Source organism: Kitasatospora herbaricolor, from assembly GCF_030813695.1.
Taxonomy (GTDB): Bacteria; Actinomycetota; Actinomycetes; order Streptomycetales; family Streptomycetaceae; genus Kitasatospora; species Kitasatospora herbaricolor.
This window is the reverse complement of sequence record NZ_JAUSVA010000003.1, coordinates 173,015-283,105: the sequence shown is the minus strand read 5'-3', so window position 1 is coordinate 283,105 and position 110,091 is coordinate 173,015. Positions and strand designations below refer to the sequence as shown.

Annotated in this window: 102 protein-coding genes and 7 pseudogenes (2 of these 109 only partly in view); 62 read left to right on the top strand and 47 right to left on the bottom strand. The window is 73.9% G+C overall.

All coding sequences use genetic code 11. The features are described 5' to 3' along the window. Together J2S46_RS40685 and J2S46_RS40680 are read left to right on the top strand one after the other, a co-directional pair. Nucleotides 1-618, top strand: the 3' portion of a protein-coding gene (locus tag J2S46_RS40685; protein ID WP_229913374.1) for a hypothetical protein. It extends 348 nt beyond the left edge of the window; the window shows 618 of its 966 coding nt (coding positions 349-966); its start codon lies off the left edge, out of view; the stop codon is at nt 616-618. Nucleotides 619-1,079: 461 nt separating this feature from the next. Beyond that, a complete protein-coding gene (locus tag J2S46_RS40680; RefSeq protein ID WP_191294371.1) occupies nt 1,080-2,144 on the top strand; it encodes a 3-oxoacyl-ACP synthase III family protein in 1,065 nt (354 codons plus the stop codon). Between the two features lie 230 nt (nt 2,145-2,374). Here the strand turns inward: J2S46_RS40680 and J2S46_RS40675 are convergent, their stop codons facing one another. Then, the gene (locus J2S46_RS40675) at nt 2,375-3,286 is read right to left on the bottom strand and encodes an HAD family hydrolase (RefSeq protein ID WP_229913375.1); all 912 of its coding nucleotides are present in this window, start codon (nt 3,284-3,286) and stop codon (nt 2,375-2,377) included. Between the two features lie 504 nt (nt 3,287-3,790). Between J2S46_RS40675 and J2S46_RS40670 the strand changes: the two genes are divergently transcribed. Both J2S46_RS40670 and J2S46_RS40665 read left to right on the top strand, forming a co-directional pair. After that, a complete protein-coding gene (locus tag J2S46_RS40670) occupies nt 3,791-5,305 on the top strand; it encodes an acyl-CoA carboxylase subunit beta (RefSeq protein WP_191294393.1) in 1,515 nt (504 codons plus the stop codon). After that, a complete protein-coding gene (locus J2S46_RS40665; protein ID WP_191294372.1) occupies nt 5,302-5,517 on the top strand; it encodes an acyl-CoA carboxylase subunit epsilon in 216 nt (71 codons plus the stop codon). The genes J2S46_RS40670 and J2S46_RS40665 overlap by 4 nt, the downstream gene beginning before the upstream one ends. 129 nt (nt 5,518-5,646) lie before the next feature. Here the strand turns inward: J2S46_RS40665 and J2S46_RS40660 are convergent, their stop codons facing one another. From J2S46_RS40660 to J2S46_RS40645, 4 genes are all read right to left on the bottom strand, one after another. Then, entirely contained in the window at nt 5,647-6,288 is a 642-nt protein-coding gene (locus J2S46_RS40660; RefSeq protein ID WP_191294373.1) for a hypothetical protein, read from the bottom strand. 297 nt (nt 6,289-6,585) lie between these two features. Next, a complete protein-coding gene (locus tag J2S46_RS40655) occupies nt 6,586-7,194 on the bottom strand; it encodes an isochorismatase family protein (protein WP_191294374.1) in 609 nt (202 codons plus the stop codon). 208 nt (nt 7,195-7,402) lie between these two features. Further along, complete coding sequence (locus J2S46_RS40650; RefSeq protein ID WP_191294375.1) at nt 7,403-8,425, bottom strand: GlxA family transcriptional regulator; 1,023 nt, start codon at nt 8,423-8,425, stop codon at nt 7,403-7,405. 48 nt (nt 8,426-8,473) lie between these two features. Next, a complete protein-coding gene (locus tag J2S46_RS40645; RefSeq protein ID WP_191294376.1) occupies nt 8,474-9,034 on the bottom strand; it encodes a PadR family transcriptional regulator in 561 nt (186 codons plus the stop codon). A gap of 61 nt (nt 9,035-9,095) precedes the next feature. On the opposite strand from J2S46_RS40645, the gene J2S46_RS40640 reads away from it, so the two are divergent. The 4 genes from J2S46_RS40640 (at nt 9,096) to J2S46_RS40625 (ending at nt 12,749) form a co-directional block, all read left to right on the top strand. Further along, nucleotides 9,096-9,722 (top strand): hypothetical protein, encoded by a 627-nt coding sequence (locus tag J2S46_RS40640; protein ID WP_229913376.1) that lies wholly within the window; start codon nt 9,096-9,098, stop codon nt 9,720-9,722. 218 nt (nt 9,723-9,940) lie between these two features. Next, nucleotides 9,941-11,203: a sensor histidine kinase gene (locus J2S46_RS40635; RefSeq protein WP_191294377.1), complete on the top strand. Its 1,263-nt coding sequence runs from the start codon at nt 9,941-9,943 to the stop codon at nt 11,201-11,203. A gap of 48 nt (nt 11,204-11,251) precedes the next feature. After that, nucleotides 11,252-11,938 (top strand): response regulator, encoded by a 687-nt coding sequence (locus tag J2S46_RS40630; protein WP_191294378.1) that lies wholly within the window; start codon nt 11,252-11,254, stop codon nt 11,936-11,938. A gap of 430 nt (nt 11,939-12,368) precedes the next feature. After that, nucleotides 12,369-12,749 (top strand): hypothetical protein, encoded by a 381-nt coding sequence (locus J2S46_RS40625; protein WP_190215104.1) that lies wholly within the window; start codon nt 12,369-12,371, stop codon nt 12,747-12,749. Nucleotides 12,750-13,465: 716 nt separating this feature from the next. On the opposite strand, the gene J2S46_RS40620 is transcribed toward J2S46_RS40625, so the two are convergent. From J2S46_RS40620 to J2S46_RS40610, 3 genes are all read right to left on the bottom strand, one after another. Continuing rightward, entirely contained in the window at nt 13,466-13,810 is a 345-nt protein-coding gene (locus J2S46_RS40620; RefSeq protein WP_191294380.1) for a RidA family protein, read from the bottom strand. 178 nt (nt 13,811-13,988) lie between these two features. Further along, nucleotides 13,989-15,062: a restriction endonuclease gene (locus J2S46_RS40615; RefSeq protein ID WP_191294381.1), complete on the bottom strand. Its 1,074-nt coding sequence runs from the start codon at nt 15,060-15,062 to the stop codon at nt 13,989-13,991. A 217-nt stretch (nt 15,063-15,279) separates the two neighbouring features. Next, complete coding sequence (locus J2S46_RS40610) at nt 15,280-16,905, bottom strand: MFS transporter (protein ID WP_229913377.1); 1,626 nt, start codon at nt 16,903-16,905, stop codon at nt 15,280-15,282. Nucleotides 16,906-17,262: 357 nt separating this feature from the next. On the opposite strand from J2S46_RS40610, the gene J2S46_RS40605 reads away from it, so the two are divergent. After that, complete coding sequence (locus J2S46_RS40605; protein WP_191294382.1) at nt 17,263-18,462, top strand: hypothetical protein; 1,200 nt, start codon at nt 17,263-17,265, stop codon at nt 18,460-18,462. Between the two features lie 59 nt (nt 18,463-18,521). Here J2S46_RS40605 and J2S46_RS40600 read toward each other — a convergent pair whose 3' ends face one another. Continuing rightward, entirely contained in the window at nt 18,522-19,472 is a 951-nt protein-coding gene (locus J2S46_RS40600; protein WP_191294383.1) for an RNA polymerase sigma-70 factor, read from the bottom strand. Between the two features lie 155 nt (nt 19,473-19,627). Beyond that, complete coding sequence (locus J2S46_RS40595; RefSeq protein WP_191294384.1) at nt 19,628-20,101, bottom strand: carboxymuconolactone decarboxylase family protein; 474 nt, start codon at nt 20,099-20,101, stop codon at nt 19,628-19,630. Between the two features lie 316 nt (nt 20,102-20,417). On the opposite strand from J2S46_RS40595, the gene J2S46_RS40590 reads away from it, so the two are divergent. The 5 genes from J2S46_RS40590 to J2S46_RS40570 all read left to right on the top strand — a co-directional run bounded on the left by J2S46_RS40590 (nt 20,418) and on the right by J2S46_RS40570 (nt 22,538). Then, nucleotides 20,418-20,744: a hypothetical protein gene (locus J2S46_RS40590; protein ID WP_191294385.1), complete on the top strand. Its 327-nt coding sequence runs from the start codon at nt 20,418-20,420 to the stop codon at nt 20,742-20,744. After that, complete coding sequence (locus J2S46_RS40585) at nt 20,741-21,349, top strand: hypothetical protein (protein WP_191294386.1); 609 nt, start codon at nt 20,741-20,743, stop codon at nt 21,347-21,349. The genes J2S46_RS40590 and J2S46_RS40585 overlap by 4 nt, the downstream gene beginning before the upstream one ends. A gap of 327 nt (nt 21,350-21,676) precedes the next feature. Then, entirely contained in the window at nt 21,677-21,871 is a 195-nt protein-coding gene (locus tag J2S46_RS40580; RefSeq protein ID WP_191294387.1) for a hypothetical protein, read from the top strand. Next, nucleotides 21,832-22,233, top strand: coding sequence for a PP2C family protein-serine/threonine phosphatase (locus J2S46_RS40575; protein ID WP_191294388.1), 402 nt, complete (start codon nt 21,832-21,834; stop codon nt 22,231-22,233). The genes J2S46_RS40580 and J2S46_RS40575 overlap by 40 nt, the downstream gene beginning before the upstream one ends. Continuing rightward, entirely contained in the window at nt 22,191-22,538 is a 348-nt protein-coding gene (locus tag J2S46_RS40570) for a SpoIIE family protein phosphatase (RefSeq protein ID WP_191294389.1), read from the top strand. The genes J2S46_RS40575 and J2S46_RS40570 overlap by 43 nt, the downstream gene beginning before the upstream one ends. Before the next feature lie 36 nt (nt 22,539-22,574). On the opposite strand, the gene J2S46_RS40565 is transcribed toward J2S46_RS40570, so the two are convergent. After that, on the bottom strand, nt 22,575-23,354 hold the full coding sequence (locus J2S46_RS40565) for a helix-turn-helix domain-containing protein (RefSeq protein ID WP_191294390.1): 780 nt from the start codon (nt 23,352-23,354) through the stop codon (nt 22,575-22,577). A gap of 243 nt (nt 23,355-23,597) precedes the next feature. On the opposite strand from J2S46_RS40565, the gene J2S46_RS40560 reads away from it, so the two are divergent. The 4 genes and pseudogenes from J2S46_RS40560 to J2S46_RS40545 all read left to right on the top strand — a co-directional run. Beyond that, the gene (locus tag J2S46_RS40560) at nt 23,598-24,266 is read left to right on the top strand and encodes a DUF4097 family beta strand repeat-containing protein (RefSeq protein WP_307353162.1); all 669 of its coding nucleotides are present in this window, start codon (nt 23,598-23,600) and stop codon (nt 24,264-24,266) included. A gap of 41 nt (nt 24,267-24,307) precedes the next feature. Further along, nucleotides 24,308-25,300, top strand: a complete 993-nt coding sequence (locus J2S46_RS40555; protein ID WP_307353158.1) for an ATP-binding cassette domain-containing protein — start codon at nt 24,308-24,310, stop codon at nt 25,298-25,300. Then, a complete protein-coding gene (locus J2S46_RS40550; protein WP_191289770.1) occupies nt 25,297-26,085 on the top strand; it encodes an ABC transporter permease in 789 nt (262 codons plus the stop codon). The genes J2S46_RS40555 and J2S46_RS40550 overlap by 4 nt, the downstream gene beginning before the upstream one ends. 188 nt (nt 26,086-26,273) lie before the next feature. After that, nucleotides 26,274-26,600: pseudogene (locus J2S46_RS40545) on the top strand (DUF4279 domain-containing protein); the annotation flags it as partial. Between the two features lie 319 nt (nt 26,601-26,919). On the opposite strand, the gene J2S46_RS40540 reads toward J2S46_RS40545, so the two are convergent. Then, nucleotides 26,920-27,180: a hypothetical protein gene (locus tag J2S46_RS40540; protein ID WP_191293938.1), complete on the bottom strand. Its 261-nt coding sequence runs from the start codon at nt 27,178-27,180 to the stop codon at nt 26,920-26,922. A gap of 455 nt (nt 27,181-27,635) precedes the next feature. Here J2S46_RS40540 and J2S46_RS40535 point away from each other — a divergent pair, with 455 nt between their 5' ends. The 3 genes from J2S46_RS40535 to J2S46_RS40525 all read left to right on the top strand — a co-directional run bounded on the left by J2S46_RS40535 (nt 27,636) and on the right by J2S46_RS40525 (nt 32,185). Then, nucleotides 27,636-29,927, top strand: coding sequence for an FUSC family protein (locus J2S46_RS40535; RefSeq protein WP_191293937.1), 2,292 nt, complete (start codon nt 27,636-27,638; stop codon nt 29,925-29,927). 198 nt (nt 29,928-30,125) lie between these two features. Beyond that, nucleotides 30,126-30,836 (top strand): NADAR family protein, encoded by a 711-nt coding sequence (locus J2S46_RS40530; protein WP_191293936.1) that lies wholly within the window; start codon nt 30,126-30,128, stop codon nt 30,834-30,836. Between the two features lie 128 nt (nt 30,837-30,964). Further along, nucleotides 30,965-32,185, top strand: a complete 1,221-nt coding sequence (locus J2S46_RS40525) for a serine hydrolase domain-containing protein (protein WP_191293935.1) — start codon at nt 30,965-30,967, stop codon at nt 32,183-32,185. A 124-nt stretch (nt 32,186-32,309) separates the two neighbouring features. On the opposite strand, the gene J2S46_RS40520 is transcribed toward J2S46_RS40525, so the two are convergent. Continuing rightward, the gene (locus tag J2S46_RS40520) at nt 32,310-32,948 is read right to left on the bottom strand and encodes a TMEM175 family protein (protein WP_191293934.1); all 639 of its coding nucleotides are present in this window, start codon (nt 32,946-32,948) and stop codon (nt 32,310-32,312) included. Between the two features lie 170 nt (nt 32,949-33,118). Then, complete coding sequence (locus J2S46_RS40515; RefSeq protein WP_191293933.1) at nt 33,119-33,727, bottom strand: TetR/AcrR family transcriptional regulator; 609 nt, start codon at nt 33,725-33,727, stop codon at nt 33,119-33,121. A 114-nt stretch (nt 33,728-33,841) separates the two neighbouring features. Here J2S46_RS40515 and J2S46_RS40510 point away from each other — a divergent pair, with 114 nt between their 5' ends. The 6 genes from J2S46_RS40510 to J2S46_RS40485 all read left to right on the top strand — a co-directional run bounded on the left by J2S46_RS40510 (nt 33,842) and on the right by J2S46_RS40485 (nt 38,642). Next, nucleotides 33,842-34,300 (top strand): DUF4345 domain-containing protein, encoded by a 459-nt coding sequence (locus J2S46_RS40510; protein WP_191293932.1) that lies wholly within the window; start codon nt 33,842-33,844, stop codon nt 34,298-34,300. 118 nt (nt 34,301-34,418) lie between these two features. After that, a complete protein-coding gene (locus tag J2S46_RS40505) occupies nt 34,419-35,192 on the top strand; it encodes an ArsR/SmtB family transcription factor (RefSeq protein ID WP_191293941.1) in 774 nt (257 codons plus the stop codon). Next, complete coding sequence (locus J2S46_RS40500) at nt 35,189-35,926, top strand: SRPBCC family protein (RefSeq protein ID WP_191293931.1); 738 nt, start codon at nt 35,189-35,191, stop codon at nt 35,924-35,926. Before J2S46_RS40505 ends, J2S46_RS40500 begins: the two co-directional genes overlap by 4 nt. 139 nt (nt 35,927-36,065) lie before the next feature. Then, nucleotides 36,066-36,638, top strand: a complete 573-nt coding sequence (locus J2S46_RS40495; RefSeq protein ID WP_191293930.1) for a dihydrofolate reductase family protein — start codon at nt 36,066-36,068, stop codon at nt 36,636-36,638. A gap of 241 nt (nt 36,639-36,879) precedes the next feature. Next, the gene (locus J2S46_RS40490) at nt 36,880-37,677 is read left to right on the top strand and encodes a VOC family protein (protein ID WP_191293940.1); all 798 of its coding nucleotides are present in this window, start codon (nt 36,880-36,882) and stop codon (nt 37,675-37,677) included. Between the two features lie 581 nt (nt 37,678-38,258). After that, nucleotides 38,259-38,642: a VOC family protein gene (locus J2S46_RS40485; RefSeq protein WP_191293929.1), complete on the top strand. Its 384-nt coding sequence runs from the start codon at nt 38,259-38,261 to the stop codon at nt 38,640-38,642. A 45-nt stretch (nt 38,643-38,687) separates the two neighbouring features. On the opposite strand, the gene J2S46_RS40480 is transcribed toward J2S46_RS40485, so the two are convergent. Continuing rightward, entirely contained in the window at nt 38,688-39,128 is a 441-nt protein-coding gene (locus J2S46_RS40480) for a nuclear transport factor 2 family protein (protein ID WP_191293928.1), read from the bottom strand. Nucleotides 39,129-39,251: 123 nt separating this feature from the next. On the opposite strand from J2S46_RS40480, the gene J2S46_RS40475 reads away from it, so the two are divergent. Together J2S46_RS40475 and J2S46_RS40470 are read left to right on the top strand one after the other, a co-directional pair. Continuing rightward, entirely contained in the window at nt 39,252-39,824 is a 573-nt protein-coding gene (locus J2S46_RS40475; RefSeq protein WP_191293927.1) for a TetR/AcrR family transcriptional regulator, read from the top strand. Between the two features lie 374 nt (nt 39,825-40,198). Next, nucleotides 40,199-41,170, top strand: a complete 972-nt coding sequence (locus J2S46_RS40470; RefSeq protein WP_191293926.1) for a quinone oxidoreductase family protein — start codon at nt 40,199-40,201, stop codon at nt 41,168-41,170. A gap of 79 nt (nt 41,171-41,249) precedes the next feature. Here J2S46_RS40470 and J2S46_RS40465 read toward each other — a convergent pair whose 3' ends face one another. The 4 genes from J2S46_RS40465 to J2S46_RS40450 all read right to left on the bottom strand — a co-directional run bounded on the left by J2S46_RS40465 (nt 41,250) and on the right by J2S46_RS40450 (nt 45,582). Continuing rightward, entirely contained in the window at nt 41,250-41,657 is a 408-nt protein-coding gene (locus tag J2S46_RS40465; protein WP_191293925.1) for a GFA family protein, read from the bottom strand. 440 nt (nt 41,658-42,097) lie between these two features. Further along, on the bottom strand, nt 42,098-42,814 hold the full coding sequence (locus tag J2S46_RS40460; RefSeq protein WP_191293924.1) for an NADPH-dependent F420 reductase: 717 nt from the start codon (nt 42,812-42,814) through the stop codon (nt 42,098-42,100). A 246-nt stretch (nt 42,815-43,060) separates the two neighbouring features. Continuing rightward, the gene (locus J2S46_RS40455) at nt 43,061-44,245 is read right to left on the bottom strand and encodes an acyl-CoA dehydrogenase family protein (RefSeq protein ID WP_191293923.1); all 1,185 of its coding nucleotides are present in this window, start codon (nt 44,243-44,245) and stop codon (nt 43,061-43,063) included. Between the two features lie 389 nt (nt 44,246-44,634). Next, a complete protein-coding gene (locus J2S46_RS40450; protein ID WP_191293922.1) occupies nt 44,635-45,582 on the bottom strand; it encodes an alpha/beta fold hydrolase in 948 nt (315 codons plus the stop codon). Nucleotides 45,583-46,354: 772 nt separating this feature from the next. On the opposite strand from J2S46_RS40450, the gene J2S46_RS40445 reads away from it, so the two are divergent. The 9 genes from J2S46_RS40445 (at nt 46,355) to J2S46_RS40405 (ending at nt 54,803) form a co-directional block, all read left to right on the top strand. Continuing rightward, nucleotides 46,355-46,801, top strand: a complete 447-nt coding sequence (locus tag J2S46_RS40445) for an SRPBCC domain-containing protein (protein ID WP_191293921.1) — start codon at nt 46,355-46,357, stop codon at nt 46,799-46,801. Then, entirely contained in the window at nt 46,798-47,151 is a 354-nt protein-coding gene (locus J2S46_RS40440) for an ArsR/SmtB family transcription factor (protein WP_073925854.1), read from the top strand. The genes J2S46_RS40445 and J2S46_RS40440 overlap by 4 nt, the downstream gene beginning before the upstream one ends. Nucleotides 47,152-47,669: 518 nt before the next feature. Further along, on the top strand, nt 47,670-49,088 hold the full coding sequence (locus J2S46_RS40435) for an MFS transporter (RefSeq protein WP_191293920.1): 1,419 nt from the start codon (nt 47,670-47,672) through the stop codon (nt 49,086-49,088). Between the two features lie 812 nt (nt 49,089-49,900). Next, the gene (locus tag J2S46_RS40430; protein WP_191293919.1) at nt 49,901-50,992 is read left to right on the top strand and encodes a vWA domain-containing protein; all 1,092 of its coding nucleotides are present in this window, start codon (nt 49,901-49,903) and stop codon (nt 50,990-50,992) included. Nucleotides 50,993-51,196: 204 nt separating this feature from the next. Continuing rightward, nucleotides 51,197-51,811 carry a dihydrofolate reductase family protein gene (locus tag J2S46_RS40425; RefSeq protein WP_191293918.1) on the top strand — a complete coding sequence of 205 codons (615 nt, stop codon included), beginning with the start codon at nt 51,197-51,199 and terminating at the stop codon, nt 51,809-51,811. Between the two features lie 92 nt (nt 51,812-51,903). After that, a complete protein-coding gene (locus tag J2S46_RS40420) occupies nt 51,904-52,440 on the top strand; it encodes a hypothetical protein (protein ID WP_191293917.1) in 537 nt (178 codons plus the stop codon). Between the two features lie 183 nt (nt 52,441-52,623). After that, nucleotides 52,624-53,145, top strand: a complete 522-nt coding sequence (locus tag J2S46_RS40415; RefSeq protein ID WP_191293916.1) for a MarR family winged helix-turn-helix transcriptional regulator — start codon at nt 52,624-52,626, stop codon at nt 53,143-53,145. Between the two features lie 218 nt (nt 53,146-53,363). Then, nucleotides 53,364-53,822: a hypothetical protein gene (locus J2S46_RS40410; RefSeq protein ID WP_191293915.1), complete on the top strand. Its 459-nt coding sequence runs from the start codon at nt 53,364-53,366 to the stop codon at nt 53,820-53,822. Nucleotides 53,823-53,933: 111 nt separating this feature from the next. Beyond that, nucleotides 53,934-54,803: an NmrA family NAD(P)-binding protein gene (locus J2S46_RS40405; protein WP_307353145.1), complete on the top strand. Its 870-nt coding sequence runs from the start codon at nt 53,934-53,936 to the stop codon at nt 54,801-54,803. Nucleotides 54,804-54,871: 68 nt separating this feature from the next. Here the strand turns inward: J2S46_RS40405 and J2S46_RS40400 are convergent, their stop codons facing one another. Both J2S46_RS40400 and J2S46_RS40395 read right to left on the bottom strand, forming a co-directional pair. After that, complete coding sequence (locus J2S46_RS40400; protein WP_191293942.1) at nt 54,872-55,015, bottom strand: hypothetical protein; 144 nt, start codon at nt 55,013-55,015, stop codon at nt 54,872-54,874. Between the two features lie 111 nt (nt 55,016-55,126). Continuing rightward, a complete protein-coding gene (locus J2S46_RS40395) occupies nt 55,127-55,747 on the bottom strand; it encodes an L-threonylcarbamoyladenylate synthase (protein WP_191293913.1) in 621 nt (206 codons plus the stop codon). A 209-nt stretch (nt 55,748-55,956) separates the two neighbouring features. Here J2S46_RS40395 and J2S46_RS40390 point away from each other — a divergent pair, with 209 nt between their 5' ends. Beyond that, the gene (locus J2S46_RS40390; protein WP_191293912.1) at nt 55,957-56,331 is read left to right on the top strand and encodes a peptidoglycan-binding domain-containing protein; all 375 of its coding nucleotides are present in this window, start codon (nt 55,957-55,959) and stop codon (nt 56,329-56,331) included. Nucleotides 56,332-56,429: 98 nt separating this feature from the next. On the opposite strand, the gene J2S46_RS40385 is transcribed toward J2S46_RS40390, so the two are convergent. Beyond that, nucleotides 56,430-57,737: a GNAT family N-acetyltransferase gene (locus tag J2S46_RS40385; RefSeq protein ID WP_191293911.1), complete on the bottom strand. Its 1,308-nt coding sequence runs from the start codon at nt 57,735-57,737 to the stop codon at nt 56,430-56,432. Nucleotides 57,738-57,927: 190 nt separating this feature from the next. Then, nucleotides 57,928-58,464, bottom strand: coding sequence for an NUDIX hydrolase (locus J2S46_RS40380; protein WP_191293910.1), 537 nt, complete (start codon nt 58,462-58,464; stop codon nt 57,928-57,930). 168 nt (nt 58,465-58,632) lie between these two features. On the opposite strand from J2S46_RS40380, the gene J2S46_RS40375 reads away from it, so the two are divergent. From J2S46_RS40375 to J2S46_RS40365, 3 genes and pseudogenes are all read left to right on the top strand, one after another. Beyond that, entirely contained in the window at nt 58,633-59,655 is a 1,023-nt protein-coding gene (locus J2S46_RS40375; protein ID WP_191293909.1) for a LacI family DNA-binding transcriptional regulator, read from the top strand. Nucleotides 59,656-59,754: 99 nt separating this feature from the next. Next, nucleotides 59,755-59,868: pseudogene (locus J2S46_RS40370) on the top strand (LacI family DNA-binding transcriptional regulator); the annotation flags it as partial. 1,031 nt (nt 59,869-60,899) lie between these two features. Continuing rightward, nucleotides 60,900-62,204 carry a cellulase family glycosylhydrolase gene (locus J2S46_RS40365; RefSeq protein ID WP_191293908.1) on the top strand — a complete coding sequence of 435 codons (1,305 nt, stop codon included), beginning with the start codon at nt 60,900-60,902 and terminating at the stop codon, nt 62,202-62,204. A gap of 108 nt (nt 62,205-62,312) precedes the next feature. Here J2S46_RS40365 and J2S46_RS40360 read toward each other — a convergent pair whose 3' ends face one another. Beyond that, a complete protein-coding gene (locus J2S46_RS40360; RefSeq protein WP_191293907.1) occupies nt 62,313-63,419 on the bottom strand; it encodes an LUD domain-containing protein in 1,107 nt (368 codons plus the stop codon). 154 nt (nt 63,420-63,573) lie between these two features. Between J2S46_RS40360 and sigJ the strand changes: the two genes are divergently transcribed. Next, on the top strand, nt 63,574-64,563 hold the full coding sequence (gene sigJ / locus J2S46_RS40355) for an RNA polymerase sigma factor SigJ (protein ID WP_191293906.1): 990 nt from the start codon (nt 63,574-63,576) through the stop codon (nt 64,561-64,563). 103 nt (nt 64,564-64,666) lie between these two features. On the opposite strand, the gene J2S46_RS40350 is transcribed toward sigJ, so the two are convergent. Then, the gene (locus tag J2S46_RS40350; RefSeq protein ID WP_191293905.1) at nt 64,667-65,041 is read right to left on the bottom strand and encodes a hypothetical protein; all 375 of its coding nucleotides are present in this window, start codon (nt 65,039-65,041) and stop codon (nt 64,667-64,669) included. A 152-nt stretch (nt 65,042-65,193) separates the two neighbouring features. Between J2S46_RS40350 and J2S46_RS40345 the strand changes: the two are divergent. After that, nucleotides 65,194-65,509: pseudogene (locus tag J2S46_RS40345) on the top strand (zinc ribbon domain-containing protein); the annotation flags it as partial. 339 nt (nt 65,510-65,848) lie between these two features. Here J2S46_RS40345 and J2S46_RS40340 read toward each other — a convergent pair. Together J2S46_RS40340 and J2S46_RS40335 are read right to left on the bottom strand one after the other, a co-directional pair. Further along, a complete protein-coding gene (locus tag J2S46_RS40340; RefSeq protein ID WP_191293904.1) occupies nt 65,849-66,514 on the bottom strand; it encodes a hypothetical protein in 666 nt (221 codons plus the stop codon). Further along, nucleotides 66,511-67,416 (bottom strand): HAD family hydrolase, encoded by a 906-nt coding sequence (locus J2S46_RS40335; RefSeq protein ID WP_191293903.1) that lies wholly within the window; start codon nt 67,414-67,416, stop codon nt 66,511-66,513. The genes J2S46_RS40340 and J2S46_RS40335 overlap by 4 nt, the downstream gene beginning before the upstream one ends. A gap of 324 nt (nt 67,417-67,740) precedes the next feature. Between J2S46_RS40335 and J2S46_RS40330 the strand changes: the two genes are divergently transcribed. Both J2S46_RS40330 and J2S46_RS40325 read left to right on the top strand, forming a co-directional pair. Next, nucleotides 67,741-69,723 carry a discoidin domain-containing protein gene (locus J2S46_RS40330; protein ID WP_191293902.1) on the top strand — a complete coding sequence of 661 codons (1,983 nt, stop codon included), beginning with the start codon at nt 67,741-67,743 and terminating at the stop codon, nt 69,721-69,723. 219 nt (nt 69,724-69,942) lie between these two features. After that, nucleotides 69,943-70,683, top strand: coding sequence for a dienelactone hydrolase family protein (locus tag J2S46_RS40325; protein WP_191293901.1), 741 nt, complete (start codon nt 69,943-69,945; stop codon nt 70,681-70,683). Between the two features lie 79 nt (nt 70,684-70,762). Here J2S46_RS40325 and J2S46_RS40320 read toward each other — a convergent pair whose 3' ends face one another. Next, a complete protein-coding gene (locus tag J2S46_RS40320; RefSeq protein WP_191293900.1) occupies nt 70,763-71,923 on the bottom strand; it encodes an FAD-dependent oxidoreductase in 1,161 nt (386 codons plus the stop codon). 80 nt (nt 71,924-72,003) lie between these two features. Between J2S46_RS40320 and J2S46_RS40315 the strand changes: the two genes are divergently transcribed. Next, a complete protein-coding gene (locus J2S46_RS40315) occupies nt 72,004-72,705 on the top strand; it encodes a TetR/AcrR family transcriptional regulator (RefSeq protein WP_191293899.1) in 702 nt (233 codons plus the stop codon). 277 nt (nt 72,706-72,982) lie between these two features. Here J2S46_RS40315 and J2S46_RS40310 read toward each other — a convergent pair whose 3' ends face one another. From J2S46_RS40310 to J2S46_RS40295, 4 genes are all read right to left on the bottom strand, one after another. Beyond that, a complete protein-coding gene (locus tag J2S46_RS40310) occupies nt 72,983-73,201 on the bottom strand; it encodes a hypothetical protein (RefSeq protein WP_191293898.1) in 219 nt (72 codons plus the stop codon). Further along, entirely contained in the window at nt 73,198-73,581 is a 384-nt protein-coding gene (locus J2S46_RS40305; protein WP_191293897.1) for a hypothetical protein, read from the bottom strand. Before J2S46_RS40305 ends, J2S46_RS40310 begins: the two co-directional genes overlap by 4 nt. A gap of 92 nt (nt 73,582-73,673) precedes the next feature. Beyond that, on the bottom strand, nt 73,674-75,122 hold the full coding sequence (locus J2S46_RS40300; RefSeq protein ID WP_191293896.1) for an ATP-binding protein: 1,449 nt from the start codon (nt 75,120-75,122) through the stop codon (nt 73,674-73,676). After that, nucleotides 75,119-75,826: a response regulator transcription factor gene (locus J2S46_RS40295; protein ID WP_191293895.1), complete on the bottom strand. Its 708-nt coding sequence runs from the start codon at nt 75,824-75,826 to the stop codon at nt 75,119-75,121. Before J2S46_RS40295 ends, J2S46_RS40300 begins: the two co-directional genes overlap by 4 nt. Nucleotides 75,827-76,243: 417 nt before the next feature. On the opposite strand from J2S46_RS40295, the gene J2S46_RS40290 reads away from it, so the two are divergent. The 4 genes from J2S46_RS40290 (at nt 76,244) to J2S46_RS40275 (ending at nt 79,836) form a co-directional block, all read left to right on the top strand. Next, nucleotides 76,244-76,780 (top strand): GtrA domain-containing protein, encoded by a 537-nt coding sequence (locus J2S46_RS40290; RefSeq protein WP_191293894.1) that lies wholly within the window; start codon nt 76,244-76,246, stop codon nt 76,778-76,780. Nucleotides 76,781-77,037: 257 nt separating this feature from the next. After that, nucleotides 77,038-78,051: an SDR family NAD(P)-dependent oxidoreductase gene (locus tag J2S46_RS40285; RefSeq protein WP_191293893.1), complete on the top strand. Its 1,014-nt coding sequence runs from the start codon at nt 77,038-77,040 to the stop codon at nt 78,049-78,051. A 187-nt stretch (nt 78,052-78,238) separates the two neighbouring features. After that, entirely contained in the window at nt 78,239-78,829 is a 591-nt protein-coding gene (locus J2S46_RS40280; protein ID WP_229913305.1) for a TetR/AcrR family transcriptional regulator, read from the top strand. 254 nt (nt 78,830-79,083) lie between these two features. Further along, the gene (locus J2S46_RS40275; RefSeq protein ID WP_191293891.1) at nt 79,084-79,836 is read left to right on the top strand and encodes an SDR family NAD(P)-dependent oxidoreductase; all 753 of its coding nucleotides are present in this window, start codon (nt 79,084-79,086) and stop codon (nt 79,834-79,836) included. Nucleotides 79,837-79,999: 163 nt separating this feature from the next. On the opposite strand, the pseudogene J2S46_RS41000 reads toward J2S46_RS40275, so the two are convergent. From J2S46_RS41000 to J2S46_RS40240, 7 genes and pseudogenes are all read right to left on the bottom strand, one after another. After that, nucleotides 80,000-80,320, bottom strand: a pseudogene (locus tag J2S46_RS41000) (transglycosylase SLT domain-containing protein); the annotation flags it as partial. A 1,919-nt stretch (nt 80,321-82,239) separates the two neighbouring features. Continuing rightward, a complete protein-coding gene (locus tag J2S46_RS40265; protein ID WP_307353125.1) occupies nt 82,240-83,322 on the bottom strand; it encodes an aldose epimerase family protein in 1,083 nt (360 codons plus the stop codon). Nucleotides 83,323-83,384: 62 nt separating this feature from the next. Further along, nucleotides 83,385-84,398: a LacI family DNA-binding transcriptional regulator gene (locus J2S46_RS40260; protein WP_190215907.1), complete on the bottom strand. Its 1,014-nt coding sequence runs from the start codon at nt 84,396-84,398 to the stop codon at nt 83,385-83,387. Between the two features lie 125 nt (nt 84,399-84,523). Further along, nucleotides 84,524-85,537, bottom strand: coding sequence for an ABC transporter permease (locus tag J2S46_RS40255; RefSeq protein ID WP_191294841.1), 1,014 nt, complete (start codon nt 85,535-85,537; stop codon nt 84,524-84,526). Next, nucleotides 85,534-86,505, bottom strand: a complete 972-nt coding sequence (locus tag J2S46_RS40250; RefSeq protein WP_191294842.1) for an ABC transporter permease — start codon at nt 86,503-86,505, stop codon at nt 85,534-85,536. The genes J2S46_RS40255 and J2S46_RS40250 overlap by 4 nt, the downstream gene beginning before the upstream one ends. After that, nucleotides 86,502-88,151: a sugar ABC transporter ATP-binding protein gene (locus J2S46_RS40245; protein ID WP_191294843.1), complete on the bottom strand. Its 1,650-nt coding sequence runs from the start codon at nt 88,149-88,151 to the stop codon at nt 86,502-86,504. The genes J2S46_RS40250 and J2S46_RS40245 overlap by 4 nt, the downstream gene beginning before the upstream one ends. A gap of 127 nt (nt 88,152-88,278) precedes the next feature. Next, the gene (locus J2S46_RS40240; RefSeq protein WP_307353119.1) at nt 88,279-89,373 is read right to left on the bottom strand and encodes an ABC transporter substrate-binding protein; all 1,095 of its coding nucleotides are present in this window, start codon (nt 89,371-89,373) and stop codon (nt 88,279-88,281) included. A 734-nt stretch (nt 89,374-90,107) separates the two neighbouring features. On the opposite strand from J2S46_RS40240, the gene J2S46_RS40235 reads away from it, so the two are divergent. The 3 genes from J2S46_RS40235 (at nt 90,108) to J2S46_RS40225 (ending at nt 95,885) form a co-directional block, all read left to right on the top strand. Next, nucleotides 90,108-93,380, top strand: coding sequence for a LamG-like jellyroll fold domain-containing protein (locus tag J2S46_RS40235; protein ID WP_191294692.1), 3,273 nt, complete (start codon nt 90,108-90,110; stop codon nt 93,378-93,380). A 394-nt stretch (nt 93,381-93,774) separates the two neighbouring features. Then, nucleotides 93,775-94,971 (top strand): NAD(P)/FAD-dependent oxidoreductase, encoded by a 1,197-nt coding sequence (locus tag J2S46_RS40230; protein WP_191294693.1) that lies wholly within the window; start codon nt 93,775-93,777, stop codon nt 94,969-94,971. Next, nucleotides 94,968-95,885, top strand: a complete 918-nt coding sequence (locus J2S46_RS40225; protein WP_191294694.1) for an RNA polymerase sigma-70 factor — start codon at nt 94,968-94,970, stop codon at nt 95,883-95,885. The genes J2S46_RS40230 and J2S46_RS40225 overlap by 4 nt, the downstream gene beginning before the upstream one ends. Before the next feature lie 198 nt (nt 95,886-96,083). Here J2S46_RS40225 and J2S46_RS40220 read toward each other — a convergent pair whose 3' ends face one another. Continuing rightward, on the bottom strand, nt 96,084-96,680 hold the full coding sequence (locus J2S46_RS40220; RefSeq protein WP_191294695.1) for a TetR-like C-terminal domain-containing protein: 597 nt from the start codon (nt 96,678-96,680) through the stop codon (nt 96,084-96,086). A gap of 100 nt (nt 96,681-96,780) precedes the next feature. Between J2S46_RS40220 and J2S46_RS40215 the strand changes: the two genes are divergently transcribed. Continuing rightward, nucleotides 96,781-98,001, top strand: coding sequence for an alpha/beta hydrolase family protein (locus J2S46_RS40215; protein WP_191294696.1), 1,221 nt, complete (start codon nt 96,781-96,783; stop codon nt 97,999-98,001). 233 nt (nt 98,002-98,234) lie between these two features. Here the strand turns inward: J2S46_RS40215 and J2S46_RS40210 are convergent, their stop codons facing one another. After that, the gene (locus tag J2S46_RS40210; protein ID WP_191294697.1) at nt 98,235-98,837 is read right to left on the bottom strand and encodes a hypothetical protein; all 603 of its coding nucleotides are present in this window, start codon (nt 98,835-98,837) and stop codon (nt 98,235-98,237) included. Nucleotides 98,838-99,038: 201 nt separating this feature from the next. Here J2S46_RS40210 and J2S46_RS40995 point away from each other — a divergent pair, with 201 nt between their 5' ends. Continuing rightward, nucleotides 99,039-99,383, top strand: a complete 345-nt coding sequence (locus J2S46_RS40995) for a MepB family protein (RefSeq protein WP_191294698.1) — start codon at nt 99,039-99,041, stop codon at nt 99,381-99,383. On the opposite strand, the gene J2S46_RS40200 is transcribed toward J2S46_RS40995, so the two are convergent. Next, on the bottom strand, nt 99,283-99,936 hold the full coding sequence (locus J2S46_RS40200) for a GOLPH3/VPS74 family protein (protein WP_191294699.1): 654 nt from the start codon (nt 99,934-99,936) through the stop codon (nt 99,283-99,285). The genes J2S46_RS40995 and J2S46_RS40200 overlap by 101 nt on opposite strands. Nucleotides 99,937-100,283: 347 nt before the next feature. On the opposite strand from J2S46_RS40200, the gene J2S46_RS40195 reads away from it, so the two are divergent. Further along, on the top strand, nt 100,284-101,486 hold the full coding sequence (locus J2S46_RS40195; RefSeq protein WP_191294700.1) for a saccharopine dehydrogenase family protein: 1,203 nt from the start codon (nt 100,284-100,286) through the stop codon (nt 101,484-101,486). 135 nt (nt 101,487-101,621) lie between these two features. On the opposite strand, the gene J2S46_RS40190 is transcribed toward J2S46_RS40195, so the two are convergent. Beyond that, nucleotides 101,622-102,119, bottom strand: a complete 498-nt coding sequence (locus J2S46_RS40190) for a cupin domain-containing protein (RefSeq protein WP_191294701.1) — start codon at nt 102,117-102,119, stop codon at nt 101,622-101,624. Between the two features lie 192 nt (nt 102,120-102,311). On the opposite strand from J2S46_RS40190, the pseudogene J2S46_RS41070 reads away from it, so the two are divergent. Next, nucleotides 102,312-102,811, top strand: a pseudogene (locus tag J2S46_RS41070) (site-specific integrase); the annotation flags it as partial. Between the two features lie 807 nt (nt 102,812-103,618). Here the strand turns inward: J2S46_RS41070 and J2S46_RS40175 are convergent. Further along, complete coding sequence (locus J2S46_RS40175) at nt 103,619-103,897, bottom strand: GntR family transcriptional regulator (RefSeq protein WP_229913436.1); 279 nt, start codon at nt 103,895-103,897, stop codon at nt 103,619-103,621. Nucleotides 103,898-104,250: 353 nt separating this feature from the next. On the opposite strand from J2S46_RS40175, the pseudogene J2S46_RS40170 reads away from it, so the two are divergent. Both J2S46_RS40170 and J2S46_RS40165 read left to right on the top strand, forming a co-directional pair. Then, nucleotides 104,251-105,768, top strand: a pseudogene (locus tag J2S46_RS40170) (replication initiator); the annotation flags it as partial. Between the two features lie 80 nt (nt 105,769-105,848). Continuing rightward, nucleotides 105,849-106,206, top strand: a pseudogene (locus J2S46_RS40165) (tyrosine-type recombinase/integrase); the annotation flags it as partial. A 228-nt stretch (nt 106,207-106,434) separates the two neighbouring features. On the opposite strand, the gene J2S46_RS40160 reads toward J2S46_RS40165, so the two are convergent. Together J2S46_RS40160 and J2S46_RS40155 are read right to left on the bottom strand one after the other, a co-directional pair. Then, on the bottom strand, nt 106,435-106,770 hold the full coding sequence (locus J2S46_RS40160; RefSeq protein WP_191293308.1) for a hypothetical protein: 336 nt from the start codon (nt 106,768-106,770) through the stop codon (nt 106,435-106,437). A 10-nt stretch (nt 106,771-106,780) separates the two neighbouring features. Further along, entirely contained in the window at nt 106,781-106,999 is a 219-nt protein-coding gene (locus tag J2S46_RS40155) for a hypothetical protein (protein ID WP_191293309.1), read from the bottom strand. 113 nt (nt 107,000-107,112) lie between these two features. Between J2S46_RS40155 and J2S46_RS40150 the strand changes: the two genes are divergently transcribed. Beyond that, nucleotides 107,113-108,327, top strand: a complete 1,215-nt coding sequence (locus J2S46_RS40150; protein ID WP_191293310.1) for an RNA-guided endonuclease InsQ/TnpB family protein — start codon at nt 107,113-107,115, stop codon at nt 108,325-108,327. A gap of 373 nt (nt 108,328-108,700) precedes the next feature. Here the strand turns inward: J2S46_RS40150 and J2S46_RS40145 are convergent, their stop codons facing one another. Next, complete coding sequence (locus tag J2S46_RS40145) at nt 108,701-109,345, bottom strand: TetR/AcrR family transcriptional regulator (protein WP_191293311.1); 645 nt, start codon at nt 109,343-109,345, stop codon at nt 108,701-108,703. An 88-nt stretch (nt 109,346-109,433) separates the two neighbouring features. Here J2S46_RS40145 and J2S46_RS40140 point away from each other — a divergent pair, with 88 nt between their 5' ends. Further along, on the top strand, nt 109,434-110,091 hold the 5' portion of the coding sequence (locus tag J2S46_RS40140; RefSeq protein ID WP_191293312.1) for a zinc-dependent alcohol dehydrogenase family protein. Its footprint extends 305 nt past the window's final position; the window shows 658 of its 963 coding nt (coding positions 1-658); it begins with the start codon at nt 109,434-109,436; its stop codon lies off the right edge, out of view.

The following is a 110,091-nucleotide window of genomic DNA, read 5'->3' as shown; positions in this document are numbered from 1 at the left end:
GAGGCGCTGGCCCCCGAGGACGCGGCGACGGCGCTCTACACCCTGCCGCTGCCGCTGCCGTGCAACAACTACAACATGCTGTTCGCCCCCGACCAGCGGCCCGACGCGCACGCCGTGGAGCGTCCGAGCTTCCCGCTGCACCAGGCGCCCATCCCCGACGCCCGCTTCGAGGACGGCCTCAAGGTGCGCGAGCCGATCCGGCTCGGGCAGTGGGTCAAGGCCCGCGGGCAGTTGGAGGTCTCGCTGTCCGCCGACCGGCGCAGCGCGCACTTCTCCTTCGCCTTCACCGGGCTGATCCCCGACAGCCTCTACACCGTGATGTCGCTGCGCGAGCACGACCTGGACCCGGACGGTCCCACCCGCCCCGGCCCGCTCGGCATCCCCAACGCCTTCATGAGTGACCAGATGGGCATGGCGCACTACCGGGCCACCTTGCCCAACCCCTTCCCCGAGGCCGGCTCGCCGGGCGCCAACCGCGTGATCAACGTGATCGTGCTGTGGATGAGCTACCAGCAGAACTACGGCGGCGCGATCGGGCACTTCGGCCTCGGCGGGGACATCCACGCCCAGCTGAAGCTGCAGGGCCCCAGCTTCGCCGAGTTCACCACGATCGCCTGACCGCCCGCCCCGGCCGCCCGGCCCGACCCGGCCACCGGCCGCCCGGCCCGACCCGGCCACCGGCCACCCGGCCCGACCCGGCCACCGGCCACCCGTCCGACCGGCCACCCGTCCGACCGCCCGCCGCCCGGCGGCCGCCCCCACCGGCCCGGGCCGCACCTGCCCGCACCTGTCCGCCGGGCCCCGCACCTGTCCGCCGGGCCCCGCACCTCCCCGCGGGGCCCGCACCACCCACCCCCGCACCACCCCTGACCACCCACCCCCGCACCCATCCCCGAAACCCGCACCCACCCCCGCACCCGAAACCCTCACCCAACTCCCCGCCCTGCAGCTGTACTTCCCGCACCCCTGCACCTTCCTGCAGATCCGACAGGACACCGCCCGGAACGCCATCGCGCAGGTACCACCCCATCAGCCGTGCCCGGCCCCCGTGGCCGGCCGACATCCCAACGGAGCGCCGTATGAACGACCAGCACGCCATCGGCATCATCAGCACCGGTTCCTACCTTCCGGCCAACGTCGTCGACAACGAGGAGGTCGCCCGCCGGGCCGGGGTCACGGCGCAGTGGATCGAGCGCAAGACCGGTATCCGTCAGCGGCGCCGGGCCGCCTCCTTCGAGGCGACCTCCGACCTGGCGGCCGCGGCCGCCAGGTGCGCGCTGGCGCAGGCGGGCCTGGACCCGGAGCGGATATCGCTGATCCTGGTCGCGACCTCGACGCCCGACCATCCGCAGCCGGCGACCGCGAGCATCGTGCAGTCCCTGATCGGCGCCCGCAACGCCGCCGCCTTCGACGTCAACGCGGTCTGCAGCGGTTTCGTCTTCGCGCTGACCGCCGCGGAGCGGATGCTGCGGGCCGAGCCGGATGACTCCTACGCGCTGGTGATCGGCGCCGACGTGTACTCGCGGATCCTGGACCACTCCGACAGCAAGACGGCGATCCTCTTCGGGGACGGCGCCGGCGCGGTGGTGCTGGGCCGGGTGCCGGCCGGCCAGGGCACGCTGTCGAGCAGTCTGCTGACCAGAGGCGACCAGCACGGCCTGATCAGCGTGCCGGCCGGCGGCAGCCGGCGTCCGGCCTCGGCGACCACCCTCGCCGAGGGCGGCCACTTCTTCCGGATGGACGGCCGCGGGGTGCGCGGCTTCGTCCAGGAGAACCTGCCGCAGGCGGTGCGGGCACTGCTGGACAAGGCCGGCACGGGCGCCGAGGAGGTCGACCACTTCGTCCCGCACCAGGCCAACGGCGTCATGCTGGGCGAGGTCTGGCCGGACCTGGGCCTGGACGCGGCCACCTGCCACCTCACCCTGGAGCGCCTGGGCAACACCGGGGCCGCCTCGATCCCCATCACCCTGGACCTGGTGCACCGCCAGGGCGCCTTCGCCGAGGACGAACTGCTGCTGATCTCCGGGTTCGGCGGCGGCATGTCGGTGGGCTCGGTGCTCCTGCGCTGGGCCGCCACCACCCACGCCAGGCCCTCCGGCGCCGAGCGCCACGAGGGCGCCCTCGAACTCGTCCTGGCGGGCTGAGCGGTGAGCGCCGCCGAGGCCCGGGGCACAGCCCCGCCCCAGCTGCCCGAGGACTGGGAGGACGATGAGCCGAACATCTTCCGGAGCGTCAACTGAACGCCGTGCGGGGGGTGTCGAACGGAGAAACCTCCGTTCGACACCCCCCGCACCGCGTGGCCGCCGAACCGGCCGCCCGCAGGGCCCCCGGACCAGGCGCCCGCACCGCGTGGCCGCCGCTCCGGGCGGCCGGGTCACAGGCAGCCGTGACCGCAGGCCTCCGCCCCGGCCAGTCCCGCGCCCATCGACCAGCAGGCCACCGCGCAGCCGGGCACCGTCTCCCGGGAACCGGAACCGGGGTTCGCCACCGCAGCCACCCCAGCCACCCCAGCCGCCCCGTCCGTCGCCGTCGCCGTCGCCGGGCGGCCCTCGCCGGTCCCGTCCGGAGCGGTCCCGTCCGGGGCTGCGCCGTAGGGGACGGGCTGCGCGCGCCGGCCCAGGCGCTCCAGCAGCTGCGCGTCGCCGCCCACCACCCGGGGGTGGCCGACGCACTCCAGCATCGGCAGGTCGGAGATGTGGTCCCCGAAGGCGAAGCACTGCGCCGGGTCCACCCCGGGGTGGAAGGCCAGCAGGTCCAGCACCGCCGCGCGTTTGCCGGCCCCGATCATCGGGCGCACCACCTCGCCCGTGTAGCGGCCCCGCTCCACCAGCGGCTCGGTGGCCAGCGTGTACGCCGCGCCGACCGCCCGGGCCAGCGGCGCCAGGCAGGGCGAGAACGAACCGGAGACCAGCACCAGCGCCGCCCCGGCCGCGCGGTGGCGGCGCAGCGCGGCGAGCGTGGCGGGGACGAAGAAGTCCGGCTCGGCGGACCGTTCGGCGAACCACTGCTCCCCGAGGGCGGCCAGTTCACCGGCGTCCTCCCCGGCGTGCAGGCGGTAGTAGGCCCGGTTGACCTCCTCCCGGGGCACGCCGGCCTCGCCCTGGGCCCGCAGCTGCTCGCGGATCAGCCGGTAGCGGGCCTCGCCCTCGGCTCCGAAGCGCCGGGTCAGCTGGAAGCGCAGGAAGTCGAACATGCTCTTGCAGGTGATGAGTGTCTCGTCCACGTCGCTGAAGACCAGGTAGGCGGGCTGTTGGAGGGTCAGCTCCGGGTGTGCCACAAGGCTCATGGGGGTGTCGTCCTCTCCGCTTCGGGATAAAGATTCCTTCGGGAAGGAATCTTATTTGCTGCCATCATGGCCCACCCGCCCCGCCCGGTCCAGCCCGAAATCCCGCCCCGTCCGGCCCGGGGGAGTGGCCGGCCCATAAAACATACCTTCACGGAGGTATGAAAATGTGTCAGGATGGCCGCCCGGACCCCAGGGCAGGGCCCGGGACCACCGCCGCCCCAGGAGGGAACACCCATGACCGTGCTCCAGGAGATGCCGCTGCCACCCGCGCCTCCCACCGGCTCCCGCCACCCCGGCCCCCGCACAGGCCCCCACGCCGCCCGCCCGGCCCCGCCCGAACCCCCGTCGCCGCTGCCCCCGTCGCCCGAGCTCGTGGCGCCCGAACCCCCGTCGCCGCTGCCGCCGTCGCCCGAGCTCGTGGCGCCCGTACCCCCGTCGCCGCTGCCGCCGTCGCCCGAGCTCGTGGCGCCCTCGCCCGTGCCGGGGCCGCCCGACCTGGCGGCGATGCGCCGCGCGGCCCAGGACGGCCCCTCGCCCGCCGCCACCGAGGCCCAGCACGCCAAGGGCAAACTGACCGCCCGTGAGCGGATCGACCTGCTCCTGGACGAGGGCTCCTTCCGCGAGGTGGAGCCGCTGCGCCGCCACCGGGCCACCGGCTTCGGCCTGGAGGCGAAGCGGCCCTGGACGGACGGGGTGGTGACGGGCTGGGGCACCGTGCACGGGCGGACGGTGTTCGTCTACGCGCACGACTTCCGGATCTTCGGCGGTGCGCTGGGCGAGGCCCACGCGCAGAAGATCCACAAGGTCATGGACCTGGCGCTCGCGGCCGGCGCCCCGCTGGTGTCGCTGAACGACGGCGCCGGCGCCCGGATCCAGGAGGGCGTCACCGCGCTCGCCGGGTACGGCGGCATCTTCCAGCGCAACACCCGGGCCTCCGGGGTGATCCCGCAGATCTCGGTGATGCTCGGGCCCTGCGCGGGCGGCGCCGCCTACTCGCCGGCGCTGACCGACTTCGTGTTCATGGTGCGCGGCATCGCGCAGATGTTCATCACCGGCCCGGACGTGGTGCAGGCCGTCACCGGCGAGAGGATCAGCCAGAACGGCCTCGGCGGCGCCGACGTCCACTCCACCGTCTCCGGGGTCTCGCACTTCGCCTACGACGACGAGCACAGCTGCCTGGAGGACGTCCGCCACCTGCTCTCGCTGCTGCCGGCCAACAACCGCGAACTGCCTCCCGCCGAGCCGGCCCAGGACCGGGCCGACCGCCGCTGCGAGGCGCTGGCGACGCTGGTGCCCGCCGACGCCGGCCGCGCCTACGACATGCGCGCGGTGATCGAGGAGATCGTCGACGACGGCGACCTCTTCGAGATCCAGCCCGGCTGGGCCGGCAACGTGCTGTGCGTGCTGGCCCGCCTGGACGGCCACGTCACCGGCATCGTCGCCAACCAGCCGCAGGCCCTGGCCGGGGTGCTGGACATCCACGCCTCGGAGAAGGCCGCGCGCTTCGTCCAGATGTGCGACGCCTTCAACATCCCGCTGGTCACCCTGGTCGACGTCCCCGGCTTCCTGCCCGGCGTCGACCAGGAGCACGAGGGCATCATCCGCCACGGCGCCAAGCTCCTCTACGCGTACTGCAACGCCACCGTCCCGCGCGTCCAGGTCATCCTGCGCAAGGCCTACGGCGGCGCCTACATCGTGATGGACTCCCGCTCCATCGGCGCGGACCTCTCCTACGCCTGGCCCACCAACGAGATCGCCGTGATGGGCGCCGAGGGCGCGGCCGGCGTCATCTTCCGCCGCGACATCGAGGCCGCCGACGACCCCGGGGCGATGCGCGCCCGGAAGATCGAGGAGTACAGGAGCGAACTGATGCACCCGTACTACGCGGCCGAACGCGGCCTCGTCGACGACGTCATCGACCCCGCCGACACCCGCCGCGTCCTCGTCGACGCCCTGGCCATGCTCCGCACCAAGCACGCCGACCTGCCCACCCGCAAGCACGGGAACCAGCCCACATGACCCTCCCCGACCACCCCGGGCACCCCGCCGCCGCCCTGCACGTCCTGCACGGCGACCCCGACCCCCTCGAACTCGCCGTCCTCACCGCGGTGCTGCTCGCCGCCCGCCGCACCCGGCAGACCCCCGCCCCGCGCGCCGGCGCCCGCCCGCAGGCCGCCTGGCGCCCGCCCGCCCCCAGCCACCGCCGCCCCTCCTGGAAGACCCCGCCGTGAGCACCGGGCCGCCGCCCCCGCGCCCGCCGCGCGCCCCGGCCCGTGCCGTGCCGTGCCGTGCCGTGCGCAGTCTTCGTCGACCGCGGGAGCGGGCCCCCTACGCTGCTGCTCCCGCGCCACTGCTCCTGTCTACTGCTCCTGCGCTACGGCCGGCGCGGGCAGGTCGAGAGCCCGGGCGAGGGCGGCGGTGACGGGAGCCCGGTGGCCGGGCAGGTGCTGCCCGACCCAGTCGGCGGCCGACGTGAGGAAGTCGGTGAGGTCGCGCTCGGCACCGGCGAGCAGGTGGCGCAGTTCGGCCAGGGACAGTTCGATCACCGGACTGTCGCTCCGCCCGGCGTCGACCGTGAGCCGGACGGCGTCGCCGAAGCGCTCCGCGACCGGTGACACGGGTTCGTGGCCGAAGCCGAGCAGGCCGCCGCTGTCGAGGAGCCTGCGCCAGTCGCGCCAGTCCTCCAGTCCGTCGCAGCAGCCGGGCAGGAACGTGATGCCGGTGGAGTCGTCGCTCACCCGCAGGCCGCCGGCCGCGAAGAGGTCGTCGAAGGTCAGCAGTCCGTGGAGGAAGGAGGCGAGCGGGTCCAACGGCCGGGGCGGGCGTTCGCCGTCGGGGTCGACGTCGTTGCAAGCGGCGATGCGCATCACCGCCGTCCCGACCTCGGCGGGCGACAGTTCGCCGCTGAGGGGCAGGAAGCCGAACGGCTCGCTCTCCGCCACCGGCCAGAGGTCGAAGCCTTCAGTGGTGGTGATCTCCAGGACGGGCTGCATCACGATCATCCGCCGAAGTGTCCCGCATCCTCCGCCCGTGACGCCTCCCGAATGCGCCGGGCGTCCGGTCCTTGCCGAGCCCGAACCGGCCCGGCAGCCGAGCGCCTTCGGCCGTAGCGCCCCGGGCGGACACAGGTGCGCGCCGACATTCCGCCGTGAGCACCGGGCCGCCGCCCCCGCGCCCGCCGCGCGCCCCGGCGGGGGCGGCGGCCGGGCACGGGGCCGACGGCGGGTCAGGGGCCGTTGAACAGGGGGCCGCTGGTCAGGGGCCCGCTGTTCCGGGGCGGCCGGTCAGAGGGCGGCCGGTCAGGGGGCGGTGAGGAGGTCCTCGACGGTGGCGGCGACGGTGCCGAACAGGTCGGCGACGGTGGTCAGGGCGGCGCTCTGCAGCACGGCGGCGGCAAGGACGGTGCCGTCGGGGGCGGCCAGCGAGCGGGTGGCGGTGGCCTCGGCCACCACGGTGGGCCGGTAGCCGGCGGTGAAGGCGCCCTGGGCGGTGAAGGCGACGCACATGTGCGTCATGAAGCCGGCCAGCACCAGCTCGCTCCCGGCCCCCACCGCGCGCAGGGTCTTCTCCAGCTCCGTGTCGCGGAAGGCGTCCGGGAACTGCTTGACCACCACCGGCTCCCCCTCGGCCGGGGCGACCTCGGGGCTGATCGCGCCGATCTGCGCCCGGATGTCGTAGGGGGTGCCCGCACCGCCGTCGTTGACGACGTGCACCACCGGCACGCCGGCGGCCCGGGCGGCGGCCAGCAGCCGGGCGCCGGCCGCCAGCGCCTGCTCGGCGCCCTCCAGGGCCATCACCCCGCCGCGGTAGGTCTCCTGGAAATCGATCAGGACGAGGGTGGCGCCGGCCAGCCGCGGCAGCCGGTTGTCGAGGCCGATCACGTCACGCAGGGTCGTGGAGACGGTCATCAGGGATTCCTTCCGGAAGGGGGACGAGGGCACGGCGAAGCCGCGCCGGGCACGGGTGTGCCGAGGGCAGGAGGTTCGGGGACGTGCCGGGCCCGGACGTGCGGGTGCGGTCGGCCGTGCCGGTGCGCGGTGAGTGGGCCCGGTCGGTCGGTCGGACGTGCGGGTGCGGTCGGCCGTGCCGGTGCGGTGGACGGGCCGGTGCGGTGGGTCAGCCGGTGGTGCGGAAGCGGCGGCGGTAGGCCGCCGGTGAGGTGCCGGTCTGCTTGCGCAGCGCCCGGTGCAGGGTCTCCACCGAGCCGATCCCGCAGGCGGCCGCGACCTGCTCCAGGGGCTGGTCGGTGCTCTCCAGCAGACGCCGCACCGCCTCCACCCGGGCGGCCTCGACGTAGGAGGCGGGGCTGGTGCCCGTCTCCTGGCGGAACACCCGCGCGAAGTGACGCTCGCTCAGGTGCATGCGCTGCGCCAGGGCGGGGGCGGACAGGTCGCCGTCGAGGTGGTCGGCGATGAACATCCGCAGCTCGTCGATGTCCCGGCGGGCCGCGGGCGGGCGGCTGAGCGGGACGGAGAACTGGCTCTGCCCGCCCTGGCGCTTGAGGTACATCACCAGCTGGCGGGCCACCGCCAGCGCGATCTCCTCGCCGAGGTCCTCGGCGACCAGGGCCAGCGCGAGGTCCATGCAGGCGCTGATCCCGGCCCCCGTCCACACGTTGCCCGACCGCAGGAAGATCGGGTCCGGGTCCACCGTCACCTCGGGATGGTCCGCGGCCAGTTGCGCGGCGGTCGACCAGTGCGTGGTGACCCTGCGGCCGTCCAGCAGTCCGGCGGCCGCCAGCAGGTGCGCGCCCACGCACACCGACGCCACCCGGCGGGCCTGCGGCGCGGTCTCCCGCACCCACCGCACGACGTCGGGGTCGATCCGGGCCACCGGTCCGTCGGGCCCCGGGTCGACCGCCCCGGGCACCAGCAGCGTGTCCAGCACCCCGCCGACCTCGGCGAAGGACAGGTCCGCGAGCAGCCGCACCCCGGCCGAGGTGGTCACCGCCCCGCCGCCCGGACCGGCCAGCTGCACCAGGTACCCGGCCCGGGCGCCGCCCTGCGGGCCTTCCCCGCACGCGGTCTCCCGGCCGGTGATCTCCCGGTTGGCGAGCGCGAAGACCTCGGCCGGGCCGGTGACGTCGAGGAGGTCGACGTCGGGGAACACCACGATGACGACACGGCGGGGAGCTGACATGCCCCTATCGTCGTGCGGCCCACCGATGGCCGCAATGACGGCTTTCTGTCAGATCCGGCCACCGTCCCGCCCGGGGGCGGGCGCGCCCGCCCCCGGGGCCTGGATCTGCCCGGCCGCCCACTCGGCCCACTCGCGGCGCATGGCGTTGAAGCGCAGCCCGTACTCCAGGGCGATCCGGCCGTACGCCGACAGGTCGTCCTCGTCCCAGTCGACGGACTCCTCGACGGCGCGCAGCCGCCGGTGGCCCTGGGCGGAGATGTCGGCCAGCCACCCCAGGTACTCCCGGCCCTGTTCGGGGGTGAGGACGCCGAGGAAGAAGACCCGCAGCAGGAGGTCGCTGCGGGTGTGCTGGACCGGCGTGGTCCCGGTGAGCCAGTGCCGCAGCTCGGCCAGTCCCGCATCGGTGATCGTGTACTCCTTGCGCCCGCGCGGGCCCTGGGCCGAGACCGTGACCAGCTCGGCGTCGGCCAGCCTGGCCAGTTCGGTGTAGACCTGGCTCTGGGTCGCCGGCCAGGCGTTGGCGAGCGACGTCTCGAACAGCTTCAGCAGGTCGTATCCGCTCGCGGGGCGGTCCGAGAGGAGTCCCAGCAGGGCGTGTCGAAGGCTCATGACCCCACCCTACCCTGACCTTCCTGTATTGACATGTCAGTCTCGACCTTCTACTTTCGACATGTCAGATCAGCCATACCCAACCAACATCACCGAACGACCATCACCGAACGAACACCACCGGGGGAGCACCACCATGACGTACGTCCTCACCTTCCTGCCCTGGATCGTCTACGCCGTCCTGCCGTCCGCCCACTGGCAGTGGGCCGCGCTCGCGGGCCTGCTCGTCGCCGTCGCGGTGATCCTCAAGCAGCGCGCCGCCGGGGCCCGCCCGGACGCACTGATCATCGAGTGCGGCTCGGCCGTCTTCTTCGCCGCCCTGGCGGCCCTGGCCTTCACCGACCCCCACTCCTCCCTCCACCCCTACTCCGCGGCGCTGTCCTCCGCGGTGCTCGCCCTGATCGCGGGGGCCTCGCTGGCGCTCCGCCGGCCCTTCACCCTCGGTATCGCCAAGCAGTCCACGCCGCCCGAACTCTGGGACCAGCCGCTGTTCGTCCGCACCAACACCCTCGTCACCGCCCTGTGGACGCTCGCCTTCGCCGCCACCGCCGCCGTCCTGGCCGCCCTCGCCCACGCCGGCCAGGGCCACTCCACCACCGCCACCCTCGTCCAGATCGCCGGGTTCCTCGCCCCGATGCTGCTCACCAGGCGCTACGTCGCCGCCGTCCAGGCCCGCGCCGGCCGATGACCTGCCACACCCCGCACCGCCACCACACCCCGCACCGGCACCTCGCACCCACGCCGGCGGCACCGGCGAACCCCGGGCCGCCGGCCGCACCCCCGCCTGGCCACCCGTCACCGCCCGCGCCAGGAGCGCCCGCCCGCCCCCGACTGCGACCAGCGCGGTAGTGCGGCTACCGCGTCCGGCCGATGAACCACCCGCCCGCCAGGCCGTAGGCTGCGCCGGTGCGCCCGGAACCGGAACACCCCGACCGGCCCGCGAAGGGCCGGCGCCGACCCCTGGCGGTCGACTCCCTGCTCGCCACGGCGTACGCCACCGCGAGCCTGCTGCTCGGACAGGAACCACCCCCCGCCCCCTGGCACGCCCTGGACGCCACCGGCACCGCCCTGACCCTCCTGGTGAGCGCGGCCCTGGTCGCCCGGCGGATCGCGCCCGTACCGGTGCTCGCCACCGTCGTCGCCCTGTGGAGCACCTACATCGCCTGCGGGTACTGGCCGGTGGTCAACTCCCCGGCCTCCCTGCTCGCGCTCTACACCGTCGCCGCCGCCCGCCCCACCCGCACCGCGGCCCTGGGCGCCGGCGCCGTCGGCGCGGCCTGGCTGTTCGCCGGCGCGGCGCACGCCGGGTACGGATCGATGAAGACCGTCCTCGTCCAGGCCGCAGCCTTCCCCCTGGTGATGGTCTTCTTCGGACGCACCGCCGGACGCGCCGCCGAACGCAGCCGCCACCTCGCCGAACTGACCCGGCGCCTGCGAGCCGAACAGGAGGCCCGCGCCCTGCAGGCCGTCACCGAGGAACGCGTGCGGATAGCCCGCGAACTGCACGACGTCGTCGCCCACCACCTGTCCGTCGTCTCCCTCCAGGCCGGCATGGCCTCCTACGTCTTCGACGCCGACCCCGCCACCGCCCGCGGCGCCCTGGACACCATCGCCGCCACCGGCCGCGAAGCGCTGGAGGAACTGCGCCGCCTGCTCACCCTGCTGCGCGTCGACCCCGAGGACCTTCCCCCCACCGCCCCCGGCCCCCGCGACGACGACCACTCCCCGGAGCGCTACACCCCCGCCCCCGGCCTGGACCGCCTCGACGAAATGCTGCGCCGGGTGCGGGCCGCGGGCACCCCGGTCGACCTGCGCGTCGACGGCGAGCCCCGCGCCCTCCCGCCGGGCATGGACCTGTGCGCGTACCGGGTCGTCCAGGAGGCCCTGACCAACGTCCTGCGGCACGCCGGCCCCGCCACCGCCACGGTGACCGTCCGCTACGACCCGCGGGCCCTCACCGTGCGGATCACCGACGACGGCCGGGCGCCGGCCGCACCCGCCCACCGACCGGCCACCGGACACGGCTTGATCGGCATGCGCGAACGCGCCAGGATCTACCGGGGGACGCTCAGCGCCGGCCCCCGCGCCCAGGGCGGCTTCGAGGTGCTGCTCAGCCTTCCGGTCCCGCTCGCCCGAGGCGCCCGCCCCGACGCCCCCCGGTCCCCGTAGCCGTCGCCTCGCCCGCCGAGGCCGGCCCCCAGATGAGGATGCCCGACGATGCCCACAGTCCTGGTGGCCGACGACCAGATCCTCGTCCGGGCCGGCCTGTGCGCCCTGCTGCGGATGGCCCCCGGGGTGGAGGTCGTCGGCGAGGCCTGCGACGGCGAGGACGCCGTGCAGCAGGTGGCGCGGACCTCGCCCGACGTGGTCCTGATGGACATCCGGATGCCCGGCACCGACGGCATCCAGGCCACCCGGCGCCTGCTCGCCCGCCCCGACACCGCCGGGACCCGGGTCATCGTGCTCACCACCTTCGACCTCGACGGGTACGTCTACGACGCCCTGCGGGCCGGCGCCAGCGGGTTCCTGCTGAAGGAGACCCCGCCCGAGCGCCTGATCGCCGCCGTCCACGCGGTGGCCGCCGGCGACATGCTGTTCGCCCCCTCGGTCACCCGCCGCCTGATCGAGGCCTACGCGCCGCCCGCCCGCCCCGCCGACGACCTCCCGCCCGCCTGGCACACCGTCACCAACCGCGAACGCGAGGTCCTGCTGCAGGTCGCCTCCGGCCGTACCAACGGCGAGATCGCCGAGCGGCTCTTCCTGAGCGAGGCCACCATCAAGACCCACCTCAACCGCGTCATGGGCAAACTGGGCCTCTCCAGCCGCGCCCAGGCGGTGGTCTTCGCCTACGAGAGCGGACTGGTCGTCCCCGGGCACACCACCGCCGACCGTCGGGACCACTGACCCCGGCCCGGCCCAGCCCAGCCCAGCCCAGCCCACGCCGCCCACGCCCACGCCGCCGACGCCCACGCCGCCGACGCCCACGCCGCCCTCGGCCCCGCAACCCGCGTCCCCTCCCGCCCCCGCCCCCGCCCCCGTCCTGCTCGGGTCGGGTGCGGTGCGCGGCCCCGGCCCGCACCGGGTCGACTACCGCGGTGGTATGAGAGCGCTGCGGCCCACGCGGATGTCGACGCCGGATCAGTGAACCTCCGGCGTAGAGGAGTTCCACCCGCGGCCGGTCGATCCTCCCGCGGCCCCGGGCCTAGGTTTTCTCCTGTTCCCGCCGCCGCGCTCGGGGGCGGCGGCGGGAACCCGCACCCCGCACCCCGCACCCGGCACCCCGCACCCCGCGCCCCGCGCCCTGTCCGCCCGTCCGTCCGAGGAGAGACCCTTCATGAACGTGCGCCGATACGCCGGCGCGGCCCTCGCGGCCGCCGCCTTCGCCTCGCTCACCGTCGTCGCCGTGCCCAGCGCCCAGGCCACCTCCCGCTACGGCTGCGACTGGCCCTACGTCTGCTTCTACGCCACCGAGTCGTCCACCACCCCGGTGGCCAAGTACAAGGACCTCGGTGAGCAGCCCCTGTCGGAGACCGCCCAGCGGGCCCTGAAGGTCTACAACTCCCGCAACGACGACCGCGTGAAGCTGTGGATGTTCAACCAGTACTGGGAGTGCGTGAACCCCAACCAGGCCAAGGCCACCTGGTCCGGCAAGACCACCCCGCACGGCATCAACTGGCCGATGAAGATCAAGATCGAGGACGCAGCGAAGTGCTGACGCCCCCCGAAGGGCGCGGGCCCGCCCGGGCGCCGGCTGGGCCGTTCGGGTGACGTGGCGGTTGACCTGGTGCGCCCGGTGGGCAGAGCCCGTTGCATGACGACCTCCTCGACCGGGCGCCGCCGCCACCGCCCCGCCCCGGCTCCCGCCACCCCCCTGCCCGCCGGGCCCGCCCCCGTCAGACCCGCCCCCGTCAGACCTGCGCCCGTCAGACCTGCGCCCGCCAGGTCCGCGCCCGCCAGGTCCGCGACGGCCGGCACCCGCCCCCGCACCGGGCCCGGCCGCTGCTGCCGGACCTGGAGCAGCGAGCGGCTGCTGCCCGGCGGCGCGGTCTCCCGCACCACCTGGCACGAGCCCGCCTGCCCGGCCCGGGGCTGACCTCCGCCCTCGCCGCTTCCCGCCGTCCCTGTCGCTCCCGGGCCCGGCGTCGCCCGCCCGGGACCGGGGGAGGAGGTGCCCGTGCCCGACGGTCGATCAGTGGTTCGTGACCGTCGACGGCCGGCATCCGGACGACGGCTCTGCGGGCAGACCCTGGAGCCGCTACCGTTCTTCGTCGACCTCTACGGCGGCCCCGGCGAGAAGGGGCAGCCGCCCTACGACGAGAGCGAGACCCACGTCATCGGGACCGCCCCGAGCAAGCGCCCGACGGGCCCGCCCGGCGCCACCCGGACCCGGCCGTGCCCCGTCCGGACCCGGGCGGGGCACGGCGGCCCGGGTCAGAGCGCGGCGGTCACGATGATCTCGACCAGCACCTCGGGACGGTAGAGCTGCGCCTCCACGGTGGCGCGCGCGGGCGCGGCCCCGGCCGGCACCCAGGCGTCCCAGGCCAGGTTCATCTCGGCGAAGTCCTTGACGTTCGCGAGGAAGATCTCCGCGCGCAGCACCTTGGACTTGTCGCTGCCGGCCTGCGCCAGCAGGGCGTCGACGGCGGCCAGCACCTGCTTCGTCTGCCCCTCGACGCCCTGGGTGAGGTCCCCGGCGACCTGGCCCGCCAGGTACACCGTGCCGTTGTGCACCACGGCCTCGCTCATCCGCTCGCCGGTGCCGAACCGCTGGATCATGTGTGGGACCTCCGGTAGATCGTTCAGGAGCGCCGATGGTAGCCGCGCCGCCGGCCCGCCGTCGGCCCCGTCCAAGCTGTGGCCGCCCCCCGCCGCGCACGGCCCGCCCGTCCGCCGCGCCCGTCCGCTACGCCGTCCGCCGTGTCCTTCCGCCGCGCCTGTGTGCTGAGCCCGTGCGCTACGCGTCGTCGACCTCCAGGCCGTAGGCGACCACGGCCTGGTGCAGTCCGCCGGGGTACCCGGCGAGGGCGGGGGTGAAGTCCCAGTCCCCGGCGCTGTCGCGGTCGAAGCGGCCCAGGCGCATCGCGGTGTTGGTGCGGGCGCCGTCGGCCAGGTGCACCACGGCCGGGGCCTGGTCGGCGCCGGGTTCCAGGATCAGCGCCGGCCCCGCGAACCCGGCCATGGTCGCCGCCGGGTGGTTGCCGGTGTCGGCCGCGGCGACGATGACCAGCCGGTCGGCGTCGGCGGGCAGCGCGTCGAAGTCGACCATCAGGCAGGCGTTGGCGTCGCCGTAGCCGGTGACCAGCCGCACCGAACCGTCCGGCGTGGAGCCGTTGTTGTAGAACACCAGGTGCTCGTCCGACAGCGCCCGGTTGCCCCGGCACACCAGCGCCGCGATGTCGTACTCCTCCTCGCCGCTCCAGTGCAGCAGCAGCCGGGCGGGCTCGGCGGCCACCGCGACCTGCGGCAGGGCCGGCCCGCCGCCCTCGCCGGCGCCGGCGAGCCGGGCCGGCGCGAACACCTCGTGGAAGCCGTGGTGCTTGAGCAGGCCGACCAGCTCGGCGCCGTTGATCAGCGCGATCGGCTTGCCCGCGACGAACTGGTGCGAGCTGGGGCCGAACCTGCTGGTGGTCACGAGCACCGCCTTCGTCGCGGCCCGGTCGTCCTGCAGCGTGCCGTACAGGTCCCGCACGGCCGACGGCGTCACCGTGTCCCGGTACCGCTTCACCTGCACGATCACGTTCCCGCCGCGGAAGAGGTCGGTGTCGATCCCGCGCACGTCCACCCCGCCGTCCCGCGAGCGGGCCGTGAGCTCGACCTTCATCCCCATCGCCGCCATCAGCCGGGCGATCAGCTGCTCGAACTCCACCGGGTCCATCGCCAGCAGGAGCTGCAGCTCCTGCACCCGCCGCGTCATCCGCCCGCGGTCGGCGGTGGTGTCGTCGCGCAGGTGACGGAAGAGCATGCGCTGCGCGCGGCGCTCGTCGGTGTCGGGGTTGCTGAGGCGGTGGATCTTGCGGCTTCGGGACATACGTCGCCCCCCTCGGAGTTGATCGGGCGATGGCAGGCGCCAGGCTAGGGGGTGAACTGATGCCACGTCAGGCGCCTGCTGGAATTGATCATTTCCGAAAGAATTCCGCCTCGGGCGCCGGCCGGCGGACCGTCCCGGCGGCCCCGGACGGGGGAGCCCAGGCCGGGGGAGCCGGGGCCGTGGGCGTCCAGGCCGGGTGCCGGCCGCCGGCGTACGGTCAGGCCGGCTTCCCGCTCTCGCGGGCGGCGGCGCCCGCGGGCGCGCCGGTGGTGGCGGTGACCCGGGTGCCGGGATGCAGCAGCGCGCACAGGAAGGCCACCGCCAGGGCGGCCGCCATGCCGTACAGCACGGGGCCGTTCGCCTCGGCGAAGTCGTGCCGGACGGCGTCCAGCAGGGCGCTGCCGGCGCCGGTGACCGGGCTCTGCCCGCCGGAGCCGTGGCCGGTGATGCTCCCGGTGATGCCGTCGGCGACCTGGTGCGCGGTGTCGGCCGGCACGCCGTTGTCGACCAGGGTCCGCTGCACGTTGCGGACGGTGCCGTTCAGCAGGACGGTGCCCAGCACCGCCAGGCCCAGGCTGGCGGAGTAGTTGCGCACGGTCTGGGTGATCCCGGTGACCTCGCCGTAGGAGGCGTCGATCGAGCGGTTGACCGCGTCGGTGGAGGCCGGCGTCAGCAGCAGCCCGATGCCCGCGCCCGCCAGCACGATGTACGGCCACTGCGCGCCCAGCGACAGGTCGGTGATCTTCGAGGCCCAGAGCGCGAAGCCGACCGCGGACACCGCCGTGCCCAGCAGCATCGGCGGGCGCGCGCCGCGCCGGTCCAGCATCCGCCCGCCGATCTGCGAGCCGGGGGCGAAGCCGGCGAAGAAGACCAGCAGGTACAGGCCCGCCTCGTTGGGGGACTGGTCCAGCGCCACCTGCGCGTAGACCGACGCGAAGAAGAACACCGGGACGAAGGCGATCATGGCGAAGAACAGCACCGCGTTGTCCGCCGCGAACGCCCGGTCGGCGAAGACCCGCAGCTTGATCAGCGGATGCTCGGTGCGCAACTCCACCAGCCCGAACACCACCAGCACCAGCAGGCCCCCGACGATGCACAGCCACGTCGCCCAGCTGTCCCAGCCCCAGGCCGCCGCCTGCTGCAGGCCCAGCACGCTCAGCCCCATGCCGGCGGCCACCAGGAACGCGCCCCTCCAGTCGACCGGCTCCCGGCGCGCGGTGTTGCGGATCCCGGCCAGCACCGTCAGCACCACCGCGACCACCGCCACCGGCACGTTGACCCAGAAGATCGCCCGCCAGGTCCAGGAGGTCAGCCAGCCGCCGAGCAGCGGGCCGATCGCCGTCAGGCCGCCCGCCACCCCGAAGAACAGCGCCAGCGCCCCCCCGCGCCGCTCCACCGGGAACACCTCCACCACCACCGCGAGCGCCGCCGGGAACATCAGCGCCGCCCCCAGGCCCTGCACCGCCCGGAAGCAGATCAGCCAGGTCTCCGCGCCCCCGCCCGAGGGCACCGCCCCGCACAGCGCGGAGGCGATCACGAAGGTCAGCGTCCCGACCAGCATCATCCGCTTGTGGCCCAGCACGTCCGCCAGCCGCCCGCCCAGCGCGAAGAACGCCGCCAGCGACAGCAGATAGGCGTTCACCACCCACTGCATCCCCACCGCCGACAGGCCCAGCTCACGGATGATGTCCGGCGCGGCGATCGACACGATCGTCTGGTCGATGAACGTCATCGACACCGCGAACAGCATCGCCGCCAGCGTCAGCGACTGGTTGGCCGCGACGGGCGCCGCGCCCTGCGAGAGCCCCTGCGTGCTGGTGGGATCGGGCCGCCGGCCTGCCATCCGTCACGTCCTTCCGTCCTGCGGGCCCGCCGGGCCCGCGCCTGGTGGTCGGGGCCGACACCCCCCGCCGCCGCCCCGGGCCCCGGGGGCCCGGCCGCGCGGCCGGCGCCCGCTCCACCCACCGACCCTGCCCGGGCCACGCGGCGGCACGGGGCAACGCCACGTCCCGCCGACGCGATGTCAGCTGTTCGGCGGATCGGCGCCCCGTCCCGCCCCCGCCCCCGCTCGTCCCGTTCCCGCCCCCCGCTCGCCCCGCCCCCGGCACCCCCGCACCGCCGGGCCGTGGGCGGCGTCCCGTAATCTCACCCGACCTGGGCCGACACCCGAGTGCCCAGCAGGACGGGGACCGAGAACACCATGACCTACCGCCGCGCGGCGATACCGGCACTCGTCGGGGGGCTGCTGCTCACCGCACTGCTCTGGTGGGCGGGAGCGAGCACACAGGCGCTGCGCCTGCCGGGCAGCAGCGGCGTCTTCGGCGGGCAGGGCGCCGTCGACCTCGACCACTGGCTCGCCCCCTGGTCCTACGACCCGCCGCCCGGCGTCCGGCTCGGCACCGAGCCCGGCCCGGGCGGCGGCGCGGGCGTCACCGGCGCCCGCTACCTCTCGCTCTGGAGCACCGCGATGCAGATCCGCTACGGCGCGCTCCTCGCCTTCTTCGTCCCCGGGGCGCTGTTCCTGCTCCGCCGGCTGCCGCCGGTGCGCGGCCGCACGACGGCGGCGCTGCTCGCCCTGTGGGCCTGGGCACCGGTGGCCGGCACGCTCGCGGTGACCGTCTCCGCGCCGTGGCTGATCGCCGCGACGGGGCACGGCAGTTACCGCTTCCTGCCGCAGCTGGCCGGTGTCATCGCCTCGGGACAGCAACTGCTGGTGCTGCTGGGGCTGCTCACTGCGGCCGTGACCGTGTCGGTGGCGCGGATCACCGCGCAGGGCGCCGGCCCGCTGCCGCGGCAGGCCGTCCCGGCGCGCGCCGCCCGCCTGTCCGCCACCGCCGGGACGGGCGTGGTCGCGCTGTCCCTGGTGGTCCTCTCCTACCAGCCGGTCGCCGCCGCCCTGCAGACCGCCGCCCTCGGCGGGGGACTCCTCTCCGAACCGGGTGAACTCCTGCGCGAGTGGCTGGTGCTGGGCGCCTGGGCGGCCCCGGCGGGCGCCCCGGACGGCGACTGGCTGCTGTACCGCTGCCCCGACCTGGTGCTGCTCGTCGTGGTGTGGTGCGCCCTGCGGAGGCTGCCCGCCCTGCTCACCAGGGTCACGGTGCCGGCGATGGCGGTGGGCGCGGTCTGCGCGACCGTCCTCGGTCTGCTGGCCGGCCGGCTGACGCGGATGCCGCTGGACGCGAGGATCCCGGGCCGCGGGCTGCTGCAACTGGCCGCGGGCCTCGGCAGCGGCGTGCCGGCCGCCCTGACCTGCGGTCTGCTCGCGGGGGCCGCGGCCGCGGTGACCCTGCGGGCGGCCACCGGACACCCGCGCGGCACCCGCACCCCGGCCCCGGACCCGGCCCAGGCCCCGGTCCAGGCCCCGCCCCGGCCGCAGGACCCGCCCCTCGCGGCGGGCTGAGCACGGGGGCGGGGCGGCCACGTCCGCGCGGTTCCTGCGTCCGGTTCCTGCGGACGGGGTCAGCGGGCGGGGCCGGCGGGCGGGGTCAGCGGGCGGGGCCGGCGGGCCTGCTTCATCTCACGGTCCAGGGCCCAGGCGTCGGCGACCGGTCCGAGGTGGCCGAGCTTGTCGGGGTTGCTCACCGCGCGGACGGCCTGGATCCGCCCGTCGAGCACGTCGAGGACCATGGTCTGCAGGATCCGGCCCTCCCGGTCGCGGAAGATCGCCCCGGGCTGGCCGTTGACCTCGTGCTGCTCCAGCGTCACCTCGACCTGGAACAGCCGGGGCAGGACGCCGGCCAGCAGCCGGGCCACGTTCTGCGCGCCGGTGACGGCCCTGGCCAGCTGCGGGGCCCGGCCGCCGCCGTCCCCGACCAACTGCACGTCGGCGGCCAGCAGTTGCCGCAGCCCGTCCACGTCGCCGTCCTTCAGCGCCTCGAAGAACCGGGCCGCCAGCTCCTGCCGCTCCTGACGGTCCGCCGCGAACCGCGGCCGCCCGGCCGCCATGTGCCGCCGGGCCCGCACCAGCAACTGCCGGCACGCCGCCTGCGAACGCTCCACCGCCGCGGCGATCTCCTCGAACCCGAAGCCGAACACCTCCCGCAGCAGGAACACCGCCCGCTCCAGCGGGCTGAGCCGCTCCAGCAGGAGCAGCGCCGCCATCGACACCGAGTCGGCCAGCTCCGCGGAGCGCGCCGGGTCCTGGTACGGGTCGCTCAGCAGCGGCTCGGGGAACCACGGCCCGACGTACTCCTCGCGCCGCATCCGCGCCGAGCGCAGCACGTCGATCGAGATCCGGGTGACGGCGGCCGACAGGAAGGCCTTGACCGACACGGGCCGGGTCGCCGACCCGTCGAAGCGCAGCCAGGTCTCCTGCACCGCGTCCTCGGCCTCGCTCACGCTGCCCAGGATCCGGTAGGCGATCGAGAACAGCAGCGGCCGCAGCTCCTCGAACTCCTCGACCTTGCTCACGCGGGCTCCCCTTCCCCGAAGTGTCCCGTCCGGCCGGGCCGGTCGGCGCGTGCCGTCCTCCACGACCGGGTGCAGCCCGCCGGCAGGTCAGCGTAGTGCCCGACGGCCCGGGGCCCGCCGGCCCTCCGGCGGCGCGCCCCCCGGGCGCGCGGTGCTCAGTGGAACTGGCCGGCCCGGTAACTGCCGGCCGGCTGACGGGCGATGACGTTCAGCCGGTTCGCCGTGTTCATGAACGAGATCAGCACGACCAGGGCGGTCAGCTGCTCCTGGTCGAAGTGCCCGGCGGCCCGCGCCCACACCTCGTCGCTGACCCCGCCGCCCGCGTCCGCGATCCGGGTTCCCTGCTCCGCCAGCTCCAGCGCGGCCCGCTCGGGCCCGGTGAAGACGGTGGCCTCCCGCCACGCCGCCACCAGGTGCAGGCGCACCGCGCTCTCGCCGGCGGCCGCGGCGTCCTTGCTGTGCATGTCGATGCAGACGGCGCAGCCGTTGATCTGGCTGACCCGCAGCGCCACCAGCTCCTGCGTCGCGGCGGGCAGCGGCGAGTCCTTGAGGATCCTGCCCGCCGACATGAAGTGCTTGAGGACCTTGCCGGCGGTCGGGTCGGCGAAGTAGTCCAGTCGCGCGTCCATGGGGTGCTCCTTCGGGGTCGTCGTCGGTGGGTCTCGTTCCTGGGACGAGACAGCGCCGCTCCCTGTGACACGGGCGGATGTGACCTGCGTCTCCCGCCGCACCCGCCGTACGCGCCGCACCCGCCGTACGCGCCGCGCCGCACCCGCCGCGCCGGGGCGGGCCGGGGGCGGAGGGCCCCCGTCGGCCCGTCGGCCCGTCGTTCCGTCAGCTTGTCCGGACGGCCTGTCAGCAGGCCCGGCCGGTAGGGATCCCCGCCACCTCGCCCTTGTCAAGGAAGTCTTGACAAGGGCGAGGGTGTCAAGGTTTCCTTGACACATGCCGATCCTGACGCCGACGACGGCGGCCCGACCCGCGCCCGCCCCAGCCTCCGCCGCCCTGCCGGCCCTCCTCCCGCTGACGGCGGTCCTGCCCGCCCTCACCGGCCTGTTCGCCGACCGGCTCGCAACGCCCGCAACGATCGCCCTGATCGGGGCGGACCTCGCGCTCGTCGCCGCGGCCGGCGCCCTGGTCGCCCACCGGAGGGCCGGGGCCACGACCGGCGCCGCCGCAACCCGCCCCACGGACCGGGCCCGCCGCGACCAGGAGACCCTCGACCGCCTCGAACCCCTGCGCCCCGACACCCCCGCGAGCGCCACGCGATGAACGACGGACCGCTGCTCAGCCCGCAGGAGATCACCCGGATCCGGGAAGGGATCGCCGCCACCGTCCTCGCCGCCCCCGAAGGCCTGGCCGACTCCCTCGAACACGACCCCGCCGGCTACCTGCGCCTGGTGGACGCCACCCGGGTCGGCGCCGAGGAGACCAGCCGGCTGCTGCGCGAGGCCGTCCAGGGTGCCCGGGCCGCCGGCCACAGCTGGGACACCGTCGGACGGGTCCTGGGGGTCAGCCGCCAGGCCGCCCAGCAGCGCTTCACCGACAAGGGCGCGAACGCCGCCCCGCCCGACCCCACCGGCCCCGGCCCCGACGGCCCCGAACGCCGCGTCCTGACCCCGCTCACCGCCTTCAACGAGATGGCCGCCCTCGCGGAGGCCGGCCGCGACGGCTGGCACCTGGTCGGCTACGGAGCCTGGTTCCACGAGGTGGAGGCCTCCGAACACCCCTGGGAGCACTGCCGCGTCACCCTCGCCGCCGGCGCCCGCCACCGCCGCATGGAGACCGAGGGTTGGATCCCCGTCGGCGCCGGATGGTTCCCCTGGCGCTACTACAAGCGCCCCCTGCCACCCACCGGGAAGTCCGGCGAGCGGTGACTTGGGCCCGGGCCCGGTCACCACGGAGGCGATCGGGCCCGGCTTCGCGACCAGGGCGGGGCCGAACCCCCGGGAGCCGGCCGTCTGCACGATCGAGAACCTGACGGACGGCCGGGTCGCCGCGGCGGCGGCCCTGTGCCCGGTCCCGGTCCTTGCGGCCCGCCGGGTCGGGACCTTGGGCCCGGCCCGGTCCCGATCCGCCGTCCCTGGGCTTGGAGCGGCGGCCGCACGCGGTCGCCGCGGCCCCGGCGGCCGTCCCGACGCCCGGTTCGAGGGCGCCCGGTCCCCGACGCCCGCCCGGCTGCACCCGCGAGGGAGCCGCACGCGATGATCGGAACGCTCCGGCCGGGCCGACGCCGCCCCGGCCGGCCCACACCCGCCGGCCTGCTCTGGGGCGGCCTCGGCTCCGCCGTCGCGATCGCCGCAGTCACCGCCCCCGGCGCGCTGGACGCCCGCGACGACATCAACCGCACGGCCCTGCCGTGCGCAGCCACGGCGGCACCGTCGCCGCCGAAGGACTGATCGCCGGGGACTTCCTCGACACCGTCGCCCTGCCCGGCGGCGCCACCGCCCTGCTCCAGGGCGACATCGCCGGCCACGGCGTCCAGGCCGGACTGCTCGCCGCCCAGGTCAAGTGCGCGGCCCTGGCGGCGCTGCGCCTGGGCCGCGGCCCGGAGGCGGCCGTGCGGGCGGCGTGGTCGGCGCTGGCCCACGAGGACGAACGATTCGCGACCCTGGCCGTGGTCGTCCTGGACCCCGCCGCCGGTGCGCTGCACCGGCTCAACGCCGGCCACGAGGAGCCGTTCCTGCGGCGGGCGAGGGGCGAGGAGCGAGGGGCGAGGTGGAGCGGCTCGCGGCCACCGGCCCGCTGGTGGGTTCGCTGATCACCGAACCGGAGGGCTCCTGGTCGGTGCGCAGCACCGCCTTCGCCCGCGGCGACCTGGTGGTGCTGTGCACCGACGGCCTCACCGAGGCCCGCAACGCCGCCGGCCACCAGCTCGGGGACGCCACCGTCGCCACCGTCCTGCGCGAGGGCCCGCCCGACCCGCCCGCGATGGTGCGCGCGCTCTACCTCGCCGTCGAGGAGCACGGTGCCGACCGGCAGCGCGACGACGTCACCATCCTGGCCGCCGACACCACCTGCCGACCGGCACCGGCCCGCAGCACGGCCCCCGAACACCGGCGCTGACCGTCCGGCGGTGACCGGTCCGGCCCGGCGCGGGGGTCAGTCCTCGTCCGGGACGGCCGGCGCTCCGCCGTCCGGGGCCGGCCCGGCGGCGCCCTCGGCGGTCCCCTCGGGCATCGAGTGGAGGATCTCGCGGGCCTGTTCCGCGGCGCGGGCGATGCTCTCGGAGACGAAGTCGAGGAAGCGGGCGATGTTTTCGAGGCGGGCGCCGGCCGGGGTGGCGGAGCCGAAGACGCTGACGCCCTGTCGCGCGGTTTCGACTATCTGGGCGGTGGACCGGGCGCTGGCCATCATCGACTGGTACCAGATGTCGTTGTCGACGATGTAGCGCTCGCGGCGGCGTTCGTCGGGCTCCCGCCGGACGAGGCCCTGGGCCTCCAGGAACGTGATCGCCTTGGAGACGGACGCCGGGCTGACCTGGAGGCGCTGGGTGAGCTCGGCCGAGGTGAGGCTGCCGCTGTCGGTCAGGCAGAGGCAGGACATCACCCGGGACGTCATCTGGGGCATGCCCGACTGCATCATGACGGTCGTGAAGACCTCCTCGTACCGGCGCACGGCCTCCGGATCGCGCCCGTGGGCCTGCGGGAGCGCCTCCGTCCCGCGCGGTGCGGCCTGCCTGCGCCGGTGGGCGCGGTGCTCGGTGGCACGGTGGGCGAGGTCGGAACGGTAGCCGGTGGGGCCGCCGTTGCGCATCACCTCACGCGTGACGGTCGAGGTGGGGCGCTCCAGGCGCCGGGCGATCTCGGCGTAGGCGAGCCCGTCGGCCAGTCCCAGCGCGATCTGCTGACGTTCCTGCTGGGTGAGCCTGCCTCCGGGCATCGCCGTCTCCTTCGTCGTCCGTGGTGTCCCGACTATAGCGTTCACGTCCATTCCATTGCAACGCAACGGCCGGGGTGCGTTGCATTATCCGCGAGACCATTGCAATGAAATAGCGGCATCTGCCTGCAGTGATGGGCTTTTTGCGCAACGAGTGTGTTGCCAGGTCCGTGAATGCAACGTAGCTTTTCCTTCATCGGAAACAGCGGGTCGACGAAGAGCCCGCCTGACGAAGGAGACAGCGAGATGCTGAAGTTCGACACCCCCGCCCCGATCACCGCGACCCTCGACATCCCCGCCGGACGGATCCGCTTCATCGCCGCCGACCGCACCGACACCACGGTCGAGGTCCTTCCCGCCCACCCCGGCAAGAACCGGGACGTCAAGGCCGCCGAACAGGTCACCGTCACCTTCACCGACGACGTCCTGCACATCCAGGCCGCCCCCGCGAAGAACCGGATCGTCGGCAACTCCGGGTCCGTGGAGATCACCGTCCAACTTCCCGCCGGCTCCCACCTCCGGGCGAAGGCCGCCGCCGGCGACCTGCGCGGCGTCGGACGCCTCGGCGACGTCACCTACGAAGCCGCCCAGGGCAACGTCAAGCTCGACGAGAGCACCAGCGCCCACCTCACCCTCCAGGCCGGCGACCTGACCCTCCACCGCCTCACCGGCCCCGCCACCCTCACCACCCTCAAGGGCGACATCACCGTCACCGAAGCCCGGCACGGCACCCTCCACCTGCGCACCACCGCCGGCCACATCACCACCGGCGCCGCCCGCGGCACCCGCGCCACCCTCGACGCCGCCACCACCCACGGCCGCATCCACAACGCCCTGGCCAGCACCGCCGACGGCCCCCAGGTGACCATCCACGCCACCACCGCCCTCGGCGACATCACCGCCCGCACCCTCTGAAACCCCCACCCCACAAGCCCCCTGAAGGAGCGACCCCTGCCATGACCGACCTGGCCATCGCGGCGAACGGGCTGCGCAAGTCCTACGGCGACAAGGTCGTCCTGGACGGCATCGACCTCACCGTCCCCCGCGGCACCGTCCTCGCCCTGCTCGGCCCCAACGGCGCCGGCAAGACCACCACCGTCAACATCCTCTCCACCCTCATCACCGCCGACGGCGGCCAGGCCCACGTCGGCGGCCACGACCTCGCCACCCACCCCCAGGACGTGCGCGCCACCATCGGCGTCACCGGCCAGTTCTCCGCCGTCGACGGCCTGATCACCGGCGAGGAGAACATGCTCCTGATGGCCGACCTGCACCACCTCTCCAAGACCGAGGGACGTCGGACCGCCGCCGAACTGCTGGAGCGCTTCGACCTCACCGACGCGGCGAAGAAGCCCGCCTCCACCTACTCCGGCGGCATGGAGCGCCGCCTGGACATCGCCATGACCCTGGTCGGCAACCCGCGGATCATCTTCCTCGACGAGCCCACCACCGGCCTCGACCCCCGCTCCCGCCACACCATGTGGCAGATCATCCGCGACCTGGTCACCGCCGGCACCACCGTCCTGCTCACCACCCAGTACCTGGAAGAAGCCGACCAGCTCGCCGACCGCATCGCCGTCCTCAACAACGGCAGGATCGCCGCCGAAGGCACCGCCGAGGAACTCAAGCGCCTCATCCCCGGCGGCCACGTGCGCCTGCGCTTCACCGACCCCGACACCTACCGGCGCGCCACCCTCGCCCTGCCCGACGCCGCCCGCGACGACGACGCCCTGACCCTGCGAAACCCCGGCGACGGCAGCCAACGCGACCTGCGCACCGTCCTCGACCATCTCGACACCGCCGGCGTCGAGGCCGACGAACTCACCGTCCACACCCCCGACCTCGACGACGTCTTCCTCGCCCTCACCGACACCACCCCCAACACCCCCAAGCCCACCGTCCCCGGCCAGGCCGGCCGCGACAACCAGACCCAGGAGAACGCCCGATGAGCACCCTCACCCTCGCCGTCCGCGACTCCCGCACCATGCTGCGCCGCAACCTCCTGCACGCCCGCCGCTACCCCTCCCTCACCCTCAACCTGCTGCTCACCCCCGTGATGCTGCTCCTGCTCTTCGTCTACATCTTCGGCAACACCATGAGCGCGGGCCTGGGCCCCGGCGGCGGCCGCTCCGCCTACATCGCCTACGTCGTCCCCGGCATCCTGCTCATGACCATCGGCAGCAGCGTCATCGGCGCAGCCGTCTCCGTCGCCACCGACATGAACGAGGGCATCATCGCCCGCTTCCGCACCATGGCCATCCACCGCCCCTCCGTCCTGATCGGACACGTCACCGGCAGCGTCCTGCAGTCCGTCACCGGCGTCGTCCTCGTCGGCGCCGTGGCCCTCGCCATCGGCTTCCGCCCCACCCACGCCACCGCCCCGGAATGGCTCGCCGCCCTCGCCCTGATCATCCTCTTCGCCACCGCCCTCACCTGGATCGCCGTCGGCATGGGCCTCGCCAGCCCCAACGCCGAAGCCGCAAGCAACAGCGCCATGCCCCTGATCCTGCTGCCCCTCATCTCCAGCGCCTTCACCCCCCTGCACTCCATGCCCGGCTGGTTCCAACCCATCGCCCAGTACCAGCCCTTCACCCCCGCCATCGAAACCCTCCGCGGCCTGCTCCTGGGCACCCCCATCGGCAACAACGGCTGGCTCACCATCGCCTGGTCCCTCACCCTCACCGCCCTCGGCTACCGCTGGTCCACCACCACCTTCAACCGCGACCCCAAATAGCCCGTGGCACCACGACCCACACCACACCCCCCACCACGACCCACACCCCGGCCACCACCCCCACACCCCCCACCCCCCCAGGGCGGCGCACCCCGACAGCCCGTCGGACCGCGCCGCCCTCGGAGCATCCCGGACGCCAAACTCTGGCCGGGCCGGGTTCAGCAACGCGTACGACCGACGAAGCCCGCATGAGTGCCGGCCCCGGGGCACCTGCGTCATTGCGCTCGGCGCACTCCTCGCACCGCTGTCATCCCCGGATGCCTCTCCGCCAGTACGCCTGCTTCGCGTTGTTCGGCCGGCACGTCCGCGCCGACGAGATGACCTCGCAACTGGGCATCACGCCTGACGAGGTGTCCGTCCGCGGCAGCCGCTTCACCGGGCCGAAGGCGATCCCGGCCGGCCACCGCTGGAAGGTCGTCTGCCGGGAGCCCGACCTGTGCGTCGACGAGCAGATCGCCCGCATCCTCGACAGGCTTCGGCCCTGCACGGACCGCATCGCCGAACTCGCGGGTCGGCTGGCCGCCGGCGGCGGCGGGGCAGTCCTCCGGGTCGTGCGCCACTCCAACGACACCGAACAGGACGAATCGTCCGTCCTGCCGAAAGCTCCGGACACCCCCGAACCTCTTCGGCTGGCATCTGGACCGCGACGTCCTGGACCTCCTGACCGCAGTCGGCGCCGAGCCGGACGTCGACGAGTACGACATGACCGGAGACGGCGAGGACGCCGGCTGAGCACGTGGCCCCGTACTTTCCTGGGTGTACGAGCCGGCACCGGTGGCCCCGGCAGTCCGGGGAGCGGCTCGCGGTCGCCGGGGCGCCGTCGCGGTGCGGGCGCTATCCCTGCCCGAGGGCCCGTCGCAGGAGCCGGTCGAGGCCGGAGCGGGTGGCCCCGAAGCCCGTCTCGTGGTCCCAGACGTCGGTGCAGCCGGGGCACTGCAGGTGCAGGAGGCTGCCGGTGTTGGAGAGCAGGTAGCGCCAGTGGTCCGCGCAGTTGCGGCCGTCGCGGCAGGCGTCGCAGGTCTCGTGCGTGCGGCAGGTCGGGCAGGGCGCCCAGGCGCGTCGGCCGATGTCGGCCTGCGGGTCGACGGGGAGCACGTCAGCGCCCCCGTGCCGGGGCGGGGGCCCGGGTGGTGCGGGCGGGCGCGGGCGCGGCCGGGGGAGGTGCCGCCGGGCCGGGGGAGTTCCAGGACATGGGAGATTAAGTTAGGCAAGCCTTGCCTTGCTGTCAAGGAGGGGTCGAACGCGGGCCGGCAGGCCCGGGGGAGGCGTCGGGCCGTCGGGCGAAGCGGTGGCCCACCGGCGCCGGAGCCGCCACCCGCCGGCCCCGCCCGCCCGTCCCGCCGGCGTGCGGTCGGCGCGCCCGGAGCCGGCGGACGGGCGCCCGGCCGGGGCCGACCGCCCCGGGGACTTCACCGCAGGCCCGGGACGGCGACGCGCCGTACCGTGGTGAACGGGGCCGCCGGCACGCCGGCCGGGCCCCGGCCAGGACACGGGCGGAGCACCGCCGGCCGGCACCCGCGCGGCCGCCCACCTCAGGGAGCGAGGTGCCGATGGGCCGGTTACCCGCAGCCCCCGGGTGGTTGCGCCGCCGCGATCCCCACCTGGTGGCCGTCCACCGCGCACTGCGGGTCACCCTGGCGGCCTGCGCGGGCTTCTACGTCTGCCGGTACGCCCTGCACGACGCCACCACGGCCACCTACGCGCTGTTCGCCGTCGTGGCCACCGGCGTCCTCTCCCAGCTCGGCGGCGGCCCCAAGGACCGCGCCCGGACCCTGCTGGCGGTGCTCCCGGCCGCCTACGCGCTGGTCACCACCGGAACCCTGCTGGCCGTGCAGGCGTGGTCGGCGGCGCTCGGCATGCTGGTCGTCGGGTTCGCCGTCGCGTACGGGTCGGTCGGCGGCCCACGGCTGGTCGGACTCGCCAACGGGCTCCAGCTGTTCTACATCCTGCCGTGCTTCCCGCCCTACCAGCCCGGGGCACTTCCCTCCCGGCTCGCCGGGGTCACCGTCGGGCTGCTCCTGCTGGCCGGCGCCGAGCTGGTGCTCTGGCCGGAACGCACACCCGTGCGCTACCAGGACCGGCTCGCCCGAGCCGCGGACATGGTGGCCCGGCTGGCCGACAGCGCGGCCGACGCCTGCACGGCGCCCAGGGCCAGCGCCGGCGCCACCGACCTCGACGACCCCGACCCGGCCGCCGCCCCCACCACCCGGGCCACCGACCCCGACCCCGGCCGCGGCGCCGGTGCGGGCGGCCCGCTGGCGGCCAGCCGGGCCGCCGTCGACGGCCTCCGGCCCTCCCTGGTGCCCGTCCTGGAACGCCCCGCCTCCGCCGGCGCGGTGGACCGCGCCCTCACCCACTCGGCCGCCGCCCTGCGCTACACCCGCACCCAGCTGGCCCGGGTGGTGACCCTGGGAGTGGGCGCCCCCACCCCGGAGACCGCCACCCTGCTGCGAGCCACCGCCCGGGCGCTGCGCGCGGCCGCACCCGGGGTCGGCGCCCGCGCACCGGCGCCCGACCCGGCCCCCGTCCAGGAGGCCATCGCCGACTTCGAGACGGCCCGCGCCGAACCGGCCCAGGAACCCTGGCCCGCCACACCCGAAGCCGCCGAGGCCAAACTGCGGCTCGGCTGCATCGCCCTGGACGCCGCCGAAGGCGCACGGTTCCTGCTGATCGCCGTCCGGATCAGCCGCCGCGCACCCGTCCCCCCGGACCCGTACGCCGGCGACCGCTGGCGCAGCCCCTTCTGGTACGCCGAACTGCCCGCCCGCACCCTCTGGTGGCGCAGGTTCCGCGGACACCTCACCCCCCGCTCGGTGTACTTCCAGAACGCGCTGCGCACCGCCGCCGCCCTCGCCGCCGCGCGGCTCGTCGCGGGCGCCCTCGACCTCTCCCACGGCTTCTGGGCGCTGCTCGCCACCCTGACCCTGATGCGCACCTGCGCGGCCGACACCCGGATGACGCTGCGCCCGGCCCTGACCGGCACCCTGCTCGGCGCCCTCGCCACCGCGCCGCTGCTGTTCGCCGTCGGCGAGCGGCCGGCCGTCTACGCCGCCGTCCTGCCGGTGGCCATGCTGATCGCCTTCACGGCCGGGCCGCTGCTCGGCGTGGCCTGGGGCCAGGGGATGTTCACCGTCGTGGTCGCGATGATCTTCACCCAGCTCGCCCCGGCCGACTGGCGCCTGGCCGAGACCCGGCTGATCGACGTGGTGATCGGCGCCGCCGTCGGCACCCTGGCCGGCCTCTGCGCCTGGCCGCGCGGCGGCGGCAGCGAACTGCGCCGCTCGGTCGCCGACCTGCTCTGCGACAGCGCGCTGGCACTCCAGGAGACCGTCGCGGTGGTGACGGGCAACGCCACCGGGACGGGAGCCCTGCGCCGCGCCCAGCACACCCTCACCTTCGCCGAGGCCTCCTACGCCCAGTTCCAGACCGAACGGCACGACCCGGTGACGGCCGGCCCCAACTGGCAGGCCGCACTGCTCGCCTGCCAGCACACCACCAGGGGCGCCGAACAACTCCTCACCCGCTGCCCGCCCGGCTCCCTCGCCCCCTGGCCCCGGACGGTCGAACGCCTGGAGCGGGACGCCGCCCTGGTGGCCGGCGCCTTCCAGCAGCAGAGCCACGGGCTGCGCCGGCGCAGCCGGCCCGACCACGCCGAGCTGCGACTCGCCGAGACCGAGGAGGTCCTGCTCGGCGAACGCACCCTCGCGGCCCACCCGCCCGCCGACCCGCTGCTGCTCACCGCCACCGACCTCAGCGTCTGGCTGAGCGGGCTGCTCGACGACCTCGCCGCCGTCTCGCCCCCCGGCGCCGAACCGGCCCGCGCACCCGATCCCGTCCCCTGACCCCGCACCCGCCCCGCACCCCCGGCACCGCCCGCGCCCCCGGCACCGCCCGCACCCCCGGCACCGCCCGCACCCCCGGCACCGCCCGCACCCCCGGCACCGCCCGCACCCCCGGCACCGCCCGCGCCCCCGGCGCCGCCCGCTGCGCCCCCCGCCCCGGGCCCGGGAGGGCGCCCACGTTCCCCTAGGCTGGCCGTCATGTCAGGCGAGCGACGCACCTTCAGGTACTCGGACGGCGAGCGCATCCCCGGCCTGTGGCGCCCGGTGTTCGCCCACCACGCCGGCGTCCACCACCTCACCGAGCTGACCGTGTACGCGGACGGGCTGGTCGACTGCTGCGGCCTGTCCACCGTGGAGGAGTTCGCCGAACGGGTCGGGTACGGCCAGGTGGCCGCCCGGATCTCCGAGGGCGCCCGGGGCGCCGCCCCCGGACTCGCCGCCTGGCGGTTCACCTCGGCGCACACCTTCCTCACCCCGGAGCGCCTGCTGGCCGAGATCCGGGCGGACATCGAGCGGCTGAACGAGCCGCCCGAGCACACCGGGCCGCCGGCCCACCCCGCGGTGCTGGTCGACGAGTTCTCGCTCGCCGAACTGCACAACGACCACCCGACCCCGGTCACCCTCGACGAGGTCCGCCACCCGTGCGCCGCCGAGGCCTTCCAGGCCCTGGACAGCCCGCCCGGCCCCGCCGGGGCCCGCCCGGCGGTGATGGCGCGGGTGCTGCGTGCCAAGTTCGCCCAGCACCCGGCGGCGGCGCGGATCCTCCTGGCGACCGGCGACGCCACCATCCGCTACCACGATCCCGCCTCCACCTACTGGGGCGAGGGCACCCGCGCCGGGCGCAACTGGATGGGCCGGCTCCTCGAACTGGTCCGGGCCGAACTGACCGTCACGGACGCGGCCCGCTGACCCGGGCCGGCCGCACCCCGGGCGGCCCGGGCTGACGCACCGGCAGAACGCGGCGGATGTCTGCCGGATGGAGGACCGCGCCGAGTGTCCTGCCCGGTTCGGCCCGCTCCGTCCGTAGATAGTGCGGCATGACACGTACCGGAGCGGCCCTGGCCCTCGCCGCCGCCACCATGATCGCCACATCCCTGCCGGGCACCGCCGGCGCCCTCGGCCTCCCGGACGCCCCGCACGGCGGGCACGCCTGCGTCCGCTCCCCGGAACCCTCCGCCGGGCCGGCCCGGACGGTGCTGGACATCGCCCGGCAGGGCAAGGAGCAGTACGACCTCAACTCGGTGCTCCTCAAGGTCACCGTCGACGGCCGCGAACTGATCACCACCGCCCTCGGCGAGTCCATGACGGGCGTGCCGGCCGAGCCGGACATGCACTTCCGCGCCGGCTCGGTGGGCATCGCCTACATGGGCACGGTGCTGCTGCAACTGGTGGACGAGCACGTGGTGGGCCTCGACGAGCCGATCTCGCGCTGGCTGCCGGACGTGCCGCACGCGGACCGGATCACCCTGCGGATGCTCGGCTCCAGCACCTCGGGCCTGCACGACTACGTCACCGACCCGGCCTTCCTCGCCGAGCTGGAGGCCCACCCGTTCCGCCACTGGACCGACGACGACGTGCTCGCCTACCCCTTCAGCCACCCGCTCTGGTACGAGCCGGGCACCAACTGGAGCTACTCGCACGCCAACTTCGTACTGCTCGGCGAGGCCCTGGAGAAGATCACCGGTACCCCGCTGGACGAGCTGCTGGAGCAGCGCGTCACGGGCCCGCTGGGGTTGCGCAACACGCAGAACAACTTCACCCCCGAGATCCCGGCCCCGGTGCTGCACGCCTTCACCTCCGACCGCGGCGTCTACGAGGAGTCCACCTTCTGGAACCCGTCGTGGACGACCGCGCGGGGCGCGGTGATCACCACCGACATCTGCGACCTGGCCCGCTCGGCGCAGGCCGTCGGCACCGGCGAGCTGCTCTCGCCGGAGGGCTTGCGCACCCAGCTCGACCCGGGCACGGTCGGCCTCGGCGGGCCCACCGACATCTGCCCGCCGACGGTCTGCCTGCACAACACCGAGGCGCTGCACTTCGGCTTCACCGTTCTGGTGGAGAACGGCTGGATCCTCCAGAACCCGTCCTTCTCCGGCTACGCCGCGATCCAGGCCTACCTGCCGTGCGAGCACCTGGCGATCGCCGTCTCCACCACCAAGGGCCCCGGCTCGCCCGACGTCAACACGGCCGAGCTGATCGCCTCCCAGATCGCCGCCCGCCTCGCGCCCGACAACCCGATCCCGGCCCCGGCCGGCTGACCGGCCGAACACCCGACCGGCCGAACACCCGGCCGGCGCCGGTGGTCGCGCCCCGGCGTCCGGCGCCGCGCCCGGGCCCGGCCGCCGGGTCGGCCGCAGGCGCCGCGCCCGGGGTGAGCACCGGTCAGCCGTCGGCGGCCGGGCGCGGCCGGTTGCGGAACAGCCGCCCGGCCGCCTGCGGGACCACGATCCACAGGATCCAGCCGTAGGGCGTCAGGAAGAACACCGGGACGGACAGCCCGAAGCCGGCCAGCATCCCGTACAGCACCGGCTCCCCGGCCGCGACCAGTTCGGCGGGGACCTCCGGGTCGCGCAGGCGCCGCGAGGTCATCCGGCGCTCCATGGCGATCACCGCCGCGAGCGCCAGGAACTGCAGCAGGGCGTAGAAGCCGAACCGCAGGCCCACCGTGTCGGTGTCGTCCCCCTCCGTGGTGAGCAGCTTGGTGGCGAACGGGTTGAGCACGACCGTCGCCAGCCAGCACGCGTTGAGCGTGCGCAGCCTGGCGTCGGTGCGTCGGGTGTAGCGGAAGACCCGGTTGTGCTGGCCCCAGGCGGCGGCGATCACGGCGAAGCTGATCAGGAAGGCCAGGTAGTGGTCGAGGTCGTCGTGGACCGCCGAGCGGAACGCCGGGACGGTCGGCCCTTCGGGCACCGGCAGTTCGAGGGCCAGCAGGGTGATGGCGATCGCCACCACGGCGTCCGAGAAGAAGATCATCCGGTCCGCGGCGCGTTCCTCGTACCTCCGCAGGGTCCTCGCCCGCACCGCAGCCTCCTTCGTCGCTGCGACCCATCCTCCCCGCGGAGCCGGCCGCCACGGGCGCTGCGACACACCGTGGGCCGCCCGGGCCCCAAGCCGGAGCCCGAAGCCGGAGCCCTGGCCCGGGCCCGAAGCCCGGGCCCGAAGGCGGACCGGCCGGCGGGCCCCGGCCGTGCCTACTCCCGCAGGGGTTGCGCCGAGTCGGGCAGCAGCGGGCGCAGGGCCCCGAGGACGGCGCCGACGCAGACGTCGCGCAGCTGGGTGCGGGTGCAGGTCTCCTCGCCGAGCCAGTCGACGACCAGGACCTGGACGAAGACCAGCCAGCTGCGCAGCACGGCGGAGACCGCGTCGCGGGCGGGGTCGTCGGCGAGCGGGAGGACGGCGAGCAGGCGGGCGCGCAGGGCGTCCAGCTCGCCCGTCATGATCGTCTGGACGACGGGGTCGCCGGCCAGGACGCGGTTCGCGGCGATCACGGCGTGGCGGTTGGCGACGAAGTAGTCCAGGTGCACGTCCATGCCCTGGACGAGCTGGTCGGTCAGCGAGTCGGCCGGGTCGAGGCGGGTCTCGGCCAGCAGCCGGTCCGCCGCTTCCTGGTACACCGCGGCGAAGAGCGCCTGCTTGCTGGGGAAGTGACGGTAGAGCAGCGCCCGGGAGACGCCGGCCTGCCGGGCGACGTCCTCCATGAGCACGTCCTCGTAGGGGTGTTCGGCGAAGAGCCGGGCTCCGACGGAGAGGAGCTGGGCTCGGCGTTCGGCCGGGCTGAGGCGTCGGCGGGGCGGTGGCACGCCGTCAGCTTACTTGACACGCGTCTACTTCCCGGGCCTACCCTGGACCCGGCTAGTAGACGCGTGTCTACTAATCCTTTCCCGGGCGGACGACGGAAGGCGGGGTGGTGGGTCATGGCCGGAACTCTCCGGGTGCTCGTGCGGCTCATGGGGTGGTCCTGCGTGGCGATCGGACTGTTCCACCTCGCCCTCGGCAACGCGGCGATCCCCGGCGCCGCGCACGCGGGGGCGACGATCGACAGCTGGGGGCGGTTCATGGGCACCGGCTTCGCCGGGTACGGGCTGGCCTGGATCTGGGCGGCCCGGCAGCGGCCCGTGCCGGCCACAGCGGTGCGCCTGCTCGCCGGCGTGTTCCTGCTCGGCGGTCTCGGGCGCCTGCTCTCGCTGGCCGTGAACGGCCCGCCGCAGTGGTTCCAGCTCGTCCTCGCGGTGCTCGAACTGGGCCTGCCGCCGCTCTGCTTCCTGCTCGCGGACGCCGACGAGCGGGCCTTCGGGGCGCCCCGTCCGGGGGCGGACGCCCCGGGGGCGGAAGGGCGGCGGGGAGCCGGGGCGGCCGGGGCGGCCCGGCCCTGACGCTCCGGGGGAGTGGCGGCGCCGGCCCCGTCGGGGTGGTCGGCGCCGCCGCCGGGTCTCGTCCACCGACAGCTTTTTTCGTCTTGACAAATATTTTTGTCGGTTGGATCCTGGAACGGTGCTGGACATCGCCGTGATCGAAGAACCCGCCGCGGCCGAGGCCTCCCTGGACCCGATACGGTCCGGGATCCTCGCCGCCCTGGCCGAGCCCGGCTCGGCCACCATGCTGGCCGCCCGCCTGGGCCTGCCCCGGCAGAAGGTCAACTACCACCTGAAGGAGCTGGAGCGGCACGGGCTGGTCGAGCTCGCCGAGGAGCGCCGCAAGGGCAACGTCACCGAGCGGGTGTACCGCGCCACCGCCGCCTCCTACGTCATCTCCCCGATCGTGCTGGGCGCCGTCAGCCCCGACCCCGCCCGCTCGCCCGACCAGCTCTCGGCCCGCTGGCTGCTCGCCCTGGGCTCGCGGCTGGTCCAGGAGGTCGGGCAACTGCTGACCGGCGCCGCGCGGGCCGGGCAGCGGGTCGCCTCCTTCGGCATCGACGCCGAGGTCCGCTTCGCCTCCGCGGCCGACCGGGCGGCCTTCGCCGAGGAACTCGCCCGGAGCGTGGCGGCCCTGGTCGGCCGCTACCACGACGAGAGCACCCCGGCCGGCCGCACCCACCGGGTGGTCGTCGGCCTCCACCAGGTCCCCACCACCGCCCCCCGGGGACCGTCCGCCGATGCCGCCGCTGCCGCCGGAGCGACCCCGCCCGCAGCACCTGCGCCCGCACCACCTGCGCCCGCGCCACCGGCGTCCGCACCGACCCCGCCCGCACCGACCCCGCCCGCACCGACCCCGCCCGTACCGCCGGCGCCCGCACAGCCCGGAACCGGACAGGAGAACCGACGATGACGCACCCGTTCGAGATCGAGCTGGAGACGACCCTGCCGGCGAGCCCGGAACAGGTCTGGGAGGCGATCGCCACCGGACCGGGCATCGACTCCTGGTTCATGGGCCGCAACGAGGTGGAGCCCCGCGAGGGCGGGAGCGCCGCCATGGAGACCGGCGGCCGGCGGGCCGAGGCCCTGATCACCGCCTACGAACCCGGCAAGCGCTTCGCCACCCGCACACCCACCGCCGAGGACGGCCGGTTCATGGCCTTCGAATACCTCCTCGAAGGACGCGACGGCGCCGCCACCGTCCTGCGCGTCGTCCACAGCGGCCTGCTCGGCGACGACTGGCAGGACGAGTACGACGCGCTGCGCCGCGGCTGGCCCTTCCACCTGGGCACGCTGCGCCAGTACCTGACGCACTTCCCCGGACGCACCGCCGTCCCGGTCTTCGCCGCGGCGCCGACCGGCCCGCGCCCGCCCGGGGACGTCCGGGCGGCCCTCGCCCGCGAACTGTCGCTGTCCCTGCCGGTGGCCGTCGGCGCGCGGGCGCACGCCGAGCCGGCGGGCCTGCCGCCGCTGGACGGCGAGGTGGTCTGGGCGGACGACGAGCGGTTCGAGATCCGCACCGCCGACGGCCTCTACACCTTCCACCAGGGCCCCGGCATCGCCCTGACCTTCCACCACCTCTTCCGGACCGGCACCGAGGGGGCCGAGGACGCCTGGCAGCGGTGGCTGACCGGACTCCTCGCCTGACCGCGCTGCCCGCAGCACGGCCTGCAGCACGGCCCACCCGACCGGCACTTCACGACGCGGCACTTCACGACGCGGCACTTCACGACGCGGCACTTCACGACGCGGCACTCCACGTCACGACAGAGCGAAGGAAACCCCGATGCGCACCCTCATCAGCACCGCTTTCATCTCCCTCGACGGCGTCATGGAGGCGCCCGGCGGCGAGCCCGGCTACCGCAACTCCGGATGGACCTTCAAGGAGGTCGAGTTCCTGCCCGAGGCCTTCGAGATCAAGGAGCGCGAGCAGCGGGAGTCCGCCGCGATCCTGCTGGGCCGCACCAGCTACGAGGCCTTCAGCCCGGTCTGGCCCGACATGCCGGAGTTCGCCCGGTACAAGACGCTGCCCAAGTACGTCGTCTCCACCACCCTCACCGAGGACGGGCTGGCCGCGAACTGGGGCGAGAGCACCATCCTGCGCTCGCTCGACGAGGTCGCCGCCCTCAAGGAGGGCGACGGCGGCCCGATCATCGTCCACGGCAGCGCAACGCTGAACCACGGCCTCTCGGACGCCGGCCTGATCGACCGCTACCACCTCCTCGTCTTCCCGCTGCTGCTCGGCGCCGGCAAGCGGCTGTTCAGCACCACGGACAAGGACACCCAGAAGCTGAAGCTCGTCGAGCACGAGGTCTACCCCAACGGCCTCCAGAAGCAGGTCCTCGACGTGGTCCGCTGACCCGTGACCCGCCGCCCGCCCGTCCACCCACCGGCCCGGCCCGCCCGCGTGCCGACCGTCGCCGGACGTCGCCGGACGTCGCCGGACGGGCCGGCCGGCCGGCGGGTGCCGGGGGCCGCCGGTCGGGTGCCGGGGCCGGATTCAGCCATCCGGCCCGATTCGGCCGCTGGGAGCCGGGTATGGACGCAACCGCCCGTCCCCTCATCGGTAAGCGATCGCCCCGGAGGCATCCGTGCCCGACATGAACGGCCCCTACAAGCCCGGCACCCCCTGTTGGATCGACCTGATGGTCCCCGACCAGCAGGCCGCCCTCGACTTCTACCGCGACCTGTTCGGCTGGCAGGGGGAGATCGGCCCGCCGGAGACCGGCGGCTACTCCGTCTGCACCCTCAAGGGCAAGCCGGTGGCCGGGATCATGCGCGCCTCCAACCCCGACGGTTCCACCCCCGACCCGATGCCGCCGACGGTGTGGACGACGTACCTGTCCACCGACGGCATCGACGCCACCGCCAAGAGCGTCACGGACGCGGGCGGCAGCGTCATGATGGGCCCGATGGACGTCATGGACCTCGGGCGGATGGCCGTCGTCACCGACCCGACCGGCGCCGTCGTCGGCCTCTGGCAGCCCGGCACCTTCGCCGGGGCGGGCATCGTCAACGAGCACGGCGCGCTGACCTGGAACGAGCTGAACACCGGCGACACCGGGGCCGCCGCCGCGTTCTACGCGGCCGTGCTGCCGATCACCACCGCCCCCACGCAGCTGCCCGGCGCCGAGGGGTACACGGAGTTCAAGGTCGCCGACCGTGCGGTCGCCGGGATGATGGACCTCTCCGCCCTGCCGCCCGGGGTGCCGCCGCACTGGCTGGCGTACTTCAGCGTCGACGACGTCGACAGCGTCCAGGACGCCGCGGTGCGGGCCGGCGGCAGCGTCATGGCCCCCGCCTTCGACATGCCGGCCGGGCGGATGGCGATCCTCGCCGACCCGCAGGGCGGCACCTTCGCGGTGATCACCGCGGCCGGACCGGCGCAGCCCTCCTGAGCACCGACGGCCCGCCGCCCCGGCCCGTCGCCCCGGCCCGCCGGCCGGGGCGGCGGGCCGTCCACACCGCAGCCGACGTCCCCGCCGCCGCCGACGGTCCTCCCGCCGCGTATGGTCCGACCCGCGGCCTCCCGGGCCGTCCGCGCCGCGCGGGTCAGGCCCCGGCAGGCCGCCGGCCGACCTCCACCGCCGGGGTGAAGGCCGCCTCGAACGTCGTCCGCGACAGGCCGGTGAACCGATGAAGGCGCCGCCGAAGGCCGGCTCCACCGCCCACCACCCCCAGCGGTCGCGCTCGATCGCGGCGCGGATCCGGCCGGCCGGGGCGTCACCGGCCGACCGGTCCAGGGGCGCCGGAAGATGCGCCATGACCTCGGGGTCGGCGTTCGGAGCCGCGAACGGCCCCGCGTCGGACGGCCGCCAGGACCGCAGCACCGGACGGGGCGTGCGCAGCTCCACCGGCCGCGGGAACTCCACCGGACCTCCCGAGTCCCGAGCGGCAGAGAACACCGTCCCAACCCTGGCACGGCGGCCGGGGCCCGACGGTCCGTCAGCCACGGGTGAGGCCTCCGTACACTGACGGTGTGGCATGCCGAATCAGTGAGCTGGTCATCGACTGCGCCGACCCCGAGGGGCTCGCCGCGTTCTGGAGCGAGGTCCTCGGGTACCGGGAACTGGGTCGGGAGGACGACGGGAGCATCGAGATCGGGCCGCCCGACGCCGGTTTCGGCGGCGCGCAGCCCACCCTCGTCCTCAGCCCCGGCGGCGACCCGCGCACCGGCAAGCTCCGGCTGCACATCGACGTCAGCGCCACCGACCGGGACCAGGACGCCGAGCTGGAGCGGCTGCTCGCGCTCGGCGCGCGGCCCGTCGACGTCGGGCAGAGCGGCGCCGAGGGCTGGCACGTGCTGGCCGACCCGGAGGGCAACGAGTTCTGCCTCCTGCGGGCCCGGATCCGCCCCCTCTGACCGCCCGCGCGGGCCCGCCCGGCCCGGGCGCGCCGGCAGGCCCCGCTACTCGCCCTCCAGCGCCGCCACCAGCTGCGGCAGGTTGCCGCCGGCCACGGCGAGGGCCACGTGGTCGTGGTAGTCCCGGCTGTGGACGATCAGGCCGTCGCGGACCCGCAGCACCTGGATGTTGGCGGCCTCGAAGGTCCGTCCGCTCACCCGGTGGTGCACCCGGTAGTCCCACTCGGCGACCACCACCTCCGGGTCGTCGGTCTCCCGCACCACCACGTTCTCGGCGGCCAAATCCAGCGGCGAGTGCGCGGAGACCTCCGCGAACCGCGCCCGCAGGACGGCCCGTCCCTCGATGCGGCGCGGCCCCACCGGCTGGAAGACGGTCTCCACCACGGCGTCCTCGGCATAGAGTTCGGCCAGCTCCGTGAACCGCCCCGCGGTGATGCCCGCGAGCAGCTCCAGGAAGACCTCGCGCGACGACAGGGTTTCGGACATGATCAACCTCCGACGGGATCATCGCCAGAACCGGACCGGCGACTCCGGTAAGCACGATACGGACTGGCTGATCCGGTTGTCCAGAACGGCTGTTCAGCCGCCGACGGCGAAGGGGAAATCAGGATGACCGCCGCCCGACCACGCCCGCTGCGCGCCGACGCTGCCCGCAACCGGGCCAGGCTGCTGGACATCGCCACCCGGGAGTTCACCACCCGGGGCCCGGCCGTCACCACCGAGGAGATCGCCCGGGCCGCCGGGGTCGGGGTCGGCACGCTCTTCCGGCACTTCCCCACCAAGGAGGCGCTGCTGGAGGCGGTGATGGTGCGCCGGCTGGAGACGGTGGCGGCCCGCACCGCGCAACTGGCCGCCGAATCCGGGCCCGCCGAGGCCTTCTTCGACTGCTTCCGCCTGGTGGTCGAGCAGTCCGCCGGCAAGGACGAGTTCACCCGGGCCCTCGCCGCGGCCGGGATGGACGCGCACTCGGCCCTGCGGGAGTCGAGCGAGGTGATCAAGGAACGCCTCACCGGACTGCTGGCCGGGGCGCAGCGGGCCGGAGCGGTCCGCCCCGACCTGGGCCTGCCCGAGCTGATCGCCCTGCTGACCGGCACGACCAAGGCGGTGGAACAGCTCGGGGCCGACCCGGCGGCCCGGGAGCGGATCCTCGAGATCGTCCTCGACGGCCTGCGGCCCCGCTGACCGGGCGCCCGGCCCCCTGCCCCGCGGGCGGGTTCCGCGCCGGGCACCCCCGTACGCGGGCGGGCACCCCCTACGCGGCGGGATGCTCCCGTACGTGCCGCAATGCCGGCGCCGGCACCCGGAACGGCGACATCCCTTCGTGCACGTTCTCCGACGGTTCGTCACCGCGACCACCGCTCCGTCCTGCGCTGCGGCGGGAAGGGGACGCCTTTGTGGGGGCGGTGGGGGCCGTCTGCTGGAAGTGATCGCTGGGGCCCGGGATCTGGGCATCTGCGCACATCCGCAATTTGCCTCGGGTGGGGGGCAATTCCAAAGAAGTTGGGCCACGGAGCGGTGTTTACATTCGAGGCACGACTTCCGGAGGGAACAGGTAGATGCGTGCTGTTGTGGTGAACGGGACCGGCGGTCCCGGGGCGTTGGTGTCGACCGGACGGGACGTCCCGGTCCCAGGGCCCGGCGAGGTACTGCTCGATGTGGCGGCGATCGGCGTGAATTATCACGACGTCTACGAGCGGAGCGGCCTGTATCCGCGACCGGTGCCGTTCGTCCCCGGACTGGAATGCGCGGGGGTGGTGTCGGCACTGGGGCCCGGCGTCGAGGGCGTCGCGGTGGGGGACCTGGTCGTCACCATGGAGGTGTCGGCACCCGGCGCCTACGCGGAGCAGGTCGTCGTGCCGGCCGAGCGTGTCGTGGCGGTGCCCGCCGGGGTGAGCGCCGAGCAGGCGGCAGGGGTGTTCCTGCAGGGGCTGGCCGTCCACTACCTGACGCGCGACAGCCACCCGGTGCGCGCGGGCGAGACCGCCCTGGTGCACGCGGCGGCGGGGGGCGTGGGCCTGCTGCTGACCCAGGTGCTGCGCCTGCTGGGCGCCCGCGTCATCGGGACGGTCTCCAACGCGGCCAAGGAGGAGGCGGTCCGCAAGGCGGGCGCGCAGGAGGTCATCCGCTACACGGAGGTCGACTTCGTCGCCGAGGTGGCCCGGCTGACCCAGGGCCGCGGCGTGGACGTGGTCTACGACGGGGTCGGGGTGGCGACGTTCGACGGGAGCGTGGCGTCCCTGCGCATCGGGGGCACCCTGGCGCTCTACGGGCAGCCCAGCGGCGTCGTCCCGCCGCTGGACATGGGCCCCGGCGCGCGGGGTTCGATCCGGCTGATCCGCCCGACCCTGCCGGACTTCATCACCACCCGCGAGGAGCTGGTCACCCGCGCCCAGGAGGTGTTCTCCTGGGTCCGCACCGACGGCGTGACCGTCCCGATCGGGGCCACCTACCCGCTGGCGGAGGCGGCCACCGCGCACGCCGACCTCGAAGAGCGCCGCTCGATCGGCAAGCTGCTGCTGATCCCCTGACGCGGGAGCGCCCCACCGGCTGCGCCGCGCCCGGCCCCCGCCGGGGCAGCGGCCCGTGCGGGCGCGGCCCGCGCCCGGGTCAGGAGGCGGCGGGGTCCTTGTGGGGCACCTGCGGGAGCCAGCTGACCGCGTCGTCGCGGAAGTGCTGGTTCTCGGGGACGAGCGTGAGCTCGTCGAGGCTCATGAGGGTGACGAAGACCGCCTCCGACCCGTCGTCCAGGGCGCACATGCGGGCCCCGCAGGTGGGACAGAACCCGCGTCCGGCGCCGGGGAACTCGGCGTACCAGGTGGGCTCGCCGCCCTCGCCGTCCCAGCTGAAGCCCTTCAGGGGGAATCCCACCCAGGTCATCATCGGGCCGCCGGAGAGCTTCCGGCAGTGGGCGCAGCTGCACACGTGGGGGTAGAACGGCGCGCCGGCGGCGGTGAACCTGATCCTCCCGCAGAGGCAGCCGCCGGTGTGGGTCTGCTGCTGGTCGGTGTCGCTCATCGGTGTGTCCCCCCGGGACCTGGCTCGGTTGTGTGCCCAGCAATATGTCATGCGCCCGGCGGGCGCACCACCGCGGCTCGCGGGCCGTGGTGGCGCCCGCCGCACGGGCCGGCCCCGCGGGCGGCCCGTGGACGGCCCCGTGGCCGGGGCGCTCGGGGAGTTCGGGCCGGGCGGGACAACCGCCGTGCCCGGTGCGGTTCTTGGGGGTCCGGAGGGCCGGGGCCCGGCGGGCCGGGGACGTGCCGGGGGTGTGCGGGGCGGAGCGGGGGCGCGGAGCGGGCCGGCCGGCGGCCGGCGGTCGCGGTGCGCCGCGTTCACCCGTTCGTGGCCCGCCGTCATCTGCCGGCGCCGCCCGTCGGTCGCCCGTCGGTCGCCCGTCCGCCGTGCCGCGTATCCGCCCTGATCTCCCGTCAGGGCGGATGCGCGGGGCGGCGCGGGGGTCAGAAGGTGCGCTCGGCGACCCGAACGCGCTTGACGTCCTGGAGGGCGGTGCGCAGCGAGGCCAGGGGGAAGGGGGCGCCAGGGGCCTCGAAGCGGTCCTCGAAGGCGGTGTTCTGGTCGGCCATGTAGAGCCAGGTGTAGGCGGTGGTCTCGGGCTCGAAGCGCCAGCTGTCCGCGAGGCGGCCGGTGTCGAGGGTGTCGAAGCCGATCCGGTCGACGAGGTCCGCCGCCGCGGTGGTGGCCGCGGCGTGGTCGCCGGCGATGGGCAGGGCGGTGCGGTCGGGGGCGCCGGAGGGGCGGGCGAGCTGGGTGATGTGGTGGGCGAGGATGTTGCCGAACGCCTTCACCAGGTGCGCGCCCTCCAGGTGCTGCTGGACCAGTTCGCTGGTGGTCAGCTTCTCGGAGTCGAGCTCGGGGATCCGGCCGTCGCGGATCGGGTAGTAGTTGCTGGTGTCGAGCACGGTGTGGCCGCGCAGCGGCGCGGCCGGGACGGTGCGGTAGGCGAGGATCGGGACGGCGAGCACGATGAGGTCCGCGTCCTGGGCGATCTGCTCGACGGTGCCGGCGCCGGCCAGGGGGCCGAGTTCGGTGACGAGTGCGGTGAGGGTCTCGGGGCCGCGGGAGTTGGCGATCGCGACCTTGATGTCCGCCGCGACCGCGAGCTTCGCGATCGCCGTACCCATGCTTCCGCTGCCGATGATTCCAAGGGTGGGCATGTCTCGTTTCCTTTTCGTGGGTGGGGACTTGTGATCAGTGGGTGCGGGCGGCCGGGGCGGTGCCCGCGGGCCGGGCGCCGGTGTTCGGCGCCCGGGGTCCGGGTGTGCGCGGGTGCGCGGGGGAGCGGTCGGGGCCACCGGCCGGCGGCCGCCCCGCGGGGCGGCCGCCTCCCGGGCGCCGCCGTGCCGCTTCCGGGGAGGGAGGCGGGGGCGGGGTCCGGGTGCCGGGGTCCGGCCGACCGGGGGTCAGATGTAGTAGGTGTTGGGCTCCAGCCCGCACAGGACGCGGCCGTAGGTCTCGGCGTTGACGTCGGGGTTCATCATGGCGTGCAGGTTGAAGGTCTGGAGGTCGCCGACCATGCGCTGCAGCGGGACCTTGGTGTAGGCGGAGGAGCCGCCGCTGGAGCCGGCCAGGATCTGCGCGGCCTCCAGGGTGAGGCGGGCGGCGGCGCCCTCGTCGGCGCGGCTGCGGGCGCGTTCGGTCATCTCCCAGGTGTCGCCGGAGGCGCACTTGGCGTCGACGAGGGCGGCCAGGCGCTGGGCGTGGAACTGGGCCTCGTCGATCTTCATGGCGGCTTCGGCGACCCGCAGGTGGGTGACCGGGGCCTCGCTCTGGCTGGGGTACTCGGTGTAGGCGATCTTGCGTCCGGGCAGCCGCTCGAAGAAGGCGTCCTGGACGGCCTGGGCCAGGCCGACGCAGACGCCCACGGTGGTGGCGGCGCCGACCACGATGAACGGCGCGCGGTACATCGGGGTGTCGGCGTTGAGCTTGGAGACGGACTGGCCGCCGAGGACCGCGGGGGCGGGCAGGACGCGCTCCTGGGGGATGAACACGTCCTTGGCGGTGGTGGTGACGCTGCCGGTGCCGCGCAGGCCGCTGGTGTGCCAGTCGTCGACGATCTCCAGCTCCGCCATCGGGACGGGGGCCATCACGGGGTAGGGCTGCCCGGCCGGGTCGAGGAAGATCGCCGCGCTCTGCTGCCACTGGCTGCTCAGGGCGCCGCTGATGAACGGCCAGGAGCCGTTGACCAGGATGCCGCCGGGGACGGGGACGGCCGTCGCGGTGCCGGGGCCGATGGTGGCGCAGACCCGCACGTCGGGGTCGGCGAACACCTCGTCCTGGACCTCGTCGGGGAACAGGCCCAGGCCCCAGCCGGCGATCAGGGAGCTGGCCAGCACCCAGCCGGCGGACCCGTCGGCGCGGGCGACCTCGGTGACCACGTCGACCATGGTCCGTGCGTCGGCCTCGTACCCGCCGTAGCGCAGCGGGATCCGCATCCGGAACAGGCCGGCCCCGCTCAGGGCCTGGACCGTCTCCTCGTGCAGCCGGCGGTTCTCCGCCGACCACGCGGCGTGGGAGCGCAGCACGGGCGCGATCTCCGCCACCCGCAGCAGTAGTTCGTCCCGGGACGGGACGGCGAAAGTGGACATGCCTTCTCCTTGGCTGGATCTACCGGATCTGTCGGAATCCCCTGAGCGCGGGGCCTGCACCGCCCCGCCGGGCACCTCGCCCGCGCCGCCCGGCGCGCGCCGCCCGGACTCCGGGGGCGTGCCCGCCCGCCGCCCGGTGCGGGCGCCCGGGAGCGGACGCGGGCATGCCGCGTCGGCGGCCGGTGGTGGCCGGGGTCGGTGCGGGGGTTCGGGCGGGCACGGGTGGGCGCGGTGCGCGCCCGTGTGCGGGCGTCCGGTCCGGGGCGGGGTGTCCCGGGCCGCGCCGCCGCGGTGATGCCGCCGCCGGCCGGTGCGTCACCGCCGTCGCCGCCGGTGGCGGCGGGCGGGTCCGTCCGGCGCGGGGGCCTGGGCGGGGCCGGCCGGGCGGGTCAGACGAAGAACGCGTTGAACTCGTCGATCACGGCCTGCGGTGCCTCTTCGACGAAGTAGTGGCCCGCGTCGGGGACCACGACGATCCGCACGTCGCCGGCCTGGGTGGGCAGGGTGGCCTGCATCTGGGCGGCGAAGAGGCCGTCGGCGAGGTTGGAGACCAGGCCGAGCACCGGGGCGCCGATCTTGCCGTAGGTGCCGAGGTCCACGATGTCCTGGCCGAAGGTCTGGTACCAGCCGTTGCCGCCGCGGATCCCGTCCGCGGTGTCGTAGGCGCGGGTGTAGACGGCGCGGGCCTGCTCGTCGACGGCGCCGCGGTCCAGCAGGAACCCGTCGAAGACCCAGTCGACCAGGTGGCGGGCGCGCCCGGCGAGCAGCTGCTCGGGCAGGCCGGCGACCGAGTTGAAGGCGAACCACCACGGGTGGAAGGGCATGCCCGGCGCCGGGAGCATCGGGATCTGGTAGAGCGAGGCGTCCGGGTGCAGCACGTCCAGCAGCGCGACCTTGCGGACGGCCTGCGGGTGGTTGGCCGCGAAGCTGAAGGCGACCTGCGAGCCCACGTCGTGGCCGGCGATGTCGACCTGGTCGTAGCCCAGCGCGCGGATGAACCCGTGGACGACGCCGGCCATCGTCTTCTTGTCGTAGCCGGTGGCGGGCTTGTCCGAGCCGCCCATGCCGGGCAGGTCCAGCACGATCACCCGGCGCCCGGCCTCGGCGAGCGCGGGCATCACCTTGCGGAACTCCCACCAGGTCTGCGGCCAGCCGGGCAGCAGCACCAGCGGCCTGCCCTCCCCGCCGGCGACGTAGTGCAGGCGCAGGCCCTCCACGGTGATGTGGTCGCTGCGGAAGTCCCCGGCCAGCGACTGCGCGAGCTCGGCGTCGGTGGGGACGGCCGCGCCCGTTGCCGGCGTGCCCTCCTCGGGCGTGTTCGTGGTCACTGTTCCCATTCCTCTTTCCTGGCGGCCGGGACATGTCTGCCGAGCCGTGCTCCGATTCGGTGCCCCGGGGATCTGTCCCGGGACGGCCGCGGGTGAACCGCCTTGTCACACCGTGACCATGAGCCATCATCAGTGGCTCTGACATCCGGGCACCTCTTCCATCGTGCTCTCCTTTTCCGTCCCCGCGGCGTGTACCGGCGCCGCCTCGCGCGCACCGGAGGCGAGCAATCCGGAAGTAGTCGCCCGCCTCGCCGCGGCCCGCATACTCACCGTGTGCCGGGCCGGGACCGGCGCCGGGCGGGCCGGGGTGGGCACCGCGCGGCAGCCGCCCGGCCCGGCACGACACGCCCGCCGTACCAGGACGTCCGGGTCTCCGGGCGTCCGGGATCCGGTCAGGGATCCGGTTCGGGATCCGTCCGTCGGGGCGACGGAGCGGGCACCGGGGGCGGCCGGGCGGGCCGGGCGGGCGGGAGGGGGCGGGGCGCGCCGTAGGGCGGACGGGCCCCGCCGCTTCCGCCCGCCCCGCTTCGTGCTGCCCGCGCCCGGCGCCGCGGGGTGCGGAAGGGGCCGGAGGGCGGGCGCGGAGCAGGGGCGGAGGGGGCGGGGCAGGACGGTGCGGGGGAGGTGGCGGCGCGGAGGCGGGGGCGCGGACGGCGGCCGGGAACCGGTGGCCGGACGGCCGGGATCTCACCCGATCGGGGTGCAACTCTCTGGTTGCGAATGGAGGGGGGACGTGCAACCATGAGGGTGCATTCAATGGCCGTAGCGAAGGAGTCCCCTTATGAGCGCGGAACTGATCGAACGCGAGACCCTCATCGAGGCCCCCCTGGAGCGGGTCTGGTCGCTGGTGGCCCAGCCCGGCTTCTGGGTGGCCGACGAGGCCAGCCTGGCCGGCACCGTGGCCAAGGAGGGCGAGTCGATGGTGGCGAAGAACGCCGAGTACGGCTCGTTCCCGGTGCGGGTGGAGAAGGTCCAGCCGCCGACCTACGTCGCCTACCGCTGGGCCAGCGCCTTCCCCGGCGAGGAACTGCGCGAGGACAACAGCACCCTGGTGGAGTTCACGCTGATCCCCGAGGGCGCCAGCACCCGCCTGCGCGTCGTCGAGAGCGGCTTCGGCCAGCTGGCCGCCTCCGAGGAGGTGCGCGAGAAGGCGCTGAACGACAACTCCGGCGGCTGGCCGCAGGTGCTGGGCGCCTTCAAGAAGCGCGTCGAGGAAACGTCCGTGTGACGGAAGAACGCCCCGGCTCCGTCGCGGCGGTCGACAGCGTCCTCGCGGCGCTGGCCGATCCGACACGACGTCAGCTGCTCGACCTGCTCGCCGCCCAGGGCCAGGTCACCGCGACGACGCTGGCCGAACGGCTGCCCGTCTCGCGCCAGGCGGTGGTCAAGCACCTCGCCGTCCTGGACGCGGCCGGACTGGTCGCCGGCAACCGGGTCGGCCGCGAGGTGCGGTACGCGGTGCGGCCCGCGGCGCTGGACACCACGGCGCGGTGGATGTCCGCGCTGGCCGCCGACTGGGACCACCGGCTGGCGGACGTCAAACGCGTCGCCGAGGCGGCCGAACGCGACTCCCGGTAGAGCTCGGCCGAAGGTTCCCGCCGTGGCGCGCGGCGGGAACCGGCCCCGGCCGGGACACCCCGGGCCCGCCGCCCGGGCGGCCCGACCGGCCGGCTCCACCCGCACGTCGTACCGGCCGACTCCCCTGCAGGACAGCCGCACTGCACCAACCACGGCCGGCGGATCGGCCACCGGTGCGCCGGAGATCCGACCGCCGGGGATCCGACCGCCGGAGACAGCGCCACCGTACGCACAGCGATCTGACGCAACGTCACCGTACGGGCAAGCGTTCCGGCCCCGGGTGCGCCCCCGCCCCGCCCGCCCCCGCCCCGCCCGCCCCACCCCCGTTCGCCCCGCCCCGCCCCCGTACCGCCCGTCACCGCCGCGGGCCGCCGCGGCCGCCGTCCCGCTGCCCGCCCGGCCCGGACGCGGTGCCCGCGGGCACCCGCAGGAACGACGCCGCAGGGCGGCCCGTCCGTCCGCCCGTCCGGCGCGCCGGCCGCCGGCGGCACCGGAGCCTTGAAGAAGGGAACCGTCCCATGACCACCGACACCGCCCCGACCCCACGCATCACCAGCAGGGAACGGTTAATCCTCTTCCTCCTGCTCGGCGCCGGGTTCATGCTGTCCGTCGACTTCTCCATCCTCAACGTCGCGCTGCCGAAGGTCGGCGAGGGTGTCGGACTGGGACTGACCGGACTGCCCTGGATCGCCTCCGCGTTCGCGCTGCCCGCGGCCGGCTTCACCCTGCTGTTCGGCCGCCTGGGAGACCTGTTCGGGCGCCGCAGGATGTTCCTGTCCGGGGCGGCCCTGCTGACCGGGGCCTCCTTCCTCGGCGGGTTCGCCTCCAACCCCCAGATGCTGCTGACCGCCCGCGTCCTGCAGGGCTTCGCCACCGCGATGGCCACCCCCGCCTCGCTCGCCCTGCTCACCAGCACCTTCGCCGAGGGCGCGGTCCGCGACCGCATCCTCGGCCTCAACGGCGCGCTGCTCTCCGCCGGCTTCACCGTCGGCGCGCTGGTCGGCGGCTCCCTGGTCAGCCTGTTCAGCTGGCGGGCCGCGTTCTTCATCAACATCCCCGTGGCGCTGGTCATCCTGGTGGTCACCCCCTACGTGATCAGCGAGAGCACCCTGCCCGAGCGGGTCAAGCTCGACGTGCCGGGCGCCGTGACCGCCAGCGGCGGTCTGCTGGCCGTGGTCTACTCCGTCATCGAGAGCAGCATCCCCGCCGCCGTCGTCGGCGTCCTGCTGCTGGGCGCGTTCTGGGCCATCGAACTGCGCTCGCCGGCGCCCCTCGCCCCCGTGCGCATCCTCAAGCGCCCCACCGTCAAGTGGGGCAACTACGCCGGGCTCGTGGTCTTCAGCATGGAGACCGCCATGATCTTCCTGATGACGCTCTACCTGCAGAACGTGCTGGGCTTCTCCCCGCTCGTCACCGGCCTCATCTTCGGCGTCCCGGGCCTGGCGGCCGTGGGCGCCGGCGTGGTCGCCGGACGCTCCATCGGGCGCTACGGCAGCCGCAAGGTGCTGGCCGTCGGCATGATCGTGCAGGGCCTGGCCACCCTTCCGCTGGTCTTCGTCGGCGACGCCCGGATCGCGCTCGCCGTGCTGATCCCCGCGCTGTTCATCGGCTTCTTCGGGCACGTCACCTCCATCGTGGCGTACACGGTCACCGGCACCTCCGGCCTGCCCAACGAGGAGCAGGGCCTGGCCACCGGCCTGACCTCGATGACCCAGCAGGTGGCCATCACCGTCGGCATCCCGATCCTCAGCTCGATCGCCGCCACGCAGAGCGCCGAACTGACCGGCATCCACCTCGCCCTGAGCGTCAACGTCGCGGTGACCCTCGTCAGCGTGGCCTTCATCTGGTTCGGCCTGCGCCCGCGCCCCGAGACCGAGGTGGTACCGGTGGCGGTGGCCGACGGGACCGGCGGGGAACTCGCCGCCTCCCTGGACTGACCCCCGCACCCCAAGGGCCCGCACCCCGGCCCTGCCCACATCACGGACACCCCGTGCGTCCCGGCCGGCACCGGCCCCGACGCACGGGGTGTCCGCCGTCGTGCCCGGCGAGGTGGTCCCGCTGGGGCGCCCGGGCAGGGGCGTCCGGGCGGGCCGGCCGGGACCGCGGGAGGGGGGGAGCCCGGGTCCCGGCCGTGGGAGGCTCCGGCCGCACGGGGGGGAGCGGCCGGGCTGCTCGGCAGCCCGTCGGTGGGGATGGTGGGGCTGCCGTGCCGGGAATGCTAGACCCGCGCGAGCCCGACGAAAAGGCCTGTGACCAGGCGATATTCGGGCGCGGACATGCCAGTTGGTGGACGCCCGGCCGGCCCCCGGCGACCGCTCCTCAGGCGGACGGCCCCGCGCGCCGGCCCGTGCCGTCTCGCCCAGGCACTCCCCGCCCCGGGGAACGGCGACCTGCTCCGCCCGCGCGAAGGCCGCCCGCGCCGGCGCCCGGCCGCCGGGCAGCACGTGCGGCTCACCGAGCCCAGGGCACAGGCCGGCCTCGCCCGCGCGCCCGGCCGGACCCCCGGTGGAAACCGGACCCCCGGATCCGTTCCCCTGGAACTGATTCAGGATCCGCATTCCCTCAGGCCTCCCTGCACCGACTGTCCGTCAGTACCCGTCCCTTCGGGAAAGGAGCCGTCGAATTCCACAGAACCCCAGGTCGGGGCCGACTGTCAGTGCCACCTCGTAGAGTGTGGAACAACGCTGGAGGGGACGCCGGAAAGGCCTCGGAAAGAGACCCGGAAAAGGCGTCGGAAAATGGGGGAACCATGTCTGACAACAGGATCGACCACAAGGTGAACCACGTCTCCCTCGTGGTCGACAGGTCCGGCTCGATGCGCCGTCACGAGGCACAGCTGGTCCGCGTGGTGGACGAGTTCGTCAAGGGCCTCCAGGAGGAGTCCGACCGGCTCGGCCACGAGACCCGCATCAGCCTCTACGCCTTCGACCACGAGGTGCGGAACCTGGTTTGGGACATGGACGTCAAGCACCTGCCCTCCCTGAAAGGCCTCTACAAGGTCGACAACGGCGCGACCGCGCTGATCGAGGCGGCCGTGAAGTCCGTCGACGACCTGAAGAACATCTGGGAAGGGTACGGGGAGCACTCCTTCCTCCAGGTCGTCGTCACCGACGGCGAGGAGAACGCCTCCGGCTGTTCGGAGAGCGGCCGGATGCACATCCGGATGAGCGGAGGCAAGGGCACCGCCGTCCTGCGCACGTGGATGGACCGCATCCGCGGCGCCATGGACGACCTCCCCGACCACTGGACGTCGGCGATCCTGGTCCCCAACTCCCTCGCCAAGCGCACCGCCCAGGAGTACGGCTTCCCCGCCGGCAACATCGCGATCTGGGACGCGGACTCCGGCAAGGGCGTCGAGGAGGCCATCGGCACCGTCAAGTCGGCCGCCACCAGCTTCCTGCGGGGCCGCGAGAAGGGCGTCCGCGGCACCAGGAACCTGTTCGCCATGGGCCAGGACCTCAGCACCGCCGAGGTGAAGGCCAACCTCGACGCCCTGGACACCGGCACCTACATCCTCGTCCCCGTCGACCAGCAGACACCGATCCGCGACTTCGTGACCGGCGCCGGACACCTGTACAAGACCGGCTGCGCCTACTACGAGCTGTCCAAGCGCGAGAAGATCCAGGGCAGCAAGCAACTCGCCGTCGCGGAGAAGGACCCGGCCACCGGCCGGATGACCGGCCGGGTGTTCTCCGGCCCGGACGCCCGCCGCCTCCTCGGCCTGCCGGCGTCGGAGGCCGTGGTGAAGCCGGGCGACAACCCGTCGTACACCGTGTTCGTCCAGTCCACCTCCGTCAACCGCAAGCTGGTCCCGGGCACCAAGCTGCTGGTCCTCCTCTGAGCGGCGGCCGCGGGGCCGGTCCCCGAGCCGGCGGGCCGCCGGCCACCGCCCGCCGGCCGCAGAGCCGCCGGGCCTGCGGCCGGCGTCCCGGCGCTGACCCGTGTCAGCGACCTTCGAGCGTGTGCCGTTGAAGCCCGGGCGGCGCGGGTCACATACTTCACGCATGAGCGACGGGTTCAGGCAGCAGATCGGATCCACCCGGACATGACGCGCATCGTCGCCGACATCTCGGTCTCCCTCGACGGATTCGTCACCGGTCCGGATCCCGGCCCGGGCAACGGCCTGGGCACCGGCGGCGAGGCGCTGCACACCTGGGCGTTCTCCGAGGACCCCGACGAGCGGCAGGTCCTGCGGGAGGGGACCGGCCGCTCCGGCGCCGTCGTCCTCGGCCGCCGGCTCTTCGACCTGGTCGACGGGCCGGACGGCTGGGACGAGGAGACCGGCTACGGCGCCGGGGAGGTCGGCAGGCCGGCGTTCGTCGTCGTGACCGCCGCGCCCCCGGCCTCGGTGCGGCTGCGCACCCTCGACTGGACGTTCGTCACCACCGGTCTGCCCGACGCCCTCGGCGCCGCGCGCCAGCGCGCCGAGGCCGCGTCGGCGCGCGCCGGCCGGGACCTCGACGTCGTCCTCATGGGGGGCGGCGCCCTGATCCGCTCGGCGCTCGACGCCGGGCTGGTCGACACCCTGTCGCTGCACCTGGCGCCCGTCCTGCTGGGCGCCGGGACGCCGCTGTTCGCCGGCGCGGTGCCGCGCCCGCTGGTGCGGCGCGCCCTCGTCGCGACACCGAACGCGACGCACGTGACCTACGACGTCCTCTGACGACGTGGTCAGGGCGTTTCCGACCCCCCGGCGGCGCGGGTCGGCAGCCGGTGACGAAAGGCGTCCTGCACCACCGAGAAGAGGAACCAGCGATGAACCTGCACGTCAACGCGAACGAGGTGGCGGCCGTACTGCTGGCCGACGGCTGGCACGAGGTCAGGGCCGGCACGTTCGTCACCGGTCCGTTCGCCTTCGCCGGTGCGACGGACGGCAGTTCCGCCGACATCGGGGGACAGCCGGGCTTCGGGCTCACCACGGACGAGGGCGCGGTGGTCATGGGGCCGCTGTCCTCGCTCCTCGCCGTCCGGCTCGAAGCCGCGCAGGACCAGGAGCGTACGCCCCTGCAGGAGCTCGCCTACCGGCTGGACGGGCGGATCCTCACGGCGGGCGGCGCCGAGTCCGTCCGCTTCACCCATGCCGGGGAGGACTTCGAGGTGTGGCTGGGGGCGACCAAGTACGGTCCGCGGTGGCTCTTCGCCGCGGCGGGGGAGCGGGACGGGGCCGTCGACTACGGGTTCGCCGAGAAGGACCCGGTCGACCAGGTGGCCCGCGCGGTGATGGGCGACCTCAAGGCCGGAATGCGCCCCGGCCGGCCCGGAGCCGCCACGGACCACCCTGACGCCGACTGACCCGCCGCCGGGGCCGACCGTCGCCCGTGCGGGCACCCGGACACCCGGACACCCGGGCGTCCGGGCATCCACGCCGACGCACCGCCCGGTCGCCGGTCGCCGGCCGCCGGGGGGATCGGCCGGCCCCGGCGGCGCCGGCGGGACGCCTTGACACCTCAAGTCATTAGGCGCCATATTACTTTCATGACGACGAGGGACGGGGTCGACGGCGAGACGCCCACGCTGGAGCAGGCCGGCCGGCAGTTGCGGCACTACGGGCTGGAGGCGGATCCGCAGGCGGTGCTGGTCGCGGTGCGACTGATCTCCGCCGGCGCGCGGGTCGGCCGGGCGGCCGAGGCCCACTTCGCCAGGTTCGGGCTGTCGACGGGGCGCTACCGCCTGCTCGCGGACCTGGAGGACCACGGCGGCGAGAAGTCGCCCTCGCAGCTGGCGGCCGACCTCGACGTCTCCAGGGCCACGGTCACCGGCCTGCTGGACGGCCTCGAACGCGACGGCCTGATCGCCAGGCGCCCGTCCGTCGAGGACGGGCGGGGCACGGTCGCCGTCCTGACCGCGCGCGGTGCGCAGCGCCTGCGGGACATGGCGCCCGAGCACTTCGGGCGGCTGGAGGCGATGGTGGGCGGGCTCACCGTCCAGGAGCGCACGGTGTTCCTGGACCTGCTCGCCCGCGTCGTGCGCGGCAGTACGGCCCTGACCGCCGACTGACCCGGCCGCGGGCCGGACCGGCTCCCGTCCCGCGGGCGGGGGCCCTTTTCACGGCGCAATAGTTAGCCACCTAATTATATGCGGGGCGGGCTCGCCGGCCGCGCCACTCCCGCACCGCCCCCGCCCTCCGCACCGCCCCGCCCCGCCTTTCGCCCCGCCCCGCCTTTCGCACCGCCCCCTGCGCCCATCCGGAACACGAGCGAGAACACGAGGCCACCATGACCGCGACGAAGGACATCACCCGCCCGAGCCGGGCCGCCGCCCGGCCGTTCACGCTGTGGCGCGAGGTACTGACCGCCTACGCCGCCCCCGCACTGACGGCCGGCACCGCGGGAGTCGTCACCGGTCAGGCCGACCTGACCCTGGCGGCCTGCACCTCCATCGCCGGCACCGTGGTGGCGCTCCTGGTCGGCACCTGGCTGCACCGCGGCGGCCGGCCGCGACGCTGGACCACGACCCTGCCCCGCCTCGCCCTGACCGCGCTGCTCGTCATCGCCGTCACCGGCGCGGCGGCCGGGCTCGGATGGTTCACCGCCCAGTGGCTGCCCGCCCACACCCCGCTGCCGACCGCCCCCTGGTTGCAGCGCCTGCGCATCGACCTGCCCGTCTCCGCCGCCCTCGCCACCACCATCGTCACCCTGCGCTGGCGCAGCACCATCGCGACGCCCCGCACCTGACGCCCCGCACCTGATCCGCCCGCACCTGATTCGCCCGCCCCTGATCCGCCCGCCGGACCCGTCCCGACAGACCACGACACCAACCAGGAGGACACCCCGATGATCGCCGTCATGGGAGCCACCGGAGCCACCGGAACCGCCCTGCTCCACAGCCTGCGCGCACTGGACGCACCCGTCCGCGCACTCACCCGAACCCCGTACAGGCCGCTCCCGGCCACCGCCGGCGAACCGCTCCCCGGCGCGCACCTGCGGCCCGTCCAGGTCGCGTACGCCGACGCCACCGACCCCGACTCGCTGCGCACCGCCTTCGAGGGCGCCGACCAGCTCTTCCTCGCCATGGCCAACGGCCCCGCACAGGTCGAACTCGAAACCCGTGTCATCGACATCGCCGCCCGCACCGGGATCGGACACATCGTCAAGATCTCCGCACCCGCCGCCGAACCCGACTCACCCGTCGCCGTCTCCCGCGGACACCACGCCGTCGAGGAGCACCTGCGCGTCTCGGGACTCACCCATACCGTCCTGCGCCCCTACGCCTTCATGCAGAACCTCCTGCGCCTCGCACCCACCGTCGCCCAGGGCCTGATCCTCGGCGCGATGCGGGACGCGCCCTGCAACTACGTCGACTGCCGCGACATCGGCGACGTCGCCGCCGCCGCGCTCACCAGGGCCGACGTCGCGGGCGGCAGCTACACCCTGACCGGGCCGCAGGCCGTCGCCCACCCCGACCTCGCCTCCCGGCTGACCGCCCTGACCGGCCACCCGGTCCGGTACGTCGACCTCGCCCCGCAGGACCTGCGCGAGCACCTCGTCCGCCAGGCCCGGATGCCCGACTGGCTCGCCGCCCACGTGACGGAGATCCAGCAGCTCGCCGTCGCCCGGCCCGAAACGCCCACCAACACCGTCGCCGGGATCCTCGGGCGCCCGCCCCGCACCCTCGACGCCTTCCTGGACGAACACCGCGACCACTTCCGGCCGTAGGACGCCCCTGCACGCCCCTGCACAGCTCCCCTGCACAGTGCCCCGGGCCGCCGGCCGGCCCGGGGCGGTCAGCGTTTGACGCGGCCGCGGACGGCGAGGGCGGCCAGGCCCAGCAGGACGGGCTCGCCGATGCGCGAGGCCATCTCGACGGCGGTGCCGGCCAGGGTGAGGTTCTGTCCGCTGGAACGGAACACCACCGAGTTCACCACCACCAGGGCGGCCTTCCCGGCCTCCCGGATCCCGGGGCCCGCCGCCGTGGCCCCGGTGCCCGCGCCGGGGCCGGCTGTGTCAGCCGTTCCGCCCGACGCCCGCCCCGCGAGCCGTCACTCGAAGCGCGCGGGGTCGCCCGCCCCGCGCCGGACGATCTGCGGCCCGCCCTCGGAGAAGTCGACGACCGTCGTCGGCTCCGTACCGCAGTCGCCGGAGTCGACCACGGCGTCCAGCACGTGGTCGAGCCGCTCCTTGATCTCCCACCCCTGGGTCATCGGCTCGTCCTCGCCGGGCAGCAGCAGGGTGCTGGAGACCAGCGGCTCGCCGAGTTCGGCGAGCAGCGCCCGGGTGACGGCGTGCTCCGGGATCCTGACCCCCACCGTCTTCTTCTTCGGGTGCATCAGCCGGCGCGGGACTTCCTTGGTGGCGGGCAGGATGAAGGTGTAGCTGCCCGGCGTCGCCGCCTTCACGGCGCGGAAGACGTCGTTGTCGATCTGGACGAACTGCCCCAGCTGGGCGAAGTTCTCGCACATCAGGGTGAAGTGGTGGCGGTCGTCGAGCCGCCGGATGGAGCGGATCCGCTCCAGGCCCTCGTGGTTGCCCATGCGGCAGCCCAGGGCGAAACAGGAGTCGGTCGGATACGCGATGAGGGCCCCGGAACGGATGCTGTCGACCACGGTGCCGATGGTGCGGGCCTGAGGGGTCTGCGGGTGCACGTCGAAGTACTTCGCCATCGGCCGACCCTACGGCATCCACCCGGCGGACGGGAGCGGCCGCGCCCGTGGCCCGCGGTCCGTGCTCACCCGTGCTCACCCGTGGGTGCTCGTGCGGGCGCCGCGGTTGGCGGGGCGTTGGTGAGCCGTTGGCCGCCGTTCGTAGCGTCGCGTCATCGACCGTTCGTTGTCCGGCCCTTCGGCAACGACAACCTGTACGAGGATTTCGCATGAAGAAGCAGTTCGCCGCAGTGCTCGCGGCCGCCGTCGCGGTACCCGCCCTGGTGATGGCCGCGGCCGCTCCGGCGAGCGCCGCCACCGGCGCCCGCTACATCCGGTACGGCGACTCCGGATACGCCGTCAAGTGCGTCCAGTGGGCGTGGAACGACTTCGTCTCGTCGATGGACTTCCCGCACCCGGAGCTGGCCCTGGACGTCGACGGCGTCTTCGGGGACCAGACCCTGGCTGCGGTCAAGCAGTACCAGCGCACCGCGCAGATCAGCCAGGACGGCGTCGTGGGGCCCGTCACCGGCAACTACATGTGGACCAACCGGCTCTACCGGTCCCACCCCGAGTGCTACCCCTACGTCCCCACCCAGGTGTAGCCCCTCCCGGGAGCCCCTCGCCGGCCCGGGGGCGGCCCGGATCCCTCCGGCCGGCCCGGGCCGCCGGTGCGCGCGGGCGCCGGCGGCCCGGGCAGCGCTCAGAACCAGTGCAGGCAGTGCGGGGGCCGCTCGGCGCCGAAGAGGGCGTCGGCGAGGGCGGCCGCGCCCGGGCGGTGGGCCCGGACGTGTCCGGCCCGCACCAGCGTGCTCGGGGCGGTGCCGCCGAGGTAGACCGAGCCCAGGTCGCGCACGTCCAGGGACAGGTCGGGCTCCCGGTCGGTCGGGACGCAGTCGGCCTTGCCGTCCCGCACGCTCAGCAGGTGGCGGCCGTGCTCGCCGAGGAACGGGTCCCGGACGTCGAGGACGAGCTCGCCGTCGGTGAACCAGCCGCGCGCGGTCAGCGCGCGCGGGACGTCCAGCAGCCGCACCCAGAGCCAGTCGGTGTCGTTGCTCACCGTGCCGGCGCGGAAGTCGGTGAGCTGCCAGCGCAGCGGGTGCCCGGGCGGGACGTGCTTGAACACCACCTGGGAGACCAGGTCGTGGCCGAGGACGAACCGGGCCAGGGCCGTGAAGACGGCGTCGTCGGTGGCGATGGTCTCGTCGACCGTCAAGGTCCTGGCCTCGTCCACCGAGTAGCTGGCGTAGCCGTCCGGGACGCCGTCGGCGTCCCGGTGCACGGCGACGAAGCGCGGCGCCGGCGAGACCGGTGGCTGCCCCGCGCCCAGGGCCCACCAGCGGTGCGGCCGGCCCAGCGCGCCGGGCTGGGTGCGGCGGTACCGGTCGTAGACCTCCTCCAGGACCTCTCCGCACGCGCTCCGGCGCAGCAGCTCGACCGAGCCGCCGTCCGAGCCGCCGTCCGGGCCGCCGTCCGAGCCGCCGTCCGGGCCGCCGTCCGGGCCGCCGTCCGGGCCGCCGTCCGGGCCGCCCGCCGGTGCGCCGGCCGCCGCGCGCGCCCGCGGGACGGCGAGCGCGCCCTGGTGGCGCGCCACCGTCAGCCGCGCCGTGCTGGTCGCCGGCCCGTAGCCGAACCTGCCGTAGATCGTGGCCTCCGAGGCCAGCAGCACGGACAGGAACTCCCCGCGCGCCCGCAGCTCGGCGAGCTGATGCCGCATCATCGAAGTCAGCACGCCCCGGCGCCGGTGCGAGGGCAGCACCCCCACCGCGGTCACCCCGGCGGCCGGGACGAGGACCTCACCGGGCAGGGTCAGTTCGAAGGAGTACGCGGCGGCGGTGCCCACGGGCCGCCCCTGCGCCGTCACGGCCAGCACACCGCGGTCCATCTCCAGCGCCGACCACCAGAGCCCGCCGCCGCCCTCGACCGGCGTCTCCGGGAAGCGCGCGAACGCGGCATAGGCCGTGTCCACGAAGACCTCGAGGTCCTCATCGGTCGTGGAACGAATCTCCATCGCGCGCGCCGCCTCCTCGAATCCCGGCACCACGCTCGTGGTGCCCGGCCACAGTGCAGCGCCGACCCGTGCACAGGGCAAGCGAATTTCCGCCCGGCCCGCGCCGCCCGCGGCACCGCCCGCTGCTCCCGGCCCGCTCCGGGGGCGTGCGGCCCGGTCCGCGGGAGCGCCGTCCGGGCCGGGCGCGGGGTCAGAGCAGGCCGAGGTGGTCCAGCGCGAGGTAGGCCGCCTCCACGTCGGTCATCCGGCCCCTGCGCAGGACGGTGGACCGGAAGGTGTCCAGGGGCATCAGCACGATGTCGACGAACTCGGTGCGTTCAAGGGTGGGTTCGGCGACCTTGAGGCAGTCGGTGGCGGCGAAGACGTGGCGCCGGACGTTGGAGTAGGCGTCGTCCCAGCAGGTGGCGACGGACTGGAGGGTGCCCCGGTGGCCGGTCTCCTGGAGGAGCTCTGCGGCGGCGGTGCCGGCCGGGTCGTCGCCGGGTTCCACGAAGCCGCCCGGCAGTTCGTGCAGGAAGGCGGCCGGGCCGGGGCGGAACTGGCGGGCGAGGACCACCCGCCGGTCGGGGGTGAGGGCGAGCACGGCCGCGGCCGGCCGTTCGTTCCTGAGGTAGAAGTCGCTCCTGCTCGCGTCCGGGAGCTCGAAGGTCACCCGGTCGATGCCCCGGCCGTAGCGGCTGAAGACGTTGCTGCGGTCGATCTCGCGCCACGGTTGGCTGTCGGTCATGGCGCCGCACCCTACGGCATCCGAGGTGCCGCCGGCCCCCCTGCCGCGCGCCGCCTCCCGGAGGAGCCACCGTGCTCCCTGCCCCGCCCGGCGCCCCCGCACCGCCACCCGGGCGACCGCGGCACCGCAGCCGGCCGCAGCACGCCCCGGCCCCGTAAGCTCCCTGCCATGACCAGCAGACACGGCAGCCGGCCCACCATGAACGACGTCGCCGCGGCGGCGGGCGTGGGCCTCAAGACCGTCTCCCGGGTCGTCAACGGCGAGAGCGGCGTCAGCCCGGCGATGGCGGCCCGCGTCAACGCCGCCATCGCCGAACTCGGCTTCCGCCGCAACGACAGCGCCCGCCTGCTGCGCACCGGCCGCACCGCGAGCATCGCGCTGCTGCTGGAGGACATCGCGGACCCGTTCTCCTCCGCCCTGACCAGGGCGGTGGAGGACGTGGCCGCATCCGAGGGCTGCCTGGTGTTCACCGGCTCCAGCGGTGAGCACCCGCTGCGCGAGCGCGAACTGGCCCTGGCCTTCTGCGCCCGCCGGGTCGACGGGCTGGTGGTCGTCCCCGCCGGCGACGACCACTCCTACCTCCTCCCCGAGACCGCCTCCGGCACCCCCGTGGTCTTCCTCGACCGCCCCGCCACCGGGATCGCCGCCGACGCGATCCTCAGCGACAACGCCGGCGGGGCCCGCGAGGGCGTGAGCCACCTGATCCGGCACGGCCACCGCAGGATCGGCTTCGTCGGCGACCTGCCGCAGATCCACACCAGCGCCGAGCGGCTGCGCGGCTACCGCGAGGCGATGGCCGACGCCGGCCTCCCGGTGGACGAACGCTGGATCGCCTGCGGCCCCACCGACCGGGCCCGGGTGGGGGAGGCGCTCACCCGCCTGACCACCGGCCCCGAGCCCGTCACCGCGCTGTTCACCGCCAACAACCGGATCACCGTCGCCGCCCTGCACCAACTGCCCCGCCCCGACGAACGGCCGGCCCTGCTCGGCTTCGACGACCTCGAACTCGCCGACCTGCTCACCCCCGCCCTCACCGTCGTCGCCCAGGACCCGGCCGCCCTCGGCACCACCGCCGCCCGCACCCTGTTCGAACGACTGGCGGGCGACCGCACCCCGCCGCGCCGCATCGTCATCCCCACCCGCTTGATCGCCCGCGGCTCCGCCGAGAGCCCGCCGCCGGCCCGCCGCTGACCCGCCCGCCCGGCCGGCCCGACCTCACCGACCTGACAGGACGGACCCGCGACGCGCCCCGAGGCGGCGCGGCCCGCCGCAGGACGCAGCGGAAGCACGATGGAACGCCGGGTGACGATCCGTGATGTCGCCGCCCGCGCCGGCGTCTCGGCGGGCGCCGTCCCGCTCGCCCTCAACGACCGGCCAGGAGCGTCGGAGGCCACCGGCCGCCGCAGCACCGGGCCCGCCGCACACTCTGAAGCCGTCGGTCCCTGAACCCGTCGGTCCCTGAACCCGCCGGCCCCTGCACCCGCCCGCCGAGTCCGCCGGCCGGGCCGGCCGGAAGGCCTCAGGCCACGGGCGGCGCGGTGCTGTCCCGCGGGGCCGGCCGCGGCGCGAGGTCCTCGTAGCAGGGCTCGGTGCCCAGCATCCGGGCCGGCCGGCACAGCGCCAGGCCGACCGCATCGCCCCGGCGACGCCGCCCGCGCCGTCCTGTTCCGCGTCGAACCGGCACGAACGGCCCCACCATCGAGGCCGCACAGTAATTAATCGGTTAACTGGACACGGGTGGCGGCGCCGCCACGACGGGCTGGTCCGCGCCCGGCCCCGGCCCGGGGCGCCCGGCGCGAACCGTTCCCGCCGTTCCCGCCGGCCCCGCCGTCCACCCCGGCGGGCCCGCCGGCCCCAAGCCCCGGGTCGGGCGCCCCGCCGGGCCGGAATCGGCCTCCAGCTGCGCCTTCATGGCGCTCTGATACCTCGTCACCGTCATGAAGGGAACGTTGCCCGGGCGCGGCCGGACGCCTCCGCCCCGCGGGCCGGTCGCACCGGCGCCGCCGCCGTCCCTGCCGGCCGGCCCTGCGGTCGCCGGGAATCTCCGGCACGCGCTCCATCTCAAGCGCTGATTAATCGGTTAACAAAAAGCATTGACCGAGCCCTAACGGCGTGTCAGGATCGCGCTCAGCTCAGCTCAGCTCAGCAGTTCAGCAGTTCAGCTCAGCTCAGCCGCTCGGCTCCGGTGCGGACGGACATCCGATGCCCCGGGGCGCCCCACCACGACGTTGCCCGGCCGACCCCTCGCCACCACCCACGGGCGGGAGGACGACACGGCCCTCCCACCGCCCGCCGCACGGCCGGCACCGTCGAACGCCGACCCGTCAGGCCCCCTGCCCGCCGCTGCGGTCAGCCCTCCTCGCAGGGGTGACCGCACCCGGCGGGCGGCAGGGCCGGCAGATCGCGTCCCCCACTTCCCCCTCTTGAGGAGAGTCATGGAAAAGCCGCCGAGCAGCAGGGTGCTCACGGCCGTCGGCGCGGCAGTCGCCGCCGTCCTCGGCCTGCTGGTCTCCGTGTCCGGGCTCACCGCCGGCAGCGCCGAGGCCGTCGCCTCCGGCATCCACGTCAGCAACGGGCGCCTGTACGAGGCCAACGGCAACGAGTTCGTCATGCGCGGGGTCAACCACGCGCACGCCTGGTACCCGAGCCGCACCGCCTCGATCGCCGACATCGCGGCCAAGGGCGCCAACACGGTCCGCCTCGTGCTCAGCAACGGCGACCGGTGGACCCGGACGACGACCTCCGAGGTCTCCTCCCTGATCGGCCAGTGCAAGGCCAACAAGCTCATCTGCGTGCTCGAGGTCCATGACACGACCGGCTACGGCGAGGACGGCGCCGCCACGACCCTCGACCGGGCCGCGCAGTTCTGGATCGACAACAAGAGCGCGCTGGCGGGCCAGGAGAACTACGTCGTCGTCAACCTCGGCAACGAGCCCTTCGGCAACACCGGCTACGCTGCCTGGACCGACGCCACCAAGGCGGCGATCGGCAGGCTCCGCACCGCCGGCATCAACCAAGCGCTGATGGCGGACGCCCCCAACTGGGGCCAGGACTGGTCCGGCACGATGCGCGACAACGCCGCCTCGGTCCTCGCCGCCGACCCGGCCCACAACACCGTCTTCTCGGTCCACATGTACGGCGTCTACGACACCGCCGCCGAGGTGCAGGCCTACCTCAACTTCTTCGTCAACAACCACCTCCCCATCGTCGTCGGCGAGTTCGGCAACCTGCACAGCGACGGCAATCCCGACGAGGACGCCATCATGGCCACCGCGAAGTCCCTCAGGGTGGGCTACCTCGGCTGGTCCTGGAGCGGCAACGGCAGCGGCGTCGAGTACCTCGATCTCGTCAACGGCTTCGACAGGAACGCGCCGACCAGCTGGGGCAACCGCCTCTTCTACGGCAGCGACGGCATCTCCAGCACCTCGAAGACCGCCACCGTCTTCGGCGCCACCGGTTCCCCCGGCACGTCCCCCTCCCCGTCGGCGACCACCGCCCCCAACGGCTACCCGTACTGCGCGAGCAGCTCCTCCGACCCGGACGGTGACGGCTGGGGCTGGGAGAACAGCCGCTCCTGCGTCGTGCGCGGCAGCGCGGCGGACACCCCCTCCCCGTCGGCGACCACCGCCCCCAACGGCTACCCGTACTGCGCCGGTGGATCCTCGGACACGGACGGTGACGGCTGGGGCTGGGAGAACAGCCGCTCCTGCGTCGTGCGCGGCAGCGCGGCGGACCACTGAGACAGACCCCTGACGGCGGCCCCGCCAGGCAGTCGGCCGATCGGCCGGCCGCTCGGCGGGGCCGGCCCCCGGGGTGCGGGCGTCCCCACGCCCGCACCCCGCGGGCTCTCAGAACCCGACGGCCTCGCGCAGCAGCAGGACGGTGCCGCGCCCGGGCTGCGGCTCGGCGTTCAGGACGAGCAGCCGGTTGACCGCGCTGGGACGCCCGTAGGCCGCCCGGGCGCGCACGCTCTCCAACGGAAGGGCGTGCTCCTCGACCCGGCGCAGCGCCGTGCCCAGGTCCGGCACCACCTTCTGCGCCCCGACGATCCAGATCGCCCGCGCCGCGCCGCCCGCACAGGCGGGCAGCTGGCTGCCGCTGCCCGAGGCGATGACGAGCGAGCCGGTCTCGGTGACGGCCGCGACGCTGGCGAGCAGGACGTCTGGGGTGGCCACCAGCCGGCGGATCCGGTCGGACTCGGTGGCCCGGTCCATCGCCAGCACCCGCGGCCGCACGGCCCGGTAGCGGTCGCCCGTTTCGATGTCCCGCGCGATGCCGGACAGCCGCAGCGTCTCGCTGGCCCCGGTGAACACCTCCGCGCCCGCGGGGACCAGCTCCTTCACGCGGGCGCGGGCCGCCGCGGCGTCGTCGAGCAGTTCGGCGGTGAAGCCGTTGGCCCGCAGCGCCGCGACCGCCCGCTCCAGCCGCTCCGCCGACGCCGGCGCCGCGAAACCCCCGTCCGCCCCGTGAGCCCCCTCCGTCCCGTCCGTCCCGGTGGCCGGGGCACCCGACCCGCCGGCACCCGGCGCCCGGCCGGCCAGCGGGGTGGTGTCGACGTACCGGACCTCGTAGACGCGCTCGGCGAACCTCCACCCCTCGGCCGTACGCCGGTAAGTGTCGTGGTAGACAGCGAAGTTCAAGCCCGAGCGGCCGTCGATCAGACGCGCGACCTCGTGCATGTAGGTGCGACCGGTGGCCGTGTCGCCGTCGATCCGGATCACGCCCGGATGGCTGTTCTGCACGAAGAAGTCCCACTGGCTCTGCAGGCGCTCGCCCCCGCTCACGATCTCGTCCCGGCCGGTGAACTCGGCCGGGACGTCGGGCATCCGCAGCACGCCGTCGTGGGTGAACAGCGCGGCCAGGCGCGGGCGGTCGCGCATCATCGCCGCGTCGGTGAACTCACCGCGCAGCGCCTCGATCCCGACGCGGTCGGCGATCTCCTGGAAGTCGTCCATGCTGAGCTCCCTGTCCGGTGGAGGGCGCGCTCGCCCCCCTCACCGCTCCGACCACGCAGCCCCGCCGAATGTGAGGCGGGCCGCCGGCCTCACATTCGGCCGCGCTGCGCTGTCGTACCGGTGAGGGCACAGGAACGAGGGAACCGGAGAGCACATGACCACCCCGTCGGAACAGGCACAGCAGCACCCGGACGAGCAGCCGCCGGCGCACCGGCCGGCGCGCGCGGACGGGCGGCCGGACCCGGGCCTGAGCACGATCGTGAACGAGCGGCGCCAACTGCTCAATCTCGCCTACCGCCTGACCGGCTCCCTGGCCGACGCGGAGGACGTCGTGCAGGAGACCTGCGCCCGCTGGTACCTGATGACCCCGGCGGAGCAGGAGGCCATCGCCTCCCCGGGCGCCTGGCTGACCAAGGTGGCCGGCCGGATCTGCCTCAACCTGCTCGGTTCCGCCCGCGCCCGGCGCGAGGCCTACGTCGGCGAATGGATCCCGGAGCCGCTGCCCGCCCCGGCCGAGTGGATCGCCGGGGCGGTCGCCGGCCCCGGCGTGGACCCGGCCGACCGGATCACCCTCGACGAGTCGGTGACCATGGCCTTCCTGGTGGTCTTCGAGTCGATGACCCCGGCCGAACGCGTCGCCTTCGTCCTGCACGACGTCTTCCGCTACCCGTTCGCCGAGGTGGCCGAGATCGTCGGCCGCAGCCCGGCGGCCTGCCGCCAGCTGGCCACCTCGGCCCGCCGCCGGATCGCCGGCGCACGCACCGGGGCGAGCCCCGACGCGTCCCGGCGGGCGAGCGTCGTCCGCCGCTTCAAGGCGGCCTGGCAGGCGCAGGACATCGAGGCTCTGATCGGCCTGCTCGACCCGGACGCCACCGCGATCTCCGACGGCGGCGGCCGCGCCGTCGCCCACCTGCTGCCGATCGAGGGCGCCGAGCGGATCGCCCGCCTCTACCTGACGATCGCCCGCCTCGCACCACCCCGGACGATCCTCGAACGCACCGTCAACGGGCAGCCGGGCCTCGCCGCCGAGTCCGCGGGCCGGATCGAGACGGTGTTCGCCTTCGAGGTCGCCGCCGACGACCGGATCACCCACATCTGGGCGGTGCGCAACCCGGACAAGCTCCGCCCCTGGCGCCCGGCCTGACCACCCCTGGGCGCCGCGCCCGGCCCGGACCCCACACCCCCTGCCGCGCCCCGGCAGGGAGCCCGCCCGGGCGCGGGCCGCCCCGACGCCCCGACGCCTCACCTCACAGCGCGGTGAGGACGTCCTGGTGCGCCCCGTCCAGGACGAAGCCGTTGTCCAGCCGGACCCGGACCGTCACCCGCTGCCCCTGCTCCAGGTACGCGGTCCACTCCGGCTCCAGCTCGGCCAGCTGCGCCTCCAGCCGCTCCCGGCTCGCCACCGGCATGGTGTGCCCGTAGTCCTCGAACAGCGCCTTGAGCCGCTGGTACTCGCGGACCTCCGCGCGCTGCGGCAGCTCCCCGTCCACCCGCTCGACGATCCCCTCGGTCCCGGCCGCCAGCGCCAGGAACCCGACGACGGCCCCGGGCTCCCCGGCGACCGCCTCGCCGATCCCGAGGTCCTCGGCCAGTCTGACGCGTCGGCCTTCCTCCAGGGTCATCCGCTCTCCGCCTCTCCATCGCTCGGTGCCGCCGGCCCGGCCGGCCTGCGGGCCCGGCCATTATCCGCCGCACACCCCGCCCTCCCGGGACACCGGCCGTCCCGCCGCTCCCGCCGATCCCGCCGCGCCGGGAGGTCGCCGGGCACGCGGCCCGCAACATGAGCAGGACCCCCGTGCCCAGGCCCGACCCCGCGACGCCGGGTGCGTTCCTGCCGAACGGGGCGGCGGCGAAGGCCGGACTCAATCGCTCGATCCAAGGCTGAAAGCGCCGGTCGGGAAGTGATCGCCGTGGACCCCCGCAACACCTCCCGCACTTGCCCCGAATGCGGGCACACCGCTAAGGAGAACCGGCCCACCCAGGACACCTTCCACTGCGTCAGCTGCGGCCACACCGCGCACGCCGACACGGTAGGAGCCGTCAACGTTCTACGGGCCGGGCTGGCCCGCCGCAACGCCCGCCAGGGCTAGCGAGAAGCCCCCGGCCCCAACCGGGGGAGGAGTCACGGTGTCCGAGCCCTTCAGTAGCGAGTGTGAGACCAGTTCGCAGTGGGGGCCCAAGGGCAGGGTGCGCCTGCGAAGCAGCGACCACGGGCTCGGTGTCGTCGCCGTCGAGCGCAATCCCGAGATGTTCGAGACCTTCCGCAAGCCGGACGCGAACAAGTAGGGCCGTCGGCGCCGACGAGAAGGAACGCGGGACGGGAGGCCCCGGGCGTCCTGGACCCGGGGCCTCACGACGCGGCTGATCGGGGGCTCAGACCGCTGTGGTGCTGCCCTCACCGTAGGGGCGGCCGCCGCGGTGCCGCGCGCTCAGGCACCCATCGGAGGGGCCCCGGGCGTCAGCGGCCAGGCGTGCAGCCGTCGGCGGGCCGCTCCGCTGTTGCCGAGGTGGTAGACCGCGACGCCGGCGGGGCGGACGGTGAACGGCTCGAACGGTTCGGACTCGACGACCCGGAGGTCGTTGAGGGTGGCGAAGCCGACGGTGATGTGGGCGAGGTAGCGGTTCGGCCCGATCTGGGCGGGGACGTAGTCCTCGACCCAGTCGCGGGTGCTGCGGCTGATCTCTTCGCCCGGGTCGGTGACGAATGCGGCGCCGGTGCCGCCGGACCCGGTGAAGGGGGCGACCGCGTCGAGGAGTGCGGCCTGCAGGTCCAGCGCCTTGGGGTTGGGCCGCAGGGCGATGGCGGCGAGTGCCTGGCCGGGCACGCCCCAGTCGGCGTGCTTGATCGCCACCGCCCGGTAGGACAGGTCGTCCGTGTCGGTCGCCGCCAGTGTCCTGGCGATGGCCTCGTGGACGCGGTCGAGGTCCGGTGTGCGCACGTAGCGCTGGAGCATGGTGATGTGCGGTTGGTGGGAGGCGTCCAGGGCGAACCCGTCCGCGACGCTGGTGCGCATCCGGGCGTTCCACTCATGCGCGTGCCGGACGGTGGCGGCGTCGGGGTCGACCAGGATGTCGACGGCCGTCAGGTCGCTCATGGCGGGCCGTCCTGGTCGGCGAAGACGGTGGTCCAGTCGTTCTTCATGCTGACGACGGTCCAGCCCAGTTCCGCGGCCTTCGCGAGCGACTTCGCGGCGCCCTTGGTGTAGGCGAACTCGCGCTGCGGGTCGTCGTGGTCGATGAGCAGCGCGAAGGTGGCGCTCTCCAGCATCTCGACGTCCACGTCGGCGTTGCCGCCCGCGAACACCGGCAGGCGCCCGGTCTGGGCGAAGATGTGCTCGGGCTTGCCCGGCCCCAGGTCCAGCCCGCCGACCACGTCCCCGGTACGGATGATCCTCCCGTCGCGGTAGCTGAACGCCGAGGCCGTGCCGATGACGTTCTCCGGGTGCAGGCCCCAGGTCTCCTCGGCGAACACGCGCATGAAGTCGCGGCCGCCGCCGGAGCACACGAACACCCGGAAGTCGTGGGCCTTCAGGAGGTCGAAGAGCTCCAGCATCGGCCGGTAGACCAACTGGACATAGGGGCGACCGAGTTTCGGCTGCTTCGCCGTCGCGATCCAGGCGCGCACCTGCGCCTCGAATTCCTCGGGCGTCGTGCCGGCCCAGGAGCGCGCGAACGCCTCCAGCAGGGGTGCCACCACCTGCGGGTCCTGCGTCGCCGCCCGCTCGAAGAACGCCGCGTCCTCCTCGGCGACGGCCTTGTAGGGCTGCCGGCCGGCCAGCGACGGGTCGTCCCGGACCTCTTCGGCCCACTTGCGGAACTGGAAGTCGAACTGGGGAGGTACCGGTTGCTCGACCCACAGCGTGCCGTCGTTGTCGAAGGCGGCGATCCGGTCCGTGACCGGCACGAACCCTGGGCCGGCCCGCGTCGCGGACGCGACGAAGTCGAGGATCGCCTGTTTGGCGGGGCCGTCCTTCCAGCTCGAAAGAGCGCCGGTCATGAGTCCGCCTCCGTGGTTGGCGCGCCGCATGATTCGACTCTGGTCCGGTGGTGTCCCGCACGCAACCGGCAACGGGCCGCAGGGCCCCGCGCCGGCCCGCGCGTTGTCGCGTCCGTCCGTTCTCGCCGGCCCGGTCGCGTTCCCGCCACCTTGCACAAGGGGCATGTTATTGCGCTAAGTCGATACTTTTTTGCGCAACGTGATCGGTCTATTGCGCTTGCGTGTCCATCTCGTTACGATCCCCCGCATCGGGCCCCGCGCTGCCGCCGACGCTCAACCGTCCGTTGCCGCTGCGGAGTTGACGACCAATCGAAGGAGATCCGGATGGGTGTCACGCGTCGGGCGTTTCTGCAGGCCGCAGCTGTGGCGGGGGTCGCCGGAGTCATGGGGCTCGGGGAGAGCGCGCTCGCCGGGCCCGCGGCCGCGGCGAGCGCGCCCGGCGACGTGGTCGGCAAGGTGACCGTGGGCTACCAGGGCTGGTTCGCCTGCGCCGGGGACGGTGCCCCGGTCAACGGCTGGTGGCACTGGGCCCAGAACTGGGGCCAGGCGCCGTCCCCCTCCAACAGCGCCGTCGTGGCCTGGCCGGACGTCCGCGACTACCCGACGACCTACTCCACCGCCTACGGCAGCCTCGGCAACGGGCAGCCGGCCTCGCTGTTCTCCTCCTACGACCAGTCCACCGTCGACGTGCACTTCCGCTGGATGAAGCAGTACGGCATCGACACCGCGGCCCTCCAGCGGTTCAACCCCACCGGCGGCGAGGGCCCGACCCGCGACGCGATGGCGGGCAGGGTGCGCAGCGCGGCGGAGTCCCAGGGCGTCAAGTTCTACGTGATGTACGACGTCTCCGACTGGACGACCATGCAGGCGGACATCAAGACCGACTGGACGAACAAGATGCGGGCGCACACCGCCTCGTCCGCCTACGCGCGTCAGAACGGCAGGCCGGTGGTGTGCATCTGGGGATTCGGCTTCAACGACAACCAGCGGCCGTTCGCACCGGGCCCCTGCCTGGAGGTGGTGAACTGGTTCAAGGCGCAGGGCTGTTACGTGATCGGCGGGGTTCCGACCTGGTGGCGCACGGGCGACCGGGACTCCCGGCCCGGGTTCGCCGACGTCTACCACGCCTTCGACATGCTCTCGCCGTGGATGGTCGGCCGGATCGGCAACGTCGCGGACGCCGACAACTTCTACAACGTGGCGACCGTGCCCGACCTCGCCGAGTGCGCCGCGCACGGCATCGACTACCAGCCGTGCGTGCTGCCCGGCGGGGTCGCCAACCGGCAGCGTGCCCACGGCGACTTCATGTGGCGCCAGTTCTGGAACATGGGCCGGGCCGGGGTGGCGAGCGTCTACATCTCGATGTTCGACGAGTACAACGAGGGCAACCAGATCGCCAAGACCGCCGAGTCCCAGGCCTGGGTGCCGGCCGGATCGGGCTTCCTCTCGCTCGACGAGGACGGCACCGCCTGTTCCTCCGACTACTACCTGCGGCTGACCGGCGACGGCGGCCGGATGCTGAAGGGCCAGATCGCCCTCACCGCCGTGCGGCCCACCCGGCCGGTCGTCGGCGGCGGTGGCGACACCGTGCCGCCGACCGCCCCCGGCGGGCTGCACGTCACCGCGCAGAGCGACACCACGGTGGCGCTGGCCTGGACGGCGTCCACCGACAACGTCGGCGTGACCGGCTACCGGATCCGCCAGGTCAGCGGCTCCGCCGCCACCCCGGTCGGCACCGTCGCCGGGAACGTCACGGCGTTCACCGTGACCGGGCTCGGCGCCTCCACGTCCTACGTCTTCGACGTGCAGGCCCTGGACGCGGCCGGGGGCGTCTCGCAGCCCTCCGGCCAGGCTTCCGCCACCACCACGGCCGGCAGCTCGCCGACCGTCAACCTCGCTCTGCGCCGGCCTGCTTCGGAGAGCAGCCACACCCAGGTCTACGGCTCCGGCAACGCCGTGGACGGTGACCCGAACACCTACTGGGAGAGCGCCAACAACGCCTTCCCGCAGTGGCTCCAGGTCGACCTGGGCGCGGCCACCGCGGTCCGCCGGATCGTCCTCACGCTGCCGCCGGCCACCGCGTGGGCCACCCGCACGCAGAGCGTCGCCGTCCAGGGCAGCACCGACGGCGGCTCCTTCGGGCAGCTGCTGGGTGCCACGGGCTGCACGTTCGACCCGGCCACCGGGAACACCGCCACGCTGACCCTGCCCGCCACCGCGACCACCCGGTACGTGCGGCTGGTCATCACCGCCAACACCGGCTGGCCGGCGGGGCAGATCTCGGAGTTCCGGGTGTACGCCGCCTGATCGCCGCGGCGGGCCGGGCACGGCGCCCGGCCCGCCGCCCGGCCCCCGAATACGTGTTGGTGAATCACGGTGGGCGTTGCTAGCCTTCCGGAGGCCGTGCGAGCGAACGAGGAGGTGGTACCCGTGAACGTATTCACGTGGGTGCTCTCCTCCGGGGTCACGGTCGGGCGATAGGTCGTCCGGGAGCGCCGTTCAAGCGCACTCCCGAAAGGCACGACCATGCACGTCACCTCTGAACAGCACCTCGACGACGGCGTCCTCGAGCGTGGATTCACCCTCGGCGAGATCCCCGGCATCCTGTGGACGCCCGGATCGGCCTCCCCGTCCGCGCCGGTGCCGCTGATCCTGCTCGGCCACCCCCCGCTCGGACTGCACAGGATGTACCCCCGGCTCGTGGGGCGGGCCCGGGCGGCCGCGGCGGACGGTTTCGCAGCGGCCACCATCGAGCTCCCCGGGAGCGGTGACCGGCCCCGTTGGGCCGCCGTCGAGCAGGCCCGCGCGGACCTGCGCCGGGCCATGGAGGCCGGCGAGCCGGTCGGCGACGAGATCGTCGACGCCCTCGTCCTGCCGCTGGTGGAAAAGGCCGTCCCGGAATGGCAGGCCGCCCTGGACGCCCTGCTCGCGCTGCCCGAGATCGGCGGCCCGGTCGGGTACTCGGGGGGAGTGATCTCCATCGGGACCAGGCTGGCGGCGGTCGAGCCGCGCATCTCGGCCGCCGTTCTGTTCGCCGGGAGTCTCGTTCCCCGCGCCATGTTCGAGGAGGCCCGGCGGGTCACCGTTCCGCTGCACGTCCTGCTGCAGTGGGACGACGAAGGCAACGACCGGCAGGCGGCCCTGGACCTGTTCGACGCCTTCGGCTCCGAGGAGAAGACGCTGCAGGCCAACATGGGCGGGCACACCGGCGTCCCGCAGTTCGCGGGGGAGGCCGCGGCCCGCTTCCTCACCCGGCATCTGAGCTAGCCGGCAGCTGAGCCGGCCGGCGTCCGGGCCGGTCCGCCCGGCCGGTCCGCCCGGCCGGTCGGCCGGACCCGGCCGTCGGTCACCTTCCGGACGGCGCCACCGCCTGGTCCTGCTCCTGCCCGTGCCCGTTGAAGAAGTCGATGAAGCTCTGCGGTGCGCGCTCGCCGAGGCAGAGGTCGAGGATCTCGTGGGCGTCCGCGTGGAAGGCCTCGCTGCGCGGGAAGAGTTCCTTCTCGTAGGCGGCGAGCGCGGCTTCGACGTCGTCGGGGTGCCGGGCGATGGCCTTGCCGAGTTCGGCGCCGTCGAACATGGCCAGGTTGGCGCCGTCGCCGGAGGGCGGCATCAGGTGCGCGGCGTCGCCGAGCAGCGTCACGCCGGGCACCCGGTCCCAGCGGTGTCCGTCCGGGAGGGTGTGGATCATGCGCGCCACCGGGGCGCTCCCGCCGTCGGTGATCAGCGCGGTCAGGTGCGGCGCCCACCCGTCGAACTCGGCCGCGACCCGGGCGCCGGCGGCCGCGGGGTCGGTGAAGTCCGTGGCGGCGACCCACTCGGCCGAACGGTTCAGCTCGACGTAGGTGTGCAGGACGCCGCCCGCCTCGCGGTGGGCGACGATCCCCTTGCCGGGGGCGAGCGCGTACATGGCGCCCGGGCCGACCGCCGCGGCCGTCGCGGGGTGCCGCTCGTCGACGTCGTGCAGGTAGGTCTCGACGAACGTGGTGCCGGTGTAGAGGGGCCGGGCGTCGGAGAGCAGCGGCCGGACCTTGGACCAGGCGCCGTCCGCGCCGACCAGGAGGTCGCTGGTCGCGGTCGAGCCGTCGGTGAAGGTCAGCTCGTGCCGGCCGTCGCCGAGCGGGCGGACGGCGGTGACCTTGCTGCCCCAGCGCACCGTCCCCTCGGGCAGGGAGTCGAGCAGGATCCGGCGCAGGTCGCCGCGGAGCACCTCGGGGCGTACCGCGCTCCCGTCGGAGGGGACGTCCAGCAGCAGTGCGCCGTGCCGGTCGAGCACCCGGGCGGCGTCGGCGCCCTCGTGGATGATCGCGCGGAACTCGTCGGTGAGGCCGGCGTCGGCGAGGGCGCGCTGTCCGTCCTCCTCGTGGATGTCGAGCTGGCCGCCCTGGGTGCGGGACTCGGCGCAGGGGTCGGCCTCGTGGACGGTGGCGGGGATGCCGTGGACGTGCAGGACGCGCGCGAGGGTGAGGCCGCCGAGGCCCGCGCCGATGATCGTGACCGGTGTCGCCATGGTGTTCCCTTCGAAGCAATGATGGAACGCTGTTCCATTCCCATGTTGGAACGGCGATCCATTCATGTCAAACTGTCGTCATGGCGATCAAGAAGCAGCGGGCCGCACGGCGCACGGACGCGCTGTCGAAAGAACGGATCGTGGAGGCCGCGATCGAGATCCTCGACTCCGACGGCGAGGGCGCGCTGACCTTCCGCACGCTCGCGGCCCACCTGGCCACCGGGAGCGGCGCGATCTACTGGCACGTCGCCAACAAGGACGACCTGCTGGCGGCGGCCACCAACGACGTGATCGCCCGGGTCACGGCGGACCTGGCCCACGGCGCCCGCCCTCGGGAGGCGATCCGGTCCCTCGCCCTCGGGCTCTTCGACGCGATCGACGCCCACCCCTGGGTCGGCACCCAGCTCTCCCGCGCACCGTGGCTGGCCGCGATTCCGCAGATCTTCGAGGGTTTCGGCAGCCGGCTGGAGGAACTCGGCGTGCCCCGGGACGCGCAGTTCGACGCCACGTCCACACTCGTGATCCACGTCCTCGGCGTCGCCGGGCAGAACGCCGCCAACGCCCGCCTGCACGCGCACAGGAGCGACCGGACGGCCTTCCTGGGCGAGATCGCCCACCAGTGGGCCCAGCTCGATCCCGCCCGGTACCCGTTCGTGCACCGGGTGGCGCCGCAACTGCCCGAGCACGACGACCGGGAGCAGTTCCTGGCCGGCATCGACCTCATCCTGGGCGGCATCGAGGCCGCCCACCCGGGCCCCTCCGGCCCCTCCGCCCGGGCCTGACCCGCCCCCGAGCGGGTCGGGGGCCGGCCCCCGACCCGCTCGGTTCCGCGACTGCCGCGGCCTGCCCGGCCGTCGCGACGCCTCGTCCAGGTCCTCCGGCGGTCCTCCGGCGGTCCTTCGCCAGGCCCGCCGCCGGCGGCCGGCGGGCGGCGGCGGGCATGGCGAAGGGCCCGTCCCTCCGGGGGAGCGACGGGCCCTGCTCGGGGCGGTGCCGGGTGGAACACCGCGGTGCCGGGTGGAACACCCCGCACCGGGCAGCGGCGTTGCCGCCGCGGCGTCAGTTGTTCTGCGTCGCGTCGGAGTCGGCCTGCGCGGCGGCGCTCTCCGCGGCGTCCACCTTCTGCCGCATCTGCTGGACCTGGCCGTCGTCCGCGGTCGCCGCGGCCTTCCCGGGCGGGTTCGCGCCCGGCCCGCAGCCGGTCAGCAGCAGGGCTGCGGCCGCGGCGAGCACCGCTGCGGCCACCGTGGCCCGCCGGCGCCCGGGGCGGGCGCTCACTTGCCCGCCGCCGGCGAGGGCTGGGCCGCGCACCAGGCGGCGACCGACTTCAGGTCGGCCTGGCGGGTCTGCAGCGTCGGCAGCAGGCTCTTGCGGAACGTCAGCCGGTCGTCCAGGTAGGTCCGGACCGCGGTGTGGTCGGCGGCCTTGGCGTCGGTCACCCGCTGCTGCAGGCGCGCCACCGAGCCGAGGACGGTGGCGTCGCCGTTGAGCCGCTCGACGGCCTTGTCCACGCGCTCCTGGATCTTCGGCAGGCGTTTGCAGACCGACGCCGCGCCGTCGTTCCTGGGCGCCGACGCGGCCTGCGCGGGGGCGGCGGCGAGCAGCGCGCCCGCGAGCGCGAGTGCGCCGACGGCGGCGGCCCTGCGGTTCATCTGCATGACGGTTCTCCTCCGGGAGCGGGGATCGGATGCGGGGAGCGTAGGGCGGCTTCTTGTGGAAACCCTGTGATCCGCACACGGGCCCGCACCGGTCACCGGTCGCCGGAGAGCCAGTCGCGGCGGGCCGGCAGCCGCAGGGTCGGCTCCTGCGCTCGCAGCAGCGGCAGCCGCATCTCGAACCGGCAGCCGCCCGGCGGCGGTGCGTCGCCGACGGCCACCGTGCCGCGGTGCAGCGCCACCTGCTGGGCCACCAGGGTCAGGCCCAGGCCCGACCCCGGACTGTCCGGTCGCCGGTGGAAGCGGTGGAAGACCGCGGCACGCCCCTCCGGCGGCACGCCCGGCCCGGTGTCGTCGACGGTCAGCACCGCCGCCCCGCTCCGCCCCGCCCGCAGCCGCACCGTGACCCTGGCCGGCCCGCCGCCGGGCGGCGAGCCGTGCACCACGGCGTTGCCGACCAGGTTGGCGAGCGCGATCCGCAGGCCCGCCTCCCAGCCGAACACCCGGATCCCGGGCTCGGCCGCCACGTCGATCACGGCCTGCGGATGGCGGCGCACCGCCTCCGCGACCGCGCTCTCCACCAGCTCGCCCAGGTCCAGGCCGGTGAAGGCGGAGACCTCCACCAGGTCGCCGCCGGCCAGCGCCCGCAGCGCGGTGAGCAGCTCCTCCAGCCGGGCGTGCTCCTGCGCCAGCTCGGCGACCACCTCGGCCCGCTCGGCGGCCGCCAGGCCGGGATGGGCACCCAGCACGTCCAGGTTGGTGCGCATCGCGGTCAGCGGGGTCCGCAGCTCGTGCGAGGCCGCGGAGGAGAACGACCGCGCGGTGTCCAGGGCCTGCGTGGTACGGAGCGCCTGCTCGTCGAAGCGGGCCAGCAGCAGCCCCAGCGCCGCCGCCAGGTCGTCGACCTCCAGGACCCGGCTCGGGGTGTGCGCGAGCGCCGTCGCCCCGCTGCCCGGATCCAGCGCGGCGGCCCGGGCACTGAGGCGCCGCAGCGAGGCGGTGGCCCGGCCCGCCAGCGCGAACGCGAGCAGACCGGCCACCGGTGCGGCCACCAGCGCGACCAGCAGCACCCGCCGGCGCACCGCCGCGACCTGCGGATCCACCGCCGACGACGGCGACACCAGCCACAGCGTGCCCGGCGCCGCGCCGTCCACCCGCACCGACAGCACCCGCCACGCCCGGCCGGCGTCCCGGACGGTGACCGGCGCGTCGGCGGCGGCCGGCAGCGGGACGTTCTCCGCCGGCTGCGGACCGACCGCCAGCAGGACGGCGCCGTCCTGCCCCGCCAGCCGCACCCCGGAGTCCAACGCCCCGTCGAGGACCTTGCGCTGCTGGTTCTGTTCGGCCCGGGGCCGGCCCTTGCTGTCCGCCGCGAGCAGCGTGCGCACGTTCGGCAGCACCGCGGCGGCCCGCTCGCGCAGCACCGCGTCCTGCTGGCGGGACAGGTCGCGGTGCACCAGCCCCAGCAGCAGCAGGCCCGCCGTCAGCACCATGACCGGCACCAGCACGGTCACCGAGAGCGCGATCCGGGTGGAGAGCCTCACGGCCGCCGCCCGTCGGCCGGCCACCGCAGCACGAACCCGACCCCGCGCACCGTGTGCACCAGACGCGGCCGCCCGCCCTCCTCCAGCTTGCGCCGCAGGTAGCTGACGAAGGTGTCGACGGCGTCGCTGCGCACCTCGAAGTCGTAGCCCCAGACCCGGTCCAGCAACTGGTCGCGGGTGAGCACGAGGTTGGGATTGCGCACGAGCTGGGTGAGCAGTTCGAACTCGCGCCGGGTCAGGTGGAGTTCGGTGTCCTCCCAGTGCACCTGGCGGGTCGCGGGGGAGAGCGTCAGCGGCCCGGCCCGCAGCACGTCGGACGGCGGGGCGGGCCGCCGGCGCAGCAGGGCGTGCAGCCGCAGCACCAGCTCCTCCAGCGCGAAGGGCTTCACCAGGTAGTCGTCGGCCCCGGCCTGCAGCCCGGCGACCCGGTCGGCGAGCTCGTCCAGCGCGGAGAGCATCAGCACCGGCGTCTCGTCGCCCGCCGCCCGCAGCGCCCGGCAGACCTCCGTCCCGTCGAGACCGGGCAGGGACACGTCCAGCACCAGGACGTCCGGTGCCGTCGGACCCTCCATCAGGGCCAGTGCGCTCCCGCCGTCCGGCGCGACCTGGACGGCGAAGCCGCTCAGCCGCAGCCCGCGCTCCAGCGACCGCCGGATCGCCGCGTCGTCGTCCACCACCAGCACCCGGCCGGCTGCGCCGCCCATAGCCACCTCCTCGCCCCCGTGGGCCGACGACTCTCTCACGCGCGGGCACGCACCGGGCAACCGGGGTGCCCGGGGTTCCCGGAGGGCCCACTGCCGTCGTCCGGCGCGCCCCCGGCTGCGTCCGGCACGCCGTTCGCGGCCGCCTGCTGCCGCGTCCGGCCTCCTCGGCTGCCGCGCCGAACCCTGGGAGGTGCCCCGGCGTCCCGGTCCCGCGGAGTTGCCGCGGTAGCGTTCAGCTCCAACCCATTGCAATGGGTCGGATGTCTTTCGTTGCGTTAGATTCAGGGCTGATGCAACGATTTCACGGCTCTGAACTGGCTGCATGTCAGATCTGCGTACTGAGCTTGTTGTCACGACATGGAAAGCAACGTAGCTTTTCCGATGTCAGAAACACTGGATCGGCAAAGGGGGCGGGTCATGGGGACAGCGCGGGAACGACCGCAGGCGGCACCCGGCGCGTTCACGGCCTTCGCCCGCTTCGTGCTCTGCGGCGGCGCGGTCGGACTCGCCTCCAGCTTCGCCGTGGCGGCCCTCGCCGACCGGATTCCCTGGATCCTCGCCAACGCCCTGATCACCGTGCTCTCCACCCTCCTCGCCACCGAACTGCACGCCCGCTTCACCTTCGGCGCGGGCAACCGCGCGACCCGGCGCCAGCACGCCCAGTCGGCCGGCTCCGCAGCGGCCGCGTACGCCGCGACCTGCGCGGCGATGCTTGCCCTGCACCAGCTGGCGGCGACGCCCGGCGCGGTGGTCGAGCAGACCGTCTACCTGACGGCCTCCGCGCTCGCCGGCGTCGCCCGGTTCGCGGTGCTGCGCCTGGTCGTCTTCGCACGCCACCGCTCGCAGGCCGCGGCCACCGTCCACTCCGTCCGCCCCTTGCACGCGACCGCGACCGCGACCGCGGTCCGCACCTGCGCCGCGACCGGCCTTGCGGAACTCTCCCGGGCGGCCTGACCACATCCCCTGACCACATCCCCTGACCACATCCCCTGACCACATCCCCGGGCCGCCGCCCCCGGGCCGCCGTCCCGGGGCGGGTGGAACGCGCGCGGTGTCCCCGCGGCACGCGATGTCGGTCGGCTGTCAGCGGGGACAGCGACCTGCCGGTGGGATGTGAGCGGCCCCCGGCACCGTAGGTACCGGGCGCGGCCGGCCGTGCAGGTGCGGCCCGCTCTCCTGCAGACCACTTCGAGCTCCCGGGAGCCGCCGCCATGTCCTCCGTACCCCAGGCCCCGCGATGGGACGTCCACCGGCTGCCTCGCGCCCGGGGAAGGAACTTCCTGGTCACCGGCGGCAACGCGGGCATCGGGTACTTCGTCGCCGAGCAGCTCGCCGGCACCGGGGCCACGGTCGTTCTCGGCAGCCGCGACCGGGCGAAGGCCGAGGCCGCGATCGGCTCCATCGGCTCGCGCGTGCCCGGCGCCCACGTGAAGCACATGCCTCTGGACCTCGCCGACCTCGACTCGCTCAAGGCGTCGGTGGACGCGCTCGGCCTGGACCGCCTGGACGCGGTCGTCCTCAACGCCGGGGTGGCGCTCGACCGCCCGCCGCGCCGTGCCACCGGCGACGGCCACGAGCTGATGTTCGCGACCAACCACCTGGGGCACTTCGCGCTGACCCACCACCTGGCCCCGCTGCTCACGGCGACCCCCGGGAGCCGGATCGTCACCACCGGCAGCTTCGCGGCCAAGTCCGAACGCCTGGACCTCGACGACCTCCAGAGCACCCGCGACTACCGGCCCAAGCGCGCCTACGCACGCTCCAAGCTGGCCCAGATGCTCTTCGCCCTCGAACTCGACCGCCGCCTCCGCGCCGCCGGCAGCACGACGCTGAGCGTGCTCGTCCACCCCGGCGGCGCACTCGACTCCCTCACTCCCTCGCGCCCGCCGCTCCACGTCCGCACCACCGGCGAGCGGCTGAGCCGCCTGCCGCTCGGCCTGCTCGTCCAGGGCAAGGACACTGCCGCATGGCCCGCCGTCCGGGCCGTACTCGACCCGGCTGTGCGCGGCGGCCGGATGCTGAGCCCGCGGGCGTTCGGGCTGCGCGGCACGCCCAGGATCGAACCCCTCTGGAGCCACCTGGCCGACACCACGACCGCGGCACGTCTCTGGACGGCCAGCCGCGACCTGACCGGCCACGACCCGACGTTCACCGCCCCGGCAGGGTCCGGTGGGACCGAAGGCCCGGCGGCCGGGCCCGGCGAAGCGGACCCCGCCACCGGATGAGACCGGACGCCGGGCCCGCCCCGCGCCCTGGCTGTCCGTCACCCCGGGCCGACCCGCGGGACGCGGACGGCAGGAGCCCTGGTCCCGGGGCGCGCGGTGGCCGGGCGCTCGTCCACGGCCGTGGACGCCGGGCCGTATGCTCGGTCCCATGAGTGCCGCACAACCAGCCCGTCGGCGCGATGCCGCGATGACGCGTGAAGCGATTCTCGCCGCCGCCGTCGTGGAGTTCACCGAGAACGGGTACGCCGGGGCCGGTGTTCGGCAGATCGCCGAGCGGGCGGGCGTGTCGGCGATGATGATCAACCGTTACTTCGGTTCCAAGCAGGGCCTGTTCGCCGAGGCGGTGGACCGCTCCTTCGGGCCACCGACCGTCGTCGGCACCGAACGCCACGACCTGACGCGCACCATGGCGCGGTCGCTCGCCGAGAGCACGGCGCACGGCACCGAACACCTCGACCCGTTCCTCCTCACCCTGCGGTCCGCCTCCGACCCCGAGGCGGCGGACATCGTCCGGCAGGGCATCGAGGCCCACGTGGGTGCTCGCCTCGCGGGGCTGATCGGCGGCTCCGAGGCGGAGCTCCGGGCACAGCTCGGGCTCGCCCTGACGGCCGGCACCTGGCTGTTGCGCGCCGTCGTCGGTACCCGGGCGCTGGCGGACGTCGACAACGACCGGCTCGCGGAACTCCTCGCCGCGATGCTGGAGCCCGTCACCCAGGAGCCCGTCACCCAGGAGTCCGCCGCCCGGCCCGCTCCGGGCTCCGGCGCCGCTGCGCAGTAGGCGGACGCGCCGCCGCGGTCCGTGCCGCGGCAGTCCGTGCGGCCCGGGCCGGCGCGCACCTGCCTCGGCCTGCCCGCCCCTCGCCGCCCGTCGGCCTTGGCCGCCGGGCGTCGCTGCTCCCTGCTCGCTGCTCGCTGCTCGTAGGCCGAGGCAGGCCAGGAGGCAGCTATGTATACAGGTGTAGACTTGCTGATGCAGCGGCCGTCCCACCGGATCACCAGGGTGCGGGGCCGGTCCTGGAAGGGAAGCAGCAGATGAACCTCGATCTCCTCGGCAAGCGCGCGTTGGTCACCGGTTCGAGTGCCGGGCTCGGCGAGGCCACCGCCAGGCTGCTGGCGGCGGAAGGGGCGGCCGTGGTGGTCCACGGCCGCGACAAGGACCGCGTGGAAGCGGTCGCGGCATCGATCCGTGCGGCCGGCGGAACGGCCGGCACCGCGCTCGGCGACCTGGCCACCGACGAGGGCGCCGCCGACGTCGCCCGGGCGGCCACCGCGGACGGCCCCGTGGACATCCTCGTCACGGAGTGGAACGACACCTACAACGTCAACGTCGTGTCGGGGGTGCGGATGATCCAGCACCTGGTTCCCGCGATGCGCGAACGCGGCTGGGGCCGGGTCGTCACCATCGGCGGCGGCCTGGCCTCCCAGCCGATGAACACCCACCCCCAGTACAACGCCACCCTGGCGGCCCGCCACAATCTCGCGGTGTCGCTGGCCCGCGACCTCAAGGGCACGGGCGTCACGTCGAACGTCGTCTCGCCCGGCGCGATCCTCGTCGAAGCCACGAAGGAACTCGTCACGCAGATCGGGCCCGACCGTGGCTGGGGCCGGACCTGGGACGAGATCCTGCCCAACGCGGTCGAGGCCCTGATCCCCAACGACCAGGGGCGGTTCGGCGAGCCCGACGAGATCGCGGCCGCGGTGGCCTACCTGTGCGGCGCCTACGCCCAGTACATCAGCGGAGCGACGATCCGCGTGGACGGCGGGCTCATCCGCTCCGCCTTCTGAACCCGCCCGTCCCCGGGCGGCCCGTGCCGCGACTCCGCGGCGCCTGCCTGCCCGCGCCCACGCCGCCGACGCGGCCGGCCGGAGCCGCCTTCGCCGGTACGGCACCGCCCGCCCGCCCGCCCGCTCCGGCCCCCCGCCCGGAAACGCGCGGACGTCCCCGCCGTCAGTAGGGGCCGTTGACGTTGTCGATGGAGCCGTAGAAGTCGGCGGCGTAGTTGCAGGCGGCGGTGATGTTGGCCACCGGGTCGTAGATGTCCATGGAGGTGCCCGGTACGTGGTACGCCTGGAAGGTGGGGTCGATCACCTGAAGCAGCCCCTTCGACGGGTGGCCGGCCGCGGCGTTGGAGTCGGTGAGGTTGATGGCCTGCGGATCGCCGGACGACTCCCGCATGATGTTGCGGTAGATCCCGTCGTAGCTGCCCGGGATGTGATTGTCGGCCATGACGACCAAGGCGTCCTTGATCCAGGTGTCCAGGTCGCCGGTGGCCTGGGTGGTCGGCGCCTGGGTGCTCGGCGCCTGGGCGGGCGACGCCTGGCCCGGCGTCGCGGCGGCCTGCGCGGCGGGCCGGGAGCTGCCGCCGCCCGCGTTCGCGTACGGGCCGGTGGCCTGCCAGGCGCCGCCGCCGGACGCCCCGCCCCAGGGGTGGGCCGAGCCGGACGCCCCGCCCCAGGGGTGGGCCGAGCCGGACGCCCCGCTCCAGGGGTGGGCCGAGCCGGACGCCCCGCTCCAGGAGTGGGTGGCCGCGCCGCTGTCGGCGGTGGCGTGAGCGGAAGCAGCGGCGGTGGCGGTGGCGGTGGCGGTGGCGTGAGCGGAAGCGGCGGCGGTGGGGGTCGACGTCACGACTGCCGGCGCCGTAGCGGGGGCGGCGGTACCGGACGCGGCGGTGGCCGGGTGGTCGGCCGTCCACGTCCGGGCCGTGCGGGACGGCGTGGCGGAAGGGTGCGCGGCGGGCGAGGACGGGGCTGCCGTACGGGCCGTTCCGGTGCTGGTACCGCGTTGCGGGGGGAGGGCCGCGCGCTGCGCGGGGATCGCGGAGGTGCGTTGGGTGGGCAGGGCCGCGCGCTGCGTGGGGATCGCGGAACTGCTGTGACCGGCCACGGCGGTGCGGTGGGCGGAGGCGGGAGTGCTCCATGCGGTGGGTTCGAGCTGGGTGGCCTGAGGGGAGGCCGCCGTGACCGGGCTCGGGTCGCTGCCATGGCTGGGGGTGGCGTTGGCGGCGGCGACCGCGACGGCCGCACCGGCCAGCGCCGCGGTGGTCATCCACCGCCCGGACAGGAGAGCGGTCGGCATCCGGCGGGGACGGGCGTGCTTCGGCATGGCGGGCTCCGGAACTCAGGGGACGGGGGGAGGAGGACGGGGGCGGCGGACGGCCCCGGTGCGAGGCCGTGCCCGGGTGACGTGTGCCGGGGCGTGTGTGCCGGGGCGTGTGTGCCGGGCGTGCAGGCCGGGCGGGAACCGGGAGTCACGGTTCGGGCAGCACGAGCTGTCCCGACGGGCCGGCCGGGCCGCTGCGGTACCGGTACCGGTACCGGTGCCGATGGCAGTGGCAGTGGCAGGGCGCGGATGCCGGCGTCGCGGGGCAGGGTTTTGGGATCGTGCGGCATGCGGGGGACGGCGCGCGGGGGAGGGCGGGAGGGGCGGTGGTGGGTGGGCGTACCGGGGCGGATGCGCCCGGTCTGCGGCTGCGGATCTGCGCCGCTCGGGCCCCCGCGGAGATTAGTCAGTGCACCGACCGATGGGGGTGGGGACTTTCTACCCTTCGGTGGCACCGGAGTCCAGGCTTCTCCGGGGAATGGACCTGAAGGCGGTGTATGTCCGCTACTGGGGCTATTCGGGGCTTTTGAGTACTTGAAGAGCTTGTGGAAGTGGCGGGCCGGGCACCTGGCCGGGGCGTCCCCCGGGGACGTCGATGCGGCCCCGGTGGGTGCGCGTCGGCCTTGCCTCGGCCGCTCGGTCGCCGCTCGGCCGCCGGGGGTGCGGCGGCCTCCCGGAGCTGCGGCGGTCAGGCGTCGGCGGAGCCTTCCGCGGGCCCACGGCGACCGGCGGCACGTCATGGCATCGGACCTCGCCGCAGGTGGGGCCGGCGCAGGGGTCGTCCAGGGAGGTTCCGGGCGGCCCTCGGTTGCCCTCGGAGCCCCGCGCGAGCACCCCGCCGGTGCCACTGCGCGGGGCCGGCCCCGGTGGGTCTCGTGGCGGTGTCGATCTGCCGTGTCGCGACGGGGACGAGCTGCCCTGCGCGCCCGGCGAGGGTCCCGCTCCACGACCCGTCGAGGACCGGAGCCCGGCCCTTGACGCGATCATGAGAGCCGGGGCGGGCACGCACGTCGTGGGTCGGGCGGCGACGGATCAGTGGTGGTCGGTGGTCGGTGGTCGGTGGTCGGTTCAGGCCTGGGTGGCCGGGTTCAGGCCGGGGTGGGCGGCAGGTGCGGGAAGCGGAACTCGGTGCGGCTGGTGAAGCGTTCGCCGGGGCGTAGGACGGTGCTCGGGTACTCGGGCCGGTTGGGCGAGTCGGGCAGGTGCTGGGTCTCCAGGCAGATGCCGCCGTGCCGGGGGTGGTGGTGGCCGTCGGCGTCCGCCAGCGTGCCGTCCAACCGGTTGGCGGTGTAGACCTGCAGGCCCGGTTCGGTGGTCCACACCTCCAGCGCCCGCCCGCTCGCCGGGTCGGCCAGCCGGGCCGCCGGGCGCAGGGCATCGGGCCCGGCCGCCGGGCGTAGTAGCCAGCAGTGGTCGAAGCCGCCGGCGTTCTTCAGCTGCTGGTCCTCGACCGCCAGGGCCCGGCCGACGGGCCGGGGCCCTGTCAGGTCGAACGGGGTGCCGGCCACCGCCCGCGCCGGACCGTACGGGATGGCGTCCGGCGCGACCGGCAGGAACTCGTCGCCGTCCACCTCCAGCAGGTGCCCGAGCACGTCGCCGGAGCCGGCGCCGCCCAGGTTGAAGTAGGCGTGGTTGGTCAGGTTCACCACGGTCGGGCGGTCGCAGAACGCCTCGAAGGCCACCGACAGCGTCCCCGCCTCGTCGAGCGCGTACCGGGCGCGCACCGACAGCGCCCCGGGGAAGCCCATGTCACCGTCCGGGCTGACCAGCGAGAACTCCACCGCGGCCCGCCCGCCGGCCGGTTCGGCCTGCCAGAGCCGGCTGTGGAAGCCCTCCGGCCCGCCGTGCAGCGCGTGGCCGTGGTCGTTCACCGGCACCCGGTAGGAGCGCCCCTCGATGCTGAACCGCCCGCCCGCGATCCGGTTGGCGTAACGCCCCACCAGGGCACCGAAGTACGGGCTGCGCGCCGCGTACGCCGGCACGTCCGGCAGGGACAGCACGACCGAGCGGCTGCGCCCGGCGGTGTCCGGCACCGACAGGCGGTGCAGGACGCCGCCGTAGGTGAGGATCTCGGCACTCACGCCGGAGGCGGACTCCAGTCTCCAGAGGTCCACCGGACGTCCGTCGGGGGCGCGGCCGAACGGTTCACGGTGGGGCGCGGGCTGGGGCATCGTCAGTCCTCGGGGAGGGGCGGCACGCCGTGCGGCGGTGGGTGGTCGGCTGCGGTGGGGGATCAGGTGCGCCGGGCGGTCGACTCCCGGACCGTGAGGGTGTAGCCGGGCTGGATGTGCTCGGGTTCCAGTCCGGGGGTGCCGGCCAGTCTGGCGACGACCCGTTGGACGGCGAGCCTGGCGATGGCCTGCTTGTCGGGCGAGACGGTGGTGAGGGCGACGGGGGAGAAGCGGCCCTCCTCGATGTCGTCGAAGCCGACCACCGAGACGTCCTGCGGCACCCGCAGCCGGCGTTCGGTCAGCACCCGCATGGCGCCGAGCGCGACCAGGTCGTTGTAGGCGAACACGGCGTCGGGGCGCTCGCCGCGGTCCAGGACGGCGTTCATCGCGGCGGCGCCGTCCACCCGGCCGTAGCCGTCGGTGGCGGCGACCAGGGAGTCGTCGCAGGGCAGCCCCGCGGCCGTGAGCTCCTCGCGCCAGCCGCGCAGCCGCAGGTGCGCCGGGCGGCGGGCGCTCTCCCTGCGGGCGCCGAGGAAGGCGATCCGGCGGTGCCCGAGGCCGGTCAGGTGGCGCACCGCGGATCTCGCGGCGGCCACGTTGTCGATGGCGATCTGGTCGTAGGGGGCCTCGTACTCGCGTTCGCCGAGCAGCACCAGCGGGGCGTCCTCGGAGCGGCCGAGCAGGTCCTCGGCCTCCAGTTCGATCGGGCTGAGGATCAGGCCGTCGATCACGTGGGCGCGGAACCCCTGGGAGACCAGGATCTCGTTCTCGCGCCGCCCGCCGGTGTGGTCCAGCAGCACGGTGTAGTCGTGGCGGGCGGCGGCGTCGATCACGGCGCCGGCCAGTTCGGCGAAGTACGGGTTGCCGAGTTCGGGCACGGCCAGCGCGATGATGCCGGTGCGTCCCTTGCGCAGGTGACGGGCGATCAGGTTGGGCCGGTAGCCGAGCTCGTCGATGGCCTGCTGGACGCGTTCTCGCATCGCGGGGGTGACGTGCGGGTAGTTGTTCACCACGTTCGAGACGGTCTTGACCGATACGCCTGCGCGCTGCGCGACGTCTTTGAGGCTGGCGCCCACGGATTTCCTTCCTTCGGCCGGCCGTTTCGGCGCGGCGGTGCCCGGCCCCAGTCTGGCCCGCCGGCCCGGCCGCGGGTGACATCCGGGGCCGGGGCCGGGCGTGTTCGGGCCGGAGCCGGGCGGGGTCAGGTCCTGCGGACCTTGGAGAGGTAGCGCTGGGTGACCACGACCAGGATCAGGAACCCGCCGCTGACCACGGACTGGTAGGAGGAGTTGAGCGAGCCGATCTGGTTGATCAGGTTCTGGATGACCGCCAGCAGCAGGACGCCCCACAGGGTGCCGGAGACCGAGCCCGCGCCGCCGACCAGCAGGGTGCCGCCGATGACGACCGCGGAGATCGCGTCCAGTTCCATCCCGACGCCGATGATGGTGACGCCGGAGGAGAGCCGGGCCGCGTTGAGGGCCCCGGCCAGGCCGGCGAGCAGGCCGCTGAGCACGTAGACCAGCACCTTGGTGCGGGCGACCGGCAGGCCCATCAGGGTGGCGGCGTCGCTGCTGCCGCCGACGGCGAACATGCTCTGGCCCAGCGAGGTCCGCTGCAGGACCAGGCCGCCGAGGGCGAACAGGGCCAGCGCGACCAGCACGGGGTACCCGAAGCCGCCGACGGTGCCCTGGCCGAGCTCGGCGAAGAACGAGCCGCGCGGCACCAGGTAGGTGGTGGCGCCCTCGTGGGTCAGCGCGAGCAGCAGGCCGCGGGCGGCCAGCAGCGAGGCGAGCGTGACGATGAAGGGTGCCATTCCGGCGCGGGCCACCAGCAGGCCGTTCACCAGGCCGATGGCGCCGCAGACGACGATCGGCACCAGCAGCGCCGGGGCGGCGCCCCATTGCGAGGCCCAGGCGGCGAGCACGCCGCCGAGGGCGAAGACCGAGCCCACGGACAGGTCGATGCCGCCGGTGATGATCACCATGGTCATGCCGAGGGCGACGATCGACAGGAACGAGACCTGGACGGTGATGCTGCGGGCGTTGTCCACGCTGGCGAAGGCGGGGAAGACGAACGAGGAGACCAGGACGACCAGCAGCAGGACGGCCAGCACGCCCTGGCGGCGCAGCAGTTCGAGGGCCCGGCCGGGGCCGGCGGGGGCCGGGCGGGAGCGGGCGGGCACGGCGGTGGCGGTGGCGGTGGGGAGGAGGTTCATCGGGATCGGCGCTCCCGGGCGATGTAGACGGCGACGAGGATGATGGCGGCCTGGGCGAGTTGGGCGGTGGAGTCGTGCAGGTTGTGGCTGACCAGGGTGGCGTGCAGCAGCTGCATCAGCAGGGCGCCGGTCACCGTGCCCAGGACCCGGATCGAGCCGCCGGTCAGCGGGGTGCCGCCGACCACGACGGCGGTGATCGCGGAGAGTTCCATCAGGTTGCCGAGCGCGGAGGGGTCACTGGCGGTGAGCCGCGCGGTGGCCAGCACGCCGGCCAGCGCGGCGAGCATCCCGCAGAGCACGTAGACGCCGATCAGCACCCGTCGCACCGGCAGCCCGGCCAGCGCGGCGGCCGCCCGGTTGCCACCGACGGCCACCAACTGGCGTCCGAAAGTGGTGCGTTGGACGAGGAACGCGACGGCCAGCGCCAGCACCCCGGCGATCAGGACGACCAGCGGGACGCCCAGCAGGCTGTCGGTGCCCAGCCCCAGCAGGTCGGTGTTCTGGATCTGCTTGAGCTGCCCGTCGGCGATCACCAGGGCCAGGCCCCGGCCGCCGACGAACAGGGCGAGGGTGGCGACGATCGGCTGCAGGCCGACCAGGGCGACCAGCGAGCCGTTGACCGCGCCGACCACCACCCCGGCGAGCAGGGCCACCAGCAGCGCCGGCACCAGGCCGTAGCCCAGGTAGAGCGGCAGCAGCGAACTGGCCAGCGCCATCGTCGAGCCGACCGAGAGGTCGACGCCCTCGGTGCCGATCACCAGGGCCATGCCGAGCGCGACGATGACCACCGGCGCGACCTGGACGAGTTGGGTGCGCAGGTTGGCGACGGTCAGGAAGTGCTCGGTGAAGAGCGCGTTGAACACCAGCAGCAGCGCGACGGCGAGGTAGACGCCGTACCGCTGGAGCAGCCTGGTGACGTCCGGCCGGGCGGCGGCCTTCCGGGGCAGGGCGAGGGGGGCGTGGGTCATCGGGGGCCGTCCTGGCCGTCGGGGGCGTCGTGGCCGTCACGGGCGGGGGAGTGGGGGGCGCCGGCCGGGGCCGGGGCGTCGGGGGAGTGGGCGGCGAGCACGGCCAGCAGGTCGTCCTCCGTCACCTGCTCCCCGGTCAGTTCGCCGGCGACCGCGCCGCCGCGCAGCACCAGGAGGCGGTCGGCGCCCTCGATCAGCTCCTCGATGTCGGAGGAGATCAGCAGCACGGCCAGGCCCTCCCGGGCGAGTTCGTCGACGAGGGCCTGCACCTCGGCCTTCGCGCCGACGTCGATGCCGCGGGTCGGCTCGTCCAGCAGCAGGACCTTGGGCTCCAGGCAGAGCCAACGGGCCAGCAGCACCTTCTGCTGGTTGCCGCCGGACAGTTCACCGACCTTCTGCTCGGGACCGGAGGCCTTGATCCGCAGCCGCTTCATGAAGATCTCGACGATCTTGTCCTGCTTGGCGCGGGAGACGACGCCGAACCGGGAGAGCCGGGGCATCGCCGCGAGCACGATGTTCTCGCGCACCGACAGGCCGGGCACGATGCCCTCGGCCTTGCGGTCCTCCGGCAGCAGGCTGATGCCCGCCCGGATCGCCGCCGCGGGGCTGTGCCGGCGCAGCGGCTGCCCGGCGACCCGGATCTCCCCGCCGTCCAGGGCGAGCGCGCCGGCCAGTGCCTTGGCGGTCTCGCTGCGCCCGGAGCCGAGCAGGCCGCCCAGGCCGAGCACCTCGCCGGGGCGCAACGCCAGGTCGATGCCGTGGAGTTCGTGGCCGCGGGTCAGGCCGGTGGCGGTCAGGACGGGCTCGTGCCGGGAGTGGTGCCCCTCGCCGAAGGCGGTGACGCCGCTCCGGCGGACCTCGGTGAGTTCGCGGCCGAGCATCATCGCGACCAGCTGCATCCGGTTCAGTTCGGCCAGCGGGCCGGTGTGCACCAGCTTCCCGTCGCGCAGCACGGTGACGCGCTCGCAGATCCGGTACAGCTCGTCCATCCGGTGGCTGACGTAGACGACGGCGATGCCGCGTCCGTGCAGTTCGCCGATCACCCGGAAGAGCGTCTCCACCTCGCGGGGTTCCAGGGAGGAGGTGGGTTCGTCCATCACCACCACCCGGGCCCGGACCGAGACGGCCCGGGCCAGCGCGACCATCTGCTGGGTGCCCACGCCCAGGGTGTTCAGCGGGCGCCGGACGTCGGCGGTGACGCCGAGGCCGGCGAGCAGCTCGGCGGCCTCCCGGTGCATGCGGTGGAAGTCGATCAGGCCGAAGCGGGTCTTGGGCTCCCGGCCGAGGAAGATGTTGCGCGCCACGCTCATCAGCGGGACGAGGTTGACCTCCTGGTAGATGGTGGCCACCCCGGCCTGCTGGGCCTCGAAGGGGCGGCCGAACGCCACCGGTTCGCCGCCCAGGCGCAGTTCGCCGCCGTCGGGGCGGTGGACACCGGTGAGGACCTTGATCAGGGTGGACTTGCCGGCGCCGTTCTCCCCGACGAGGGCGTGGATCTCGCCCGCGCGCAGGGTGAAGGAGACGTCGTCGAGCGCCACCACACCGGGGAAGCGCTTGCTGACGCCGATCGCCTCCAGGACGGGGGCGGTCGGCGAGTCGGTGGCCGCCGGTGCGGTCTTCGCCGGGACGGCTGGGGGTGGTGCCATGGTGATGGCCTTCCAGGGCTGGGCCGGGGGTTCGGGGGAGGAGGGGCCGGGCCGTGTCCGCCGCGTGGGCGGGCACGGCCCGGTTGCTCGTCGACCGTCCGGACGGTGGTCGTGCGGTGGGTTCCCGTCAGTAGGCGCTGTCGAGGGAGGTTTTGGCGTTGTCGGGGTCGTAGGCGCGGTCGGTGATGATGACGTTGTCGGGGATGCCTGTGCCGTCGAAGAACTTCTGTGCGGTGGCGAAGGCGAGGGGGCCGAAGCGGGGGTTGGATTCGACGACGCCGTTGTATTCGCCGCCGGCGAGGGCCTGGACGGCGTTGCGGGTGCCGTCGACGGAGACGATCTTGATGTCGGTGCCGGGCTTCTTGCCGGCGCTCTTGATCGCGGTGACGGCGCCGAGGCCCATCTCGTCGTTCTCGGCGTAGATCGCGGTGATGTCGGGGTGGGACTGGAGGAGTTGTTCGGTGACCTGCTGGCCCTTGTCGCGGGCGAATTCGCCGGTCTGCTGGGCGACGATCTGCAGGCCGGGGGCGGTGGCGGCGATCTGGTCGACGAAGCCCTTGGTGCGGTCGGTGGTGACGCCGTTGCCGGAGGTGCCGAGCAGGACGGCGACCTTGCCGGTGCCGCCGGTGGCCTTGACGAGGGCGTCGGCGGCGCGCTTGCCCTGGTCGACGAAGTTGGAGCCGATGAAGGTGAGGTAGTCCTTGCAGGGGGTGGCGTTGAGTTTGCGGTCGATGGTGATGACGGGGACGTGCTTGGCGGCGGCGGCCTGCAGGGCGGGCTCGAGGCCGTCGGAGTTGAGGGGGGCGACGATGAGGAGTTGGGCGCCTTGGTTGAGCATGTCCTGGATGTCGCTGATCTGCTTGGGGAGTTGGGACTGGGCGTTGGTGGTGAGGAGCTTCTTGACGCCGAGTTCGGCGGCTTCGTCCTTGATGGACTGGGTTTCGGCGATGCGGAAGGGGTTGGCTTCCTTCTCGGACTGGGAGAAGCCGACGACGGTGTCCTTGAGGTCGAGCTTGGTGGCGCCGTAGGTCTTGAGGTCGCAGCCGCCGGTGGCGTCGCCCGCGGCGGCGGTGGGTGAGGCGACGACCTGGGCGCCGGCGCTGGAGTTGCCGGAGGCGGCGGTGGAGGATCCCTCCTGCTTGGCGCAGCCGGAGGCGGCCAGGGTGGCGGCCACGGTGAGCAGGCAGGCGGCGGTGAGGGTACGGGATCTGCGAACGGACATGCTCACGACACTCCTTGAGGGCGGCGGTGGGGGCCGTCGGGGGTTTCGGTCCTGGAGGTCCGGAGTCGTCTCCGGCGCCGGCCGGCGGCTCCGGGCGGCTGCGGTACGTCGGGTGACACGTGGTCGACCTGTGCTGATGCCAGCGGGCAGTGCGATGGTCCGGGTGGTTCCGAGCGCCGCCGAGCGATTCCAGGGAGCCGGGTCGCTGGCGTTTACAACGTTATACACATCGGAAGCGAGCGCGCCAAGGGATCGCTCTCCCGGTTTCCGGAACATTTCCTTACCGTGACCTGAGCGCCCCTGTCGGGTCCGTCGCGAAGGCCGCCGCGGCGGACCGCCCGAGCGCCGGGTAAGCGCTGGTCCAGCACCGTGGGCCGGGGTGTGAGGCGGCGTCGGTGCGTCGGTGCCGGTTTCGGGCGAACCGCGCCGCACATCTGGACACGACTCCTGACGCATGCTCTTATGCCGTTGGCAGCAACGTTTCCAACGTTGGAAGAGAGCTTCCTGGCCCGTCCCCACCGTGGCCGAGCCGCCGTCACCCGCCGCGCCGCCCCACGCCGTCCACCCCGGCACATCCGCCGCCGGCACCACGGCGCCGCGGCCGCGACGGGCACCCGGCGCGCCGCGGACACCCCGACGCGGCCCGGGCCGCACCCCTACGTCCCCCGGACGGACGCACCGCCGCCCGCGGGGTGCCCCGCCACCCTCCATCCCCCCGTGTGAGGAGCCACCGCATGACACGACAGCCAGCCACCCGACACCGAGGCAGGACATGGGCGCTGCTGCTGGCAGCGACCCTCTCGCTGCCCCTGGTCGGTCTGGTCCCCGCCGCCTCGGCCGCCGAACCCTCCGACAGCACCGCGACCTTCGCCGCCGCCGACCCCGCCACCCAGGCGCACGGCCTGAAGGGCGAGTACTACCGGATGTCGGCCCCCGGCGCCCGTGACTTCGCCGAGCTCGGCGGCGTCGCCCTCGATCCGCAGATCAACCTCCCCGGCCTGGCCTCGACCTTCCAGGAGACGACCGGCCGCCAGGAGAACACCACCGCCCGCTGGACCGGCCAGATCGAGGCCCCCGCCGACGGCGACTACACCTTCTACGCCATCGGCGACAACGGCTTCCGGCTCTTCGTCGACGGCGCGCCCGTCATCGACCACTGGGTGCCCGACTGGGACCGCGAGCAGACCAGCGCCGCCCTCCACCTGAAGGCCGGCGAACGCCACGACTTCCGCCTGGAGATGTTCCAGGACGTCGGCGGCGCCAACATGTACCTGCGCTGGTCCAGCCCGGCGATGCCCAAGCAACTGGTGCCCGAGAGCGCCTTCACCCCGCCCGCCGGATTCAGCGTCTACCCCGTCGCCCTGTCCGTCGCCAAGGACGGCCTCAAGGTGCAGGCCACCTTCGACGGCAAGGTCGCCGACGTGGCAGGCGTCGCGGGCCACCTGACGGTCGAGTCCGACACCACGCCGATGCCCGTCAAGGCGATCGCCACCGCCTCCGACGACAAGCGCTCGGTGATCGTCAAGCTCTCCGAGCCGATCCAGAAGGGCCAGCAGGTCCGGGTCCGCTACGACGGCAAGGGCGGCCTGACCTCCGCCGGCCAGAGCGTCCCCGAGATCGCCCGCACCGCCGCCAACGCCTCCGAGCACCGCCTCACCACCCCGTGGACCGACAAGGTCGACAAGAATCACCCGCTGCCCGAGTACCCCCGCCCCCAGCAGGTCCGCGACGACTGGCTGAACCTCAACGGCCCCTGGCAGTTCGCCGGCGCCGCCGCCGGCGAGCAGCCCGTCTTCGGCAAGGACCTCGGCGAGAAGATCATCGTGCCGTACCCGGTCGAGTCGATGCTCTCCGGCCTGGAGCGGCACGAGGACCACATGTTCTACCGCCGCACGGTCACCGTCCCCAAGGGCTGGAAGATCGGCTCCGGCCAGCGCCTCAAGCTGAACTTCGGCGCCGTCGACAACCAGGCCACCGTCTGGGTGAACGGCACCAAGGTCGCCGAGCACACCGGCGGCTACACCGGTTTCTCCGCCGACATCACCGACGCCCTCAAGGGCACCGGCCCGCTGGAGATCGTCGTCGCGGTCACCGACACCGCCGGCGCCGACCAGCCCCTCGGCAAGCAGTCCGCCAACCCCGGCGGCATCGTCTACACCCAGTCCTCCGGCATCTGGCAGACCGTCTGGATGGAACCCGTCGCGGCCACCTCCGTCGACAGCATCACCACCACCCCCGACATCGACACCGGCACCCTCGCCGTCACCGTCAACTCCCCCGGCGCCCCGGCCGGCACCCTCGTCAAGGCCGTCGCCAAGGACACCGCGGGCAACGTCGTCGGCTCCGTCAGCGGCCCCGCCAACACCCTGCTCCACCTGCCGGTGAGCAACCAGCACCTGTGGACACCCGACGACCCGTACCTCTACGACCTCAAGGTCACCCTGACCAACGGCAAGCAGACCGACACGGTCAAGAGCTACTTCGGCATGCGGAAGATCGCCGTCCAGGACGTCGGCGGCTACCAGAAGATCGTCCTCAACGGGAAGCCGATCTTCTCACTCGCCGAACTCGACCAGGGCTTCTGGCCCGACGGCCTCTACACCGCACCCACCGACGCCGCCATCACCTTCGACCTCAAGGCCCAGAAGGACCTCGGCTTCAACGCCGTCCGCAAGCACATCAAGGTCGAGTCCCCGCGCTGGTACTACCAGGCCGACAAGCTGGGCCTGCTCGTCTGGCAGGACTTCGTCTCCGGCGACTTCAGCACCCCCGCCGGACAGCAGGAGTTCGTCGCCGAAGGCATGGCGGAGATGAAGCTCCTCCACAACTCCCCCTCCCTGATCGGCTGGATCGTCTTCAACGAGGGCTGGGGCGAGTGGAACCGCGAGGAGACCGGCAAGCTCACCGACGCCGTCAAGGCCGCCGACCCCTCCCGCATCGTCAACGCCCACAGCGGTGTCAACTGCTGCGCCTCCAAGGGTGACTCCGGCAAGGGCGACATCATCGACCACCACGACTACGGCAACAACGACCCGGCGTTCCCGGACGGCAAGCGCGCCGCCATGGACGGCGAGCACGGCGGCTTCACCCTGCGCGCCCCCGGCCACATGTGGCCCGGCGCCCCGACCGTCATCTACAGCGGCGTGACCGACAAGGCCGCCCTCACCCGCAAGTACGTCGAGAACACCGAGACGTTCTACCTCGCCGCCGCCGGCGCCGAACTCTCCGGCTCCGTCTACACCCAGGTCACCGACCTGGAGAACGAGCTGAACGGCCTCTGGACGTACGACCGCCGCCAGATCAAGGTCGACCCGGCCCCGGTCCGCGCGATCAACCTCAAGGTCATCGCCGCCGGCGCCGCGGCCGGCGCCCGCTCCGAGCTCAAGGGCGGCGGCTCCTGGTCGCTCGACGAGGGCACCGGCACCACCGCCGCCGACCAGGGCCCGAACAAGGCCGCGCTGACCCTGACCGCCGGCGCCACCTGGACCCCCGGCATCAGCGGCAGCGCCCTGAAGTTCGACGGCCAGGCGCAGTACGCCCAGAGCGCCGGGCCCGTCCTCGACACCACCGGCAACTACTCCATCTCCGCCTGGGCCACCCTGGACGCCCTGCCCGGCAACTACGCCACCGTGGCCAGCCAGGACGGCCGCCGCACCGAGAACCCGTTCTACCTGCAGTACGGCCAGGGGGCCTTCGCCTTCAGCGTCCCCGGCGGCGTCCGGGCCCGGCTGCCGATCACCCCGCAGCTCGGCCGCTGGTACCACCTGGTCGGCGTCCACGACGCCGCGGCCGGCACCATCTCCCTGTACGTCGACGGCACCCTCGCCGCCACCGTCCCGTCCACGTCGGCCGACGTCTCCACCGGCCCGCTCAGCCTCGGCCGCGCCAAGTGGAACGGCGGCAACGTGGACTTCTGGAACGGCTCGATCGACCAGGTCCACGCGTACGACAAGGCCCTCACCGCCGCGGAGGTGAGCACCCTGCACACCGCCGAGCAGCCCGCGTAACGCCCGGCGGCCCGCACGCCCCGCACCACCTCGCAGCACCCCGCACCGCGCCGCCCCCGGCAGGAGGACACCCCTCCCACCGGGGGCGGCCGCGGCACGCGCCCACCCGGGGTACCCGCGGCCCGGCCACCGCCTCCGGGACGGGGGCGGTCATGCGAGCGGCTGAGGCCTGCCTGCCCGCCCTGCCGCTCCGTCAGTTCCTGCGCGGAGCCCGTCGATCATGATTCAATGCTGCGCGTCGCGGCGCCCGGGGCACCGACGCCGCCCGCACCACCCTCCCCTTTCCGGGTGTGACGCAGGGCACATCGGCCCCATGTCACGAACGGGAGGGCAGCTTGCGTCTGGTGGTCGTCCGCACAACGGGAACCACCGCCACGACGGAGGCAGCAGAACGATGAACGAGGCGACAGCACGGCAGCACGAGGTCCTGGTCCTGGGCGCCGGCTACGCCGGCCTCGCCGCCGCGATCCAGCTCGCGGCCCGCACCAGGAAGCGCGGGAACCTGCGCGTGACCCTGGTCAACCCCCACGACACCTTCACCGAGCGGCTGCGCCTGCACATGACCGCCACCGGCCGGCCGACGGCCGTGATGAGCATCCCGCAGCTGCTGGACGGCACCGGCGCCGTCTTCGTCCGCGGCTGGGTCACCGCCGTGGACGCCGAGGCGAAGACCGTCCGGATCGACGACGACCAGGTCCTGCACTACGACACCCTGGTCTACGGCCTGGGCAGCGTCACGGACACCGCCGCGGTCCCGGGCGTGGACGACCACGCCTACACCCTCGACAGCCCGCAGGACGCCGCCCTCCTCGCCGACCGGCTGACTGGGCTCGACGACGGCGCGAGCGTCGTGGTCGCCGGCAGCGGCCTGACCGGTGTCGAGGCCGCCGCGGAGATCGCCGAGCGGCACCCCCGGCTCCAGGTCGTGCTGCTCGGCCGCCAGGAGCCGGGCGCGACCATGCACCCCAAGGCCAAGGCCCACCTGGACGCGGCGCTCGCCCGGCTCGGCGTCCAGGTGCGCGCCGGCGCCGAGGTGGTCGAGGTGCTGCCGGACGGCGTCGAGCTCGCCGACGGCACCGGCGTCCCGGCGGCCGCGGTGCTGTGGACCAGCGGCACCCGCGTCCCGCCGCTGGCCGCCGCCGCGGGCCTGACCGTCGACGAACGCGGCCGGGTGGTCACCGACAGCGCACTGCGCTCGGTCTCCCACCCGGACGTCCACGCGGTGGGCGACGCGGCGGCGATCCGCCAGGGCTACGGCGTGATGCACGGGACCTGCCAGGGCGGCATGCCCACCGGCGTGCACGCGGCCCTGTCGATCCTGCGCCTGCTGGCCGGCAAGGAACCCAAGCCGTTCCGCTTCGGCTACTACCACACGCCCGTCAGCCTGGGCCGCGCCGACGCCGTCGTGCAGTTCACCCACCCCGACGACAGCCCGCGCCGGATCGTGCTGACCGGCAAGCGGGCCGCGAAGTACAAGGAGACGGTCTCCGCCGCGCCGTGGGCGACCTTCGCGCGGATGAAGAAGATGCCCGCCTCGGGCGCCCTCTGGCCGCACGGCGGCCGCCACACCCGGATCAGGAGTGCCAAGTGAACCAGCCGCAGCAGCCCGGCCCCGACCAGCTCGCCTTCCAGCAGTACCGCACCCTGCTCTTCTCCGTCGCCTACCGGATCCTCGGCAGCGCCGCCGACGCCGAGGACACCGTCCAGGACGCCTGGCTCAAGTGGTCGTCGGCCGACCGCTCCCAGGTCGCCGACCCCAAGGCCTACCTGACCCGGATCATCTCCAACCTGGCGATGGAACGGCTGCGCTCCACCCGCCACAGGCGCGAGACCTACGTCGGGCCGTGGCTGCCCGAGCCGATCCTCACCGGCCCCGACACCGCCGACGGCCTCGCCACCGCGGACTCCGTCTCCACGGCCCTGCTGGTCGTCCTGGAGACGCTGAGCCCCCTGGAGCGGGCGGTCTTCGTCCTGAAGGAGGTCTTCGCCTTCAGCCACGCGGAGATCGCGCAGGCCGTGGAACGCTCCGAACCGGCCGTCCGGCAGGCCGCGCACCGCGCCCGCGAGCACGTCCAGGCCCGCCGCCCCCGCTTCACGGCCGACCGCACCCGCCAACGCGACGTCACCGAGCGCTTCCTCGCGGCGGCGACCGGCGGCGACATCAACACCCTGATGGAACTGCTCTCCCCGGACGTGACCGTGTGGACCGACGGCGGCGGCAAGGTCCGCCAGGCCCTCAAGCCGGTCGTCGGCCTGGAGACCGTGGCCCGTTGGTTCGCCGCGCTCGGCACCGTGACCTACCAGGGCGTCGAGCCCGGGCGGATGCGGGCCGAACTCACCTGGATCAACGGCGGCCCGGGCGTGGTCTTCCGCGGCCCGGACCGCGTGGTCGCCACGCTCACCTTCGACTTCGACCCGGAGGGCCGCATCCGGACCATCCACAACGTGGCCAACCCGGACAAGCTGCACGCCGTCGCCGACGGCACCCGGCACGAACTCCGCTGAGCCGCCCCGGCCTCACGCCGCCGCGCCCGGCCGCCGCGCCCGGGCCGGCCCGGGCGGCGCCGGACCCTGCCGGTTACGGTCGGTCCACGGCCGGTGGAGGAGTTCGACGTCGAACTCCTCCGACGCCTGCACCGCACACCCGACGCCTGCGCCGCCTTCGAGTCCGTCCGCGCCCGCACGGCGATGCTCTTATGGATGTCAGTCGACGGCAGGATCCGCACGTGCGTTGCCGAGCAGTCTGTCGACGAGGAGTTCGGGGTAGCCGGTGGCCGGCGGGTCGATGCCGAAGATCGCCCGCAGGTAGAACGGTGCGATGAGCTGGTCGAGGATCTGCTCCAGGGGCGGCGGGTTCTCGCCCCGGGCCGTGGCCCGATGGCGGATCTGCTCGATGGAGTGCATCCGGCGCCGGAAGTGCTGCGCGCGCTCGTCCTGGGCCTGGGCGCTGTTCGGCATGGACAGGACGACGGCGCGCACGAGGGCGCGCCCTTCGGCGGTGCGGATGCTTGCGACGCTGGCTTCGGCCCAGGCCAGGAGGTCGCCGCGCAGGGTGCCGGTGTCGTTCAGCGGCGAGTCGCGTTCGAGGCGGGTGGTGACCATGTCGGCCAGAAGTGTGTCGAGGCTGCCCCAGCGCCGGTAGACGCTGGTGTGGTTGACGCCGGCGCGCCCGGCGATCGCGGGGATGGTGAGGTCTTCGCCCTTCGGGTCGCAGAGCAGGTCGATGACCGCCTGGTGGACGGCCGCGCGGACCTGTTCGGGGCTCTTGCGGATGCGTGTGGTCAGTTCCTTCGGAGTCACCCCCACATCGTAAGCACAGATGTTTGCTTCAAGTGTCCGGAGGGGCTACGGTTCTCGTCGTAAGCACAGATCCGTGCTTAACGGCTTTGAGGAGTGCCCGATGAAGCAGCTGCTGTTCCCGAACAACATCCAGTTCTGGTACGAGACCCTGCGCTCGATGAGTCACATCGCCTACGGCGGGGCCGACTTCGGCGAGGTCGTCGCCACCGGCGAGCGCATCACCGAGGGCGACTACGCCAGCTGGTACACCGAGTGGCTCGCCACCGCCGACCGGGTGTCCGGCCAGGCCGGGAAGGCGCTGGCGGCCGGTCACCGGGTGAGTGCCCGGGACGGGTTCCTGCGGGCGTCGAACTACTACCGGTCGGCCGAGTTCTTCCTGCACGGCCACCCCAGCGACCCGCGTCACGACCACGCCTACGACCGCAGCGTGGCCTGCTTCCGAGCGGCGGCCGCGCTGTTCACCCCGATCATCGAGCCGGTCGAGATCCCCTACGAGGGCACCACCCTGCCGGGCTACCTGTACCGCGTCGACGACTCCGCGACCCCGCGGCCGACGCTGATCATGCACAACGGCTTCGACGGCACCGCGGAGGAACTGCACTTCTTCGGGGCGATGGCCGGCGTCGAGCGCGGCTACACCGTGCTGGTCTTCGACGGCCCCGGCATGCCCGGCCCGCGCCACCACGAGGGCCTGGTGTTCCGCCCCGACTGGGAGAACGTCGTCACCCCCGTCGTGGACTTCGCCGAGACCCTCCCGGACGTCGACAACAGCCGCATCGCGCTCCTCGGCATCAGCATGGGCGGGATACTCGCCCCCCGGGCCGCCGCGTTCGAACACCGCCTGGCCGCGCTGATCGCCGTCGACGGCCTCTACGACCTCGGCCAGACCTCCGTCCGCAACATCCCCGGCACCCGCGAGGAGGCCGAGCGGCTCCTGCGCGCGCAGTCCGCACCCGAACTCGACACCGCCCTCGAACAGATCATGACCAAGGACCCGATCGCCCGCTGGGCGATCAACCACGGCATGTACGTCATGGGCGTCGACACCCCCCGGGCCTTCAACGCCTCCTACCTCGACTACACCCTCGCCGGCGGCATCGCCGAACGGATCCAGTGCCCCACCCTCGTCTGCGACGCCGAGGACGACATGTTCTTCAAGGGCCAGCCCGAACAGCTCTACGAGCACCTCACCTGCCCCAAGACCCTGATGATGTTCACCGCCGAGGAAGGCGCCGGCGCCCACTGCCACCCCGGCGCCATGCGCCTGACCCAGGCCCGCATCTACGACTGGCTCGACGACACCCTCAAGGCGACCGCCTGAGGAGCTGACGACCCGACACCGCGACCGGGCCCCGTCCGCGGACCGTCCACCGGAGCATCGTTCCCGCCGAGGCACACCGCGCGGCGGCACGCCGTCGCCGACGGCACCCGGCACGAACCCCGCCGAGCCGCCCCCGCCCTCACGCCGGCGCCGGCCGCCGGCCGCCGGCCTGTCCGGCGCCGGGCAGCACCCGGCGCCGGACCCCTGCCGGACCCCTGCCGGTTACGGCCGCTCTACGGCCGGTGGAGGAGCTCGACGTCGAACTCCTCCAACGCCTGCACCTGCACACCCGACGCCTGCGCCACCTTCGAACGCAGCTGCGCCTGCGGTCCCCGGGAAGCCTCCAGCGCGGCGCGGTCGCGGAAGATCGCGCCGACGCTCCCGGTCCCGCGCGCCCGGTCGATCAGCAGCGCGCCGCCGCTGAACCCCTCCAGCGACTCCAGCCCGGGCAGCGCGCTCGCCTCGAACGTCTCCACCAGCCGGCCGGCCGCCGCCGGGTCGAAGGCCAGCCGCACCAGCCGGAACCCCGCCCCCGGCTGCGCGTCGCCCCGGCGGAACACCGCGGCCTCCCAGCCACCCACGGTGACCGTGCCGCCGAACACGCTCAGCAGCTCCTGACGCCGCTCGTGCAGCGCCGTCCAGCTGTCCCGCTCGTTCTGCGCGCTCTCCCACCACGAGCCCAGCAGGATCTTCCCCAGCCGCCGGTCCGAGAAGATGCTGAACCCCCGGTAACCCGCCTGGCCGGAGAGCGACTGGACGGACTTCGCCTTCAACCCCTCCAGTGCCCCGTCGGCCAGCGCCGGATCACCGGTCAGATAGATCGTGCGGACGTACATCGCTGCGCCTCCGTCCCGGTCCGCCGCGGAACGGGCACCTTGCACCCGCCCGCCCACCTTCCATCGCACGCCCGACCCGGCCCCCGGTCAAACGCTGGAGCCGTCCCGTCGGCTATCCGGGGCCCGTCCCCGCGGGCCGGCCCGCCACCGCGACGCCGGACCGAACCGACTGCGGCCGAGCAACCGTGACAGGGTGGACGAATGCCGACGAACCGCGAGCACCCGTCCGATCTCCCTCCCCAACCGTGGCTGAACACCGCCCCGACCCACGGAGATCTCAGTGCGGCGAAGGCACTCGTCTACGACTCCTGCGGGTTCACCTGCTCCCAGCCCGTGCCCGAAGCCGAGGGCGCCGCCTACGCCGCCCACGAGTTCACTCTTGACGGACTCTCCATCCGATTCCGCACGGCCAGGACGACCCCCACCAAGGCCGGCCAATTTTGCTCTAGCCGCCGCCGATGCCGCCCTGCCCGGCGATCATGGTCAGGTTCAGCCGGGTCACGGCCCGGGCGAGGCCCGGCGTCCGGTCGGCGAGCCGGTCGGTGAGGTGGTCGATCCGCCGGGCGTGGGCCTTGCGGTCGTGGCGTGAGAGCACCAGGCGCAGGTGCCCGTGGGCGGCGAGCGCCGCCAGGACGGCATCGGCGTACGAAACCTGCGCCAGCGGCGCCCCGCCGCGGACGAGCCCGGCCACCCGCACCTGCAGGTCCAGGGCCTCGCGCGGATCCTTGAGCGCCACCCGCCGGTGCGGCTCGACGGGGCCGTGCGGGTCCCGGTCGGCCATGGTCGTGACGCCGAGGACGGTGAGCTGCTCCTCGACGGCCTCCAGCGTGTCCTCGCGGCTGCGCCTGATCCACGACTTCCAGCTGCGGGGCCGTTCGCCCAGCTCGGTGAGCAGCGCGTCCAGGACGCGGTCGCCGGTGGGATCCGCGAGGGTGACCTGGACGCGGCCGGCCCCGTCCTCGGTGGCGGCCCCCCGGTCGGCGAGTTCGGCCAGGGCGCCGGCGCGTACCAGGTAGCCGGCGCGGGGGCGGTCCTGCAGCGACCGGGCCCGGGTGTCGAAGGCCAGCAGGTAGGCGGCCAGATGCAGTCCACGGCTCATGCCACCGACGATACGGCGCGCTCCTGCGTGCGCCGTCAACCCGTGGGACCAACCCGCCCTCCACCCTGAGGGCTACCCCTGGCCGGGCGCCGCCGGCCGCCCGGTCCCGTACGGCGTCGCCACGGAGTGCTGGACCATGGACGTGTGTGGTCCCGCCGGTCCCGCCTCCGGCCCGGTACGGGTGCCGGTGCCGGGGCCGGCGCCTGGTGGTGCGGAAGCGGTCGAGGTCGTCCAAGCTGACGGAGGAGTACCGCCGGGCGTGGGCGGCGAGTTCCGCCGGGCGGGCGCTCCCTCCCCGGCACCACGTCCTCCGCGCCGAGGACCGACCGCGAAAGTGAGACCCCCGGATGCGCATCCTCCTGGTGGGAGCCGGCGGCGTCGGCGGCGCCGTCACCCGCATCGCCGCCCGCCGCGACTTCTTCGAGCACTTCGTCGTCGCCGACTACGACGGGGAGCGCGCCGGCGCGGTGGCCGCCTCGGCGGACGACGCCCGCTTCACCGCGGCCCGCGTCGACGCCTCCGACCAGCCGGCGGTCGAGGACCTCCTCGCCCGGCACCGCTGCGACGTCCTCCTCAACGCCACCGACCCGCGGTTCGTCATGCCGCTCTTCCGCGCCGCCCTCGCGGCCGGCGTGAACTACCTCGACATGGCGATGTCGCTCTCCCGCCCGCACCCCGAGCGCCCGCACGAGCTGACCGGCGTCAAGCTCGGCGACGAGCAGTTCGCGCTGGCCCCCGAGTGGGAGCGCGCGGGCCGGCTCGCCCTGGTCGGCATCGGCGTGGAGCCCGGGCTCTCCGACGTGTTCGCCCGCTACGCCGCCGACGAGCTGTTCGACGAGATCGAGGAGATCGGCGTCCGCGACGGCGCCGACCTCACCGTCGACGGCTACGACTTCGCCCCCTCGTTCTCCATCTGGACCACCATCGAGGAGTGCCTCAACCCGCCCGTCGTCTACGAGCGGGAGCGGGGCTGGTTCACCACCGCGCCGTTCAGCGAGCCCGAGGTCTTCGACTTCCCCGAGGGCATCGGCCCGGTCGAGTGCGTCAACGTCGAGCACGAGGAGGTGCTCCTGATGCCGCGCTGGATCGACGCCGAGCGCGTCACCTTCAAGTACGGCCTCGGCCAGGAGTTCATCGACGTCCTGCGCACCCTGCACAAGCTCGGCCTCGACCGCACCGAGCCGGTCAAGGTCGGCGACGCCCTGGTCGCGCCCCGCGACGTGGTCGCCGCCTGCCTGCCCGACCCGGCCGCCCTCGGCGACCGGATGCGCGGCAGGACCTGCGCCGGCACCTGGGTCAAGGGCACCAAGGACGGCGCCCCGCGCGAGGTCTACCTCTACCACGTCGCCGACAACGAGACGACGATGGCCGAGTACGGCTCCCAGGCCGTCGTCTGGCAGACCGCCGTCAACCCGGTCATCGCCCTCGAACTGATCGCCACCGGCACCTGGAGCGCCACCGGCGTCCAGGGCCCCGAGGCACTGGCCCCCCGCCCCTTCCTCGACCTCCTCAACGCCTACGGCGCGCCCTGGGGCCTGCGCGAGATGTGAGGCCCCCGCCCGGCCCGGCCCCTCCCGCGAGGGCCGGGCCGCAGCGGCAGCCACGCCCTGGGCGGTCGGGTCCGCCGGCCCCCCGGCCTTCCTGCTCTGCCGTCCTGCCCGGCCGTCCGCGGGCGTGGGGCCGGCCTACTTGGCCGCGGCTTCCAGGGTGGCACGCCAGAGCGGGCTGTCGACGTAGTGGTTGTCGTACTGCTCGGAGGAGTCCTTGATCTCCTGCGGGCTGGCCTCGCCGCGCATCACCCGGCCGAGCAGGCGCAGGTAGTCGAAGCGCGGCATGCCCGGGGTGAAGGTGAACAGCACATCGGCCTCGGAGCCCGGGGCCGCCGCGAAGGCGTGCGGGGTGTGCGGCGGGACGAGCAGGAAATCACCCTCGTTCAGCGTCTTCACCTCGTCGTCCACCAGCACCTGGAGCGAGCCCCCGATGACGAAGAACAGCTCGGATGCCCGGGTGTGGAAGTGGGCCGGGGCCCCGACCGCGCCCTTGGCGAAGGACGAGCGGTAGCTGGTGATCGGGCTGCCGTCGGTACCACAGTCGGCCAGCAGGGTCATCGTGCTGCTCGGGTCACTGGTCGTCTCGGCCTCGGCGGCACGGGTCAGAACGGGCTTCAGCGCGGCGCTGCTCATGGTGGTCTCCCCTGGTCATCGGCCGTTCCGGCGTTCCCTCCCGGCCTTGTGTCCACAACTCTATGCCGTGAAAAGACCCATGCCATGGTTCATTGCTGACGCACAATCATGGGTCAATTCTCGGAACTGCCGATCACCCGGACGGCACCCGTCCGAGGCGCCACGGTGCTCCGGCGCAGCCCGCTGGATCAGCAACTCCTCGGCCTGCGCTGGGAAGACCTCGACCTGAACAACGGCACCACCAGTGTCCGCCGCACCCTCCAATGCACCCCCACCGGCGGCCTGACCACCTCCCCACCAAGACCGTCAGCTTCGAGCGCCGCATCGCCCTGCCAACCGAATGCGTGCACTCCCTCTAGCGCCACCGCGAATAGCAGGACCAAGAGCGCGAGGCCACTGGCGCGGGGCTGGGCGGAGAGCCGCTTCGTCTTCACCACACCCGATGTCTCACCCATCGAACCGTCGACCCTGACCCGGCATTCACCGCGCTGTGCCGGGCGGCCAGGCTCCGCCGCATCCGGTTCCACGACCTCCGACACACCGCCGCGACGCTGCTCTTCGAGCAGGGCATCGAATTCGTCGTCATCAAGGAACTACTAGGACACGCCCACATTCGCGGCACCGCCACCGTCTACGCCCACGTCCGGCTCCGCCTCCAGCGCCAAGCCATCGACATCCTCGGCGACGCCCTCCGTGCCACCGAATGCCAAACTCACCGCCAAGGACGTCCGCACCTGGCTCGACCAGCTCCGCACCATCTGTCAGTGCTGCGCACGCGGCCTCGACCACCCGCGACCAGCCCCAGTGCTGCGCCATCGGGAAGTGCTGCTCCAAGCGCCTCTCCCCGCTCACGCTCGCCTACGTCCGAGCTGCTGGCGTCCTGATCGTCCCGATCGCGCGGGGAGTTTGGACTGCTGCTTGCGGGCGTCTCGGCACTCGGTGGGCTTGCGCACGGTCTGGTCGCTCGGCACAAGAGCGGTCGGCGAGTCGGCGGGGAGCCGGGGCGGCGTCGGACACCGCCTACGGCGGGCCCGGCGGTGGAAACGGAGGGTCGGACCCCTGGCCGACCCTGTGCCTGCGATCCGGCCGTAGGCCGGTCGCGGGCAAGGAACTCCTTCCGCAAGGCGGAAGGAGTCCTTACCCCATAACTTGCTCCGGCCCTGGGCGGTGCTCGGGTAGGCAGCGCTTACCCCACAACTTGCTCCCACCGGGCACCAGTCGCCCTCCGCTCACGACCTGGTGGACCACTGATCGCCGACACCCGTGAAGACCTCGGGGCCGGTCAGCCCTGGGTCGGTCGGCGACGTCGGCCAGCTCCAACGGGCGGGGCCCGCCTTGAACCTCGTAGAGAAAATCTGGACGCACAGCTTCAGCCCCTGCCGTCCAGCGGCCGACGGATCAGCAAGCTCGCTCGGTGCCGCCCGCTTCCAGGGCTTCGACGCGGGCACGCAGGGCGGTGAGCTGATCAAGCGCCTCGGCCAGTGCCAGCTCCAGTGCCTCTACGCGCGCCGCCGTCCCCCCGACGGGCATGTTCCCCGCCTCCCCGTCATCTGAGTCACCCTCGGCATCGGGGTGGGCGACGAAGGCGCCCTTGCTGGGCGGGAGATCGCGTAGCCGTCCTGCTTCAGCAGGGCCATGGCCTTCTGCACGGACAGGCTGGAGGCCCCGTACTCCGCCATCAACACGGCCTGCGTCGGCAGCGCGTCCCCCGGCTTCAGCCCGCCGGAGCGGATCCGCCCCCGCAGGGCCTCGGCGATGACCTCGAACGTCAGCAACACCGTGCCACCCACCGGTCTGCGCCCCCGCCGCCCCACCGTCACCGCAGGTCACCCCGCCTTCTCTGCGCCACTACCACCGAAATCCGGCCCGTCCAAAACGGAAGACCGGGGCCGCAGTACTCGCGTCCCCACCGGCCACCGAAATAGATGAGGAGGGATGTACTTGAATGCGCGCTTGAAGCGATGCTACCTTCACGCACCGCTGGTGAACACCACCGCTGACCAGGCCAGACGTCCCCGGCCCACCATCCGCGCCCGCCGTCACGCGCACCGTGCCCACGTGCGCCGACCACCCGGGTCGCCCCTCGATCGCCTCTCCTCATTCTCCCGACTCCTGCCGGAGGTCTGTCCCCATGCCCGCGCAGCTCCAACTCCCCACCCCCTCAACCACCTCCACTCCCGCCAGCACGGCGTTCGCCGCACCGACTCTCACCACTAACGCCGACACATCCGCGAACAGGAACTCGGCGCTGGAACGCCGGGCGCGGCTGACCGCCAGGCTCGCCAAGCTCGCCGCCGCCGGCTACCTCGCACCCCTGGCCCGGCAAGTCGGCTCACTGGGCGGCTGCGCACGCCCGATCCGCATGACCGGACACCGCACCCTCCTCGATGCCGCCACCGGGCAGATCCTCGACCACCTCGACACCCGCCATCTGCCCGCCGGCGAACTCCTGGTGCGCTGCGGCAACCGCCGCACCACCCGCTGCCCCGCCTGCTCCACCCTCTACCGCTACGACACCTACCAGCTCATCGCCGCCGGACTACGCGGCGGCAAGACCGTCCCCACCACCGTCGCCACCCACCCCCGCGTCTTCGCCACCCTCACCGCCCCCGGCTTCGGCCCCGTCCACAACCAACCCGGCACCACCCCCTGCACCTGCGGCACCCGGCACGACGACGGCGACCCGCTCCTCGGCACCCCGCTGAACCCGCAGCGGTACGACTACACCGGCGCGGTGCTGTGGAACGCCCACGCCCCAGCCCTGTGGGCCCGCTTCACCACCCACCTGCGCCGCGAGATCGCCAAGGCCGTCGGAATGACCCAGCGCACCCTGCGCCACCACGCCACGCTCTCCTACGCCAAGGTTGCCGAGTACCAGAAGCGCGGCCAGATCCACTTCCACACCGTCATCCGCATCGACGGACCCGCCGGTCTCGCCAGCGCTCCGCCTGCCTGGGCCACCACCGAACTCCTCGACCACGCCGTCCGCGCCGCCGCCAACCGCACCCGCGTCCACCACCAACACCACTCCCGGGCCGGGGAGGCAGACCCGGCACAGTCGGCGGGGCCAATGGCGTTCCGGTTCGGGCGGCAGATCGACGTCCGCGCCATCCGCAGCACCGACTTCATCGGCGACGCCCCCGTCACCGACCGCCACGTCGCCGCGTACATCGCCAAATACGCCACCAAGGGAGCCGAAACCACCACCGGCACCCTCGACCGACGACTCCGCTTCCTCGCCGAACTCGCCCAGCACGACCTCACCGACCACGCCCGCCGCATGATCCACGCCGCCTGGCACCTTGGTGCCCGGTCCGAGCACGCCCACCTACGCCTGTGTCAGTGGGCCCACATGCTCGGCTTTCGAGGGCACTTCTCCACCCGCACCCGCCGCTACTCCACCACTCTCACCCACCTTCGCGCCGAACGCACCGCTTGGCGCACCCGCCAGCCCGAAACCGCTGCCCCCACGCCGACCGACCCGGCAATGGTCGACCGGTATGCCGGGCTGCCGATCGGTGGGGGCCGGTCGGTCACTGACCGGACCGGTGACCGCGATGACCTGATCGCCGGTCACGCCGACCCCGGGCCCGGTCACCGCGCAGGTCACCGCGCGAAGGACGGGCGGCGTGGCGGCGCGGACACGACCCTGGTGATCTCGCACTGGCAGTACACCGGAACCGGCCTCCTGCCCGAACTCGCCCACCTCGCCGACCTCCTGGCCACCCAAAGGACAGCGGCTACGTCTTCACGCGCCCCGATGGTGCCCCGATCGAGGGAGCGACCCTCAGCCGGCACTTCAACACCCTGCTCCGCCGGGCCACGCTCCGACGCATCCGGTTCCATGATCTCCGGCACTCGGCGGCCACTCTGTTCCTGGAGCAGGGCGTCGAGACTCGTTGTGATCAAGGAACTCCTCGGCCACGCCCACATCGGCGTCACGGCCACGGTGTACGCCCACGTCCGACTCCACCTCCAGCGCCAAGCCATCGACGCCCTCAGCAACGTCCTCCAGCGTCCCGCAGACGCCCGTGCTGAGCCCGACGACGGCGACGATCCGCCGCTTTGTGCAGCACTCGTCCGCTGACGTTGCCGTCAACTACTGCCGTCAAGACGCCCAGAAGCCCCGCCGGAATTCATCCGGCGGGGCTTCCATCATTTCACTGCCGAATCATTTTAGGATTCATACAGCGAGCTGTAGGCCGCATACATTTTGGCCAATTCAAGCGAATTGTCTCGCACCTCCATGAAATCGGCCAGCAGCGAGAACGGGAAATCCACAGTCCGGCGTTCTTGATCCTGATCTAGGAGTTAATCAAGAGCCTTCTTGTCGTGTGCGAATGAACTCCTCCAAGAGGTTGATCAGCTCATCGATCAGCTCACTGTGCTTCCCGTCCGGAATCTCGGCAAGATTCCAGTTCTGTGCAGCGATCTCCGGCATCCCGGCCGCCGCCACTGTGTAGAACCACCGAAGATTGGACTCCTCACCAAGTACCCGTTGCGCTACCCACTCTCGAAACCCCCGCAACGGCACGCCGTCGAGCGCTGCGTTGAATCCATCAACGAATGCCACCGCCGACAGGAACCGCTCGTCGGGTAGAAATGTCAGTCGACGATAGCGGAGATTGAAGCAAACCTCTTCCAGTTCCATCCCACTCTCCTCAGGGAACAGCTGTGAAACTTAGATACTGAGCGTTCATATTCTTGGGACTGAAGTCCCACTGAGCCCTGAACTGTTGCATCGGCATGCCGCCCGATCCAGTGAAAGCGTCATACACTGCACCGTCCTTTTCAACGACATAGTGTTCATACCAGGCGCCAGTAGGGTCGTTCTTCGACGGGCCCAATGGCACATTCCCATAACCTTCATCGGCGGTCATGTGGAGGATGGTCCCGCCGATCTTTTGCGGATATAGGTGTTTGGTTCCCAGCGTGGTGACATACCCCAAGCGTAGTAAGATCTTCGAAACTGGCCGGCAAGTGGGTGGGGCGGATGATTCGTGCGTACAAGTTCCTCATGCGCCCCACCGTGGGCCAGGCGCAGGCACTCGGCGAGATGCTGCGTGACCACTGCTCTTTGTACAACGGGGCGTTGCAGGAACGTCGCGACGCCTACCGGCATGTCTCCAAGAGCTCGGTCAAGTACGGGATGCAGTCGGCGCAGCTCAAGGAGATCCGGGCGTTCGACCCGGAGCGTCAGGGCCGCTGGTCGTTCTCCTCGCAGCAGGCGACGCTTCGGCGTCTGGACAAGGCGTTCGCTGCGTTCTTCCGTCGGGTCAGGTCCGGGGACACGCCCGGCCATCCCCGGTTCCGGGGTGTGAACTGGTTTGACACGGTCGAGTTCCCCAAGGACGGAGACGGCTGCCGTTGGGACTCCACCACCCACGACCCGGTGACCCGCGTCCGTCTCCAAGGTGTCGGACACGTCAAGGTGCACCAGCACCAGGCAGTGGTCGGCAGGGTCAAGACCGTCTCGGTGAAGCGTGAGGGCCGTAAGTGGTTCGTCGTGCTGACCGCCGAACAGGAGCAGCCCGAGCCGCTGCCCGCGACCGGCAGCGCCGTCGGGATCGACCTGGGCATAGCGAATTTCCTCGCCGACTCGGGCGGCGGGTTCGTTCCCAACCCGCGCCACGGCCGCAGCAACGCCGCCCGGCTCGAAGCCGCACAGCAAGCCCTCGCGAAGTTCCCCCGCGTGCGCCGGGACAAGCGGTCGGCCAACCACCGCCGCACCGTGGAGAAGGTCGCCAAGCTGCACGGCAAGGTACGCCGCCAACGGCTTGACCACGCACACAAGACCGCGTTGGCACTGGTCCGTGAGCACGACTTCATCGCGCACGAGAACCTGACGATCCGCAACATGGTCAAGACGGTCGCGCCCAAGCCCGACCCTGACAAGGCGGGCGCGTTCCTGCCCAACGGGGCGGCGGCCAAGACCGGACTCAACCGCTCGATCTCCGACGCCGGATGGGGGGTGTTCCTCACGATCTTGCATGCCAAGGCTGAAAGCGCCGGGCGCGAAGTGATCGCCGTGGACCCCCGCAACACGTCCCGCCGATGCCCGCAGTGCGGGCACACCAGCGCGGACAACCGGACCACACAGGCAAAGTTCCACTGCGCCGGGTGCGGCCACATCGCGCACGCCGACACAGTGGGAGCCATCAACGTTCTACGGGCCGGGCTGGTCCGTCGCGAAGCCCAACCGGCTTAACGAGAAGCCCCCGGCTTAAGCCGGGGGAGGAGTCACGTCGGTCACATGATCCCCCCGGGTGTCGTGGGCGTAGCGGTCCCACACTTGCGCATGACTCCTGGCGGGCGCCAGGGCGCCAGGGCGCCAGGCGCCCGGGCGTTGAGCGCGACGCCGAAGCGGTTGAGCATGCCGGCCGGGCGGGGGCGGGGGCGGGGGCGGTGTGCGGAGCGGCCGGTGGGGATGCTCACCGGGGTGTTTGTGACGGCCGGTCCGAGGCCGCGCCGTCCGGGCTCGGCCCGGTGGCGGGCGCCTTGGGCCCGGCCGAGGGACGTGAACGGCGGGTCCCTGCGGGCGATCGGCAAGCTGCGGGGACATCGAACCGGCGGCCGCGGCGCTACGGCGTGCCGGGCGACCGGCTGAGCCGCAGGTGCGGTGCCGGCGGCAGCGGCGTGGGCGCTGCCGCCGGCGGTGCGGCGCTGAACGCCTCGATCACGTAGGCGGCGAAGCGGCGGGAGGACGCGATCCGGGCCGCGCGCGGCACGTCCTGCAGGCCCCGGTGGGCCATGAGCATGAGGACCAGGTCGTCGATGGCGAAGTCGGGGCGCAGTTGGCCGCTCTTCTGCGCACGGCGGGCCAGGTCGCCGACCGCGCGCAGCGTCTGCTCCCGGTCGGCGGCGGAGTCCATGGCCTCGGGGAAGGCCGTCATGAAGGCGTCGGCGAATCCCCGGCTGCGCGCGTGGAGTTCGCAGATCCGCTCGATCAGGCTCCGGAATCCGTGCCACGGGTCCGGATCCGCGAGAGCGTCGCGGACGGCGCCCTGGCAGGCCCGTCGCTGCTCGGCGAAGGTCTCCACGACCAGTGCCTGCTTGGTGGGGAAGTGCCGGTACAGCGTGGCGGGGCCGATGCCCCCGTGCCGGGCGACCTCGCGCATGGGTGCGCCCAGGCCCCGCTCGCCGAACACCGCGCGGGCGGCTTCCAGGATGCGGGCCCGGTTGTCGCGGGCGTCGGAACGTACGGTCCGAGGCAATCGGTCGGTCATCGTTTCTCACTTTACCCAAACGGACGGGGGCGTCCGTTACGGTCCGGTGGCGGCGTTGGCGCCCGGCCGACCGACCTGAGGAGCAGAGATGAAAGCCGTCGTGATCAGGAGCTTCGGCGACCCCGAGGGCCTGGAGGTCGTCGATGTGCCCGCGCCCTCTCCTGCCCCGGGGCAGCTGCGGATCGCCACGGAGGCGATCGGGGTGGGCGGTGTGGACGCCGTGATCCGCCGGGGAGCGCTCGCCGCTCATGGCTTCCGGGAGGGCCACCTCCTCGGCAGCGAGGTCGCGGGCAGGGTCGCAGCGGTGGGCGAGGGCGTGGACCCCTCGTGGATCGGGCGGCGGGTGTGGGCGTTCACCGGCCTGTCCGGCGGGTATGCGGAGCAGGCCGTCGCCGCGGTCGAGGACGTCCTCGCGCTGCCCGACGATCTGAGCGGCGCCGACGCGGTGACCCTCGGCGGCTCCGGCGTGGTCGCCCACTTCGCCCTGCAACATGCCCGCTTCACGCCCGGTGAGACGGTGCTCGTACGCGGTGCGGCGGGCAGCATCGGGATCACGGCGGTCCAGCTCGCAGCCAGGGGCGGCGCGAGCGCGGTGGCGGTCACCACCTCGTCGGCGGAGCGCGGCGCCCGCCTGCGGGACCTGGGCGCCACCCATGTCCTGGACCGCACCGGCGAGGGCGGCCCGCACGCACCGGCGGGCTTCGACGTGGTGATCGATGTCGTGGCCGGCCCCCAACTGCCCCTTC

What these genes read in the sequence shown, in the direction of transcription:
- J2S46_RS40615 (WP_191294381.1), bottom strand. Translation starts at nt 15,062, where the DNA reads ATGTCCCGAAGCCGCAAGATCCACCGCCTCAGCAACCCCGACACCGAC.
- J2S46_RS40995 (WP_191294698.1), top strand. Translation starts at nt 99,039, where the DNA reads ATGCCGACGAACCGCGAGCACCCGTCCGATCTCCCTCCCCAACCGTGG.
- J2S46_RS40595 (WP_191294384.1), bottom strand. Translation starts at nt 20,101, where the DNA reads ATGGACGCGCGACTGGACTACTTCGCCGACCCGACCGCCGGCAAGGTC.
- J2S46_RS40375 (WP_191293909.1), top strand. Translation starts at nt 58,633, where the DNA reads ATGACCAGCAGACACGGCAGCCGGCCCACCATGAACGACGTCGCCGCG.
- J2S46_RS40160 (WP_191293308.1), bottom strand. Translation starts at nt 106,770, where the DNA reads ATGGAACTGGAAGAGGTTTGCTTCAATCTCCGCTATCGTCGACTGACA.
- J2S46_RS40305 (WP_191293897.1), bottom strand. Translation starts at nt 73,581, where the DNA reads ATGCAGATGAACCGCAGGGCCGCCGCCGTCGGCGCACTCGCGCTCGCG.
- J2S46_RS40640 (WP_229913376.1), top strand. Translation starts at nt 9,096, where the DNA reads ATGTCAGATCAGCCATACCCAACCAACATCACCGAACGACCATCACCG.
- J2S46_RS40560 (WP_307353162.1), top strand. Translation starts at nt 23,598, where the DNA reads ATGCTGAAGTTCGACACCCCCGCCCCGATCACCGCGACCCTCGACATC.
- J2S46_RS40285 (WP_191293893.1), top strand. Translation starts at nt 77,038, where the DNA reads ATGTCCTCCGTACCCCAGGCCCCGCGATGGGACGTCCACCGGCTGCCT.
- J2S46_RS40605 (WP_191294382.1), top strand. Translation starts at nt 17,263, where the DNA reads ATGACCTACCGCCGCGCGGCGATACCGGCACTCGTCGGGGGGCTGCTG.
- J2S46_RS40675 (WP_229913375.1), bottom strand. Translation starts at nt 3,286, where the DNA reads ATGAGCCTTGTGGCACACCCGGAGCTGACCCTCCAACAGCCCGCCTAC.
- J2S46_RS40240 (WP_307353119.1), bottom strand. Translation starts at nt 89,373, where the DNA reads ATGTCCGTTCGCAGATCCCGTACCCTCACCGCCGCCTGCCTGCTCACC.
- sigJ (WP_191293906.1), top strand. Translation starts at nt 63,574, where the DNA reads ATGACCACCCCGTCGGAACAGGCACAGCAGCACCCGGACGAGCAGCCG.
- J2S46_RS40550 (WP_191289770.1), top strand. Translation starts at nt 25,297, where the DNA reads ATGAGCACCCTCACCCTCGCCGTCCGCGACTCCCGCACCATGCTGCGC.
- J2S46_RS40585 (WP_191294386.1), top strand. Translation starts at nt 20,741, where the DNA reads ATGAACGACGGACCGCTGCTCAGCCCGCAGGAGATCACCCGGATCCGG.
- J2S46_RS40295 (WP_191293895.1), bottom strand. Translation starts at nt 75,826, where the DNA reads ATGGGCGGCGCAGCCGGCCGGGTGCTGGTGGTGGACGACGACGCGGCG.
- J2S46_RS40525 (WP_191293935.1), top strand. Translation starts at nt 30,965, where the DNA reads ATGACACGTACCGGAGCGGCCCTGGCCCTCGCCGCCGCCACCATGATC.
- J2S46_RS40245 (WP_191294843.1), bottom strand. Translation starts at nt 88,151, where the DNA reads ATGGCACCACCCCCAGCCGTCCCGGCGAAGACCGCACCGGCGGCCACC.
- J2S46_RS40195 (WP_191294700.1), top strand. Translation starts at nt 100,284, where the DNA reads ATGCGCATCCTCCTGGTGGGAGCCGGCGGCGTCGGCGGCGCCGTCACC.
- J2S46_RS40610 (WP_229913377.1), bottom strand. Translation starts at nt 16,905, where the DNA reads ATGGCAGGCCGGCGGCCCGATCCCACCAGCACGCAGGGGCTCTCGCAG.
- J2S46_RS40280 (WP_229913305.1), top strand. Translation starts at nt 78,239, where the DNA reads ATGACGCGTGAAGCGATTCTCGCCGCCGCCGTCGTGGAGTTCACCGAG.
- J2S46_RS40430 (WP_191293919.1), top strand. Translation starts at nt 49,901, where the DNA reads ATGTCTGACAACAGGATCGACCACAAGGTGAACCACGTCTCCCTCGTG.
- J2S46_RS40630 (WP_191294378.1), top strand. Translation starts at nt 11,252, where the DNA reads ATGCCCACAGTCCTGGTGGCCGACGACCAGATCCTCGTCCGGGCCGGC.
- J2S46_RS40145 (WP_191293311.1), bottom strand. Translation starts at nt 109,345, where the DNA reads ATGACCGACCGATTGCCTCGGACCGTACGTTCCGACGCCCGCGACAAC.
- J2S46_RS40665 (WP_191294372.1), top strand. Translation starts at nt 5,302, where the DNA reads ATGACCCTCCCCGACCACCCCGGGCACCCCGCCGCCGCCCTGCACGTC.
- J2S46_RS40470 (WP_191293926.1), top strand. Translation starts at nt 40,199, where the DNA reads ATGCGTGCTGTTGTGGTGAACGGGACCGGCGGTCCCGGGGCGTTGGTG.
- J2S46_RS40490 (WP_191293940.1), top strand. Translation starts at nt 36,880, where the DNA reads ATGAACGGCCCCTACAAGCCCGGCACCCCCTGTTGGATCGACCTGATG.
- J2S46_RS40230 (WP_191294693.1), top strand. Translation starts at nt 93,775, where the DNA reads ATGAACGAGGCGACAGCACGGCAGCACGAGGTCCTGGTCCTGGGCGCC.
- J2S46_RS40155 (WP_191293309.1), bottom strand. Translation starts at nt 106,999, where the DNA reads ATGACCGCCGATGAAGGTTATGGGAATGTGCCATTGGGCCCGTCGAAG.
- J2S46_RS40435 (WP_191293920.1), top strand. Translation starts at nt 47,670, where the DNA reads ATGACCACCGACACCGCCCCGACCCCACGCATCACCAGCAGGGAACGG.
- J2S46_RS40385 (WP_191293911.1), bottom strand. Translation starts at nt 57,737, where the DNA reads ATGGAGATTCGTTCCACGACCGATGAGGACCTCGAGGTCTTCGTGGAC.
- J2S46_RS40460 (WP_191293924.1), bottom strand. Translation starts at nt 42,814, where the DNA reads ATGCCCACCCTTGGAATCATCGGCAGCGGAAGCATGGGTACGGCGATC.
- J2S46_RS40555 (WP_307353158.1), top strand. Translation starts at nt 24,308, where the DNA reads ATGACCGACCTGGCCATCGCGGCGAACGGGCTGCGCAAGTCCTACGGC.
- J2S46_RS40565 (WP_191294390.1), bottom strand. Translation starts at nt 23,354, where the DNA reads ATGCCCGGAGGCAGGCTCACCCAGCAGGAACGTCAGCAGATCGCGCTG.
- J2S46_RS40590 (WP_191294385.1), top strand. Translation starts at nt 20,418, where the DNA reads ATGCCGATCCTGACGCCGACGACGGCGGCCCGACCCGCGCCCGCCCCA.
- J2S46_RS40455 (WP_191293923.1), bottom strand. Translation starts at nt 44,245, where the DNA reads ATGTCCACTTTCGCCGTCCCGTCCCGGGACGAACTACTGCTGCGGGTG.
- J2S46_RS40380 (WP_191293910.1), bottom strand. Translation starts at nt 58,464, where the DNA reads ATGACCGACAGCCAACCGTGGCGCGAGATCGACCGCAGCAACGTCTTC.
- J2S46_RS40315 (WP_191293899.1), top strand. Translation starts at nt 72,004, where the DNA reads ATGGCGATCAAGAAGCAGCGGGCCGCACGGCGCACGGACGCGCTGTCG.
- J2S46_RS40290 (WP_191293894.1), top strand. Translation starts at nt 76,244, where the DNA reads ATGGGGACAGCGCGGGAACGACCGCAGGCGGCACCCGGCGCGTTCACG.
- J2S46_RS40190 (WP_191294701.1), bottom strand. Translation starts at nt 102,119, where the DNA reads ATGAGCAGCGCCGCGCTGAAGCCCGTTCTGACCCGTGCCGCCGAGGCC.
- J2S46_RS40480 (WP_191293928.1), bottom strand. Translation starts at nt 39,128, where the DNA reads ATGTCCGAAACCCTGTCGTCGCGCGAGGTCTTCCTGGAGCTGCTCGCG.
- J2S46_RS40625 (WP_190215104.1), top strand. Translation starts at nt 12,369, where the DNA reads ATGAACGTGCGCCGATACGCCGGCGCGGCCCTCGCGGCCGCCGCCTTC.
- J2S46_RS40335 (WP_191293903.1), bottom strand. Translation starts at nt 67,416, where the DNA reads ATGACCGGCGCTCTTTCGAGCTGGAAGGACGGCCCCGCCAAACAGGCG.
- J2S46_RS40450 (WP_191293922.1), bottom strand. Translation starts at nt 45,582, where the DNA reads ATGGGAACAGTGACCACGAACACGCCCGAGGAGGGCACGCCGGCAACG.
- J2S46_RS40265 (WP_307353125.1), bottom strand. Translation starts at nt 83,322, where the DNA reads ATGCCCCAGCCCGCGCCCCACCGTGAACCGTTCGGCCGCGCCCCCGAC.
- J2S46_RS40200 (WP_191294699.1), bottom strand. Translation starts at nt 99,936, where the DNA reads ATGAGCCGTGGACTGCATCTGGCCGCCTACCTGCTGGCCTTCGACACC.
- J2S46_RS40495 (WP_191293930.1), top strand. Translation starts at nt 36,066, where the DNA reads ATGCGCACCCTCATCAGCACCGCTTTCATCTCCCTCGACGGCGTCATG.
- J2S46_RS40350 (WP_191293905.1), bottom strand. Translation starts at nt 65,041, where the DNA reads ATGACCCTGGAGGAAGGCCGACGCGTCAGACTGGCCGAGGACCTCGGG.
- J2S46_RS40680 (WP_191294371.1), top strand. Translation starts at nt 1,080, where the DNA reads ATGAACGACCAGCACGCCATCGGCATCATCAGCACCGGTTCCTACCTT.
- J2S46_RS40325 (WP_191293901.1), top strand. Translation starts at nt 69,943, where the DNA reads ATGCACGTCACCTCTGAACAGCACCTCGACGACGGCGTCCTCGAGCGT.
- J2S46_RS40235 (WP_191294692.1), top strand. Translation starts at nt 90,108, where the DNA reads ATGACACGACAGCCAGCCACCCGACACCGAGGCAGGACATGGGCGCTG.
- J2S46_RS40330 (WP_191293902.1), top strand. Translation starts at nt 67,741, where the DNA reads ATGGGTGTCACGCGTCGGGCGTTTCTGCAGGCCGCAGCTGTGGCGGGG.
- J2S46_RS40395 (WP_191293913.1), bottom strand. Translation starts at nt 55,747, where the DNA reads ATGGCGAAGTACTTCGACGTGCACCCGCAGACCCCTCAGGCCCGCACC.
- J2S46_RS40535 (WP_191293937.1), top strand. Translation starts at nt 27,636, where the DNA reads ATGGGCCGGTTACCCGCAGCCCCCGGGTGGTTGCGCCGCCGCGATCCC.
- J2S46_RS40360 (WP_191293907.1), bottom strand. Translation starts at nt 63,419, where the DNA reads ATGGACGACTTCCAGGAGATCGCCGACCGCGTCGGGATCGAGGCGCTG.
- J2S46_RS40340 (WP_191293904.1), bottom strand. Translation starts at nt 66,514, where the DNA reads ATGAGCGACCTGACGGCCGTCGACATCCTGGTCGACCCCGACGCCGCC.
- J2S46_RS40150 (WP_191293310.1), top strand. Translation starts at nt 107,113, where the DNA reads ATGATTCGTGCGTACAAGTTCCTCATGCGCCCCACCGTGGGCCAGGCG.
- J2S46_RS40320 (WP_191293900.1), bottom strand. Translation starts at nt 71,923, where the DNA reads ATGGCGACACCGGTCACGATCATCGGCGCGGGCCTCGGCGGCCTCACC.
- J2S46_RS40445 (WP_191293921.1), top strand. Translation starts at nt 46,355, where the DNA reads ATGAGCGCGGAACTGATCGAACGCGAGACCCTCATCGAGGCCCCCCTG.
- J2S46_RS40475 (WP_191293927.1), top strand. Translation starts at nt 39,252, where the DNA reads ATGACCGCCGCCCGACCACGCCCGCTGCGCGCCGACGCTGCCCGCAAC.
- J2S46_RS40365 (WP_191293908.1), top strand. Translation starts at nt 60,900, where the DNA reads ATGGAAAAGCCGCCGAGCAGCAGGGTGCTCACGGCCGTCGGCGCGGCA.
- J2S46_RS40580 (WP_191294387.1), top strand. Translation starts at nt 21,677, where the DNA reads ATGATCGGAACGCTCCGGCCGGGCCGACGCCGCCCCGGCCGGCCCACA.
- J2S46_RS40275 (WP_191293891.1), top strand. Translation starts at nt 79,084, where the DNA reads ATGAACCTCGATCTCCTCGGCAAGCGCGCGTTGGTCACCGGTTCGAGT.
- J2S46_RS40415 (WP_191293916.1), top strand. Translation starts at nt 52,624, where the DNA reads ATGACGACGAGGGACGGGGTCGACGGCGAGACGCCCACGCTGGAGCAG.
- J2S46_RS40410 (WP_191293915.1), top strand. Translation starts at nt 53,364, where the DNA reads ATGACCGCGACGAAGGACATCACCCGCCCGAGCCGGGCCGCCGCCCGG.
- J2S46_RS40215 (WP_191294696.1), top strand. Translation starts at nt 96,781, where the DNA reads ATGAAGCAGCTGCTGTTCCCGAACAACATCCAGTTCTGGTACGAGACC.
- J2S46_RS40250 (WP_191294842.1), bottom strand. Translation starts at nt 86,505, where the DNA reads ATGACCCACGCCCCCCTCGCCCTGCCCCGGAAGGCCGCCGCCCGGCCG.
- J2S46_RS40390 (WP_191293912.1), top strand. Translation starts at nt 55,957, where the DNA reads ATGAAGAAGCAGTTCGCCGCAGTGCTCGCGGCCGCCGTCGCGGTACCC.
- J2S46_RS40645 (WP_191294376.1), bottom strand. Translation starts at nt 9,034, where the DNA reads ATGAGCCTTCGACACGCCCTGCTGGGACTCCTCTCGGACCGCCCCGCG.
- J2S46_RS40500 (WP_191293931.1), top strand. Translation starts at nt 35,189, where the DNA reads ATGACGCACCCGTTCGAGATCGAGCTGGAGACGACCCTGCCGGCGAGC.
- J2S46_RS40255 (WP_191294841.1), bottom strand. Translation starts at nt 85,537, where the DNA reads ATGAACCTCCTCCCCACCGCCACCGCCACCGCCGTGCCCGCCCGCTCC.
- J2S46_RS40530 (WP_191293936.1), top strand. Translation starts at nt 30,126, where the DNA reads ATGTCAGGCGAGCGACGCACCTTCAGGTACTCGGACGGCGAGCGCATC.
- J2S46_RS40405 (WP_307353145.1), top strand. Translation starts at nt 53,934, where the DNA reads ATGGGAGCCACCGGAGCCACCGGAACCGCCCTGCTCCACAGCCTGCGC.
- J2S46_RS40620 (WP_191294380.1), bottom strand. Translation starts at nt 13,810, where the DNA reads ATGATCCAGCGGTTCGGCACCGGCGAGCGGATGAGCGAGGCCGTGGTG.
- J2S46_RS40510 (WP_191293932.1), top strand. Translation starts at nt 33,842, where the DNA reads ATGGCCGGAACTCTCCGGGTGCTCGTGCGGCTCATGGGGTGGTCCTGC.
- J2S46_RS40650 (WP_191294375.1), bottom strand. Translation starts at nt 8,425, where the DNA reads ATGTCAGCTCCCCGCCGTGTCGTCATCGTGGTGTTCCCCGACGTCGAC.
- J2S46_RS40210 (WP_191294697.1), bottom strand. Translation starts at nt 98,837, where the DNA reads ATGTACGTCCGCACGATCTATCTGACCGGTGATCCGGCGCTGGCCGAC.
- J2S46_RS40465 (WP_191293925.1), bottom strand. Translation starts at nt 41,657, where the DNA reads ATGAGCGACACCGACCAGCAGCAGACCCACACCGGCGGCTGCCTCTGC.
- J2S46_RS40655 (WP_191294374.1), bottom strand. Translation starts at nt 7,194, where the DNA reads ATGACCGTCTCCACGACCCTGCGTGACGTGATCGGCCTCGACAACCGG.
- J2S46_RS40425 (WP_191293918.1), top strand. Translation starts at nt 51,197, where the DNA reads ATGACGCGCATCGTCGCCGACATCTCGGTCTCCCTCGACGGATTCGTC.
- J2S46_RS40670 (WP_191294393.1), top strand. Translation starts at nt 3,791, where the DNA reads ATGCGCCGCGCGGCCCAGGACGGCCCCTCGCCCGCCGCCACCGAGGCC.
- J2S46_RS40660 (WP_191294373.1), bottom strand. Translation starts at nt 6,288, where the DNA reads ATGATCGTGATGCAGCCCGTCCTGGAGATCACCACCACTGAAGGCTTC.
- J2S46_RS40420 (WP_191293917.1), top strand. Translation starts at nt 51,904, where the DNA reads ATGAACCTGCACGTCAACGCGAACGAGGTGGCGGCCGTACTGCTGGCC.